Genomic DNA, 115,343 nt, shown 5'->3' on the forward strand with positions numbered 1-115,343 from the left:
GGCCCGGTTGGCCGCTGCGATCGGGTCGTTCGAACAGGTTTTGATTACCGCCGCGGTACTCGAGGATGTTCCGCCCGCCCTCGTTGCGCACACTATTCACATTCATGCCGGAGCGGTCATCGATGGCTGAAGAAAATGTTCCACGTGAAACAACTGAGACCGTCGATTCGGTGGAATCGGGTACCAGTGAAGCAGCGCAGGTCTATCTGCGCTTCAAGAGTGTTTTCGGTGATCCCAACGCCAGACGCTCACGCGGCCGTAAGCGAATTGCGCCGGTAGTCGGCTCGAGTGTTCCCTTCGGGATCGGCCGCGACCCGCGAGGTCTGGGTGACACGATCAATTCGTTGACCATGCAGTTGGGCTGGAATTCACCGCTGGCCCAGTCCGAACTTCTGGCGTCCTGGACCGAGCTGGCCGGTGAAGAAACCGCCAACCATTCGACCCCGGCCGGTATCGATGACGGTGTGCTCACGGTGCACTGTGAATCCACGGCCTGGGCCACCCAATTGCGCCTGATGCGCAATGTGATCATGGAGCACATTGCGCATCGATACCCAGACGCGGGCATTCAATCAATTCGTTTCCAAGGGCCCAACGCTCCGTCCTGGAAAAAGGGTCCCAGATCAATTCCAGGGCGTGGTCCGCGCGATACCTACGGGTAACCCAACAATTAAGGTCACCCCCTTGAACAAAACGCGTCAAACGGCGATTATGGCCGGTTCGTCTCCCCCCGTTTGGTAGACTGAATGGTCGCCCGTGCGATGGTCAGGAGCCTAATTTCAGATGACAGTTGAACCGACGCCCGAACGCACGTCCCCAGATATATCCCCAGCCGTGGCGGAACGGGAGCCGGAGCACGAATACGGTGCCGATGATATCCAGGTGCTCGAAGGCCTGGAAGCCGTTCGCAAGCGACCCGGAATGTACATCGGATCCACCGGACCGCGCGGACTGCACCACCTGGTCTATGAGATCGTCGACAACTCCGTCGATGAGGCTCTCGCCGGACACTGCGACACCATTGACATTCGCATTCTCGCCGACGGCGCGATCCGCGTCGAAGACAACGGCCGTGGAATTCCGGTCGATATTCACAAGGCAGAGGGTCGGTCGACCGTTGAGGTCGTGCTGACCGTGCTGCACGCCGGCGGCAAGTTCGGTGGAGGCGGCTACTCCGTCTCCGGTGGCCTGCACGGCGTCGGAAGCTCCGTCGTCAACGCCCTGTCGAGCCGCCTCGAAGTCGAGGTTCGTCGCCAGGGGTTTATCTGGCGCCAGAGTTTCGCCAACGGTGTTCCGAATGCTCCCCTCGAGCAGGGCGAGGCCAACGACGAAACCGGCACGACCATCACCTTCTGGCCGAGTGCGGAAACCTTCGAGACGATCGAGTTCGACTATGAAACCCTGCGCGCACGGTTTCAGCAGATGGGCTTTCTCAATAAGGGACTGCGCCTCACCCTCACTGACGAGCGTGAAGCCCACCGCACCGACGACGGCAAAGTCGTCAGCAACACCTTCAAATATGACCAGGGTCTCGTCGACTACGTCGAGTACTTGAACCGTGCCAAGAAGGCCGACCTGGTCAACGACGAGATCATCTCGTTCGAGTGGGAAGATCACGAGCGCAAGATGGCCCTCGAAGTGGCCATGCAGTGGACCACGGCGTACACCGAGAGTGTGCATACCTACGCGAACACCATCAACACCCACGAGGGTGGCACGCACGAAGAGGGGTTCCGCGCCGCGCTGACCACGCTCGTGAACAAGTACGCCCGGGAGAAAGGCATCCTGAAAGAGAAGGATGACAACCTCACCGGCGATGACGTGCGTGAGGGACTGACCGCGGTCGTATCGATCAAGCTCGCCGAACCGCAGTTCGAGGGCCAGACCAAGACCAAACTCGGCAACACCGAGGCGAAGTCGTTCGTGCAGAAGGTCGCCAACGACCAGCTCACCGACTGGTTCAACCGCAACCCGAACCCGGCACGCGAGATCATCCGCAAATCCCTGCAGGCCTCGAACGCCCGCATGGCAGCCCGCAAGGCCCGTGAAACCGCGCGCCGCAAGGGACTGCTCGAGGGTGGCGGTATGCCGGGCAAGCTCAAGGACTGCCAGAGCAAAGACCCATCGATTTCTGAGATTTTCATTGTGGAGGGCGACTCGGCTGGCGGTTCAGCCGTGCAGGGCCGTAACCCAGAAACGCAGGCGATTCTGCCGCTGCGCGGCAAGATCCTCAACGTGGAGAAGGCCCGACTCGACCGTGCCCTCGGCAACAACGAGGTGCAGGCCATGATCACCGCGTTCGGCGCTGGCATCGGTGAAGAGTTCAACCCAGACAAGGTTCGTTACCACAAGATTGTTTTGATGGCCGACGCCGACGTCGATGGGCAGCACATCACCACCCTGCTGCTGACCCTGCTGTTCCGCTACATGCGCCCGTTGATCGATCTCGGCTACGTGTACCTGGCCCAGCCGCCGCTGTACCGGCTCAAGTGGAGCAACTCGCCGCACCAGTACGTGTACTCCGACGTCGAGCGCGACGCACTCCTCGCCGACGGTGCCGCGGCCGGCAAGCGCATCCCGAAGGACAACGGAATCCAGCGGTACAAGGGCCTCGGCGAGATGGACTACAAGGAGCTGTGGGAAACCACCATGGCCCCCGAATCCCGTACCCTGCTGCAGGTCACCCTGGACGACGCGGCATCCGCCGACGAAATCTTCTCCACCCTGATGGGTGAAGACGTCGAATCACGACGCAACTTCATCCAGAAAAACGCGAAGGACGTGCGTTTCCTTGACATCTGACGACACCACGGGCCAGCCCGACGCCGAAGAGACGGCGGCAACCGCGGCCGCTAAGGCCGCCCACCTCGTGCAGCACGGCAAGATCGACCAGGTCGACCTGCAGCTGGAAATGCAGCGCTCCTACCTCGACTACGCGATGAGCGTCATCGTCGGGCGCGCACTTCCCGACGTGCGTGACGGCATGAAGCCGGTTCACCGCCGTGTGATCTACGCCATGTTCGACGGCGGCTACCGGCCCGACAAGGCGTTCTCCAAGTGCGCCCGCGTCGTCGGCGACGTGATGGGCCAGTTCCACCCGCACGGTGACTCTTCCATTTATGACGCCCTGGTGCGCCTCGTTCAGCCGTGGAGCCTGCGGTATCCGCTCGCCCTGGGCCAGGGAAACTTTGGTTCCCCCGGCAACGATGGTGCCGCTGCCCCGCGATACACCGAAACGAAGATGGCCCCGCTCGCCCTCGAGATGGTGCGCGACATCGACGAAGACACCGTCGATTTTCAAGACAACTACGACGGCCGCACGCTCGAGCCGACCGTGTTGCCGGCCCGTTTTCCGAACCTGCTGGTCAACGGTTCGGTGGGTATCGCCGTCGGTATGGCCACCAACATTCCCCCGCACAACCTGCGCGAGGTTGCTGCTGGTGCCCAGTGGTACCTCGACAACCCCGACGCCGGCCGCGAAGAACTGCTCGAAGCGCTAATTGCGCGCATCAAGGGCCCCGACTTTCCCACCGGCGCGCAGATCCTCGGCGTCAAGGGAATTCAGGATGCCTACCGCACCGGTCGCGGCTCGATCACGATGCGGGCCGTGGTGAGCATCGAAGAGATTCAGGGGCGCACCTGCCTGGTGATCACCGAGCTGCCCTACCAGGTGAACCCGGACAACCTGGCGATCAAGATCGCCGACCTGGTCAAGGACGCCAAGATCACCGGCATCGCGGACATTCGCGATGAGACTAGTGGTCGCACCGGCCAGCGCCTCGTGATCGTGCTCAAGCGCGATGCCGTTGCCAAGGTAGTTCTGAACAACCTGTACAAGCACACCCAGCTGCAGGAGAACTTCGGCGCCAACATGCTCGCCATCGTCGACGGCGTGCCGCGCACCCTCTCCCTCGATGGCTTCATCTCGGCCTGGGTTGCGCACCAGATCGAGGTCATCGTTCGGCGCACCCAGTTCCGCCTGAATAAGGCGGAAGCGGATGCCCACATCCTGCGCGGCTACCTCAAGGCGCTGGACGCACTCGACGAGGTGATCGCGCTTATCCGTCGGTCCAACACTGTCGACGACGCCCGCGAAGGCCTGATGGCCCTGCTCGACGTGGACAAGCTGCAGGCCGACGCGATTCTCACCATGCAGCTGCGCCGTCTCGCCGCTCTGGAACGTCAGAAGATCATCGACCAGGCCGCCGAACTCGAACTGCAGATCGCTGAGTTCAAGTCGATCCTGGCCAGCCCCGAGCGCCAGCGCACGATCATCAGCGAAGAACTCGCCGAGATCACCGCCAAGTTCGGCGACGACCGCCGCACCGAGATCATGTTCGGTTTCGACGGCGACATGTCGATCGAAGACCTCATTCCCGAAGAGGAGATGGTGGTCACCGTCACCCGCGGCGGCTACATCAAGCGCACCCGCAGCGACAACTACCGCAACCAGCACCGTGGTGGCAAGGGTGTCAAGGGTGCCCAGCTGCGCGCCGACGACGTGGTCGAACACTTCTTCGTCACCACGACGCATCACTGGCTGCTGTTCTTCACCAACACCGGCCGGGTCTATCGGGCCAAGGCCTATGAGGCGCAGGAATCGGGACGGGACGCCAAGGGCCAGCACGTCGCCAACCTGCTCGCCCTGCAGCCGGGTGAAGAAATCGCGCAGATCCTCGACATTCGCGACTACGAGGTGGCCCAGTATCTGACCCTCGCCACCCGCGACGGCCTGATCAAAAAGACCGCGCTCAGTGAGTACGACACCAACCGCACCGGCGGCATTATTGCGATCAAGCTACGTGAGGGCGACGAGCTCGTCTCCGCGCTGCTGGTCGAAGATGATTCCGACCTGCTGCTGGTCTCTCGCAAGGGCATGTCGATTCGCTTCACCGCCACCGATGAGGCGCTGCGCCCGATGGGCCGCAGCACGTCGGGCGTGATCGGAATGCACTTTCGCGGCGAGGACACCCTGCTGGACGCATCCGTTATCAATGACGACGGCTACGTCTTCGTGGTGACCGAGGGCGGTTACGCCAAGCGCACCGCCGCTGACCAGTACCGCCTGCAGAATCGTGGGGGCCTCGGCATCAAGGTGGCCAAGCTCAACGACGACCGCGGTGATCTGGTTGGCTCGTTGATTGTGAACCCCGAGGACGAGGTCCTTGTGGTTCTTGCCAGCGGCAAGGTGGTACGCTCGTTCGTCGCCGAGGTTCCAGCCAAGGGCCGGGACACGATGGGCGTTGTGTTCGCGAAATTCGCGGATGAAGATCGAATCATTTCCATCGCGAAAAACATCGAACGTAATCTGGTCGCCACGGACGAAGAGGGCGCAGCGGATGCCGATGCCACGGCTGGTACCGTCGACACCAGTGCTGCAGAGGGCACTGCTCCGAACGCGGATTCAGGGAAAGTAGAGACACCGAATGAGTAGCGTCGCCGAAAAGCTCGCCAAGAAATCCACTCGCAAGACCGCGAGCAAGCAGGTTCGCCTCAAACTGGTCTACGTCGACTTCTGGTCGAGCGTGAAGCTGTCATTCCTGGTGGCGGTCTGCCTGGCTATCGTCACGATCGTGGCCACCTTCTTCACCTACACCGTGCTGGTGCAGACCGAGGTGCTGACCAAGGTGGACGAGCTGTACGCGACCGTCGCGGGAGAATCGGCCGACCTGGCCGCCATCCTTTCCATCGGCAACGTCATGGGCTTCGCGGTCGTCGTGGCGGTTCTGAACATGGTTGTGATCACCGCCCTCGGTGCCATCTACGCGGTGCTCTACAACCTGAGCGTTAAAATAACCGGCGGCTTGCTCGTCGGCTTCACGAATAACTAGTTTTTCCGCACGATCGAGGGCTGTTTCTCCCCAAAAAAAGCCCTCGCAGCCCGATTTGGGTAATTCTTCCGCCTGGAAGGGTGGCTCGATTTCAGGTTCCGGCCAGATTCCGGTAGTCTCTAATCTGCCCAAGAGGGGGATATAGCTCAGTTGGTTAGAGCGCTTCACTGATAATGAAGAGGTCCCAGGTTCAAATCCCGGTATCCCCACGCAGCACCAGATTCACCACTTCTCACCCGCTTCTGCTGGCTTATCCATCCGTGCCGGTCGGGTAATTGGGGCCATAGCTCAATTGGTAGAGCGCCTGCTTTGCAAGCAGGAGGTCCGGGGTTCGATTCCCCGTGGCTCCACACGCAGGTGAAGGGCCCGTCTTCGGACGGGCCCTTCTTTTTTGCCCGAGCGTGATGTCTTAGCTCGCGAATCTGTTGCCTGCGTGATCGGCCGGCGCCGGGCATCCGCTGGGATGTCGTGTGTACGGCTCCCAGCAGGGCCGTGTCGGCCGCAGCCGCCCTTAACGCGGCCGGGCCCGCATCCGGTGGATGCGGGCCCTGCACGAGCGGACGAGCGTCTGCTCTAGTCTTCCTGCCTAGCGGCTGGTTCAACCTCGTCGTCGGCGACCCAGAGCTCGTCGTCGGCACGGAAGGTCTGCCAGACGGCGTAGGCGACGCCTACGGCGGCGACCACGGCCAGGCCGAGGGCGAAGTAGGTTCCGGCTCCGGGGCCCTTGGGTTCGACCACAACCGGCTTCTGCAGGCGGAGGCGACCTAATGCAGCGCGCACTCGGGCGTCGCGGGCGACGTCACCGACGGACATGACCGTGCCGATGGCGGTACCGATTCCGGGGAGAACGTCGTTGACGACGCGCCGGCGCACGCCGTCGGCGGCTTCCTGGGTGGCGTTCACGCTCGGGCGAACGTAGTGGTCATAGCTCTCGCGTACGCGCGGAGCTACTTCTTCGCGAGCAAGAATACCGGCCTGGTGACCGGCCTGACGAGCGAGAACGTTTGCTCGCTCCAGTACTTCTTGCTGGTGGCTCCATAGTTCGTCTGCGCTTTTGCGCAGCCGAGTGAGTTCCTTGCGGCGCTTGCGTGACAGGCTCATCTGGACCCTCCATCGATGTCGTGTGGCGAATGTGTATCTATCTTGCCACTGAGTGCCCATCTTGCCACTCAATCGCGGAGTTGCCAGCGAATGCACTGGGAGCGCACGGCGGCAATCAGATTCGGTCGAGGTAGCTGTGCAAGAATCGGGGTATGTCTAAGCACACTGCTGTCGCCACCCTGAACACCACCCTCGGACCGATCAAGGTCAACCTCTTCGGCAATCACGCGCCGAAGACGGTCAAGAACTTCGTCGGCCTCGCGACCGGCGAACTCGAGTGGAAGCACCCCGCCACCGGCGTCGCCTCCACCACGCCGCTCTACGACGGCACGATCTTTCACCGCATCATCAAAGACTTCATGATTCAGGCCGGCGACCCGCTCGGCCAGGGCACCGGTGGCCCCGGCTACCAGTTCGATGACGAAATCAGCCCCGACCTCGACTTCACCCAGCCGTACGTGCTCGCCATGGCCAACGCGGGAATCCAGGGCGGCCACGGCACGAACGGGTCACAGTTCTTCATCACCGTCGTTCCGACCACCTGGCTGCAGGGCAAGCACACCATCTTTGGTGCCGTTGAAGACGAAGACAGCCGCGCGATCGTCGCCAAGCTTGCCACGGTCGCTACCGACGGTCGGGACCGGCCCCTCGAAGACGTCAAGATTCTGACCGTCTCCGTCGAGAACGTCTAACCAGTACCTCTGCACAGAAAATGAGTGATCTGCCGGCCTCGGCGGCGAATTTTTGTTACCGCCATCCGGGGCGGCAGAGCTTCATTCTGTGCCAGCGTTGCGGCCGCACCATCTGCGCCGAATGCCAAACCCAGGCCGCTGTCGGGGTCATCTGCCCCGAGTGCATGAAGGAACAGCGCAAGAACGCACCCCGCACCAAACCGGCGGTGCTCACCCGACTGACCGCCGGGAAGCCTGCCGTGACGTATTCCATAATTGGAATAACGCTCGTCGTGTACCTTCTGCAGTTCGTTTTCGGCAATCAGATCACCAACCTGCTGATCTACGCAGGCTTCTTCTCCCAGCCCGGCAGTTTTGAACCCTGGCGCATGCTCACCACCGCCCTCGCACACGGCTCTATCTTCCACGTGCTGCTGAATATGTACACGCTGTGGATCTTCGGGCAGCTCCTGGAACCTCTGCTCGGCCGGGGCCGCTACTTGGCGCTGTATCTGCTGAGTGCGCTGGCCGGTTCACTCGGGGTGCTGTTTTTGGCGGATCCCTTCACTCCCGTGGTGGGGGCATCCGGTGCGATCTTCGGCCTGATGGGCGCGTTCCTGGTGATTCAACGCCGACTCGGCGGCAATGCCACCCAGTTGCTCGTGCTGGTCGGTATCAACCTCGTGATCGGGTTCATTCCAGGCCTGAATATTGCCTGGCAGGCGCACGTCGGCGGAATCATCGGCGGTGCGGTGCTCGGCCTCATCTTCGTGCAGACCCGGCGCATCCGTCAGAAGCCCCTGCAGGTGGGGCTGATCGGCGCGTTCGCCGCCCTGTTGGTGCTGCTGAGCTTCGCGCGCTTCTTCGTGAGTTAACCGACCGAGCGCTGCGCGAGGGCGAGTTATCCACAGGTCTATCCACATGGGGATAATTACACCCGTGTCATTACCCTTGTTATTACGCCGTGGTGACGCAGCGGTAACGGATCAACGTTCATTGGCCGAACAGTTGGTGCAGGGTCGCCGGACTAACGCCAGCGCGTGGTCATCAGGAAGCCGATGAAGGCGATCCCGAAGCCGACCAGAATGTTCATGGCGCCAAGCCCCGCAATGGGAAGCTGGCTGCCGCTGACGTAGAACACGATGATCCAGGCCAGGCCGAGGAGCATGAAACCGAACATGACCGGCTTGAACCAGACGGCATTGGGCGCGTCCTCGTTCGAGCGGGCAACGTCGGTGCGGGCGGGCCGGGTGCGGGGATTCTTACGTGCCATTCTGCGATCCTAGCGTCTTCGCCTGTTTGAGTGGATTTGACGCGAGGTCTGGTACACGTTCAGGTCGGTAGACTCGCAGTATGTGTCCCCAGGCCGACGATCCCACCGAGATCGTCACCAAGCGCCCGCGCCGGGCGAAGTCAGGCAAAATTAGCGTGCTCGGCTTGCTCGGCGAACTGCTCATCACTGCGGGCGCACTCGTGTTGCTGTTTTTGGGCTGGCAGCTTTGGTGGAATGACATGATCATGGCCAACTCGCAGTCCGATGCTGCCAGTCAGATCAGCCAGGACTGGATCCAACAGGACACGTCGACGCCCGAACCGGTGCCAACGACTGACCCGGCAGAACCGAGTGCAGAACCTGCACCGGTTGACTACGGAGCACCAATGGTGGCTACCGCTCCGGCCAATGCCCAGGCATTCGCCGTGTTGTATGTGCCACGGTTCGGCGCTGACTATCACCGCACCATTGCTGAGGGCACTGGCCACGACGTTCTAAACAGCAACCGCCTGGGAATCGGGCACTACGACGGCACTCAGATGCCCGGTGGGGTGGGTAATTTCGCCATCGCCGCCCACCGCAGCGCCTTCGGCGGCGGCATGCATTTGATCAACGAACTTCAGCTCGGTGACGCCATCTATGTGCAGACCGCCGACGGCTATTACACCTACCGGTATCGCGATACCGAGTACGTGGCGCCCTCTCAGGTGCAGGTGCTGGCATCCGTTCCGAATAATCCCGACGCCACTGCTGTCGACCGGATCATCACCCTGACCAGCTGTAATCCGTTGTATTCCACCGCGGAACGCATCATCGCCTACGGCGTGTTCGAGTCGTGGCAGCCGATTTCGGCCGGCGCACCGGCCGAACTCGCACCGATCATCGCAGCCCAGGGCTAGGAGGCTCCCATCTACGCAGCACTGTGGCGCATTCTTCCCGGGCCAATCTGGGTGCGCATCATTTTGGTTCTGATCCTGTTACTGGCGGTACTCGCCGTGCTGGCCACCTGGGTGTATCCCTGGATCGACGGCATTCTCAACAACCAGGAAGCGACGGTGGGCGGCCCATGACCCGTATTCTCGTGATCGACAACTACGACAGCTTTGTGTACACCCTCAATGGGTACCTCATGGAGCTCGGCGCTGAGACCGATGTCGTGCGCAACGACTCTTTTGACAAAGCGGATGCCGCCTCCCGCATTTCCGACTACGACGGCGTTCTGATCTCACCTGGTCCGGGCAAGCCGTCAGATGCTGGTGTGTCCATTGCCGTGGTCGAGGCGGCACTCGAGGCCGAACTTCCGCTTTTTGGCGTGTGCCTCGGGCACCAGGCCATCGCTGAGGCCTTCGGAGCTACGGTGACCAACGCTGAAGAGCTCATGCACGGCAAGACGTCGCTCATCACGCACGACGGCAGCGACTTCTATGAGGGTGTGCCCCAGCCGTTCACGGCCACCCGGTACCACTCGCTCGCCGTCGTCGCGTCGACCGTTCCGAGCGACCTCGTGGTGACGTCACGCACGCAGGGCGGCGTCATCATGGGGCTACGCCACGCATCCGCTCCCATTCTCGGTGTGCAATTTCACCCGGAATCGGTGCTGACCGAGGGCGGATACCGCATGCTCGGCAACTGGCTGGCCCTGACCGGCCTCGCGGGCGCCCAGGAGACCGCAAAGTCCCTGCATCCCCTGCTGCGCCTCACCTGACGTCTCCTTCTGCACGGGGCCCAGGCCCCGTCCAGCAGGAGCGGGAGGGGGCTAGGAGCCGGAGCAATAGGTGAGCGTGATGTCCGAGCGCTGGGGGACATCGCCCGGCGCCAGGGACTGCGCCTTGATCGGGGAACCGGACTCTTGGGCGCAGGTGGGATCGGGCTTGGAGACGGGCGCGAGGCCATTGCTGCTGACCAGATCGATCGCGGCGACGAGTGACTGACCGGTGAGATCCGTCAACGTGACCAGTCCGCTCGACACGATGTAGTTGATCGTGTCCCCGGCGAATTGCGCGGATGCCGCTGCCGGGTCGGTGCGCAGGACGACGTCGGTGGCCACGGTCGGCGAGTTCTCAGCGGTGACCGACCCGGAGACGAAACCGAGCGCTTCGATCGCGGCCTGGGCATCCGTTATCGTCTGGTTGGTGACATCGGGGACGACGACGGGCACCGGACCGGTCGAAACGAAGACCTTGATCACGTCGGACGGGTTGACGATGGTGCCGGCTGGCGGGTCTGTGCGAATGACCTGATCGGCGGGTACCGTGGTGCTCGACTCTTCGGCACGGGTGGCCGCGAGATCCAGGTCGAGGAGGGTGTTCTGGGCATCATCGTAGGTCTCGCCGGTGAGCGAGGGCACCTCGCGTGAGCTGTCGGGCAGTTCCACCGAGGGTTGCAGATTCGCCACCCAGATCATGACAGCCACGACAATAACGACGACGCAGACGATTCCGGCCCAGACCCAGATCACGGGAGGGCGACGCTGCGTGCGCACCATGGTCTGGTCTTCGGAGAGCTGTTTGAGGGCCAGGGCCGAGCCGGTGATGGCGGTGGGTGCTGCGCCGAACAGTCCGGCGCCGACCTCTTCGCCGGCATGATGGATGGGGATCTGGCCGGACCCGGCGGTCTCGACATCGTTGCGGAACTCGACGGCGCTCTGGTAGCGAGCAAAACGGTCCTTGGCCAGGGCGTGCAGCACGACCGAATCGAGGGCCGGAGACACGCGGGGGTTGATCGCGGACGGCTTGACCGGCGTCTCACTGACGTGCTGGTAGGCGACGGCCACGGGCGTATCACCGCGGAACGGCGGGCGGCCGGTGAGCATTTCGAACAGCACCACACCGGTCGAGTACAGGTCGGTGCGTGCATCGACGGACTCGCCCTTGGCCTGCTCGGGGGAGAAATAGGCGGCGGTTCCGAGGATCGCGGTGGTTTGGGCCACGGTCGTGGCGGAGTCGGAGATAGCTCGGGCGATACCGAAGTCCATCACCTTCACCTGGCCGGACTTGGTGATCATGATGTTGCCCGGCTTGATGTCGCGGTGTACGACTCCAGCCCGGTGTGAGTACTCTAGGGCGGTCAGTACCCCGTCGATGATGCGCACGGCCTCGATGGAATCGATCGGACCTTCCCCAATGATGTCCTTGAGCAGCCGACCGTCGACGTGTTCCATGACGATGAACGGAATCTGCGAGTCGTGGCCGGACTCATCGGTGACGGTCTCTTCGCCGGCGTCGAACACGCGCACGATCGTCGGGTGAGCCATGCGGGCTGCGGCCTGGGCCTCCTGACGGAAGCGGGTGCGAAAGGCCGGGTCAGCCGCAAGGGTCGACTTCAGCAGCTTGATCGCCACCGTGCGGCCGAGCCGGGAATCGGTGCCGATGTGCACGTCGGACATACCGCCACGGCCGAGCAGGGCGCCGACGCGATAGCGACCCGCGATCAAACGACCAGAGTCAGGCACTACAGCACTCCCCACAATCAGACACTGTATTCGGGACGGACACAGTGAGCGCTACTTTACCGCACGGCATGAGGGAGTTACTCCGTGACAGCTGGGTCGCCCGTGACTTTCACATCGACCGTGGGCGAGAACTCGGAGCTGACCTGACCACAGAAGTAGCGGAACTTGACCTTGAAATTCTCGGTTCCAGCGGTGATGGTGCCCGTCGTCGTTTCCGCGTTGGTCGGGTTCGCCGACGTGATGACGGCGGCACCGCCCTCGGTGGCGATTTCGTAACCGGCCAGGGTCTGGCCGGCCGGGCAGGTCTGCGCGTTCCAGCTGACCGTGACCGTACCGGCGGGGGCCGCAGGCGAGGGCGTCGCCGTCGGGGCCGACGTCGGCGTGCTCGGCGTTGCCACCGGGCCATAAACGGTGAGGACCACGGTGGTGCCAGCCGGAACCGGACCGGTGGGGTTCACCCGGTAGACCCTGTCGACGTTGTCACTGGTCTCGGCGGCATTGCCCGTGGCGATGTCAGCCACGAAGCCCATGTCGACGAGCAAAGCTGCGGCTTCGGCGCTTGGCTTGCCGACGAAGTCGTCGGGATTGACCGAGGTGTTGGTGGGGGTCGGAGTGGGTGTCGGGCTCGGAGTCGGTGTGGGAGACGGCTTGGGCGTGGTCGAGGGTGTCGCCGACGTCGCTGCCGGCACCGGCGTCTCGTTGTTCTGGGTGAACAGCGCGATGAGCGTGCCGGTGAGCACGATTACGAGCAGGGCGACGAGGGCGATGAGTGGCCAGGTCCACTTGCTGCGTTTCTTCTTCTCCGCTTCGGCGGCTGCTGCAGCGGATGCCCGGGTGATGGGGGAACCAGTGGCCGGAAGGATGGTCGTGGCTTGGTCGTTTCCGGCGCCGGGCATGAGCATGGTGGCGCTGGTGGCACTGAGCCCGCCCAGAACGGATGGCACGGCCACGGCAGCCGCGGCCACGTCACCACGACGCAGAGCGGATGCAGCGCGCGCCAGGTGGGCAGCCGACGCCGGCCGGTCGGCCGGGTTCTTGGCCAGGCAGGCGAACACCAGGTTGCGCACCGGCTCGGAGACGGTCACCGGGAGGTCAGGAGCGATCTCATTGATCTGTGCCATGGCGATGGCGACCTGCGACTCGCCCGTGAAAGGACGTCGGCCGGCGAGGGACTCGTACGCGACGATGCCGATGGAGTAGATGTCGGTGGTCGGTGACGCCGGGTGTCCGCTGGCCTGCTCGGGTGAGAGGTACTGCACGGTGCCCATGACCTGGCCGGTCGCGGTGAGCGGAACCTGGTCGGCGATGCGGGCGATACCGAAGTCGGTGATCTTGACCCGGCCCTCCGGCGTGATCAGCAGGTTACCGGGCTTGATGTCGCGGTGTACGAGACCGGCGGCGTGGGCAGCGTGCAGCGCGGCCGAAGTCTGCGCGACGATGTCGAGCACCTTGTCGGTCGGCAGCACGTGCTCGCGCTCGAGGATGGTGGACAGGGCTTCGCCGGGCACGAGTTCCATGACCAGGAAAGCACTGCCGTCTTCTTCGCCGTAGTCGAAGACATTCGCGATGCCTTCGTGGTTGACGAGAGCGGCGTGGCGGGCTTCGGCGCGGAAGCGCTCGAGAAAGCCCGGGTCGCCGAGGTACTCGTCCTTCAAAATCTTGATGGCGACGCTGCGTCCGATGACGAGGTCGGTGGACTTCCACACCTCGCCCATGCCGCCAATCGCAATGCGCGATTGCAGCTCGTATCGTCCCCCGAAGGTGAGGCCTGCTGTGGGTCTCATTTGTTAAGCACCGCCTCTAGTACTTTCTGTGCGACAGGTGCGGCAAGTTTGTTGCCGAACCCGGTTTGTCCTTCTCCCCCGCCGTTCTCGACGAGAACGGTGATGGCATACTGCGGGTCGTTCGCCGGTGCGAAACCGGTGAACCACAACGTGAATGGATCGGTTGATCCGTTCTGAGCCGTGCCTGTTTTTCCCGCCACGTCGACCCCGTCTATTCTTGCATTGCTTGCAGCGCCATCCTGAACGCCGTTGATCATCATCGCGGTGATCGTCGCGGCAGTTTCTTCGCTCATCACCCGTCCGAGTTCGACCGGTTTGAAGGTTTCGATGGCGCTGAGGTTGGGCGCGAGAATTTCCTGCACCAGGTTAGGGGCCATTACGACGCCGCCGTTGGCGATGGCGCCGCTGACCATGGCCATCTGCAGCGGCGTTACCTGCACGTCGAACTGGCCGAACGCCGACTGCGCGGTCTGCGGATCGTCGAGCCCACGCGGATACACGCTCCCGGCGACGTTCATGGGAATGCTGTAGCTGCTGTTGAAGCCGAATTTCTCGGCTGTCTCACGAATAGCGGTGTCACCGAGTTCGACGCCGAGTTCGGCGAACGGAATATTGCAGGACAACCGGAGCGCTGTGGCCAGGGTGACCGTGTCACCCGCGCCGCAGGTGCCCCCGCTGGAGTTTTCGATCTTGCTCGTGGTGCCGGGCGCCGTGTAGACGGCCACGTTGGGAAAGGTGCTTTCCGGGGTGTAGTCGCCCGATTCCAGGGCCGCTGTGGTGACGACGAGCTTGAACACCGACCCGGGAGGGTTGAGCGAATTGATCGCCCGGTCGATCAGTGGGTCGCTCGGATCGGCCAGCAACGCTTCGTAGCTGGCCGTGACCTCGGCATTGTTGTGCACGGTGAGCAGGTTCGGGTTGAAACTCGGCTTGGACACCATGGCCAGGATACGGCCGGTGGCCGGCTCGGTGACGACGACCGATCCGGTGTAATCGCCGAGGGCATCCCAGGCGGCCTGCTGGGCTATCGGATCGATCGTGACCTCGACGGCTGCGCCCTTCGGGTCCTGGCCGGTGACCAGGGCGCTGATCTTGTCAAAGAACTGCGAGTTGGAGGTCCCGGTGAGTTCGGCGTTGAGGGCGAACTCGAGGCCGGTCGGTTCGCCGTTGATCGGGATATACCCGGTGATCGGTGCGTACAGCTCTGGATTGGTATAGGTGCGCAAGAATTTGTAGTCGTCGTCGGCCGGCATCGACTGCGCGATCGGTTCCCCGGCGACGAGGATGGCGCCGCGCTCAACCTGGTAGCTGTCGTAGAGCGTGCGGGTATTGCGCGGGTCGGCCGACAGATTGTCGGCCTGGAAGGCCTGCACGACCGAGGTCGAGCTGAGCAGGGCGACGAACATCAGCATCACGACGATGCTGACGCGCTTGAGTTCGCGGTTCACTTAGACCACCAGCCTGGGTTGGTTGCGCACGGTGTCGGAGAGCCGCAGCAGCAGGGCCGCGATGATCCAGTTGGCCACGAGCGATGAGCCGCCGGCGGCCAGGAACGGCGTGGTCAGACCGGTCAGCGGAATGACCCGGGTGACACCGCCGATGACGATGAAGCACTGCAGTGCAACGACAAAGGCGAGGCCGACAGCGAGGAGCTTGCCGAAGTCATCCTGTCCGGCGAAGCCGATGCGGAAGCCCCGAGCCACGAACAGTAGGTAGAGGGCGAGGATGCCGAACAGCCCGGCGAGCCCGAGTTCCTCGCCGAGGCTCGCGATGATGTAGTCACTCTGCGGTACCGGAGTGATTTCCGGGCGGCCCTGGCCCCAGCCGGTGCCGAGCAGCCCACCCTTGGCGAGGCCGAACAGGCCCTGCACCAGCTGAAAGCTGCCCCCCTTCGCCTCGTAGACGTCTGGATTCAGAGCATCCAGCCAGTTGGTGAACCGGCCGTTGACGTAGTCCAGGGTCTGGCTGGCCAGTAGCGCGCCGCCGAGAAAGAGACCCATGCCCAGGATGACCCAGCTCAGTCGACCGGTGGCGAGGTAGAGCATGACCAGGAACAGGCCGAAGTAGAGCAGGGCGGTGCCGAGGTCGCGCTGAAAGATGATGACTGACATCGACAGGGCCCAGACGATGAGAATCGGTCCGAGGTCGCGAAAGCGGGGAAACCGGGCGCCGAGAAACTTTTTGCCGACCATGGAGAGACTGTCTCGGTTGCGCACGAGATAGCCGGCGAAGAACACGGCGAGGGCGATCTTGGCGATCTCACCGGGCTGGAAGGTGCCGAAATTGCCGAAGCTGATCCACACCCTGGCGCCGCTGATCTCCTTGCCGAGGCCCGGAACGAGCGGAAGAAAGAGCAGGAGCACACCGACGAGACCGGCAATGTAGGTGTACCGAAACAGCACACGGTGGTTGCGGATGACCAGCAGCACGACGATGGCACTGAAAATAGCCAGGGCACTCCAGACCGTCTGGCGCACGGCCGCGCTCTCCCAACCGCCCTGTTTGTCGGCGATATCGATGCGGTAGATCATGGCGATACCGATGCCATTGAGCACCGTGGCGATCGGCAGGATGAACGGGTCGGCATCGCGGGCGACAAAGCGCAGCACGATGTGCAGGGTGATCACCAGGGCCGACAGGCCGGCGCCGAGCAGCACGAGGGTCGGGTCCAGCTCGCCGAGGGCACCGAGTTGTACGAGCACGACCGCGCTGGCGTTGATGAAGCACGCGATCAGCAGCAGGAACAGTTCGAGGTTGCGCAGTTTCTGCGGGAGGCGCAGGCGACGCACCGGCTCGGTTGCCGTCGGACGCGCCGTTTGAGCGGATGCCTTACTCAACGATGGCCCCCTTCAGTCGCTCGATGATGGCCAGGGCGTCGTCCAGTGAACCGGCATTGATGGTCTGCTCCACCTGCTGGCGGTCATAGACGCGCAGGTCGGACAGGCTCAGCTCGGTGTCTTCGTAGACGCTGGACAGTTTGATCGGACCAATGTCCTGCTGCACGCCCTGATAGATGGCGACGTTCGAACCGTCGACGCCCACGTAGTAGCGGGTCTGGGTCCACTGGTAGCCGATGATCGTGGTCGTGACGATGCTGAGCACCAGCAGAATGACACCGACCAGCCAGGTGACCTTGCGGCGGCGCGCGCGGCGGGCATCCTCTTCGATCAGTTCGGACAGGTAATCCTGCGAATCGGGCTCGAAGTGGGTTTCCCGCACCGGGTGCAGGCGCAGGGCCGGGATGCGCAGGGCACGGTTGCGGCCCGGTTCCTCACCGAAGGCGAGCGGATTCGCGGCGGAACCGACGATGACCGGGCTGTCTGTGCGCGCGGAGCCGTCGCCCGCGCCGATGTCGACGATGACCACGGTGACGTTGTCGGGGGCGCCGCCGTCGAGGCTCTCCTTGACCAGCAGGTCGGCGACATCCTGCGCGCTGGCACCGCTCGCCAGAGCGGAGGCTATGGCGGTGTGCGAGACGACGCCGGTGAGGCCGTCGGAGCAAAGCAGCCAGCGGTCGCCGTCGATCGTGGCCAGAATCGAAGTGTCGATTTCGGGACTCGCCTCGACATCGCCGAGTACGCGCATGAGCACAGAGCGGCGCGGATGCACCATGGCCTCGGCCTCGGTGATGCGCCCGCTGTCAACGAGGCGCTGCACGAAGGTGTGGTCGATGGTGATCTGGGAGAGTTCACGCTCGCGCAGCAGGTAGATGCGCGAGTCGCCGATGTGGGCGATTGCCACCTCGTTCTCGAGCACCACGATGGCACTGACCGTCGTGCCCATGCCGGTGAGTTCGGCGTGTTCGAAGACCGTCTCGGCCAGCTGGGCGTTGGCACCGATCAGGGCGGCCTGCAGAGCGAATTCGGCGTCCTGCGCGCTCGCATAGTGCTTGTCGGCCTCGATGATGCGTTTGGTGGCGATCGACGACGCGACGTCGCCGCCGGCGTGGCCACCCATGCCGTCGGCGACCACAAACAGGCTGCGACCGGCGTACCCGGAGTCCTGGTTGTTGGAGCGAATCTTGCCGACGTGAGACGCGGCTGCGCTATGACTGACCGTCGCCATGACCTACCGCCGAAGCTCGAAGCTGGTGGCGCCGATCTTCACGGTGGCGTTCAGGGGAATTTTGGTCGGCACGGTGACGCGGGAGCCGGCCAGGAAGGTGCCGTTAGTGGAATCCAGGTCTTGCAGCATCCACTCGTCGTTCCAGAGCATGAGACGCGCGTGGTGCGTGGAGGTGTAATCGTCGCGGATGACCAGGCTGGAGTCGCTCGAACGACCGATGGTGATGGTTTCGGCGCCGAGCGGAAACTCCGTGCCGGCCTTCGGGCCGCTCGTGATGACCAGGCGGGTGGTGTTCTGGGCAGTCGCCCTTCCCCCGTCTGCCCCTGAATTCCCGCCCGCAGGGCTGGCGCGCGCGACCGGCGGCGTGAAGGCGTCAGCGGCAGCGGGGGCAGCGACGGGGCCGGGGACGGCGGCGGGAACAGCGGATGCCGGGAATGCGGCGGCGGGGGCGGCGGCATCCGTTTTCATCTTGCGCACGCGCTGGCCGAACAGGTCACTGCGCAGGGCGTAGACGATGCCGAAGATGAACATCCAAAGCAAGAGCAGAAAGCCGATGCGCAGCACCAGCAGGGTCAGTTCGCTGACGTTCATGTGTTCGGCCCCCAGAATCCGCCCATATCGTGGCGTTCGGTGGGCGGGTCGGCCGGCGGCGCGGCGCGCGGGTACTCGCGGGAGTCTGGTGAGGCCTGGGCGAGCACGCGGAACACGATGCGGGTGCGACCGATGGTGACGACCGAGTCGGGCTCGAGGATGGCCTGGCTGACCGGGGCGCCATTGAGCTGGGAGCCGTTGGTGGAGCCGAGGTCACGCACCTGGGCGCGCGAGCCGTCCCAGAGGATTTCGACGTGGCGACGCGAGGTGCCGGTGTCGTCGACGGTGATGTCGGCGTCGGAGCCACGGCCGATCACGGTGCGGGCCTTGACCAGGGGGTGCCGGGTGCCGTTGATGTCGAGCACCGGGCTCCAGGCGACGTTGCTCTTGACCGAGCTGGAGTCGATCTGCACCATGCCCTCGCTGAGGCTGCGGTCGTCTTGCAGGGTGATATCGATGCCGCCGGTGAACTGGTAGCGCTGCTCGGTGCCGTGCTTTTGCATGAGGGCGGTGAGCTCGTCAATGAGGGTGACGCCGAGCGCGCTCATGCGGGTGTAGTCGGCGTGGGACATGCGCACGGTAAAGCGATTGGGCGCGAGGATGCGATCCCGCGCGACGACAGCGGCCTTGGTGTCGAGCTCACGACGCAGCGCGGAGGTTATTTCCACCGGCTGCAAGCCCGATCGAAAGGTCTTGGCGAACGCTCCGTTGACGGCGCGCTCCAAGCCTTTTTCAAAGTTATCCAGTATGCCCACAGGTCTCCCGATCCGGTCCGTTTGGCTATGAGCATGTTACTTGTCTCGGGCGACAACCCACCTTCAGGGCGCAAACGGCACGAACAGCCATACTACCCGCGGAGGGTCCCGGACCGAATTCGGGGCCCATTATGGGCATTCCGTGGGTATTTTTCGATAGGTGGCGGGGAGCGGATGCTGCGCGGCCGTTTCTGGCGGTGGCATCCGTTCTCTCCGAGGCTGGCCGAGGCGGGCATCCGTTGTGCCCGCGCCCGATAGGCGGGCTCTCCTGATGGTCGCGCCCGATACCGGTGGGCGCTGCAGTAATTACCGGCGCGGCTACCAATTTCGGGCGCAGTCATGGCTGCGGGGGCCGAGATTGGGCCGATTCAGCCCCCGGACCCGCGCGGCGCGCCGTCGAATGGCGCTGACCCCCCTCGCAGTGTTAGCATTCCTAAGTTCGCGCGAGTGGCGGAATTGGCAGACGCGCTGGCTTCAGGTGCCAGTGTTCGAAAGGACGTAGGGGTTCAAGTCCCCTCTCGCGCACTCTGGGTGTTTCAGGAAATTGAAGTCTCGTTTTCGTGAAATCCAAGCGAACAGGTCGGTTGAGTAGAAATACTCGGCCGGCCTTCGGTTTTTAACGGTGTTGGCGGGGCTGACCGGGCCGGTTGAGGTGGCGTTGACCTCTTAAATAGGAAAAGGCCTGCGGGTGGGCAGGCTGAAGCTTTCGGTGCGCGGGTCGGTGGTGCTGGAGTGGGTGGCGGCCGTTGTTACTGCGGTGGTGCCAGGGCCGGTAGGGCGCTGTGGGCGCTCAGTGGTGTTCCGGTGGCTTCTTTGCGGCGTCGTTCGCGGGAAAGTTTCTCGCCGAGGTCGAGTTCGGCGGCCTTCACGAAGAAGTCGTAGGTTTTGCGGAGGTTCGCTGAGACGGCGGCGAGGGTGGCGGCGAGGTAGTTGAAGGCGAAGCCGCGGCCGGAGCGTTTGCTGACGTTGGCGAGGTCTTCGAAGTTCTTGCCCTTGAGCGATTTGTAGGCGGACTCGACGAGGCTGCGCATACCGAAGTGCTCGCGGTGTTCCCGTGATTTGTAAGCGAACTTCTGCAGGTGCTTCACCGCGAGCCGGGGGTCCTGGTTTCGTTCGGACGGTGCTCCGGCGTCGAGGGGGATGGTGACACTCACGGGTGTTGAGGGCTTGGCCACTCGTTTGCCACTGACACGGTCAATAGCCATATAGCTGCCGGGCGTGGGGTAGAGAAAACGCTGAAATCCGTCCTTGTCGGGACGGCCCTTGGGCTTCATCCGATAGGCGTTGCGGTTCTCGAGGTAGGTCTTGAAGGTCTTCTTGTCGATGAGGCGCCGGGGCTTTTTCGGGTTGGTGGGGTTGGGCTCACGGGTGTTGTAGTTTTTGGTGGCGTCGATGAGGTTTTGGGGCATCCAGGTGACGTACCAGTTGCCGTCGACGAGGATGAGGTCACCCCATTGGTTTTGCAGCCCGAGATCAGTCTTCTTATAGTCGATGACGAGCTCGCAGCCGCGAAGCCTCAACGGAATTTGAAAGTTGCGGGCCTTTCCCCGTTGTAGGCACGGTCGACGATGACTAGGCCGCTGGTGAAGCCGAGGCGTTGGTGGGAGTCGACGAGCTTTGCGCCGTGCCCGATGATTTCTCCCGGCCGGTGAAAACCGACGGCGGTGATGAGTGAGGGGAACAGCATGTTCTGGCCGGGCTTGTCCCAGACCATGACGCTGATTTCGAGTTCGTAGCCGGCCTTATCGGTTTTGGCACCCAGGCCGCCGTGGCTGCCTTCGCGCCGGTAGCGTCCGGAGTGGGAGTCGGCATTGCCGCGCCGCAGAGTCGGGTCGGTTGGGTTGGGTCGACCGGTTCCCGGAATCAGAGTCGCATCGGCGGCGATGTTGCCGGTGTATTTGGCCCAGATGTCTGCGGGCAGCATGCGCACGCTGGTGTGAAGGAGTTGTTCGCAGAGCCAGTCCAGGCGCTCAAGATTGCGTGCAGACTTTCGTGTGGCCTTCGGCGTTGCTTGCTTCGTGAGCAATTTCGCATAGGCCTTCGGCTTCAACCGCTTATTGCGGGGACCGGGGTAGGGGTCGATGAGAGCCATCATACGATTCGCTGAGCGCCACAGACGTTGGTACCAGTCATCGTGTTCGCCGGCGTGGTTTTGTATTCCGAGCAGGGCAAATTCTTCGTCGTGGAAGTGCACGTCGAGGGTTTCCGCGATGCGGTGATAGTTGATGCCGTACCCCAGTTGCACGTGCAGGAGAAAGAGCACGAGTACAGCGCGAAAAGGGATGGTTGGTTTGACGCCGGCGTTTGATTTCAAGCGCGCGTATCGCCACTCGATAAGTTTGGTCACGACGCCGGAGTTGTCGACGATGCGGATGGCGTTGTTGAGGTAGGCGCGTGAGACGGGGCCGCGGGCGCGTTCGCGCTTGTAGTCCAGTCGGGTCATGCCGAACGTGGACTGCATCCGTTCCTCCAGAAGCGCGGCATCCGAGGTTGACGCGCTCACTGTATAACCGTCCCGCGCAGCTGTGCGCGATAGGAGGCAACATCGAGTGCTTGGACATACTCCAGGTAGCGTGGCAGGTTTTCAAACTTCTCCACACCGAGAGCGCGAGTGAGCTCCTTGATGCGGGTGCCAGCCTGAAGGTGGGTAACAATCCAGGTCGCGCGCAGCCGGTCACTGCGGGGGCGGAATTTGTCACTGGTCTCATTCGCCTTGACAAATTCCGCATCGTGGACACTGTGTCTCACAGCATCGGAGACACTTGCGGCGGTGATACTGGCTCGCTGCCTTGTGCCTGACTGACAATGCCTATAAGCTCCAAAAGTCGGGGGGACAGCTTAGATCACATATAGACCGAGGTCGCAACGCAGCACCCTCGGACCAAATTATATTCTTTAAATAGCTGGTGGATAGCTGTTTTTGTGCAAAAATATCGCGCAGACGTGCATGATTGTGCCGAATCTTTCCGGAGGAATACCTTCGTTCTGATCGCTCTCGACCCAACTGTGGGTAGCCGATTGCTACGGCTTGAGAGGGGGATTGCAGCCCACAACGTACCGAACCAGGTACCCTTGTCAGCTCGAAGCCACGCCAAAAGTCTTTGATGACCTCGCCGGCCGAACCGAGCACGCGGCAGGGCAGCCCTGCTAAATCCCGCCCGAGCAAATGAATGCTTAGACGGCCAACCCGCCAGGAGAACTGTTGTTAAACCTGCCCATTTTTACTTCATCAGTGTTGATCGGAGTTCCCGTGTTCTGGATTCTCTATACCGTCGGGTTTATGTGGGTGTCCCGGCATTGGGCGCGCGAAGACGAAGGGGGTCCGGAATGACTACCGAGATCAACTTCCTACTTTTCTACTTTTTGATTCTCATTGGCATTGGCATCTGGGCCATGCGCCGGGGCGCGGGTAAGGGCCTGGATAACTACCTGCTCGGGGGTCGAAGCATGGGGCCCGCTGTCACTGCCTTGACCTTGCAAAGCACATCCATGAGCGGGTATATGTTTCTTGGCGCTGGCTCGCTGGCCTACACCCAGGGTTATTGGAGCCTCTGGTACGCGCTCGGCGACCTCGGCGGCGGCGTGCTCAACATGTCCGTGCTGGGGCGGCGCATGCGCAAGCTGTCCCAAATCCTCGGGGCCGTCACCTCAATCGAATACCTGGAACGTCGCTATCCGTCGGCGCTCACTCGCATAATCGCCGCTCCGCTCGCACTGATATGCCTGTTCTTCTATGTTCTGGCGCAGTTCATTGCTGGCGGAAAGGGCTTGGCGCTGGTTACCGGCTTCTCCTATCCGCTCGCCCTCGGCGTTGCCATCGGTGTCATCGTTCTATACACGTTCCTGGGCGGCTATCTCGCTGTGGCATACACGGATTTCTTTCAGGCGATCATCATGTTGATCGGGGTTCTGTGGGTTCTCTTCGCAGCGCTGGCCACCCTCGGCGGCCTTGGTGCTGCCAATGCGCGAATCGGTGAGATCGATTCCTCTCTGCTGACGATGTGGGGAAAAGACCTCGCAAATTACGGCCAGTGGGGGCTGATTATCGGGGCGCTGTTGGTGTTCTCGATCGGCTACCTGGGCTGGCCGCACGTGGTGACCCGGCACATGGCCATGAAGCGCCCGAGTGTCGCGCGCAAAGCCGGCGGTTACTCAATGCTCTTCAATATTCTTTTCGTTCCGGCCCCGTACCTCGTCGGCATCGTTGCTCTCCTGATCGTTCCGATCGGCACGGACCCGGAGATGGCCATCTTCGCCACCGCTCAGTTGTTGCTTCCCCCCGCCGTGGTAGGCATCGTCATGGCCGGCATTATGGCTGCCATCATGTCCACGGCGGATTCGATCCTGCTGCAAGCCGGTACCATTGCGAGTCGGGACATCTACCATCGCTTCATCAATAAGAAGATGAACGAGAAGAACATGGTGTGGGTTTCCCGCGGTAGGGTGCTCGCCCTGGCCATCGTCGGATTCTTCATCGCCGTTTTTCAGCCTCCAGCGGTCTTCGCTCTCGTAATCTTCGCGACGACGATTCTGGGCAGCGCCTTTGTGCCTTGTTACGTGGCTGCCGTGTGGTGGAAGAAGGCGAACACCGTTGGGGCGATCTCCTCGATGATCGTGGGAACCGCCGTCCCAGTGGTCTGGGAGATCTTCAGCCTGGTTTCGCGCACGGGATTGGATTCGATGCTCGTAGGCATCGTCAGCTCCGTCACGGCGATGATTGTAGGCAGCCTGCTGACGCAGACGAGCTGCCCCGTCCCGGCACACATTCAGGCGGCCCTCGGCGAAACGGAGCGTCTCGGCCCGATCCCAGCCCAACTACTTAAGGGCCAAGATGTGATCATGGCGACGGAAGCGTCGGTCCGTTGAGCGCCGCGATACCGGTCGTCGGGCCACAACCAGCTCCGCCCACCACTGCCGACCAGCCGGCCCGTCGTATTCCCGCCGGTATCAGTCGCAATCGGGCTATCCGGCTCGTGCTGAACCGCGCTCCCGATCTCGTCTGCACGAACGCCCGCTTAGTGCACCATCCCTATGCCGGCTATGTCTACGCCGTTCAACAGCGAGCTTTCGGCCGAAGCATCTACGGAGTCGCCCATATCTTGGTCGACCGGTGCAGCGGCGGCACGAGCACGAGCGATCCTTGGCCCGATCCGGTTCTGATTGAACCGTGCGAAACACTGGATGCTGCTCCCGCAACGATCAGTAAAGAACACGCCGAGAACGATGCCCGGCAATGCGCGGTACGCACCGCTCTGCACCGACGTCGCGCCGTGATCCCGATCGAGGTCACAAGCGTCAGCAGAGACCCGTTGTTGTATAAGCCGAATTGGCTACTCGACTTGCAATTGCCCGCGGATGGCGGCACAGTGAAAGTCTTGGTCGACGCCTTGACCGGCGCCTATCATCTGGTGCCCGGTGGAGTCGTTCAGATCGAACCAACCGCCGCCGGGTAAGGACTAATTGCGCCTGTTCTCGATTACTTGGCTTCGCAGAATCCATCGGTAAGAAACGGCACCACGTTAGAGGATCGTCCCCATCAACTCCGCCATGTATATCCGAAGGCCCCAACTGTCGGCTCTGGCTGCTTGACTATCACCATGAACGCCCCCTTACTTTATCCTGCCGGATACAACGCCGATTTCCTTGAAATTCCTCTGCCGCTCCCCGTCCCTCCTGCGGGCACCCTGATTCGTGAACTGCTTTACACACATTTCACCGTGCTCCTCGACCCCGCGCGGCGCCTCGCGATCGCGATCGGCGTCAACATCGACGGGGATCAGCTCATTACTGTTGACCGGGGCGACGACTGGCACCTCGACTCGCGTGTCCCGGTCTACGAACAGGCCGGGGAGGGCGTCTACGCCAGAAACGATCTCGACCGCGGACACCTCGTCCGGCGACAGGACCCGGTCTGGGGCGACACAACGACAGCCAGGCGTGCGAATTACGATACCTTCGCCTACACCAACGCCGCCCCGCAAGCCGGAGCCTTTAACCAATCGAAAGAACTCCGGCTTGGCCTCGAGGACCACGTCCTCACCTACGCACGCACAAACAGTAATCGCATCAGCGTCTTCACCGCCCCCGTGCTCTCAACCCAGGACCCGATATACCGCGGCGTGAAGATTCCACAAGCGTTCTGGAAGATCGCGGCATGGACCACGACCACAAGAGACTCCACCGCTCTTCACGCTGCCGGATTCGTCCTCGACCAAAGTCCACAGTTAGAAGACATCGACCTCGACACGGACCGCGCTCCAGCCCTCATGTACGGTAATCCCCCGCCGCTGGGACCGTACCGCACCTACCAAGTACCCATCGTGGACATCACCGACATCACCGACCTCACCGGCCTCAACCTGGCCGCCCTATCTGACGCAGACGTCTACGCCCCGGCCCCAGCTATCCGAGAAGACATCGACCGTCGAACGCGCTGGGTCGAACTGGTCGACACCGCAGGAATCCACCTCTAACCACACCGAATCGTCTATAGCCAGCTCAGTCCCCGGCGCCGAGGTAGACATAGACGGTTTCGCGGCTGATCCCAAACTGTCGAGCAAGAACAGATTTCGGCACGCCAGCGGCAGCCTTCTCGCGCAGCTCGGCCGCACGGGCCGTGTCCAGTGACGGGGTGCGACCGCGGTATAGGCCACGCGTCTTAGCCAAAGCAATACCCTCGCGCTGACGCTCACGAATCAGCGACCGCTCGAACTCAGCGAAAGCTCCCATGACGTTCACAAGGGTGCTTCGGCGCGGTCGGAACGGGTGCGCTGCTCGCGTTCACTTGTGCGTGACTGGTCCAGGTCGGCCCGCAGCGGGGTGAGTATGTCGTCGCGGTATTCGTGTATCGCGTGTGCTGCCCCGTCGAAGCACGCATGCGAGTCGTTTCTGTTTGGTTGGACGGCGTGACCCACGCCACGAGCCTGTTCGTCGTATCATCATCGCTGTCGGCCTACTTACCACCGTGTCGGGTCGGCACTCCGGGGCGTCGAAGCTGGCCGTACTGGGCTCGATGAGGAGCTGTTCGAGCACCTGCACGCCTGGCCTGCCTCTGCGATGCTGGCCCGGACGATCGTGCTGTTCGCGGCATCCGTCGCCCGTGTCTGGTTAGCTGGCTGGGTCGGTGATGAAACCCTCCTCGATCATCCACTCATAGGCCACATCGGCGGGTTCGGCACCGTCGACGTCAACTTGACGGTTCATGCCGCGCAGGACCTCGTCGGTGAGTTTCGGTGATATCTTGGCGAAGACCTTTTCCAGGCCGGGGTGGGCCTTGATTGTGTCGGTGAAGAAGATCGGTGCCACGTTGTATGCCGGGAAAAATGCGAGGTCATCGGTCAGGACTGTGAGGTCGAGCGCGTCGAGGCGACCGTCAGTTGTGAAGACTTCGCCGAAGTTGCAGGCGCCGTTGTCGGTTGCGCTGTAGATGGCACCGGTGTCGTAGATGCCGATGTTGCTGTCGGGCACGCCGTTGGCGGTGCCACGTTCCAGTCCGTAATGGGCGAGCATGGGGTTCAGGCCGTCTGGCCGGGAGTTGAATTCGGACTCGACGCAGAAGGTGCGATCCTCGACCGGCAACGCGGCAAGTTCGGACATGGCCGTGATGCCGCCGAGGTCGGCGACTGCCTCACTGCGCACAGCGAGGGCGTAGGTGTTGTTCATCGGTGCCGGCGCGCCCCAGGTGACACCGTTGGTGAGGTCGAGGTCGTACACGGCCTGCCACATTTCGTTCTGGTCAGTGATCGCCTCGGCCTGACCGAGGTAGGTCAACCATGCGGTTCCGGTGTAATCCCAGAGCACGTCGGCCTGGCCAGAGAGAAGCAGCTCGCGGGCCGGCTGGCTGCCGGGCACGTTACTGAGGTCAGTGACGTCGAATCCAGCGGCGGTCCCGGCGAGCACCGCGATCTTGCCGAGCAGTAGCTGCTCAGTGAAGTTCTTGGACGTGACGGTGAGGTCGACACCGTCGGCACCGTCGAGCGGGGTGATCGACCCGGGTCCAACCGCGGGAACGTATGAGGTCGCCGGTTGCAGTCCGCAGCCGGTCAGGGCGACGGCGGACAGGGCGAGGACGCTCGTTGCTTGAGCCCAGTGGCCGACGTGTCCGCGGCGGGTGTGAAAAGAGGGGCGGTGCATCTAGAGTCCCTTCGGGCGGGCGACGTGTTCTGCTACGCGGCCGATCCAGTCGATGAGGAGGGCGAGCAGAGCCACCAATAGGGCTCCGGTGACGAGCACGGGGGTGAGGCTGAGATTGACGCCGGTGGTGATGAGGATGCCGAGTCCGCCGCCGTTGACGAACGTGGCCAGGGCGGCGGTGCCGACCAGCAGAACGAGGGCGGTACGCACGCCTGACAGCATGACCGGCACGGCAAGAGGGAGTTCCACGCGAAAGAGCACGGCTGTGGAGCTCATGCCCATGCCACGTCCGGCTTCGATGAGGCGGGCGTCGACCTGCTGCAGGCCGACCATGGTGTTGCGCAGCACCGGGAGCACCGCGTAGAGCACGAGGCTCAGCGTCGCTGCCCAGAAGCCGAAACCAACCCAGAATGCGAGGAGGACGACGACGCCGATCGCAGGGGCGGCTTGACCAACATTGGCGATCGCGAGCACCGGAGCGGTCAGAAACCGCAGGGATCGTCGGGTCAGGGCGATTCCCAAGGGAATCGCGATGACCAACACGATCACCGCGGCGAGGAGGGTGAGCTGGATATGCTGCACGGTGTAAACCCAGAGCGCGTCCGGGGCGAGTGTGGTCAGTTCGATCGGCGACAGGTTGGCCGTCAGTAGCCAGATGACGAGCGCGAGGAATGCGAGCAGAATACCGGCCAGCTGGTAGACCAGTCCCCGCCAGGATTGCCATACCGCGCTGGCACGACTGACCGGTACTGCCGGCGCGGCCGGGTCGCCGGGTGTTTCGACGGCGGAGTCGCCGCCGGAAATGCCGGCTTCTGTAGTTCGGCGGCGGGTGCTCATTGACCGGCCCGCGCGTCGGCGCCGTTGCTCTCGGTCTCGTTCAGGTCGGCGTCGGTGGCAGGCGCCTGCGCTTGGAACACGCCGGTGTTTAGTCCGACGGGCGCTTGGTCCGACTCGAGCACGGCAGCGGTCTGTGAACGGGTAATGGCGTCCATGACGGTCTGCACGTCGATGACGCCCTTGAACATGTCGCGGCGGCCGGTGACGAGCGCGGCTCCGGCGCTGGAGACGAGCATTGTGTCGAGTGCGTCATTGAGCGTGGCACGGTAGCCGACGACCGGAAGTTTCGGATCGGGAACGTTGCTAATGAGCTCGAGGCGGCCGAGCTTGCGGCGGGAGAGCCACTGGATGGGACGGTGACGCTCATCGACGATGACCGCGTGGCCGTGGCCGGCGTCGATGAGGCGGGCTAGGACATCCGCTGCCCGTTCGCCGGGGCTTCCCACGACGGCGTCGCCGAACCCGACCTCTGCCACCCGGGTGAGGGTGAGCTGTTTGAGGCCGGCGCCTGACCCGATAAAGTTTTCGACGAATTCGTTGGCCGGGTCGCCGAGGATGCGTTCCGGGGTGTCGTACTGTTCGAGCTGGGCGCCCTCGTTGAAGATGGCGATCCAGTCGCCGAGCTTGACGGCTTCGTCGAAGTCGTGGGTGACGCAGACGATGGTCTTCTGCAGTTCTTCTTGGATGTTGAGTAGTTCGTCTTGCAGGCGTAGGCGGGTGATCGGGTCGACGGCGCCGAAGGGCTCGTCCATGAGTAGCACGGGTGGGTCGGCCGCGAGGGCGCGCGCCACGCCGACGCGTTGCTGCTGGCCGCCAGAGAGTTCCTTGGGGTACCGGTTTCGGTAGAGCACCGGGTCGAGGGAGACGAGCTCGAGGAGTTCGTCGACCCGCGCCGCGATACGGGCCTTGTCCCAGCCGAGCATTTTCGGAACGAGGCCGATGTTGGTGGCCACCGTCATATGGGGAAAGAGCCCCCCGGCCTGAATGACATAGCCGATGCCTCGGCGCAGGGTATCGCCGTTCATGTTGGTGACGTCGTCACCGTCGACGACGATGCGGCCCTCGGTCGGTTCGATGAGTCGGTTGATCATTTTCAGGGTGGTGGTCTTGCCGCAGCCCGAGGGGCCGACGAGCATGACGATCTTGCCGGCCGGGATCTCCATGGTCAGACCGTCGACCGCGGGGCGCGCCTGGCCGGGGAAACGCTTAGTGACGTGGTCCAGCAGGATGTTCGCACCGGTGATGCCTGTCGGGGAATCTTCGGTGCTGGTGGATTCTGCGCTGTTGGATGCAATGAGTTCAGACACGGATACCTCGGGGTGTGGTCAGGCGGCCGAGGCCGACGAGAAGGAGGTTAAGAATAAGGGCGAGCACGACAACGCCGATGACGCCCGTCATCACCGACTCGAGGGAGTTGGCGCCGCCGAGGCGGGACAGGCCGGAGAAGATGAATCCGCCCAGGCCTGGGCCGAGGGAATATGCGGCGATCGCGGCGATTCCCATGACCATTTGAGCGGATACCCGAATGCCTGTGAGGATGATTGGCCACGCCATGGGCAGTTCTACCTGCAGGAGCGTGCGGAACCGGCTCATGCCAATGCCGCGGGCGGATTCCACGATCGACGGTGCGATACCCGATAGGCCCACGACCGCGTTGCGCAGAATGGGGAGGGTAGCGAAGAACGCTACGACGATGACGGCAGGAACGACGCCGAAGCCGAGTGGCGCGATGAGCAGCCCGATGAGCGCGAACGATGGGATGGTCAGGCCTATGGCAGACACGGAGTTGGCGATCCCGGTGAGCGCGGAACTGCGGTAGACGACGGCGGCCAGCACGACGGCGATGACAGTCGCCAGGATCAGGCATTGCACGACGAGGCTAAAGTGCTGCCAACTGCTGAACAGGATCTGCTCATACTGATTCCTTACAAAATCCCACACATCAAAACCCCTTCGCTTCGATCACACATGGATTCACCGCCACCGGCACGGGGGCAACTGGAGGCGCCGATGCGGAGCTGGATGGGGACGCAGGCTGAGAGCCGTAGGCAGAGATGATTCTCCAGTCTTGCACGGCTACTGCCTTGTGGACGCAGCGAGACGCTACGGTCTAATCACGTGCGCCTGCGCCCCCGCGAATGAGGACGAGGACACTTGCATGACGCTGATCAGCACCGGGCTGCGCGTCTCCGAAGCCACGGCCTTGACCTGAGCCGACCTGCAGCTGTCCCGGCCAGCCCGCGCGGTCTGCCACGGAAAAGGACACGCAGACTCTATCACCCCGCTAATCCCGGTACCTGCTCGGACAGGCTGGCCTGGCAGAAAGAAAACCGCACTCCTGAACTCCCGCAGCACCGCGATTCATCTGTGCGACAACGCGCGGTTCGGGCCGGCGGACGGTCCGGGCGCCGTCATCAACCAATACGGGCACGTGCACGGTATCGAAGGGTTGCGCGTCCCCGACACCTCGAACTGCCAACCACGCTCGTGCGCGGGCCTGCCGGTTCAGGCTGTCGTACTCGGTCAGAATGTCGCGTTTGTACTTGGCGGTATAGGTTCGCCTCCGAGCACGCTCGGGAACCTGGGGATCGGGAACATCTTCCATCCCTACAGCCTGCCCGGTCGAGCTACGTTCTGTCATTACTGCGTTCGTCAAGGGGAACTCCTTCCCCGCCCTCTACGACACTATTCGGGACGATCCCGGTGCCTTATCTAAGGTTGACAGAGAGGGCAGCAGCTCTGCTCTGCGAGCGAGTTATTCAAGCAGCAGTGCGAGGCGGTCGGTATAGGCAGGATCGGGGTCGAAAAGGACCACGGCGTTCGTCGACGAGTTCCGGCGCTCCGGCATGATCGAATAACTAGCGACGTCCGCGGATGTCGGGGCGGAGCGCCGCCGTTGAGTGCCCGCGGAGCGCTCCGAGCCAGAGACCTGCCCCGTAGGCGAGGTCGTCGGCTCGGCGTGCGATCCCGAAGCGCACGATGTCGAGTTGCGGTCTGGTTCGTCGGTAGTCGAGGACGACGTCGAGTATGGCTGCGGCGATCGTTGCCCGGCGTACCCGTCGGGAGATGATGCTGCCGAGCACCGCGATCGGCCACCAGTGCCGCGTGAGCAGGGCCATCGTCTGCGAAACCGATGCGGCGACGCCGGTGGCCGTCAGCTTGATACCGATACGCAGCGGATGCTCGTGGCGGGATAGCTTGCGCGAGATGCGCACTGCGGCAACGGCCGAAATTCCGAGGGCGAGAGGAACCGACCAGGCCCGCTGGGCGAGCAACGCCACGATGACGCCGACGCTCCAGGGCGCGAGGATCGCCGGGGCGATGTTGCCTGGATGTCGGAGTGCCAGTGCGTGGCCGCCCGTGCCATAGAACGCTTTGCGCTTGGCCCAGTCGGGAAACGTGACTCGGTGTTCATGGGCGCTCGTCGCGGCCGGTTCGTAGCGCACCCTCCAGCCCTGTTCGACGAGTGTCCAAACGAGGTCGACGTCTTCGCCGACTCGCATACCGTCGCTGAACCCGGCGCCGAGGGCTTCGACACGGGCTACGACGAAAGCCGTTGACACCCACGACACCCGCGCGCGAGGCCGCACCGTGGCGGGAGTCGGTCCGAGGTCGAGCGATGACCGGGCATCTTCGTAACGAGAGATCCAGTTGACTCGGGTCGACAGCTGGAGTCCGATCACTCGCGGGGCGACGAGGGCAACCCTTGGATCAACGAAGTGTCGGAGCAATATTGCTACAGCACCGTCGGTGACGACCATGTCGTTGTCGACGAACACTACATAGGTCGTGTGCACCAATCGCAGCCCCGCATTGCGGGCGCCGGCCGGACCCAGATTCTCGGGCAGAGCGATGAAACGGGCTCCCGCTGCGGCGGCGATTCGTTTCGCATCGCTGGGGTCGGGCGAAGCATCATCGACCACGATGACCGATTTGCGTGGTCCAATACTCGTTAGGAGGCGGTCGAGCGATTCCGGCCGACCGTACGTTGGAATCACGTAGGTGACGTCGCTCTCATCCGCTGCCGGGAGCGTGTCGAGTACCGGATCGGCCATGCCAATTTCGAGCAGCTTGTCAACGAGGGCGCCCGAGCCGGCACGGTCGACGGCCAGGAGGCGCCCGGCGAACATTCTGACGGCGGCCCGGGAGAGATAGATTGCGCGGGTCGGGGAGCCTCCGACCAAGGATCGGCCTTGGTCACGGACCGTGACCGTGCGGTTGAGTTCGACCGTGAAACCGGGTGGGAGCAGAGCAGCGGGCGGCTTCATGCTCGATCTTCCGTGGCGACGGGTGCCGGGACTGTGCACCGGGCGGGGTCGCGGAGGCAACCGCGGGGGTCGATGGACTCGCCGAGGATCCGGCGCTGCACACCGTCGCACATCTCAGCCATGAGGGCAGCGCCAGTCGTGGCGGTGGCTCCGGTCGGGTCGCCCAAAATCCCGGTCGGCGACACCGCTCGCACGCCCTCCGACGCGAGCCGGCTAAAAAGGGCAGACATCGGCGTCATCGCGCCAGGCACAACCGATGCCAGGTCGACCAACTTGGCGTCGAGATGCAGCAGAATCGATGTCTCGGTGATTCCGGCGTGGGCATCTCCCCGGGCAACCGTGCAGGGAGCCCAGGCGACAGTGTGACCTTCGCCCCGGAGCAGAGAAACGGATGTGGTGAGCGCAGCAAGGTTTCCGCCATGGCCGTTGACGAGCACAATGCGGCCTGCCCAGGTCGACAGCGAGCGCACCAGCTCGATCACGACTATCGTGAGCGCTTCGGTGCCGATCGACACGGTTCCCGGAAAATTCTGATGCTCACCACTCGCCCCGTACTGCAGGGCGGGGGCGACGACGACCGAATGCCCCATGATGGTCAGATCCGTGGCGACTCGCTCTGCCACCGCCGAGGCGATTATGGTGTCGGTGGAGAACGGCAGGTGTGGTCCATGCTGCTCCGTCGAGCCAAGGGGTACGAGCACGACTGGGGCCGGCGGCAGCGATGGCCAGGTGCTATACGCCAATTCACCATCCACTTGTGCCCCCTCGTTCGACTTCAAGTCTGGCCCCAAAAAGTACCGTGCGCCGCCGCCATGGCGGTGACGTGGTTGATAGTGACGTGATTATTGCCGGGTCGTAGCGTCGACGTTGCTCAGTGTCGCTCCAAGGGTGCGCGAGAACGTTGGCGGGATGTAAAAGTCTGCGGGTGAGAGCTCGTGGATTGAATCATGGCCAAGGCCGAGAACGGCCGAGTCGAGTCCGCCACGCAGAATGTCGAGTACGTTTTCGACTCCGGCCTGGCCGTTTGCGGCGAGGCCCCACAGGTAGGCGCGGCCGATCATGACCGCGCGTGCGCCGAGCGCGAGGGCCTTGGCGACGTCGCTGCCTCGACGGATTCCGCCGTCCAGCACAATTTCCACGTCGCCGCCAACGGCTTCGACGACCGACGCGAGCATACGAATTGTCGCCGGTGTTCCGTCGAGGTTGTTGCCGCCGTGGTTGGACACGGAGATGGCGGTTACACCCGTGTCGACGGCTCGGTGGGCGTCGTCGATGCGGGTGACGCCCTTGAGCATGAAGGGTCCTCCCCAGGTTTCGCGCATCCAGGCGACGTCTTCCCAGGAGGGTGGCGGCGTCTGCATCCACTCGTAATAGGCGCCGAAGAATGTCGGTGCAGTGCCGCCCGGCGGAGTGAGATTGGGAGCGGTGAGGTCGGGGATACGGCCGGACTTCGCGAAGCGCAGGAGCCATTGTGGGTGGGGGAGCACGTTGGGCGCGAAGTTGATCATTGTCTTCAGGCTCATCTTTTCCGGAATCTGCGGGCTGCCCCAGTCGCGACCGTTGGAGAAGGACCAATCAAGGGTGGCGATGAGTCCCTTGGCGCCGGCGGTCCGGGCCCGGTCCATTCGCTGCACCATCGATTCCCGCGATCCCGACCAGTACATTTGGAAGAACGTGTTTGGGTTGGCAGCAATTACGTCTTCAACGGGTTTGCTGGCGAACGAACTCAGGCCCATGATGGTGCCGCGGTTAGCGGATGCCCGGGCAACGGCCACTTCACCGTCGGGGTGCACGGCCTGCACACCTGTGGGGGAAATGATGACTGGCAAAGAAATGGGGATGCCCATCACGGTTGTCGTTAGGTCGCGCACCGCATGGTGCCCGGCGACATGCGGTGAGAAGCCGAGCTCGCCAAACGCTGCCATGTTGTCGTCGATGGTCAGCCCGCGCTCAGACCCCGCAACGAGGGCACCGTAGACGGAGGAGGGAAGTGCACTCTTGGCTCGTCGCTGTGCCTCGGCAACGGTTTCGAACCATGCGTTTTTTGCCATGGGAGTTCCTGCTTTCTAGTTGTCGTTTTAGGTTCTAAAGAGTCGACTGATAGCCGGAGCGACATCGCGGTGGGTGCGCACGAGATGGGCGGTTCCATGCCCGGCAGTCGCGAGCTGCCGGCCGAGTTCGATGTCTTTCTCACCGCTCACGTCGATGAGCACGTCGAGTCGCCCCAGCCAGGCCGCGCTTTCCCGTGGATCCGGACCCGCATTATGCACACAGTCCGACAATAGGATCACGCGCGCCTCCCGTGTTGGTACCTGCGCCAGCTGACGCGCCGCGAGTTCGAGTGGGAAGGCGATGTTCGTGAGTCCGCGGGCGGGCATCTGCAAGATGGAATCGAGCAGATCCATCGGCTTCACCTCCCGGCCGAGACCGAGCAGGATGGCTGCGTCCGACCAGAACGCGATGACGGCCAGGGAGTCGTGCTGGAGTTCACCCGCGAGGGCACCGACCGTCGCGGCGGCGGTCTGCACTCGCTCGCCTTTCATTGATCCGGACACATCAACGAGCAGCACCACCGACCGGCGGGTGCGAATGCGCTCCCGCACGATGATGTCTTCGTCTTCCGGAATTGGGTGTTCGGCGAGCATCTCGATTGTGCGATCGAGATCGATTTCGTCCGACCCGGCCCGATAGGGCAAACTCGTGAGCTTGCCCGACCCGCGGTGCGCCAGCGAGTCTGTTCTTGGTTGGGGGATAGCCAGCCTCGCAGCTATCTGCCGGGCTCGGGCGCGCACGCTGGGATCGATGTCGACCACATCGGTGCCACCGAGCACTATTTCACCTATTTCGTCGGTGTTTCCCGCTTCAGTGGTGCCCGGAGACGATTTGGGCGCGGGACCGCGCCCAATTGTCTGCGCGCGCAACACCACGCCTGCGCTCCCCGCGCCGCCGGGCTCAAAGACCACCGGATCCTCCGTGAGCTGTTTCGGCTTGCGACCCAACGCGGTTCTGGCCCGTTTCTGGCGGTCCGGCCTCGAAAGGGGTGTATCCGCTTCGATCTCCCTTCAACCCGGCTCGGCAATGGCCGGTTCCAGAATGAAATGGTCTTCCCAGATCTGTCGCAACACGCGCTCGGGCGTGCTTTCCGCGGCCTCGTCGAGGTGGATGCGGCCGGACAGGGAGACGGTCATGGCATCGTAGACGAGTTCTTTGTAGCCGTCGTCGTGCGGTGACCTGAGGTGTCGAAGCAGTGCGAGTTGCAGCGCGACGAGGACGCAGTCAATTGCGCCGCGCACGCTGCTTCCCTGGCGTACATCCGGGTGACGCCTCGTTGCCCGGGTGACGGATACCGCGTCGATAACGAGGCGATTGGCGAGATCACCGTCGGCCTGGGTGCGAAGCGTGACGATTCCGCGTTCGGCTGGCTCGTCCTGATAGCCGATCGCGAGTCGGTTCAACCGGTCGTGCACGCTCGTCGACAACCGCGTCGTGCCGACGTTGTCATAGGGGTTCATCGACGCAACTACTCGGAAGGTCGGCGCCGCGATGATGGTGCCGACCCGGGGCACCGCGATGGCGCGATCGGCCATTGCGGTGAGCAGTGTGTTGAGGGTGTCTTCCGGTGCCCGGTTGAACTCCTCTATATAGAGGAACCCGCCGCGTTGCATCGCTTCGATGAGGGGCCCAGCCACGAAGTTGTCGGCGCTGTAGTCCTCCCGCAGCACCCGCGCGGGATTGTGGTGGCCAACGAGTTTGGCTGGGGTGAGGTCGGCATTGCCCTCGACGAAGTGCAAGGGGATACCCCATTCTTCGGTGATGGCTTTCAGTATGGTGGTTTTGCTAGTCCCCGGTGGCCCCTCAAGCAGGATGTCGCGGCTAGCTGCGATGGCCGCGAGCGTCAGTTCGAGCTCACGCTCCCGGCCGACAAGGTGCGCGGCTACCCGTTTCTGGGTGTCGACGATGGTACTGGTGGGTGCCACGTGTTCTCCTTCATCTGGAACAGGGCTGGTTTACTTGATGGATGCTCCACCGTCGACCGGGATCTGGCCTCCGCTGACGTAGTATGACTGGTCGGAGGCGAGCCAGGCGACCGCGTTCGATACGTGGATTGGCTCGATCCAAGCCTTGCCCATGGGGTTCAGCCCGGCGAAGGCGGGTTCGGCATCCTCGGCCTGAGGATCGTCAAGGTCTGGGCGGAACAGCTTGTAGGTGTTGCTGTTCTTCACCATCTTCGTGTCGATCGAGTTCGGGTGGATCGTGTTAACCCGAATTCCGTGAGGACCGAGTTCATTGGCGAGTACCTTCATCAGGCCGACGATGCCGTGCTTGGTAGTCGTATAGGCGGCGACGTTGGCGAGTCCCTTGAATCCCGCCAGTGAGGAGATAATAATGACCGATCCACCGGCACCGGATGCGATCAGATGGTCGGCAGCGGCTTTGTAGGTGTGCCATACCCCGGTCAGGTTAATGTCCATGAGGTCTTTCCAGGACTGCTCTTCGATCTTCTGGGTGTCCGATCCGAAGGTGAAGATTCCGGCGTTGGCGACGATGATGTCGAGCCGTCCCAGTTCTGCGACGCCCTCATCCACGGCCTTGGTCAGCGCGTCGATATCGCGCACATCCGCCTGTTTCGCCACGATACGCCGGTCGAGAGCTTCGACCTGCCGTACGGTCTCCGCCAGGTCCTCGGCGGTTGCTGGCTCATAGAATGTGGTGACGCTGTCGACGCCCTCGCAGAGGTCGATCGCGATGATGTCGGCGCCCTCCTGCGCCAGACGAATGGCGTGGCTTCTGCCCTGCCCTCTCGCTGCGCCGGTGATGAAGGCGACTTTGCCGTCGAGGTTTCCCATGTCTGTCTCTTTTCTTCCATATGTGGCGGTGCGCTTCGCGTCGCCCCGCGTCAATTGGTTACTTGACGAGGTTGCCCGCGTCCACGGGGAGGGTAACGCCGGTGATGAATCTCGCCTCGTCGGAGGCCAGGAACAATACCGCGTTGCTGATATCGACCGGCTCCACCCAAGGCACTGGCAGGGCGTTGATACTCTTGAAAGCCTCGACTGCCGAATCCTGAGTGGGGTTCGCATTGGCCGGATCGAACAACCCCCAAACGTCTTCGTTCTGGATCATGATTGTGTTGACCGTTGTTGGATGCACCGAGTTCACTCGAATTGAGTATTGGGCGAACTCGTTGGCAAGCGTCCGCATGATGCCGACGACCCCGTGCTTGGCTGCTGTGTAGTGGACGGTGTTAGCGAGTCCTTTGAGCCCCGCAGTCGAACTGGTAAGAATGATCGACCCGCCTCGTCCGCCTTTGATGAGGTGCGGTAGGGCCGCCTTGCAGGTGTTCCAGACGCCGGTCAGATTAATGTCGATGGTTTCCTGCCATGCGGCATCGTCAAGCTCGAGCGCCGGGGACATCTGAAAGATTCCCGCGTTGGCCGACACGATATCGAGCCGTCCGAGCTGAGCGACTCCATCGTCCATCACCGCTTTTAGCGCTGCTGAGTCACGTACATCGGCCTGTGTAGCGATGATGCGGCGATCCAATGCTTCCACCTGACGCACGGTCTCGGCCAGATCCTCTGCGGTGGCCATTGGGTATGCATGCACCGACTCAACAGGACCGACGATGTCGACCGCAATGATGTCCGCGCCCTCCTGGGCCAGTCGCAGCGCATGACTGCGCCCCTGACTTCTAGCGGCACCGGTGATGAACGCTACCTTGCCTTCTACTCTTCCCATGATCTTCTTCTCCTCGTCGAGTTGTGAAACGAATATTCTTACTTGATGCTGCCGCCCGCGTCGACAGGCAGGGTAACGCCGGTGATGTATCTAGCCTCGTCGGAGGCCAGGAACAGTAACGCATTGGAAATATCAATTGCTTCCAGCCACGGAATCGGCAGCGCCTGCATAGCAACCGATGCAGTCTTGAAGTCTTCGCGGGTGGGGTTCTTCAGGTCAGGGCGGAATAGCTTGTAGATTGCCTCGTTCTGGATCATGTCGGTGTTAACCTGCGTCGGGTGGATACTGTTCACACGGATCATGTGTGGTGCCAGTTCAAGGGCCAGCGTTCGCATGAGTCCCACGACACCGTGCTTAGCTGCGGTGTAGTGGGCGAGGTTCTGGTAGACCATCAGAGCGGCGTTGGAACTGGTCAGGATGATGGATCCACCGCGCCCGCCGGCCTTGATGTGCGGGATTGCTGCTTTTGTGGTGCGCCAGACACCGGACAGGTTCACGTTGATCATGTCTGTCCAGATCTCCTCCGATAGCTCCTCGGTGGGTGCCATGTCGGTTACGATGCCGGCGTTGGCCGACACGATGTCGAGGCGTCCGAGCTGCGCTACACCCTCATCCACTGCGGATTTCAGGGCGTCAAAATCGCGCACATCCGCCTTAGTAGCGATGATGCGACGATCGAGTGCCTCGACCTGACGAACGGTCTCGGCCAGATCTTCTTCCGTGGCCCCGGCGTACGGCGCTCCGGGAATGTCCTCACAGACATCGATCGCGATGATATCTGCGCCTTCTTGTGCCAGTCGGATAGCGTGACTACGCCCCTGGCCTCTGGCTGCACCCGTGATGAATGCGACTTTGCCTTCTACTCTTCCCATGGTTTCCTCCTCATTTTTGATGTTCAGGTTCTATACAGTCGACTGAGACCGGCGCGGTAGTTGCGGCGGCGCGGCATCCGATCGGAAGGCGTACTCCGCGACTGCGTCGTGCTGCACCTCACGGCTCAGAGTCCCCGTTCGCCGAAGCAGTCGCGCGTTCCGATCCTTGATAACGCATTTTTTGGCTGAAGACCACCGACTCTCTGTCGCAAGCGCAACGGGCGCTTGTCACGTCTCTCTGGGTTGCGAACTCTAACTACAGCCGCACGTTCCTTCTCCGCAGCTCTCCCCGGCGCAGCTGGATTGCGAAGTTGCGAGCAGGTTCATCCCGGCCAGTGGGCTCTCGTCACAAGCTCCTGCCGGTGGTTGTTCGGGCGTGAACCCGACGAGAGGACTGACTTCGCAGTCGCTGGCGTTCACTGGAACCATCCCGGCGCGACGGCTCAGTGTGAGCTGTACCGAGCCCATTCCTTCGCGTCCGGCTCGGGTAGTGCGGTGGGAGTGGTCGACGATTGACGATTTTGGAAGCTCTACCGCTTTGCCCTTGCGGTTCTTTAGCAACTCTTCGCCGTAGCCCTGGACGCATTCCGGGTCGGGACCATCCAGCGGTAATCCAGTGAAGAATTTGGCGGCCATGCAGCCGCCCTTGCAAGTGTCGAAAAACGCGCATGAGGTGCACGCTCCACCCGACTGCGGTTCGCGCAGTTTGAGAAAGAGTTCCGAGTGCTGCCAGACCTCCTGGAAGCCGCCCTCTGAGCGCACATTGCCGGCGAGGAACTCTTCGTGAATGGCGAAGGGGCACGCGTAGACGTCCCCGACGGGGTCTATGAGGCAGACAACACGACCTGCGCCGCACAGGTTAAGGCCGGGCAGTGCGTCTCCAAAAGCAGAGAGATGGAAGAACGAGTCTCCGGTGAGCACACCATCTCCGTGTGTGACGAGCCAGTCGTAGAGTTCGCGCTGCTGCGTTTGGGTCGGGTGCAGTTCGTCCCAGACGTCCGCTCCGCGACCGGAGGGGCGCAGGCGGGTGAGCCGCAATTGGGCGTCAAACTTGTCGGCGATGGCCTTGAAGTCGTCGAGCTGGCTGATGTTCTGGCTCGTACAGACGACCGAGATCTTGAATCCCTTGAAGCCGGCTTCATACATGTTCTGCATGGCGCTCATAGCCGTGGCGTAGGAGCCGGGGCCGCGCACATGATCGTTGACTTCCGCTGTTGCGCCGTCGAGCGAGATCTGCACGTCGACGTAGTCGCTTCTGACGAGACGCTGGGCAATCTCCGGGGAGATTTTCACGCCGTTGGTGGAGAATTTGACTCCGACGTGGTGCTCTGATGCGTAGTCGACGAGTTCCCAGAAATCGGGACGCACGGTCGGCTCGCCGCCGCCGATGTTGACGTAGAAGACCTGCATCCGCTCGAACTCGTCAATGACGGCCTTCGCCTCTGCCGTCGTCAGCTCGCGAGGATCGCGGCGCCCGGAACTCGAGAGGCAGTGAACACAGGACAGGTTGCAGGCGTAGGTCAGTTCCCAGGTGAGACAGATGGGGGCGTCAAGGCCGTATTCGAAGAGATCGACGAGACGCTCGGTCTTTCGGGGAATATCTTTCGGGGCGAGAACGAACGGGGACGTTCGGGGTGCATCGAGGAGCGTCATGAGGTCCTTTCAACGACCATGGAGGATTTCGCGAGGGTGCCGAGAGCACGCTGATAGCGGGGCAGATCACTCTCAGCGATGCCCGCGGCCGTGCACGCTGCGCGGGCAGAAGGTACGTCGGCGAGAGTCCTCACGACGGCGAGAAGCGTCGTATCTTTTAGGAATGAGAGCTGGCGGGTACCGAAATGGTAGAGCAGCGCACCGAACGGCTCCGGGCGAACAGATACCTGGGGATGGAGATCCCATCCCCGGTCAAGATCCAGGCCGGCCATGTCAGCGATTTAGTAGACGCCGCACATGCCGTCGATCGAGATCTCCTCGACCAGGGTATCGGATTCGAGATCCAACGCCGCAGAATGTTCAGCGCCGGCGGTTGCGGATTCGGTGGGGCTGGTCTTTTTTGCGGAAACCATGCGGTTCTCCTTGCGATAGAAATCGACATCAGTGGCGAAAATCTCGTGCATGCACCAGACTAGTGGCACTCAGTGCCGAAAGTACAGGGATGAAAACAAATGAATGAATGCTCTGTGGCACCGCGGATGGGCCGACAGCCGCTGACGACCCGCGCCGCCCTGAGCCACGTAGCACTTCGGCTTTTTCTCGAGCACGGTTTCGACCAGACGACCGTCGACGACATTGCCACCGCCGCCGGAATTGGGCGTCGAACCCTGTTTCGCTACTTTCCCTCCAAGAACGATCTGCCCTGGGGTGACTTTGACGCTGAACTCGCGCGTATGCGCGCGTTCCTCGCTGCTACGGACACGACCGTGTCTCTCGTCGATGCGCTCGCCCGGGCGGTCGTCGAATTCAATCGATTTCCGTCAGAAGAGGTCCCCTTTCATCGCGAGCGGATGAACCTGCTGCTGAACGTTCCTGCGCTCGTGGCGCACTCCACGCTGCGATATGCCGAGTGGCGCCTGGTGGTGTCGGATTTCGCGGCTGGCCGCTTGGGAGTCGCCGTCGACGCGATCGAACCGACAGTGATCGGCTGGGTATTCCTCGGTGCATCGCTCGCCGCGTACGAGCAGTGGCTCAGAACTGACGGCTCCAACCTCATTGAGCTGCTCGAGTCGGCCTTGCTCCTGCTTAAGGAGGGTTTCACGTCGGGTGAATTACCAACAGTTGGACCCGGAGGACAGGCATGAACCCACGGGTACCGGTGTCGAACTTGACGGACGTGAACTATGACGTGATCGTGGTCGGTGCCGGCGCAGCCGGAGCCCCACTCGTAGCCCGACTGAGTGAAGATCCCGAGAGACGGGTGCTGCTCCTTGAGGCAGGACCGGTGCCGCGGTCCGCCGCCGAATTCCCGCCCGAGTTACTCGATGCTGGAACCGTGCAGGGAGCGACGCCGGGACATCCGCAGAATTGGTCGTTCACAGGTAATCTCACACCGAAACTGCCCTACTCAATCGCGCGCGGCCGGATCCTCGGTGGATCATCGACGATCAACGGCTCGTACTTCATTCGTGCAAGAAAAGCCGACTTCGATTCCTGGTCTATCGGGTCACCCGAATGGGCCTGGGAAAAGGTATTGCCGTTCTATCGCCGGATCGAAACCGACCTGCAGTATGGCGAGTCCGCCGTTCACGGTGGTGCGGGGCCGATGGTCGTCGGTCGGCCTCCGCAGGACCATCCAGTGACCGTCGCTTTTCGCGCGGCGGCCGTGGAGCTGGGTTTCGCCGACGAACCTGACAAGAACGATCAGGGTATTCCGGGACACGGACCGCTCCCGATGAACACGCTCGACGGCGTGCGTCAGAACACCGGGATCGCCTACCTGAATCCGGTGCGGCACCGCAGAAACCTCACGGTGTCGGGTGACAGCTACGTGCGCCGTGTACTGTTCGAGGGAACAAGAGCCATCGGTGTCGAGGTCACGCGGGGCGGCGGGATGGTTCAGCTGCGAGGCCGAGAGATTGTGCTCTCGGCAGGCGCGATCAAATCACCTCACCTGCTGCTGGTCTCAGGGGTGGGCCCCCGGGAGCAACTGGAACAATTCAACATTCCAGTCGTGCGCGACTTGCCCGGGGTCGGGGCGAATTTCAGTGATCACCCGGATATCGCCGTGCTGTGGCAGCCGCGCCGACAGATCGTTGACTACCGCACGTCGCAGTCGATGGCGGCGTGCCTGAACTTCACGGCGACCGGTTCTACTGCGCCCGGGGATCTGGAGATTCTCCCGATGCTTAAACCGATGGGGTATCTGTTGACCGGCAGCGCGCGCGGCATCATGGTCGGGGTACGCGCCGCAGCGAGGCGTCCGCTTCGATCACTTCGGGCGATGCGCGGGGTGTCGATGCGGCGCTTCGCGAACCAGATCGCCTATCGGGGGGACCTCGCGCTGCTCGTCGCCGTGCAGTCAGAGACTTCGCGCGGACGTATCAGCCTCGAGTCGGGCGATCCAGACGTGCAACCGCGCATCGACTACAACTACCTCTCGACCGAACACGACCTCAAACGCATGCGCGAAGTTGTGCGGGTGGCGGTACATTTGCTGCGAACAGATGCCTACAGGCACCTGTTTAAGCGATTGACCGAACTGACCGACACCGTGCTCGAGAGCGATGAACTGCTCGATGATTGGCTGCGCTCCCACTTGGGCACCGCCATTCACCTCTGCGGCAGTGCACGGTTTGGGCCAGCAGATGATCCAGGGGCCGTCGTCGATCAATACGGGCGCGTGCACGGTGTCGAGGGGTTGCGCGTCGCCGACACCTCGATCCTGCCGACCACGCCCGTGCGCGGACCGGCCGCGACCGCCGTTCTCGTCGGGGAGCGCGTGGCCGACTTTATTCGCCGCGGAATGTAGGGCGTACTTCTTACGGCCTGTACCCCGATGATTATCGCCCGGAGGACGATTCCAACGCCGATGAAAGGGAAGATCGTTCACAAGCCCTGCACAGGATCTAGCGCCCACAATCAACGCCCCTGGGCGTTCTTCACAGTCCGGCCGTGACGCCAACGCATCCCCGTACGCCGGTTGATCTTCAACATTCGGCACGCCTAGGCGTTACTGATTCCTTGCCTCATTAGCCGAGCATATTCAACGCGCGTCTCGGCCATCGGCAGCGCCGGTCACCTTCTTGCGGCTTCGGGAACCGTCTGTCATCGCTACTCCTAAAACTCAGGTGTTGCGACGTTGGCTGGAAAACGCCCAGCCTGTCATGGCCGCCGACACACCGTCTGCGTGAAGTCGGTTCGGACTTTGCGCAGCGCTGTCCCCGATGACGGCGATTGGTTGGCGCTGCATGTGCTGGCAACGGCATGCCGCCATAGGAGGGGGCTATGTTGGGTGGGAGATGCAAGCGGCATCGGAGTTGGTTGAGGTACCGCCGGTCCGGGCCGCTCATCACGAAGGAGATTCAATGTCGAATCAGGATCATGAACCGTGCGCAACGGGAGATCTCGAGGTCCGCAGTCTGTCCGATCATGAATGGCGTGTCGGCGACCGCCGCTGCCACGAAAGGTCACCCAAGAAGGTGCTCGGTTACATCGAAAAACGTGGTTCTGCTTTTGAAGTCATGAATATAGAGGCGCCGCGACGGCACGTCATGTTTGATCATTTCGAGTCGGCGGTCGCCTCGTTTGCGTCAGTTTCCCCGACTTAGATTTTGTTTACGGCGTTGACGTCAACTTGCCGATTCACTCAGCTCCGGGTCCGAAACCCTGACGTGTTTACGCTGCGAGGTCCAGATGCAGCAGTAGCGGCTCGGTCCAAGCTGTCCCTGGCGTCAAGCAGCATAGATGTCAAAAATGAGACTGACTTGACTTAGATGAGACAGGACATGACGGGAACTCCATGACCAGCGTCGTGATCACCGTTCCGCGCGGGAGCTGGTGGATCTGGGGGTGTTGAGCCCGGAGAATCGCTGGCAGTACCTCGGGGACGCCGCCTAACTATCGGGTGCAGCTTGGGGTCAGGTCATGAAGTGGTTGACAGTCGGGCTATTGCTTCGTTGCGCATGTCGATTTTGCGTATCTTGCCGGATACTGTGAGGGGAAAATTGTCTCGAACGTCGGTGTACCGGGGGATTTTGAAGTGGGCTAGGCGTCCGTGGCAGAAGGCGGCGAGGTCTTGGGCGGTTATCGGGTCGACGCCCGGTTTGAGGATGATGCAGGCCATGAGTTCTTCTCCGTATTTTTCGTCGGGTACTCCGATGACTTGCACGTCGTGAATTGATGGATGGTGCAGGAGGAATTCTTCGATTTCGCGTGGGTAGATGTTTTCGCCTCCGCGGATAACCATGTCCTTGATGCGTCCTTCTACGGTGATGTAGCCGTGCGTGTCCATGCTGGCGAGGTCACCGGTGTGTATCCAATCCTCCTGGTCGATTGCATCTCGAGTTTTGTCTGGTTCGTTCCAGTAGCCGGAGATGACGCTGTAGCCGCGTGTGCATAATTCGCCGATCTTGCCGCGCTCTACCGTTTCGCCGGTGGTGATGTTGATGATCTTGTTTTCCAGGTGTGGCATCGTACGACCGACAGTTGAGGTGCGTTGGGTGATGGTGTCTTCGCTTCTGGTCATTGTCGACACGGGTGCGGTTTCGGTCATGCCGTAGCAAATAGCCACGTCGATCATGTTCATTTCGTCGATCACTCGGTTCATCACTGCTTCCGGACAGGTTGACCCAGCCATCACTCCGGTGCGCAGTGTGGAGAGGTTGAAGGTGGTGAATTCTGGGAGGGCTAGTTCGGCCATAAACATCGTGGGTACTCCGTAGAGTGAGGTGCCGCCGTGATCGTGCACGGCTTGTAAGGCAGCTGTTGCGGTGAAGCTGCGCCCGGGAAGAATAGCGGCGGCACCGTGTGAGTAGATGTTGAGGTTGCCGATGACCATGCCAAAGCAATGGTAGAAGGGCACGGGGAGGACGACCCGGTCGTGTTCGGTGTAGTTGAGGAGTTCGCCGATGAAGAAGCCGTTGTTGAGAATGTTGCGGTGGGTGAGGGTGGCACCCTTAGGAAATCCGGTCGTACCCGAGGTGTACTGCAGGTTTATCGGGTCGTTCGCTGTCAGTTCGTTCATACGGTGGCGCAGGTCCAGGAGTGACACGGTATGGCCGGCTGTGATGAGGGCGGTATAGTCGAATTCGCCCGATCGGGTCGGGTCGGTATCGGTGCCGATAAAGACGAGTTCGTGCAGATCTGAACAGCTGATGAAAGCGTCTCGAGCCATGGCTGTATAGTCACTGTTTTTGTCGGATGGGGCGGAGATGAGCATCCGCATTCCGCACTGCCTGATAACGTATTCCAACTCAGCGATGCGAAACGCGGGATTCACGTTCACTAAAATCGCACCGATCTTGGCCGTGGCGTATTGAACGATCGTCCATTCGGCGCAGTTGGGCGACCAGATACCGACTCGGTCTCCGCGTTCGACGCCCAACCCCATAAGGCCGAGCGCAAAGTCGTCGATTGCTGAATTGAGTTCGGAATAGGACCAGTGTCGTCCGGTTGCTACCTCGATCAGGGCGTCACGGTGGGCGAATCGTTCAACGATGCCCTCAAAATGATCACCGATGGTGCATTCCAGCAGGGGCAGGTCTGAGGTCACTTGTGTGTACGACGACATGGCTGATCTCCTTTGATCGCTACTCGTGCACGGTATCACCCACAGTGCTCGACGAGCCAATTTTCACCAGTCGACCGTCCGTCCGCCCGACTCTCCATGTCACTTATGCGGCGTCATCATCGCCAATTCCCCGCCTGGCCAGGGCTCCGCGTTTACTGAACGTGACTTGATTCGCGAACGCATCCTCGTCGGCTTCACTACCGCCCGAGGCGTGGGCGAGTGTCGGTGGCCATGACAAGCTGGGTGTTTTCTAGCCAACGTCGCAACACTCGATCAAATGTGGGCTGTTTCCTTGTCGAGCGTTGATCTTGGCCGCGACTTCAGCCAGTCGTTCGGGGCTATGGAGATTCAGGTTTGTGCCCTTGGGGAAGTACTGGCGAATGAGCCCGTTTGTGTTCTCGTTCGAGCCTCGTTGCCACGGCGAATGTGGATCGCAGAAGTAGACCGAGATCGTCGTTTCCTCCTTGAACTGAAGGTACTCGACCTTCTCCGATCCTTGATCCCACGTCAGCGATTTCCGGAGGTGCGCCGGCAGGGCGCTGTGGGCGCTCAGCGGTGTTCCGGTGGCTTCTTTGCGACGCCGTTCGACACTGGCTGGCCTCAGTCAGCGCTGCCGGCCCCGACTCTGCGGAGCTCTAGCCAGAGATTCGCCGACACGTCAGGGTCGTCGAGATCGGCGTCCAGTAGTTTCGCTGCAATGCCGATTCGGTGCCGCAGGGAATTGCGATGGAGCTTCAACTCCCGGGCAGCGACCTCCCACTGGCCCTGATTCCGAATGTAACTTTTCACGGTTGCCACGAGATCGGCCCGGGAGTATGCCGTGAGCCGGGCCACCCACTCGACGGCACGAGGATCACGTAGGCCCGGGCCCGTGGAGATCTGTCCCACCCTTGCGAGCAGGCAAGACCGACGCAGGTCGTCGGCGCTGCCCGGTAACTGGCTGAGCGGCATGGGCCGGCTGAGCGCCGCCGCGAACGGAACAGGTTGGGCGCGTCGGCGCGACACTGCTGCCTCAACCGGGTTCCCGGATTCTTCGGCAGGGTCAGGGTCTGTCCGGGTCTCCAGAATGAGGTAACAGACGCCGTCTTCCATTGAGCGAAGGCGGCATCGGCGGATGCTGTCGCCTAATCGCATCGCCGGCTCACCAGACAGCATGGCTGAGACCTGATCGGCGAGTTCTGAGGTGGTGAGCGCCTCAAGGTTGTCTCCCCGGATGGCCAGGAGCCGGACCCGTTCAGCCAGCGGGGAACCGATCAGATCTCCAGCTACAAGACGCGCAGCATCGACGAAACCGTTCAACGCCAGCGTCGTTGCCGTGGTGCCGAGAACCGAGTTCGCCCGAGTGAGCTGCCACTCTCGCTGGGCAGCCACGGCGAGGAGCATGCATCCCGTGAGCATCAACTGCCGATCCGCCTTTCGCAGGGGCCGACCCGCACAGACAGCCAGGAAACCCGCCGTGCGCCGGTCAGCAATAATGGAGTACTCAACGACGTCCATCCCGTCCAGCGGGAAGGTGGCCGCCGAGTGCGTTCCGGCGAGGCCGAGGCGGGCCGTTTCTTCCCGGAGCTGAGGCAGGACGCGGTTCTCCTCCGGTGGCCAGTACGTTTCCGCTGAACCATCGGCGGGAAGATACACGGCCCAGCCGCCCAGGGCATTGCTCAGAACCTTCACCACCGCGGCGACGGCCTCGGGCCGTGTCGCAGCCTGCGTCAGTGAAGTCTGAAGAGTGAGGCTGGCCGCGAGGTCGGCCTGTTCTGTTTTGCCCACCAGGTCCCAGTAGGTGCGGGAAATGTGCATAAACGGGATGCTCGCAGGCACGATGAGGAGTGTTACTCCGGCTCCCGCACACGCACTTTCAAGTTGGGCGGGCACATCGTCAGTACCAGCACCGAGGCCTAGCCCCAGGGCAAGTACGCCGCGAGACGCGAGCCGAGTCACGTAGTCGCGAAGGCTGTCGGGCTCACCGGCCAGAGGAATGCCTGTGGTCAGCAGGAGTTCCCCGCCTTCCAAATACGGTGTCGGGTCTGTGAGCTCGGAGATATGCACGCCGGTGAGGTTGATCCTGGCGACCGGATCTCCGTCGACCGTGCGGAGGGCATTGCCCAACTTCTCACAGAGCTGAGTCAGGCTGATCACGAGGCAAGATCCGTTCTTACGGAGTAGGCGACAATTGTTGGTTATTCTAACCAAGAAATGACAATAATTGGGCAATCCATCTGATGTTTCAGAGTCTGCGCGTTGCTAATTTGAGCCCATGACACCAGTATCCGTTCCCCAGTCCCGTCTTCTCGCCACGGCAATTCCTGGCCCGCGCTCTGTTGAATTGCATGCCGAGCGGCTGAAGCACGTCACGAGCGGATTCGGTATTACCCTGCCGGTATTCATCGACCGCGCTGACGGTGCAATCCTCCAGGACGTGGACGGCAACCGCATCATCGACTTCGCCTCGGGGATCGCGGTGACGAGCGTGGGCGCCAGCAACCCGAACGTGCAGGCGCATGTCGGGGATCAGCTGGCCAGATTCACCCACACCTGCTTCATGGTGACCGAATACGACTCGTTCACCGCTGTCTGCCGGTGGTTGAACGAGCACACTCCCGGTGAGTTCGAGAAGCGCACGGCGCTGTTCTCCACGGGAGCGGAGGCCATTGAGAATGCCATCAAAATTGCCCGGTCGGCCACCGGTCGACAGAAGGTTCTCGTTTTCGACGACGCCTATCACGGTCGGTCGCTGCTGACGATGGCGATGACAGCCAAGGAGAATCCCTACAAGCTCAACTTCGGGCCATTCCCGACCGAGGTGATTCGAGCCCCGTTCGCAGCGCCGCTGCGCTGGCCGACCGGGGCAGAGAACGCCACTGCGGAAGCGCTCGCCGCTGTGGAGCGCATTCTGGACGCCGAAGGGCCGGAGACGTTTGCCGCCATGGTGATCGAGCCGATCCAAGGTGAGGGTGGCTTCATCGTTCCGTCGCCTGGCTTCCTTCCCGGGCTACGCGAAATTGCGACCCGGCACGGCATCGTGTTCGTGCTCGATGAAATTCAGGCTGGCATGGGACGCACGGGCCTGCTCTTCGCGAGCAACCATGAACAGGTCGTGGGAGACCTCACCGTGACCGCTAAGGCCCTAGCTGGCGGCCTGCCGTTGAGCGCGGTCACCGGCCGTGTCGAACTAATGAACGCGGTGCACGCCGGCGGTCTCGGCGGCACCTACGCGGGAAACCCGCTCGCCTGCGCGGCGGCGCTTGGGGTCTTCGAGGCGTTTGAAGACGGTGCACTCGTTGCCAATGCCTGCTGGATCGAGGCCGTCGCCCGCGAAATGCTGGACCCGCTGCTCTCCGCTGCGGGCATTGTTGTTGATGTTCGCGGCCGGGGAGCGATGCTGGCCGTGGAATTCGCCGACCGGGACACCTTGGCGCCCCGTGCCGAGCTTGCCAAAGAGATCGCTGCCCGGTGTCACGCGCAAGGGCTGCTGGTGCTGGTCTGCGGAACCTATTCGAACGTGATTCGCCTGCTGCCCCCGCTCGTGATTGAGGAAGCGTTGCTACGTGACGGCCTCACGGTTCTTCGGGACGTTGTCGTACAGGTGGATGCCGCCGCGCGCGAGACCGCAACCCGGGAAGATGTCGCCGCGTGAGCACGACTGCGCCGCATGCTGTTGCCGGCGTTGACGCCAGCTTCGACCCGCACACCGGACTGCAGCGCGGGAGCGTTAAACACACGTCGCCGAGCATGGTCGACCGCGTGCTGCTGCGCGCCGTGAATGCGGCCCCCTTGCTCGCAGCGACCGCCCCGGCAGTCCGTGCCCGCTGGCTGGCTGCCGTGGCCGATGCACTGAGTGTGCACCAGGAAGAACTCGCCGTTCTCGGTGACGAGGAGACCGGGCTCGGTCTGCCGCGCCTTCGGGGCGAGATCGCGGGAGCGGGGCAGAGCTTGCTCTTCTATGCCAGTGTCGCGGTCGAGGGTAGCTACCTCGCCGCGAGTATGGACGTGGTTAGCGACACGGTCACCCTGGCGCGCTGGAATGTTCCGGTCGGACCGGTCGCCGTGTTCGGTGCGAGCAACTTTCCCTTTGGTTTCGGGGTGTTCGGTCACGACGTTGCATCCGCGCTCGCGGCTGGCTGTCCCGTCATTGTGAAGGCCCATCCCGCGCACCCACGCTTGAGTGTCAAGGTTGCCTCGATTGCCCGGGACGCACTCCGCGCAGCGGGCGCCCCTGAAGGAACGTATGACTGCGTTACTGGCTTCAACGCTGGACTGCAACTCGTCGATTCCCTCGCTGTGAAGACAATTTCGTTCACCGGAAGCCAGCGCGGCGGGATGGCCCTGCGGGACCGTGCGGCGGCGCGGGGGGTGCCTGTGTTTGCCGAGATGGGCACCATAAACCCTGCGTTCGTTACGTCCGCGGCCGCCGAGTCACCGGCCGCGGCCGAAAACATCGCTGCTGGGTTCGTTGCCTCATTCACGCTTGGGGCAGGCCAGTTCTGCACGAAACCAGGCCTTATTTTCGTCCCGGCCGGCTCCGGCATGTTCGACGCCGTAGCCCGCCTGGTGGGGGAGGTTGCGCCCGCGCCGCTGCTGACGGCGGGCATCGAAGCCGGATTCACAAGCGGGATTGCTGAGCTTTCGGCTGTCGCCGGGGTGATGGTCGCGGCCCCGTCGGACGACGGCGACGGTTATGCCGCTGCTGCACACGTCTTCCGCGTGGCTCTGGCCGATCTCATGCCAGGGTCGCGGCTGCTCGAGGAATGCTTCGGCCCTGTAGCTCTTGTTTGTGAATACGACTATGCCGGCGAGGTAATGGATGTTCTGGCCGGTCTGCAGGGCTCCCTTGCGGCATCCGTCTTCACTGGCGGCCCCGATGACTCGGAAACAGCCACTGTGGTAGCACGAATGCTCCCGAACGTCGGACGGGTCACGCTCAACGCCTGGCCCACCGGGGTGGCCAACACGTGGTCCCAGCAACACGGCGGCCCCTGGCCTGCCACGAGCCGGCCCGAGGCCACCAGCGTGGGCGGGGGAGCCCTAGCCCGGTTCGTGCGCCCCGTCGCGCTGCAAAACCCGGACCTGCAAACCCTCCCAGTGTTCCTTGCCACAGAAAACCCGTGGAAGATTCCCTGCCGCATTGATGGTGTTCTTCTCCTTCCGGTTCCTTCCTCCTTCGCCCCCAAGGACCGCTCATGACCGACAAATCCGACCTCATCGACTTCGACTACCTGCTCACCGCTGATGAGATCGTGAAGAAGCGCTTGGCATCGCATTCGCTTAATGCGATGCAACCCCGCCCCGAGCCGAGGGAGGCCACAGATGCTAGACCGTGCCCTCCCAGGCGGCCGGCGCCAGGATCCACAGGAGCTCGGTCTCGACCTCGAGGTCGGCCTGCCAATTATGGGGCTCGCGGCCGTCGAAAGTGAGCGAATCACCCGCAGCGAGGGTCAACGTGCGGTCGCTGAATTGCACCGTTATGGAACCGGCCAACACGTGCACGACGTCGACGGGCGAGTTGATCGTGTAGAGCTTTCCCCCACCGGACCCCCCGGGGCTCACGGTGGAACGAACGACCTGCAGACGACTCTCGCGCCGGGGGGTGAGCAGCCTCTCGTTGGCACCCTCACCTCCGAGGTTGATGCGCGGCGCGCCCTCGGCGGTCACAAGTTCAACATCAGACGATGCGAACAGGTCGCCGATATTGACATGGAGCACCTCACAGAGGGCAACCAGCGTCGAGACGCTCGGCGAGGTCATGTCGCGTTCGATGCGACTGATGAAGCCTTTGGTGAGGTCGGTGACCATGGCCAACTGATCAATGGTGAGCTGCTGAGAACGCCGAGCGGCGCGCAATCTGCTGCCGATCGCCGCCCGCTGGTTCGTGGGATCGACAGGCATCGGGCGCATGATCACTCCAGTGGGACGTGGGCGGAACAGGTCACCATTCTGTCAGGGTTGGCAACACCGTCTTGTGTGCAGCAGCGAGACATGCCCGCCGGGCAGCCATTCGCCAGCGCGTCAGCGAGGCGATGGGCGGGGCTCAGCTATCGGTGACCCGGGTGTAGAGCGACGGGCGCCGATCGGCATGCACGTCGTTGCGCGCGCTGATGCCCTTGGCGCGGGCTTTGGCGAGGTTGATATCTGCCAGCAGCATCGTTTCCTCGCCGAGTGTGATGCGCGTGAGGGGAAACCCATCGGCGTCGACGATGACGCTGCCACCGAGCCAGTGCTGCCCGCGTTCTAGCCCGGTGCGGTCGGCGACGGCGATGAACATGCGGTTGACTGCAGCATTGGCCTGCACCTTGACGATTTCGCTCGGACGCTCACCAGCCGGTCGCGGATACAGCGGCCAGTTGACGGGGCAGCAGAGCAGCTCGGCACCATCGAGGGCTGCTGAGCGCACCCACTCCGGAAATTCGAGGTCGTAGCAGATGGCCACACCGATGCGACCCCACGCGGTATCAACGACCGGCGGTGCGGCAGATCCGGCGGTGAACAGGTTGCCTTTTTCATGGTCCCACAGGTGAACCTTGCGGTAAACGGCACGAAGCCCGGTCTTGTCGACCAGCACCGCGGAGTTGTAGATCAGACCGTCGTCGCCGGCCTCGGCGAAACCGGCCACGATCACCAGATCGTGCTCCTGGGCCAGCAGCTCCCATTCCCGAACGGATGGCCCGGTCGCGGATTCCGCCACGGTTCGCAGTTCCGCCAGATCGGCGAACATGTAGCCCGAGTTCGCCAGCTCCGGCAGCACGATGACGCGCGCTCCAGCATTCACCGCCGCCTCGATGGCAGCCCGCACCCTGGCGCGGTTGCCGAGAGTCTCGCCCACGGTCATGGAGATTTGGCAGCAGCCCACGCGCACCGGGGAACCAGCCACTGTGGTGTCGCTAATCGGCGGCTCCTTCCAGCTCGAGTTCGCTGCGGACGCGAGCTTCGGCCTCGGCCGCGTGGTCGAGGTTTCGTGAGAATAACAGATAGAGCCCGCCGGAGACGATCAGGCCAACGACGAAGGAGATGTCAGCCCCGCCCAGCGCCGCTGAGACCGGTCCGACGTAGAACGACGTGTAGAAGAACGGGATCATGGCAACGAAACCGATGAGGTAGGCGACCATTCCCCGCCAGGCCCAGCGACCGTAGATGCCCCGCGGGTTGAAGATCTCGGCGATTGCGTACTTGCCGTGTCGCACGAGGTAGAAGTCGACCAGGTTGACGGCGGTCCACGGCACGAGGAAGTACAGCATGAGAAGCACGAAGTTGTTGAAGCTGCTCAGGTAGTCGTCGGGGATGAGCAGGGCGATCGCGAGGGTGACCAGACCGACAACGGTGAGCCCGATCACGCGCAGGCGCACGGTCGCGGAGACTTTGCGAAACCCGTCGACGGCGGTTGTTCCAGTGAGCATGGCCCCATAGGCATTGACACCCATGATCGAAATCAAGGCCACCGTTGAGACCAGCACGGCAAAGGTGCCGAACCCGGGGAAGAGCATGTCACCGACGGTCTTGATGGCGCCGATCGCGTCGGCGTCGGGAATATGGCTGCCGAGGAGGGCACCGAGCGACATGAGCCAGGATGCCGACAGCGCCGCGCCGAGGTAGGTCCAACCGATGAGTTTGGGGGCCGAAGCGTTCTGCGGGAGGTAGCGGCTGTAGTCGGAGACATAAATCGCGTAGCTGATGTTGTAACCGGCGGCCAGCGAGAACATCACCAGAAAGGACGCTCCATCCCAGCCCGCGGTGCTCGCGGTTTCGGTGACCGTCGTGGAGTCGAAGTGAACGATGGCTAGCACCGTGATGATGACGAAGACGACGACGAGAAGGCCGGTGAGCCAGCGCTGGATGAAGTGGAGCAGATCGTGGCCCACGACGGCGATCAGGATCGAGAGCGCAATCAGGAACGGATACCAGAACAGCTTGTCGCCCGGAAAGGCCAGCAGGAGGCCCTGGGTGGCCAGGATCGTGTCGAAAACCATGAAGCCGATGTAGACGAAGACGCTCGCCGCGAACGGCACGATGGCACCGCGGCTGCCGAACTGGGCGCGGGACTGGATCATCTGCGGAAGGCCGGTGCGTGGCCCCTGATTAGCATGAAAGGCCATGAAGAAGGTTCCGAAGCAGGCGCCGGTGATGACCGCAAGAACGGTCCACCAGACGCTGAGCCCGATGACCGGTCCGATGAAGCCGATCACCATGGTCGGCAGCACGAAGTTGCCGGTGAACCAGAACGGCCCCTGATGCCATACTTTTCCGTGCCGCTCGGACCTCGGCACGTAGTCGATCGAGCGCTGCTCGATGACAGTACCCCGCCGCTCGGAGTCAGTGCTGGGAGGCGAAGCGGGGTTCGTCATGTTTGTCGACATCATTGTCCTTTTTGGTGTGCGGAGGCTGCGGGAGGCAGGGCGAGTGCTACGCGGAAGGAGTCATGGCTGAGATGATCTCGTAGGCCACGTGCGAGGCAGCCACGGCCGTGATCTGCGCGTGGTCGTAGGCCGGGGCAACTTCAACCACATCGGCCCCGACCAGGTTCACGGCTCGCAGGGCACGAATCATGGCCAGCAGTTCCCGGCTGGTCATTCCGCCGGCTTCGGGGGTGCCCGTGCCGGGAGCGTGGGCGGGATCGAGCACGTCGATGTCGACGGAGAGATACACGGGGCGGTCACCGAGCCTGGCGAGCATCCGTTCGATTGCGCGGGCCAGTCCCTCGGTTTCGAACTCATGACTGGCGATGATCGCGAAGCCGAGACGTTCATCGTCGCGGAGATCGTCGCGGGAATAGAGCGGGCCGCGGATGCCCACGTGCATGCTGGCCTGCATATCGATCAGGCCTTCCTCCGAGGCACGCCGAAACGGCGTACCGTGCGTGACCGGCGCCCCGAAATATGTGTCCCAGGTGTCGAGATGGGCATCGAAGTGCAGCACGGCGACGGGGCCGTGGCGCTCGGCAACAACCCGAAGCAGGGGAAGCGCGATGGTGTGGTCACCGCCGATGACGACCAGACGTTTGCCGTCGGCCGACAGCTCGGAGGCTGCCTGCTGAATTTGGGCCACAGCCTCGGTCAGGTTGAACGGGTTCGCGGCGATGTCTCCGGCGTCAACAACCTGCTGAGTGGAGAACGGTTCCACGTCCTGCACGGGGTTGTACGGACGGAGCAGTCGGGAGGCCTCGCGCACGTGAGCCGGGCCGAAGCGGGCGCCGGGGCGGTAGCTCACCCCGCTGTCGAAGGGCACGCCCACAACGGCGATATCGGCCCGACGAACATCCTCGAGCCGCGGCAGGCGGGCGAAGGTGGCGATTCCGGCGTAGCGCGGAGTCAGGCTGGCGTCCAGGGGGCCGATTGGCTGCTCATCGTTGGACATCAGCATCCTGCTTTCGTGTGAATCGGTATTTAGTTTTACTAATATGCAACAAAACTTGCCTTTTGTCCAACTATGGGGCGAGTGGTGGCCCACTCGGCCTGCACCGCAATTCGGGCGTGCAGCGCATCGAACTCGCGCATATTTCGTCACAAATGCGTAACGACTTGCCAATTTGAGTGTTGTACACCGGGAACCATTCAAATATTCGCAAATAAATTGCTCAATTATGGAGAATTAGTCGCGCTTGCGGATTTGAATTGCTACGTTGGGGGCTATCGATTCCAGGAGCGTGCGGTGCAGCCAGTGGCTGTGTTGGTCTCTGGGGGTTCACAACGGAGTGAAGAAAGAAGGATGACCATGCGAAATCCGAAATTTAAGCGCCAGCTGGGCGCTCTCGCGTTGGGTGGAGTAGTGACTCTGCTCATCGCCGGCTGCGCGGGGGGCGGTGCGGCTGCACCAGTGGTCGAGCGAGACCTCGGCACGCCAGTGGCGGGCGTTGTTCCCGAAGGAGTCTTTGACGGTGTGACGTTGACCTATGCGGCTTCCGGTGGAATTTTTCAGGATGGTCAACGAGACGCTGCGTGGGATCCGTTTGCGAAGATCTCGGGCGCGACTTTCCTGCAGGACGCATTCGACGCCGGCAAGCTCAAGGCAATGGTCGACAGCGGCAACGTGACCTGGGATGTCACCAACGCGACGCAGTTCGACACGGCTCGCGGCTGCGGAACGCTGTACGAGGAGTACGACTACTCGCAGGTGGATATTTCCAAGGTTCCCGAGGGAACGATCACGGACAAGTGCATGGTGCCCAATATTCTCTACGGTCTCGTTGTGGCGTACAACACTGATGCGTTCGGTGACAATCCACCAACGAGCGCCGCTGACTTCTTCGACACCGAGAAGTTTCCGGGCAAGCGCACGGTCAGCCAGTCTCCATACGTCGATCCTCAGACGGTGGAGTTCGCCCTGGCCGCCGACGGAAAAGACATCAATGATGTGAAAGTTTCCGACATCGAGACCGCCTTCGACAAGTACCGTGCCTTGGGCGACGACGTGATCGGCTGGACCTCCGGTGCTCAAGCACAGCAGCAGCTCGAATCCGGCGAAGCCGTCATGGGGCTGGTTTGGTCAGGTCGCGGATACGGTGCGGCTGCGGCTGGTGCCCCGATCGCACCCATGTGGGACGAGTGGATGATCATGGTCGATTCGACTGCGATTCCCAAGGGCGTGAAGGACCCGCAGGCGGCGTTCGCCGCGGTCAATTTCTACCTCGGCGCAGACCAGCAGTCACGCATGACGGAGCTGACCTCGTACGGGCCGGTCAACGTCGACGCGACGCCCAAGGTTGACGCGTTGTTGAACACGTGGCTCACCACGGAACACCTCAAGTCCGGTCACGCTCCGAACATCGATTTCTGGGTGGAGAACTACGATGCTCTGTCGGCGGCATGGGCCGGCTGGGTCACCGGTAGCTAACCCGCATGGTTCATGCAACGTCCACTCACAATCGGGGCAAGCGCTCTGGTGATGGCGGTGACCCGGCGAGACTGGCTCGAGAGCCAAAGAACTGGCGCCCGTTTCTCCTTCTGATCCCCGCCTTCGTGATCGTCTCGTTCTTCTTTCTCGCGCCGCTCGTTGATGTCTTCATCCGAAGCATCAGCGATCCGGTGTTGGGAATCCAGAACTACGTCTGGCTGTTCACCACGCCCACCAACATGGTGGTTGCCCTGCGTACATTCGGAACATCCTTCCTCGTGACGATCGTCTGCTTGCTTATCGCGTACCCGTACGCATATTTGATGACGATCGTGAGTGATCGCACTCGCAACATGTTGCAGTTGTTCATCATGCTGCCGCTATGGACGAGTATTCTGGTGCGCACCCTCGCCTGGTTGGTGCTGCTGCAGGACACCGGCCCGATCAACGGTCTTCTCCAGTCGTTGTTCGGCATCGGCCCGCTGCCCTTGATCCGCAGCACCTTTGGCGTGGCGCTCGGGATGTCCCAGGTGCTGCTCCCGTTCATGGTCTTGCCGATCTACTCGGCGCTGGCCAAGATTGACAAGCGGTTACTGCCCGCTGCGGCCAATCTAGGGGCGCGACCGGTGACGGCATTCTTCACGGTTTATCTGCCGCTGTCTCGACCAGGGATATTTGCAGGTTCCGTGACGGTCTTCATCCTGGGACTCGGCTTCTACATCATTCCCGCGCTGCTGGGCTCGTCAAAGGAAATCATGATGTCTGCCCTGATGTACCAGCAGATCAGCGGGTTCCTCATGTGGGGCCAGGGCACGGCGCTCGGGATCTTCATGCTGACCGCGACAATCGTGGTGCTTGTACTCGTCGGCCGTTTGGCCAAGGGTACGAGCCTGTTTGCGGGGAGGGTGAAATGACGCTGAAACGTGCACTGGGCGCACTGGCCGCTCTCATCATTCTGTGGTTGCTGCTGCCAACTCTGGTCATTATTCCCATGTCGTTCAACTCCGCGGCGTCGTTCAACTTTCCGCCGCAGGGATTTTCCCTGCAGTGGTACGAGAACTTCTTCACCGACCCGGCCTGGTTGCGCGCCTTGGGCTCATCGCTGCAGGTGGCGCTGGTCACGATGGTGGTCGCGACCTCAGTGGGGATCATGGCGGCGATCGGACTGTCCAAAGTCAGATTCCGCGGAAAGGCCCTGCTGGAGAGCTACTTCCTGACACCCTTGATCGTCCCGGGCATTGTTATCGCTATCGGGCTCTACTCGCTCTTCCTGCGATTCAATCTGCTCGGTACATTGCCCGGATTCGTGCTGGCGCACACGGTCGTGGCACTGCCGCTCGTGATCATTAACGTGACCGCCTCGTTGCAAGGCGTGGACCCGCGATTGGAGCAGGCCTCGGCGACTCTGGGCGCCGGACGGCTGCGCACCTTCTTCAGCATCACGCTCCCGCTGATAATGCCCGGAGTGACCGCGGGAGCACTGTTCGCTTTCGTCACGTCCTTTGACGAAATCATTCTGTCGCTCTTTATTCAGAGTCCGCAGTTGCAGACGCTGCCGGTGAAGATCTACAACAGCGTCACACAGGCGAGTGATCCCACGGTCGCAGCTGTCGCCGTGATAGCGATGTTCACATCTGTGCTGGTCATGCTCACCGCACAATTTGCTACCCGCAAGAGAAAGCGAGTTTCGGCATGAAACCGGAAACAACTACGTCCACACTGGATCACAACGAACGAGAACTCCGGCAATTGCACCTCAACACCGAAGTCATCAGTGTGATCAACGATGCGGGGATCAGCCTGCGCGATGTAACGAAGCGCTATGGCAAGAAGGCCGTCGTCGATGCGATCAATCTCGTGATCGAACCGGGCGAATTCATGACCTTTCTGGGCCCGTCCGGATCGGGCAAGACGACGACACTCAACATGATCGCCGGGTTTGTTACCGCCACGGAGGGGCTGCTCCATATCTATGGCAAACCCGTCGCCAAGCTGCCGGCACATAAACGAGACATCGGAATGGTGTTTCAAAACTACGCATTGTTTCCGCACAAGACCGTTGCCGAGAACATTGCCTATCCGTTGGAGCGACGCAAGATCGGAAAGGCCGAACAAAAAACGATGATCGCGGGCGCGCTCGATATGGTGCGCATGGGAGAGTTCGGTGATCGTTACCCCGCCGACCTGTCGGGCGGTCAGCAGCAGCGCGTGGCGCTCGCTCGCGCGCTCGTCTACAAGCCCCGTGTTTTGCTCATGGACGAGCCGCTCGGCGCACTCGATAAGAAATTGCGCGAATGGCTTCAGAAGGAGATAAAACGAATCCACCGAGAAGTTGGATCAACCTTCGTGTATGTGACACACGACCAGGAGGAGGCGTTGTCGCTTTCTGACCGGATCGCGGTGTTCAACAACGGTCGGATCGAGCAGGTCGGCAGTCCGGCCGAACTCTACCAAAAACCGGAAACACTGTTTGTGGGCCGGTTTCTCGGTGAATCCACGGTGTTGTCCGGCTCGATGGTCGGCACGGTCGATGGAATATCGACACTGGATATTTCCGGACATGCAATCCGCGTTCCCGGCCAGAAGAAGTCGAGTTCTCTGGCAATTCTCATTCGCCCGGAGAACATCACCCTGTACGAAGAGGGCACCGAGCCGGGGTCGTCAGACATGAATACGCTGCCGGTCACCGTTCTGGACGCCAATTATCTCGGTTCGGCCTGGCGCTGTGAGGTGGAATTGCCCGACGGCAGCGTCGGAACCGTTCGCGAAGCACACTCCGCCGCGGTGCGTGAGCCGGGCACTCGTGCCCTGATGCGGTGGAATATCGATGCGGGTGTGCTCCTCGAGGACACCGGCGACGAGGGAGTGTCGCTCACCTAGCCCTTCACCGAGCGCGCGACGCGCGGGTGAACGAGGTGGAAGCGGCCGGGCCCCGATTGGGCGTCCGGCCGCTTCAGCCTGCCAGAGCGGCCGATACCAGTCGGGCCTCGCGCAAGCCGCTCTCGATGGCGCCGTCGATGAACCCGCCCCAGAGATCGGCAGTGTCGCAACCCGCGAAGTGGAGCACACCATCCGCCAGCTGCAATTGCGGGAGGTCGCGAGTGAGCTGTCCCGGGCGGTGGGTCATCCACGTATTCTGCGACAGGGGATCCTTCATCCAATCATGGGCAGCAACACCGAGTACTTCAAGGTCGTCGCGCCACACGCTCAGGGCGGCCTGAACCTGTTCGATACTGGTCACATCGATAGCCGCGTGATCCGGGCCGAAGCCGACCAGAATCGAATGATCCTCCTCGATGAATTCGCTCTTGAGGACCGAGATCGGGTGATGCTGAGACGCGTAGGCGAAAAACCGCGGCAAGCGACCACGCACCTTGATCCAGACCTTGATTCCCTGCGAGGCCACCCGCTCACGGTTGGCTTGCCGCCAAACACCGGGGAGTGCCGGTGTCACCGCAATGGTGTCGACTGCGTTGACGGGCAGGGTCATGACCACGCGCCGTGCCCGAATTTCACCGCCATCGGAAAGAGTGACGGTGGCACCATTCTTATGGTGGTCGATGGCGGTGACCGTCGAATTCAGGCGGATGTCGCCGCTCACGTCGGCCGCAATGGCCGCGCTGAACGCGGACATGCCTCCCGCCACGCGATAGGTCGCCGAGGCTTCGTGCATCAGCGGCCAGTGGCCGCCGGTCGCACTCGCCCAGCGCAGGGCACTGGAGAGCCCAACCGACTTCAGCGGTGCGTTCACGTGCCCGACCCACACGGATTCGTTTGCCGAGCGGGCCTCATCGTCTAGGTTCAAGTCGTCTATTCGCTGCTGCAGTGACTGGCCGTCGAGCTCAGTGATCGAGCCGACCGTTGGATCGATCGCGCGCGGAATCGCGGTGAGGGCATCCTCAACTATTCGTCGTTGACCGTCGTCGATGAGTGACAGAAAATCGTCGAGCGTGCCCTTTCTGGGCGCGTCCCCGGCACCGAGCCAGTACGCTTCCTCAGCGACCGGGCTGCGAACGATGCGCCGGCCGTATCGGGCTATTTCTGCCCACACGTGGGGTTGTATCCAGTGCACCCACGTTCCACCGAGTTCGAGGTCGTGTCCGAGGACATGGTCGGTCCAGGTGCGACCCCCCACCCGGTCTCGCGCTTCGAGCACGATCACTGCGTGACCCGAGCGGCCAAGCTCTCGAGCGGCCACCAGCCCGGCGAATCCGGCGCCGATGACGATAACGTCTGTTGTTTCCACGCTGCCGCCCCTCACAGGTCCCGTTGTCGGGCCAGGTCCACGATGGCGTGGGCTGCCCGGTAGCCCGACACGACAGCACCGTTCAGGGACTGCTGGAGCCCGGTATGCTCACCGGCAATTGCGACCAACCCCGCAGCGGAGTCGAAGGCAGACGCGTCCTCCGGCCTCCAATCGAGGGCCGGTGCGGAGTAGGACCCCCTGGCCCACTCGTCGTTGGTCCAGTCAGTGAGCATGACGTCTCCGTCGATGACCAGTTCCGGACGCATCCTCTTGAGCTCGGTAATCCAACGTTCGGGCCCGTTTGCCGTATCGAGTGCAGCCAGGGCGGCGGATCCTCCCGCGAAGCAGGAGAGCGCCGGAACGCGATTCTCCCCGTCGACCGACATTGAACGCCACGACCACCAGGTCTGGTCAGCATTCTGAAGTGCCACGTCGCCATCGACAGCCGACAGGGGGACGCCCAGCTTCGCCGCCGTGCCCATCGAACGATGGTCAAGAGCAGATTGCTGTGCAACAGGAAGTGTGAACCCGAGAGTGATCTCGCGCAGAATCGGGAGCGGTACGGCGAGTACAGCCGCGCGGGCATCGACCGTGGTGCCATCGCGAAGGGTCGCCTGCACGCCGGAGGCAGACTGATCGATGGCGGCGATCGGGGACTCCAGCCTGATGGCCGCGCCCAGTAATCGGGCCACTTCAACGGCGAGTGACTGGTTGCCCCTCAGGAATCGTCCCCCGTCCTCGACGTAGCCTCCGGAGGCGGAAGACTCGTGCATCAGCGCAGCTTCTGCGCTGATGCACTGAGGGTCTCCGGCCAGCGACGTTGCAATTCGCCGATATGCCGGGTGGCGCTGAAAATCCACTCCCAAGGTCGCCTGGAACACGGTGTCGACTGAGATTCGGTCCATACCGGATGCGAGCATCGCCGTGAGCGTGGCGTTCAGCCGTTCCCCCACGGCATTGAGCTCAGCGACGGTCAAGTGTGCGCCGTCGACCGTTCGTCGGGCGTAGCGCACGTTGTGCGTGAGGATGGGCACCTCGACCTCCGCCGCTAGACGTCGAATGGCGAACTCAGTCGGAAAGACGTACTCGCCGCCGCGCTCGGTGAGCTGACCGTTGCTGAGCGTCTGGGACCACGTGCGCCCACCGACCCTATTGCGGGCCTCAAGAACCACTGGATCATGACCTTGCTGGCGCAGTTTCCATGCGGCGGTGAGGCCCGCGAGCCCAGCGCCAATTACTATAACCTTCACGATTCCCCATCAGTTTGTGGCACGAGGCCCAGCTCCTGCGCTGAGTGACGTTCAACTTCATCGTTGATACTGTTTGCACCTTTACGGCGTCAATAATGAAAAAGAGTATCTGAAACCGGTTGAAGTGTGTGCATATTCCCAAGAATCCCCGATCTGATCGCGAAATTGTGCGTCGGTGTGGCAGTATTCGAGAGACCCGACAGGGAGATGAGGTGACAGTGTCGAACAGTGACGGACCTTCCGTTGAAGAGGATCGTGTCGTCGACTGCCTACGACGAGACGGTCGTGCATCGTACTCATCCATTGCGGAAGAACTCGGTCTCACCAGAAATCGTGTTTCTGAAATCGCGAAATCGGTGGTTGATCGCGGTCAACTGCGATTCACAGCGAGCGCCAATCCACGCATGTTCGGTTTTCGGCTCGAGGGTCATCTGCACGTTGCACTCCGCGGAGACGCGTCATCGCTCTATGAAGAGATGATCGCCTCATCCTTGACAACGTACGTCTCCACGACGACCGGAGACGCCGGGCTGTGCATTCAGGTGCGCTGTCGCGTCGACACGGAACTCGTCGAGCTGCTGGCCGGAATCCGCGAACACCCGGAGGTGCTGTCCATCCAGGTGCACCATTATCAAGCCATCACCCACAACGTTTATGCGCCCACCCTGCAGACGGAAGACGAATACGCTCTTGATGAGACGGACATTCAGTTGGTCGAGACGCTTGAACGCGACGGCCGCGCTCCGGTGAGGGTGCTCGCTGAGGCCCTCGGTCTTCCCGAAAGCTCCGTGCGCCACCGGATGACACGGCTCATCGAGGGGGAGATCATCCGTGTCGTCGCTGTTCCGCGGCGCGAGTTCGGGCGCGCGCACACGCTGGCTCTCGGACTGGGAATCCGGCACTCCGGCGGTTCCCGCACGGGTCTGGACGCCCTGCGCCGACTCGGCGTGGAGTTCATGGCCTCAACGACCGGCGATTTCGGCATCATCGCCACGGCGGTGTTCAGCACGGTGCGAGAGGCGAACGATTTCGTGGAGGTGCTTCGTCGTGAGCCCTGGGTTACTTCCCTCTCAACATGGCTCCATCTGCAGATTCTTAAAGAGGACTACAGCGTGGCTGCCTACCGCCACGCTCGACAACGTATCGACACTCTCGAGCGCAGTTCCGACGACGCTGTCACGGGCACGGCCTAGGGGGCTGGCAGCAAAGGGGTCTCGGACGTCACTCCGGCATGAGGTCACGATGGGGGCGGGGAGCTAGTCGAGGTTGGATGTGTCCAGCGGCGTCGAGTCGAGCCGTGGGGTCAAAGATCCTGTCCTCATGCGAGCCTTCGTCGATGCGGTTCGAGCCGCTTGATCGCCTACCGAGACAGATAAAGACAGAGTGAATGCGCAAAGCATCCTGACCCGCGATAAGACAGGGCCGGCTATGTGACCTGCCGCGTCAGCTGCCGCCACCCGGGTCGGGGCCGGGCCAGTATTCTTACGAAGACGCTGCGGCACTGTGCCATCGCGGGAACGGATAACGATGACGACGGGTGGCTCCCGGCCGGGAGAAACTCGGCCGAAACGGCGGCTCCGACTGGCCTGGATCGTTCCCGCCGGTCTCATCGTCGTGGCCCTGATCGTGCTGGCGGCGAACGGGGTGCGCGCCCTGCCGGCGGTCGAGTCCTTCCTGCGCAACTACCCCGGCGTCTCCACCCACGCGGCAGCCACGCCGGTAGGAGTTCCGGCCTGGCTGGCCTGGCAACACGGGCTCAACGCCTTCTTCATTTTGTTCGTCATTCGCACCGGATGGCAGGTGCGCACGACCAAACGCCCGTCCATCTTCTGGACGCGCACGAACACCGGGCTGCTCCGCACCAGAAATCCGCCGATTCGGATCACCCTCGACCTCTGGCAGCACATCGTCTTCGACACCCTGTGGGTGATCAACGGCATCCTCTTCTACGTTTTGTTGTTCGTGACCGGTCAATGGCTGCGCGTCGTGCCCACGAACTGGGACATTTTCCCCAACGCGATCTCGGCCGGGCTGCAGTATGCCTCGCTCGACTGGCCGACCGACTCCGGCTGGGTGCACTACAACGCCCTGCAACTGCTCAGCTACTTCGTCGTGGTCTTCATCGCGGCACCGATCGCACTGGTGACCGGCCTGCGCATGTCACCGGGCCTGTCTGCGCGGTTTCGCAGGCTCGACCACGTCTTTCCCCTGCCCGTGGCTCGCAAGCTGCACTTCGCGGTGTTGATCTTCTTCGTGGCATTCATCGTCGTGCACGTGACCCTCGTGCTCAGCACCGGCGCTCGCGCCAACCTCAACCACATGTATGCGGCGCGCAACGACACGGGCTGGCTCGGCGTCTGGATCTTCGTCAGCGCACTGCTGGTCACGGCCGCAATCTGGGTCGGCGCGCGTCCCGCCGTCGTGCGTGCGATCGCGGCGCGAAGCGGCCGCATCATTCACCGCAAGCGCTAAACCGGTTCCACTCTCGACGCGAGTACGTCTCGGCTGAGCATGGCTGCGCCAGCCACAGCCGCCGGCATGACGATGACGGCCGCGCCCGGAATCAGGAACAACAGGTAGGTGAGCACGCCGAAACCTAGGCTGCGCGGGCGGCGCGCGCGCAGCATCCGCTTGCGTTGGGTGAGCGTGAAGCCGCGGGCGTCGAAAGCGAAGCCGGTGAGTTCGAGAGTGAGAATCCAGCCGCCGAACAGCGCGCCGAGGACGAGGGCGAGCAGCTGGCCGAGGCCGGGTATCAGGCCGCAGACCAGAAGCAGCAGAGCGACCCCGACGGCCAGGCCAACCAGGCGCAGGGCGTCGGCCACCGCGCGCAGAATGCTGCGCAGCAGGCCGCGTGCGGGTTCGACGGGCGCGTCGCCGAGGCTGGTCTCGACCTCGCGCCAGATTCGCGCATAGAAGGGGTCGCCGACAGTGAGCGTTACCGCCACGAAGGTATATGCCAAGAGGAGAATACCGGCAGCCGCGACGGTCGCACCGGCCACGACCCGCATGCCGGTGCGCCAGGGCTCCCCCCAGCCGCTCGCGAACGGACTGATCGCCACGGCGATGGCCTGGAGATTGACGAGGAGCAGCACGATGCCGGCGAGGTAGACGATGCCGACGATAAAGGCCGGCAGGGCGCCGAGCAGCATGAGGCGCGGTGAGGTTCCCCACATTCTGAGGCCGCGGCCGAGAAAACCGGCCCCGACGAAGAACTCGCGGGTGGCGGTGGGACGGGTTGAAGGCGGCACCCCCACACCCTAACCCGCCGGTGTCGGGTCCCCGCGAGACCGGGGACCCGCCTCACTCAGGCCATCTGCGGAAAACCGAGGTCGATCTCCGAGGTAGCCGGGTCGGGCCAGCGGGTCGTGACGACCTTGCCGCGAGTATAGAAACGGATGCTCTCCGGTCCATACATATGCGCGTCACCGAACAGCGAGTTCTTCCAGCCGCCGAACGAGAACGATCCGACCGGTACCGGAATGGGCACGTTGATGCCGACCATGCCGGCTTCGATCTCGAACTCGAACTGCCGAGCAGCCCCGCCGTCCCGCGTGAACAGGGCCACACCGTTGCCGAACTCGTGCTCGTTGACGAGTTTCACGGCCTCGTCGAAGGTGTCAACGCGCACGATCGACAGCACCGGGCCGAAGATCTCATCGTCGTAGACCTTCATCCCGGGCGTGACGTGGTCGATCAGGCTGACACCGAGAAAGAACCCGTCACTGTCGAACTTCTGTGCCCGACCGTCGACGACCATGGTGGCGCCGGCCGCCTCGGCGCCGGCCAGGTAGGACGCGACCCGATCGCGGTGTTCTCCGGTGATCAGCGGGCCCATCTGCGAGGTCGGATCGGTTCCCGGGCCGACCCGGAGTGTCGTCATGCGCGACTTGATCGCGGCGACGAGGTCGTCGGCGATGCCGCCGACGACCACGAGCACGCTCACGGCCATGCAACGCTCCCCGGCGGATCCGTACGCGGCGTTGATTGCGGCATCCGCTGCCATCTCCAGGTCGGCGTCCGGCAGCACGACCATGTGGTTCTTGGCGCCGCCGAGTGCCTGTACCCGCTTGCCGTTGCCGGCAGCCCGGTTGTAGATGGACTTGGCGATCGGGGTGGAGCCGACGAAGCTGATGGCCTTGACCGCCGGGTTGTCGAGCAGTTCGTCGACGGCCTCCTTGTCGCCCTGCACGACGTTGAGCACGCCGGCCGGCAAGCCGGCCTCCGTGAAGATCTCGGCGATGAAAATAGCGGATGAGGGGTCTTTTTCACTGGGCTTGAGGAGCACCGTGTTGCCGCAGGCGAGGGCGCTGCCGATCATCCACAGCGGCACCATGGCCGGAAAGTTGAACGGGGTGACGCAGGCGACGACGCCGACGGCCTGGCGCACCGAGTGCACGTCGATTCCGTGGGAGACCTGCTGGGAGAAGTCGCCCTTGAGCATGTGCGCGAGGCCGGTGGCGAATTCGATGTTCTCGAGCCCGCGGGTGATCTCGCCGGCCGCGTCGGAGAGTACCTTGCCGTGCTCACTCGTCAGAATTGCGGCGAGCTCGCTCGTGCGCTCGGCGAGCAGCTCGCGCACCTTGAAGAAGATGGCCGTGCGCTTGGCTAGCGTGCTGGTGCGCCACTCGGGCAGGGCCGCCTGGGCCGATTCGATGGCGTCGATCACGACCGCGCGGGAAGCCAGCACGACCTGTTTCTCCTGCACGCCGGTGGCCGGATTGAATACGGGGCCAAATCGTTCGGACGACTCGACGCGCTGCCCGTTGATGTAGTGGGGAATTGTTTGCATGGAAGAGCTCTCTCTGGTGGATGACATGGTTCAGGCGTGCAGGGAGCCGTCGACGAGTTTGACGATCATGGAGCAGTCCTTGCCGCCCTCGCCCTCATCGATCAGGCGCTGAAAGAGTTCGGCGACGTGTTCGCCGATCTCGAGCGGCGTGTCGGTGGCGCGGGCGGCGACGATCGCCAGCCCGATGTCCTTGCTCGCGAGCGTTGCGGTGAAGGTCGGGGCGAAATCCCGGTTGGACGCGGCCGTCGCGACGACATCCTTGATCGGATACCAGGTGCGCAGCGCCCAGCTGTCACCCGACGAAACGGATGCGATATCCCAGAACACCTGCTTGTCCAGTCCCAGCCGCTCGGCCAGAACAGCGCCCTCCGCCGTTGCGGCGAGGTTGATGAACAGCATGAGATTGTTGCAGATTTTCGCGGCCTGGCCGGTCGTGGCGCCACCAGTCGGAATGATGTTCGCCGCCATCGGCTCGATGAACGTGCTGGCGTCAGCGACGGCATCCGCAACGCCTCCGATCATGAAGGTGAGGGTTCCGGCGGTGGCGCCGCTCATGCCGCCGGAAACCGGGGCGTCGACGAAGCGAAAGCCGGCCGCCGCTGCGGCATCGTGCAGGGCCTGGGCGGTCTCGATGTCGATCGTCGACGAGTCCACCAGCAGGGTGGCCGGATCGGCCGTGGCCAGCACGCCGTCGTCGCCGAAGTACACAGCACGGGCGTGTTCACCCTTGGGCAGCATGGTGAAGACGACGTCGGCGCCCGCGACGGCTTCGCTGATGCTCGCGACGGCGGTGACGCCCGCTGTGACGGCCGTGGCGACGGCATCCGGATTCAAATCGAACCCGCGCACCTCATGGCCGGCGGCCACCATATTGGCGGACATGGGCCCGCCCATGTTGCCCAACCCGATCCATGCGACTACTGACATTCGAAGCTCCTTTGCTTTGTGTCCCTCCACCCTCGCAGCCGGATAGAGTGCAATCAAGGCAATATTTCACAGGGGGTATGTGCGCAGATGCACACGCTCGAAAGGATGCGATCCGTGAGTTCACACCAGCTTCCGAGCCCGAACGATCTGCTCGTGCTGCTCACCGTGGCCAGGCTGGGGCGCTTCAACGCGGTCGCCGAGGCGCTCGGCACCACCCACACGACCATCTCGCGGCGCATCCTCGCACTCGATGCGGAGCTGGGCGGCCGCACGCTCGAGCGCAGCCCGCATGGTTGGGAGCTCACCGAGCTGGGCCGGCACGCGGTCAGTGCTGCCGAGGCGATCGAAGACCGGCTGGGCGCGCTCGCCACGGCTATCAGCCAGACCGACCCGCTCTCCGGGCTGCTGCGCATCAGCACCATCGACGGATTCGGGGCGGAGATCGTCACGCCAGCCCTCGTGAAACTGCAGCAGAGCCACCCGCGAATCAATATCGAGATGTTCAGCGCCACCCGCAAGGTGAGCCAGAACCGGTCGGGCGTCGACCTGGAGATCGTGGCCGGCCGCAACGATGTCAACAACGCACAGGCGATGTTTCTGACCAACTATTTTCTGCGGTTGTACGCCAGCCGCGAGTATCTGCTTGGCCGCGGCGCGCCCCGCACGCTCGACGACGTTGCGTTGCACAGTTTCGTGTCGTACGTCGAGAGTGCCCTGCTCGTGACCGACCTGGGCTATCGCTCCTCCGAGCTGCCGGAACCGGCCACGACCTTTCAGGCCACCAGCCTGTTCGCCCAGTTGGAGGCGGTGCAGGCCGGCGCCGGAATCGGACTCCTGCCGAACTTTCTCGTGCACGACCGGCCGGAATTCGTGCCTGTGTTGCGCGCAGACTTTCAGCGTCAACTGCCCATCTGGGCCGTCGTGCGGGCCGAATCGCTGCGCTCGCCCGTGGTGCGCGCCGCCATCGAGGCAATCACGCTGGAGATCGCGAATCGACCGGCCGCCTTCAGCGAGTGACTTACAAGCGGATGCCCCGCCGGAGCGAAAAAGGGCGGCCCGATCCGTGGGATCGGACCACCCGCGACGCGCTACCGGCGACCGACCCCGGCGAGGTCGGCCTGGGCGGCGCGATCGGCCGATTCGGCGGCATCCGCTGCGTCAATGTCGTGCAGGGAGAGCCCGCGCGTTTCCTTGAGGGTGAGCACCACGAGGGCCGTGATCAGGCACGCGGCTGCGAGGTAGATGGCTACCGGCACCGAGGACTCGAAGGTGGAGAGCAGGCTCACGGCGATGATCGGGGCGATCGAGCCCGCGATGACCGAGGTGACCTGGTAGCCGAGGGAGACGCCGGAGTAGCGCATCCGGGTGGGGAACATTTCGGCCATGATGGCGGGCTGGCCGGCGTACATGAGGGCGTGGAAGAGCAGGCCCACCATGATCGCGACAATGATGATGAAGTCGTTCGCGGTGTCCATCATGGGAAAGGCGAAGAATCCCCAGGTACCGGCGAGCAGGGCGCCCACGAAGTACACCGGGCGCCGGCCGACCCGGTCGGAGAGGTGTCCGACCAGCGGAATGACGACGAAGTGAATCGCGTGGGCGATGAGCAGAAGGAGCAGAACTCGAGAGGTGTCCATCTGCACGATGATCTTCAGATAGGTGATCGAGAAGACCACGACGAGGTAATAGAGAATGTTCTCGGCGAAGCGCAGGCCCATCGCGGTGAACACCCCGCGGGGATAGCGGCGGAAGACCTCGACAATGCCGTAACCTTTGTCGCCGGCGACGACCTCTTTCTGCGCCTTGAGAAAGATGGGGGCATCGCTGACCTTGGTACGAATGTAGTAGCCGACCAGCACGATGACGGCGGAGAGCCAGAACGCGACGCGCCAGCCCCAGCTCAGGAAGGCCTCATCGGACAGGGTGGAGGCGAGCACGAACAGTACGGCGGTGGCCAGCAGGTTTCCCATCGGCACCGCGGACTGCGGCCAGCTGGCCCAGAATCCGCGCGACTTCGGCGGGCTGTGCTCGGCGACGAGCAGCACCGCACCGCCCCATTCGCCGCCGACAGCGAAGCCCTGGATGAAACGCAGGAGAACGAGCAACACCGGTGCGAGGTAGCCGATCTGCTGGAACGTCGGCAAGCAGCCCATCAGGAAGGTGGCGACGCCGACGAGTACGAGGCTGAACTGGAGCAGGCGTTTGCGGCCGAACTTGTCGCCAAAGTGTCCGAAGACGATGCCGCCGATGGGGCGGGCCAGGAAGCCGACGGCGTAGGTGGCGAAGGCCGCGATGATGCCCTCGAGTTCGGTGCCGGCGTTCGGAAAGAACAGGGTGCCGAAGACCAGGGTGGCGGCGGAGGCGTAGAGAAAGAATTCGTACCATTCAACGACCGTGCCGGCCATGGAGGCCGCGACGACCTTTTTCAGTCCGGACGTCTGCACGTCGTTTCGGGTATCGGATCTGGTCGTGCTCATAGGATTTCCCCTGGTGTCGTCATTGACACAACGTGCGTGCACGTCGTCTGGCTGGTCTTAGCTTGCGCTTCGCGTTGGTGGCTGTCAAAGACGATTCGCACAGGGGCGACGTGCAGAAATGCACACGGTGGCGCGGCGAACGAACGCGGCACGGTTATTCTCGAAGGAACAACAGTGAGGTGGGGCAACAGTGACGCACGCGCATCCGCTGCACGTCGACGTTGAAGTAGCGTGCCTGTGCTGCCTCGCGCCGCAGCCGTTTCACTTCACGTCGCTGAGCGACCAGGTGGTCTGCTCGCTCTGCGTGCACCACATCGGGGCCGAGAAATCCGAGCGCCGGGACCTTGAGCATGTGCGATTGTGGGCCGCGCGCTGGGCATCCTCCGAGACCGCCCACGCCGACTACATCGCCGAAACGGATGCCTTACTCGTCGGCCGGGACAAGGACCTGACCGCCCTTCGCGACCAGGTCGCCGAGCTCAGCGCCATCGTTGCCGGCCAGTTCACGGCCGGGATCGAGGGGGTGCGGAGCCTGTTGCAGAATGACCTGGTCAAGCGTGCTGAACGCAACACCGAACTGGCCCGGCGGCAGATCGACTGGGCCATGGCCGGCATCTGGCGCATCGAAGCGCTGCACCACGACGCGGCGGCGCAGAAGTGTTCCTGCGGCCGCACGGCGGGCAGCTGCGACGAGAGCGCCGCGATCGACCCGCTCCGGCAGACGCTGCTCGACTGGGAGAAGAAGAACGTGGCGCTGCTGCAGGGCGGCCGGCGGCACGGACTGCCGGCGGATCATCCCGCGGTGCTGGCCCAGCGCATCCGCTGAATCAGTGAGCGCTGACCGGAGCGCTTTCGACCGCGTCGCCGAGCGGCGGGCGCCGCACGAGGAATGCAGCTGGAATGGCGAACAGCGAGATGATCGCGCCGCACAGGAAAGCACCGCGAATTCCGGAGGCCGTCGCCGAGATCTCGGAGACGCCCTGAGCCATGAGGGCGGCCGACTGCGCGGTCATCACGGCGATGAACAGTGCCGTTCCGACGGCGCCGGCGAGTTGCTGGATGGTACCGACGACCGCGCTGCCGTACGAGTACAGGCTCGGCTTGAGAGAGCCGAGGCCCGACGTGAACAGCGGCGTGAAGAGCAGCGAGAGGCCGGCGCTCATGCCGACGTGGGCGATTAGGAGCATCCACGGCGGGGTGGTCTGCCCCATCATGGTCATCGCCCAGAACGCGGCGCTGACGATGATCGATCCGGGAACCAGCAGGATGGTCGGGCCGCGACGGTCGTAGATGCGGCCGACGAACGGCGCAAGCAGCCCCATGGTCAGGCCACCGGGCAACAGAAACAGGCCGGTTTCGAGGGCCGTCAGGCCGAGCACGTTCTGCATGTACAGCGGCAGCAGAATGATGGTGCCGAACAGGGCGAGCATGCTGATGCTGAGCATGGAGATCGAGAGGGTGAAGGTACGCGAGCTGAACACGCGCAGGTCGAGCAGGGCCCGATCGGTGCGCTGCAGCTGAAGCTGGCGCAGCACGAACAGGGCCAGGGCGACCAGGCCGATGCCGAGCGGAATCCAGCCGGCAGCGGATGCCCCACCTAGGTTGCTGAGGCCGTAGACGAACCCGCCGAAGCCGAAGGCCGAGAGGATGACGGAGAGCACGTCGAGCGGCAGCTTGCGCGGCGTCGTCACGTTCTGGATGCGCGAGGCACCGAGGATGAGGGCGCCGATGGCGATCGGCAGTACGAGAATGAACATCCAGCGCCAGTCGAGCACGCTGAGAATGACGCCGGAGATGGTCGGGCCGATGGCCGGGGCGACCGAGATGACGATGGAGATGTTACCCATGGTTTTGCCGCGGGAGGCCGGTGCGACGAGGGTCATTACGGTGGTCATGAGCAGCGGCATCATGATGGCCGTTCCGCTGGCCTGCACGATGCGGCCGACCAGCAGCACCTCGAATCCGGGCGCGAGCGCGGCGATCAGGGTGCCGGTGCTGAACAGTGTCATCGCGGCGATGAAGACCGGCCGGGTGTGGAAGCGCTGGATGAGAAAACCGGTGATCGGAATGACCACGGCCATGGTGAGCATGAACGCCGTCGTCAGCCACTGGGCGGCGGTGGCCGTGATACTGAGGTCCTTCATGAGGTGCGGCAGCGCCACGCCCATGATGGTCTCGTTCAAAATGACGACGAATGCCGAGACCAACAGCAGCCGAATCACGAGCTGGTTGCGCCTGGCGTCGGGGTGTTGTGCGGCCTCGGTGATCGTGTCGGTGGCGGCTGGTGCGGTCATTACTGGTCCTGACGGTCGTGCGAAAAGGGGATGTGCCACAAACGTCACGCGAAAATGAGCGGCCGCCCGCCCCGTAGGTCCCCCGGGCCAGCTCGCTGTGTGCGCCTCTAGGTGCAGCGTTTTGCAGGGTGTGAATTATTCCTGAGTCCCAGAATTAGTGGGGATGCCGCGCATCGCGACGCGACCCGCACTGGTCGCAAACAGGTCACGCAGTCGACCGATGCCCGGATCCGCGTTCAGGGACTGCCGCACGACGACGAAGTCGAGTCGGTAGACGGGATTCTCGAGCGGATGAAGCGTGACCGAGTCGGGCAGCTGCCCGACGGTGAGTTCCGGCACGAGGGCGACGCCAACCCCAGCGCCGACGAGAGCGAGGATCACGGAGAAATCGGTGGCCTCGGCGACAGACCTGGGCGCGAAGCCGGCCACTCCGCAGGCGCGCTGCACCATCTCGTGGCAGGACCACGCCGCGTGCGGCACGACCCAGTCGTGGCCGCTGAAGTCGGCCAGCCCGGTGCGGGCGATCGACGGGAAAGCGGCGACCCGATAGGTACCCGCCGAACCGCCCCTCGACGCGATCATCTCCAGTTCGGCGATCGACAGCAGATCGACGATGTCGTTGCCGGCCGGGGTGAGGGTGAGGGTTCGACCGTGTCGTTCGGTGAGGGTGAGCCCCCACCTCGCGTTCGAGCGCGGCGAGTTGCATCGAGGCCCCGGGGCCGTGAGGTGTGCAGTTCGCGAGCAACGGCGGCGATGGTGCCGAGTCGGTGAAGCTGGGCGAGCATCCGCAATTTTCTGACGTCTAACACCCATGTCATTTTTACGTAACGCGGCAGTAAAAGTAAATACATATTCGCACTGGAGCGGGCCGTGCTCGAGGACTGGGTTCTCCTCGAGTGTTTCTGGCCGGCCTCGGCGTTGTCGTGCTGTGGGCGAGCGCGTTTCCGGCCATTCGGGTGGCCGCGCCCGAGCTTGGGGTGGCCGGACCGTCCCTGGCCCGCCTCGTCGTCGCGGCCGTCGCCCTCGCACTGCTCGAACCCGTGCTCAGGGTGTGATTGCCAGCCCGGCGCGACCTGCCGGTCCGGTACCGTGAAGCAACAAATATCCCGCTCTCGCGTTATGGGAGGCGGAGCCTCAGATAGGGGGCGGTGCGGCTCGTGGGGTGGGCGGCCACTGTCGCCGGGGTGCCAGCGGCGATGATCTGGCCGCCCTGGTCGCCACCGGAAGGGCCGAGGTCGATCACCCAGTCGGCGGCGGCGACCACGTCCATCTCGTGTTCGACCACAACGACCGTGTTTCCGGCATCGACGAGGCGCCCGAGCTGCTGCATGAGCAGCTCGACGTCGGCCGGGTGCAGCCCGGTCGTCGGCTCATCGAGCAGGTAGAGGGTGTGGCCGCGGCGCGCCCGTTGCAGCTCCGTGGCGAGCTTGATGCGCTGCGCCTCCCCGCCGGAGAGCTCGGTGGCCGGCTGCCCGAGGCGCAGATAGCCAAGGCCCACCTCACGCAGGGTGTCGAGGCTGCGTGCGGCGACGGTGACGTCTTCGAGAAAGAGGAGTGCGGCATCCACTGTGAGGCCGAGAACTTCGGCCACGTTCTTGCCGCGGTAGCTGACCTCGAGGGTTTCGGGGTTATAGCGCGACCCGCCGCAGTCGGGGCAAGGCGCGTAACTGCCCGGCAGAAAGAGCAATCCGACCGCCACGAAACCCTCGCCGAGGCAGGTTTCACAGCGGCCGCCAGCCACGTTAAACGAGAACCGGGAGGTGGTGAAGCCGCGAGAACGGGCCTCGTCGGTGGCGGCGAAGGTAGCCCGCACGGCGTCGAACAGGCCGGTGTAGGTGGCGAGGTTGGAGCGCGGCGTGCGCCCGATCGGCTTCTGGTCCACCTGCACCAGCCGGTCCACGGCGTCGAGCCCGGTGACCATGGGCAGGTCGGAGCGCTCGGCCAGCTCGATCTCAGCGTCGGGGTCGCCGAGGTCCAGCACCGGCACATCGTCGGGGTCTGGGTGCAGGTGACGACCGACGGCTTCGGCGAGCACCTGGCTGACCAGGGTCGACTTGCCAGACCCGCTGACGCCGGTGACCGCCGTCAACACCCCGAGCGGAATCTGCGCGTCGATACCCTTGAGGTTGTGCCGGGTTACGTCGGTCAGTCCCAACCAGCCAAGCGGATGCCGCAGCTCGCCGCGCGCCACCGGCTCGCGTTCCGCAGCAAACAGGTATTCGCGGGTGACTGACATCTCGACTTCGGCCAGTCCGCCTGTCGGCCCGCTGTAGAGCACCTCACCACCGCCCTCGCCGGCTCGGGGGCCGACGTCGACGACCCAGTCGGCGCTCCGTACGACATCCATATTGTGTTCGACCACGAAGACCGAGTTGCCCGAGAGTTTGAGCTGCTCGAGCACGAGCAACAGCGGCTCGGCATCTGCCGGGTGCAGGCCGGCCGAGGGCTCGTCCAGCACGTAGATGACCCCGAACAAGCCAGAGCGCAGCTGGGTGGCGATGCGCAGCCGCTGCATTTCGCCCGGAGACAGTGTCGGGGTGGAGCGGCCGAGGGCCAGATAGCCGAGGCCGAGTTCAAGCAGCACGTCGATGCGGCGCAGCAGGTCGCCGGCCAGGGTGACGGCTACCTCCGTCGACGCGGCGTCAGCAACGATCGGCCGCAGCACCTCGGCGAGAGCCGTCATCGGCAGCGCGTTGAGCGCGGCAATCGACTGCCCGGCCACGGTCACGGCGAGGGCTTCGGGCTTGAGGCCGCTGCCGGCGCAGTCCGGGCAGGGGCCGGTATCGACATACCGCAGCACCCGCTGCCTTACATTCGCGCTTTTGCTGTCGGCCAGGGTGTGCAGCACGAAACTCTTCGCGCTCCAGAATCGGCCCTGATACGGCTTGGCGATGCGGTCACGCTGCGGCACAACCTCGACCACCGGTTGTTCTTCGGTGAACAGAATCCAGTCGCGGTCGGCGCGGGACAGTTCCTGCCAGGGACGGTCAATGTCGTAGCCGAGCACGGCGACGATGTCGCGCAGGTTCTTGCCCTGCCAAGCGCCGGGCCAGGCGGCGATAGCGCCGTCCCGAATGCTGAGGGTGGCGTCCTGCACCATCGACGCCTCGCTCACGGTGTGCGCCATGCCGAGGCCGTGGCAGCGCGGGCAGGCGCCCATCGCGGTGTTCGGGCTGAAGGAGTCCGATTCGAGGCGACCGGCGGCATCCGCTGGGTATATGCCGGCACGGGAATACATCATGCGCAGCGAGTTCGAGAGGGTGGTGACCGTACCCACACTCGAGCGGGAACTCGGTGTTCCGCGTCGCTGCTGCAGGGCAACGGCCGGCGGCAGCCCGGTGATCTCGTCGACGTGCGGGGTGTGTCCCTGCTGAATGAGGCGGCGGGCGTAGGGCGCGACCGATTCGAAGAATCGTCGTTGGGCCTCAGCGAAGATGGTGCCGAAAGCCAGCGAGGACTTGCCGGAACCAGACACCCCGGTGAAGGCGACGATGGCGTCCCGGGGCACGTCGACGTCGACATTGCGCAGGTTGTTTTCGCGGGCACCGCGCACCCGCACGAACCCATCACCGAGTGCGGCGGGGTTGTCTGGCTGGTCTGAGGTCATCTGATTGGAATCGTCGCTAAGCACCCAAACAACAGTACGTTGCTTGCGTGTGCGGTGCCCGGTTTCCGGCGGGTCAGATCGAGGTGGCGTCCTCGACCTGACCGACGAGCTCCTCGATGATGTCCTCGAGAAAGAGCACTCCGGTCACGGTGCCGTTCGCATCGAACGCGGTAGCGACGTGGGCGCCCAGGCGGCGCATCGAGGCGAGTGCGTCCTCGAGTTCGCTGTCACACGAAACGGATGCGAGGCGGCGCAGCCGTTTTCCCGGCACCGGCTCGGTGAAGCTGTCGCCGCCGGTGAGGTCCAGGACGTCTTTCAGGTGCAGGTAACCGCTTGGCTGCCCGTCGTCGTCGGTCAGAATGTAGCGGGAGAAGCCGTGGCGGCCGACCGCCTGCTGGATGTCGGCCGGGGAGGCGGTCGATGGCAGGCAGACCATGGATTCGATGGTCACCTGCACGTCGGTCACCTTCTTCGACGTGAACTCAAACGCTGCACTGAGTGTGCCCGAGGCATCCTGCAGCATGCCCTCGCGGGTGGACTGCTCCACGATGCTCGCGACCTCGTCGAGGGTGAACGCGCTTGTCGCCTCGTTCTTGGGCTCGACCTTGCACAGGCGCAACACCCCGTTGGCCAGCCAGTTGAGGCTGAAGATGATTGGGTTGAAGACGCGGGCGACGAACACGAGCGGCGGCGCCAAAATCAGGGCGGCCCTTTCGGGAACGGAGAACGAGATATTCTTCGGAATCATTTCGCCGAAGACCACGTGCAAAAAGGTCACCAGGACGAGCGCGAAGGTGAACGCGATCGTGCTGATCATGCCTTCAGAGAGGCCGGTACCCGCGAGCGGGAATTCGAGCAGTCCGTGGATGGCTGGCTCGGAGACGTTCAAGATAAGCAGCGAACACACCGTGATGCCGAGCTGGCTGGTGGCGAGCATCAGGGTCGCGTGTTCCATCGCCCACAGGGTGGTCTTGGCCGCTTTGCTGCCCCGTTCGGCCAGCGGCTCTATCTGGGAGCGCCGAGCCGAGATCACAGCGAACTCGGCACCGACGAAGAACGCGTTCACGACCAGCAGCACGACGAGCCAGGCCAGGCCGGGGAGGTACGCGGTTAAATCGGCGCTACTCATGGATCAGGTCTTTCTTGATTTCAATCACGATTCGGTCGTGTGTGGTGGTCAGGCTGGGATCGGTCTCGGGATTAGCGGGCGTATAGCGGATGCGGTGCACGCGCACGCCGTCGACGCGGTCGATGCGCAGCACGCCGCCGTCGATGGCGACCTCGTCGCCGAGTTCGGGAATGCGGTCGAGCTGGTCGGCGAGGAATCCGCCGACCGTGTCATAGCCCCCGTCATCGGGGATGGTGACGCCGGCGCGGTCGAACAGTTCGTCGGGGCGCAAGGCGGCGTCGAAGACGACCGAGCGGCCGGAGCGGACGACGCCGGCCTTGGCCCGGTCGTGTTCGTCTTCGAGTTCACCGACTAGTTCTTCGACCAGGTCCTCGAGGGTGACGATGCCGGCGGTTCCGCCGTACTCGTCGGCGACGACGGCGATCTGGAATCCCTGCTGGCGCAGAGCGGCAAGCAGGGAGTCGACGCCCATGGTCTCGGGAACGCGCAGGGCGTCCACCTTCAGGTCGGAGGCGGTGACTGTGGCACGCTCACTCAACGCGACAGCGAAGGCCTGTTTCACGTGCAACACCCCGACGATGTCGTCGGAGTTCTTGTCGATCACCGGAAACCTCGAGTAGCCGCTGGTCGTCGCGAGGCGCACAATGCTCTCGGCGGAGTCGGTGACGCGGACGGAAGCCATGCGCACCCGCGGGGTCATGACATCGGCGGCGGAGTGCTCGGAGAAGCGCAGGGTACGGTGCAGCATAGCGGCGTGGTCGTCGTCCAGCACGCCTTCGAGGGCGGAGCGGCGCACCAGAAAGCTCAGCTCTTCGGCGCTGCGGGCACCGGAGAGTTCTTCTTTTGGCTCAATGCCGAACCGACGAATGATCGCGTTGGCCGTGTTGTTGAAGAGCAGAATGAAGGGTTTGAACACCGCTGTGAATGCGGCCTGGGCCGGCACCACGATCTTTGCCGTAGCGAGCGGTACGGCGAGGGCGAAGTTCTTGGGAACGAGTTCGCCGATCACCATGGAGAACAGCGTCGCGAGCGAGATCGCCACGATGGTTCCCACCAGCGGCACGATGCCGGTAGGCACACCGACGCTCGTCAGCGGCCCGCTGAGCAGTGAGCGGATGGCCGGCTCGAAGGTGAACCCGGTCAGTAGCGTGGTGAGGGTGATGCCCAGCTGGGCGCTCGATAGGTGCGTCGAGGTGATCTTGAGCGCTTTGATGGTCGGACCGAGGCGTTTCTCGCCACGATCACGCCGAGCTTCGAGCTCATTGCGGTCGAGCGTGACGAGGGCAAACTCGGAGGCTACGAAAATTCCCGTTCCGACGGTGAGGAGGAGTCCTGCGCCCACCATGATCCACTCATACATGTTGAGGTCCTCTAAGTGAAAGAGGCATGTCGGTGGTGGTGGGCGAGGGTTTATGCGAGGGAGGGTCTTCCATTGTGCTTATAAGGCTATAGACGGATGCTGGCAAACTGCCTGCCCGCCGCGTTTCGGTCGCGCACGGGCACCGCGTCCGGGCTGCGGGCCTTGGCTGTCCGGGTGTGCGTGCGTAAACGCGGAGAAATTCGAGTTAGCGGCGCATTCCGACTGGGGTGGCCTGTATCGGGGCGAATCTCCGCAGTTGTGCACACTCGCCCTATGACACGACGGGTTCGACGACCTCTTCTGGCAGTTCGCGCAGCACGACCTTCATGATCTTGCCGGTGGCCGTGCGCGGCAGGGCGTCAACGAAGGTGACGTAGTCGGGCACCTTGAATGCCGCGATCAGGTAGCGAGTATGCGTGAGCAGGTCGACCTCGGTCACGAGGGCGTCCGGGCGGAGCACGACGTAGGCCTTGGGCCGCTCGCCCCACTTCGGATGCGGCATGCCGACCACGGCGACGTCGAGCACAGTCGGATGGGTGAGCATGGCGTTTTCGACCTCGATCGTCGAGATGTTCTCGCCGCCGGAGATGATGATGTCCTTGGCGCGGTCCTTGATCTCGATGTAGCCGTCCGGGTGCATGACGCCGAGGTCGCCGGTGTGGAACCAGCCACCGCGAAAGGCATCCGCTGTGGCCTGCGGGTCTTTGAAGTAGCCGAGCATGATGTTGTTGCCGCGCAGCACGACTTCGCCGATGGTCGCGGCGTCGGCCGGAACGTCGGTCATGGCCGAGTCGACGATGCGAGCCGATTCGGCCTGCACCATGCCCACTCCCTGGCGGGAGATCTTGCGGGCACGTTCGTCGGCGGGCAGGTCATCCCACTCGCGCTGGTATTCGCAGATCGTGTACGGACCGTAGACCTCGGTGAGGCCGTAGACGTGCACGACCGTGATGCCGAGGGCGTCGAGCTGTTCGATCACGCTCGGCGACGGCGGGGCACCAGCTGTGGTGATCGAGAGCGGCGTCTCGAGCACGTGCTTCATGGGAGCGTTGGCGATCACGCCGCACACCGTGGGGGCGCCACACAGGTTGGTCACGCCGAGGGTGTCGATGGCCGACCAGACCGATTCGGCCCGCACCGTGCGCAGGCAGACGTGGGTGGCACCGGCCGCGGTGACCGCCCAGGGTGTGCACCAGCCGTTGCAGTGGAACATGGGCAGCGTCCACAGGTAGACGGAGTCGCTCGTAAACTTGTTGTGGAACACCTCGCCGAAGGAGTTGAGGTATGCACCGCGGTGCGAGTACATGACGCCCTTCGGCTTGCCCGTCGTGCCCGAGGTGTAGTTGATCGAGATCACCGATCGCTCGTCGGAAACCTCCCAGGCCAGCGGCTCGGCGGAGTCGTTGTCGGCATCGGCCAGAAAGGACTCCAGCGTCTGCTGGCCCACATCGAGTCCGCTCTCGGTGATGCCGAACTCGCCGTCGGCGATTTCGATCACGCCCTTCAGGGCAGCGGATGCCGCGAAAGCGTCACCGACACCGGCGACCAGTTCGGCGTCAATGAACAGCAGGGTGGCCTCTGAATGCTCGAGGACGTAGTGCACCTCCGGCCCGGCCAGCCGTGAGTTCAGCGCGACGAGCACGCCGCCGGCCAAGGGCACGGCGTAGTGCGCGATGAGCATCTCGGGTATATTCGGCGCGAGGAATATGACCCGGTCGCCAGGCGTGATGCGCGAGCGGATGGCGTGGGCCAGCTCCTCCGCAGCCTGCGAAAATTCCTGGTAACTGTAGCGACGAGATCCGTAGATGATCGCATCCTTGTTTGGGAATACTTCAGCGCTGCGCTGCAGGAACCGCATGGGTGTGAGCGGTGAGTCGTTGGGTGAGTTTGTGGTTCTCAGGGTCAGGTCGATCATGCGGGACTCCTTTGTCCGAAAAGATGATGCAAGCGAAAGCTCGTGCAGGTCGAACCTAGTGGAAGGCGCTGACCCCGGTCAGGTCGCGACCGATGAGCAACGACTGGATGCTCTCGGTGCCCTCGTAGGTGTGGATGGACTCGATGTCGGCAAGGTGCCGAATGACGTGGTTCTCCAGCAGGATGCCGTTGCCGCCGAGCATGTCGCGGGCGAGGGAGGCGAGCGAACGCGCAGCGCGGGTGTTGTGGAACTTGGCGAGGCTGGCCTGGATGGGCCGCAGGGTGCCGGCGGCGTCCAGTTCGGCCAGCCGAATACAGTGCAGCTGCATCGAGGTGAGCTCGGAGAGCATGAGGGTGAGCCGCTCCTGAACGATCTGAAAACCGGCAATCGGCTTGCCGAACTGCACGCGCTGCTGCGCATAGTTGAGGGCAGCCTCAAACACGGCTGTGGCGTGACCGAGCGCCGACCAGGCGACCCCGAGCCGGGTCGCGAACAGAACGACTGCCGTGTCTTTGAAGGTGTGGGTGCCGGGCAGAACAGCGTCGAGGGGAATCCGCACATCGGTCAGGGTGATGCGCGCCTGGTGTACCGCGCGCAGCGAACCTTTGCCGAGCATCGTCTCGCCGCGGTAGCCGGGCAGGGCCTGGTCGACCAGGAAGCCGCGTACATTGCCGTCGTCTTCGCGGGCCCAGACCACGGTGACGTCGCCGACCGAGCCGTTGCCGATCCACTTCTTCTCGCCGTTGATAACCCATTCGTCGCCGTCGCGGTGTGCGGTGGTCTCGAGGCCCACCGAGTCCGAGCCGTGGTCGGGTTCGGTCAGGGCAAAGGCACCCAGCTTCTCGGCGCGGGCCAGCGGCACCAGCCAGGTGGCCTTTTGCTCGTCGCTGCCGAACATGGCGATACTGCGCAGGGCGAGCCCGCCCTGCACGGCCACGACGGTGCCCATCGAGCCGTCGCCGCGGGAGATCTCCATGTTCACCAGGCCGGCCGCGAGCGGGGACATGGGGGTGAGGCCCGGCCCCTCGACTCCGTCGGTGAGCAGATTGAGTTCGCCCAGGCGGCGAGCCAGGTGCAACGGGTACTCCGCCTTGTCCCAGGCCTCGCTCAGCTCGTCGAGGGTCTCCACCGCGAAGGTGCGAGCCCGGCTCCAGAACGCTCGATCAGCTTCGGGCACATCGGCGAAAACACCGTAGTAGTCGGTGTCGAGCGGGGCGGAGACATCGTAATCGGGCATCATTGCCTTTCGCAGTAGCAGGTGTGACTTCAGTTCTATCTGACACTGAGTCTCACGTCAAGTGACACTTGGTGTCAAATTGCTGTGGATCGAAGTCGGTTCTCGATCACGCGGGCGACGTCTGCCGGCAGGGCAGAGGCGGAAAAGACCGCGACGAGCAGCTCGCTCGCGCCCCTGGCCGATTCGCCGACGGGTGCAAAGCGATTGCGCACGGCGTGCAGCTGCGCCGCCAGACCGGCCGAATCGAGCACCGCGCTGGCGTCGATGGCGCGAATCATGCGCCGCAACTCGAAGTTGTGCGTGGCCGTGACGGCCGCCGCAAATTGAATCGCCACCACCGGGTCGACACCCGGCAGACAGCGGCGCAGATAGGCCGAGAACGTTTTCTCGTAGCGGGACACCATCACCGTTTCGCGGTCGCGCAGAACGGATGTCTGGCGCACGACCAGGTCGCGCACCCGCACGATCTCGAGGCGCTCCCGAAACCGCTCGAATACGAGCGCGGCCGCATCGCAGACGGCCAGCCAGGGGTCGGGGTGCTCTGTGGCGAAAAACTCGTCGATCTGCTCGAGCAACTCGTCGTGGTCGGCGAAGATCACATCGTCTTTCGAGCGGAACTGACGAAAGAAGGTGCTGCGGGAGACGCCAGCGGCTGCGGCGATCTGCGCGGTACTGGTGGCTTCGTAGCCCTGGGCCTGAAACAGGCTGACAGCGATGTCGGCGACGGCCACGCGGCCGCGGGCATCCGTTTGGTGGGGGGCCGAATCGCGCGCGCGATCTGTGGACGCGGTGGGTGCAGACGGATCAGACATGGTCTGGCGAAAGTAGCACGGAATGAGGTGGGCGGACGCCGGGGAGTGCCGGCCCAAAGTGGACGGGGCCCAGGCCCCGTCCGTGGGCCCAGTTTATAGCCTGGGCCCCGGGACCGGGCCTGGGCCCCGTCCCAGTGGAAGGCGGGCGGGGGGACGGGCGAATGCACAAGGTTTCCATAAGGCCTACATCGCACTCTTACAGCATTCGCTCACCCTGAAGAGATAGGTGCGTCATGAGCAGGTTCGAAGGTCAAGGAATCGTTCGCAGCACGAGAAATACAACCGGAATGCGAGGTAGCCCACCGCCCAACGGCGTTGGAAGACCGAAGAGCGCCTTCCGCAGGACCACTCGCATGGTCGCGGCCGGTATGGCCGTCGTGCTCTATGCTGTGCTCGGACTGTCCACCGCGATCACCGCCACGGCGGCCGTTGCGCCGGTCGGCCAAGGGTTCACGGTCACCACGTCTGACCTCGCCTACATTCTCAAGCAGATCAAGATTGCCGAGGCTCACGCCGCAACGGCAACGCCGGCGAACCCCTGCGGAACCCTGGTCGGCAGCGGCCCCAACCAGATTCCCGACCGGTTGTCGTCCTACGGACTGCGCACCGTCGACGGATCGTGCAACAACCTGATCGCCGGCCGCGAGACCTATGGCGCAGCGGATCAGTTGTTTCCGCGCCTCACGACACCGATCTTCAACGACGCTGACCCGATCACATCGAGCTTCCCCGTCGGTGCCCCTGGTCCGACTAGCTACAAGCAGAAGTCGGGCTCTGTCGTTGACTCCCAGCCCCGCGAGATCAGCAACCTGATCGTGGATCAGACCGCCACCAATCCCGCAGCGGTCGCTGCCGCCGGGTTCCCGGTGCGTACCCAGAACGCGGTCGGCAAGTTCCCGTGCACGACCGACCCTGACCTGACCGTTGATCCGCCGGTCGTGGGCGTTCCTGCAGGTTGTGTGCCCAAGTACGAGACCCTGTTCATTCCGAACGTGACAACCGATGTTGGCCTGTCGCCGCCGTACAACTCGCTGTTCACGCTGTTCGGTCAGTTCTTCGACCACGGCGTCGACCAGACAGTCAAGGGCGGCGGTACGGTGTTCGTGCCGCTGCAGGCGGATGACCCGCTCATTGCCGGACCCGACCATAATTTCGCCACCACGGCCGACAACCTCGACCCGAACCTGCGCTTCATGGTGCTGACCCGGGCGCAGAACCAGCCCGGCGTTGACGGCGTGCTCGGAACCGCCGATGACGTGCAGGACGCGGCCAACACCGACTCGCCCTATGTCGACCAGTCGCAGACCTACACCTCGCACCCGTCACACCAGCTGTTCCTGCGCGAGTACACCAACAACGCTGCAGGCAAGCCGGTCAACACCGGTCGGCTGCTCGGTGGCCTGGCCGGTCCCACGGCCGGTGGCATGGCGACTTGGGCAACGGTCAAGACGCAGGCCAAGGACCTGCTCGGACTGCTGCTTCAGGACAAAGACGTGCTGAACATCCCGCAGATGGCGGTTGACCCCTACGGCAACTTCATTCCCGGCCCGGCCCGTGGCCTGCCCATGTACGTCACACCGACCGGTATGGTCGAGGGCGACATCGCAAATGCTGTCGCGGTGCCAGCCAACGCCATCTATTTCCACACCCCGTTCCTGACCGATATCGCGCATAACGCCGACCCGAGCCCGCAGGATACGGACCACAACCCGGCCACACCGCCGGTTGCCCCGACGCCCGACGTGAACACGACGGCCACCGCCGATTTCGCCAGCCAGCCGGCCGGAACCTACGATGACGAGATGCTCGACCTGCACTTTTGTGCCGGAGACGGTCGCGTCAACGAGAACATCGGTCTGACCAGCATTCACCAGGTCTTCCACTCCGAACACGACCGCCTGGTCGAGGAATTCAAGACCACCCTCACCAACGACGGCACCGTTAAGGGCGTTGCCGCCCTGGCCGAGTGGAAGCTGGCTGCGGGAGCGGGTGCTGGTGTGGGTAGCTGGAACGGCTCGCGCCTGTTCCAGGCCGCCCGGTTCGTCACCGAGATGGAATACCAGCACCTCGTCTTTGAGGAGTTCGGTCGCAAGGTGCAGCCGCTCATTCAGCCGTTCCACGTCTACCACACCGATTTGGACCCGGCCATCAAGGCGGAGTTCGCCCACGCGGTGTACCGCTTCGGCCACTCCATGCTGACCGAGACGATCGCGCGCACCAACGAGAACGGCTCCGGCAACGACATCTCGCTGCTCAAGGGCTTCCTGAACCCGATCGCCTATACCGACGGTGGCCCTGCTGGGCCGCTGACCTCTGAACAGGCAGCCGGAAGTGTGATCATGGGCATGAGTGACCAGGTGGGCAACGAACTCGACGAGTTCGTCACCGACACCCTGCGCAACAACCTGCTCGGTCTGCCGCTCGACCTGGCGACGATAAACATGACGCGTGCCCGCTCAGAGGGTGTGCCAGCGTTGAACGAGGTGCGGCGCCAGATTCACAACGCAACCGGTGACGGTCAGCTGGCTCCCTACACGAGCTGGGCTGATTTCGGTCAGCACCTCAAGCACCCGGAGTCGCTCATCAACTTCGTGGCTGCCTACGGCACCTACCCGACCATCACCGCCGAAACCACGATGGCTGGAAAGCGTGCCGCGGCCAAGGCAGTCGTCGACCCGGGCGTCGGGATATCCCCGAGCGCCGAAGCCATCGACTTCATGAACAGCACCGGTGCCTACGCAACCGCGGAGTCCGGTCTGAACATGGTCGACCTGTGGGTCGGTGGTCTCGCGGAAAACACCAACCTGTTCGGTGGTCTGCTGGGAAGCACGTTCAACTACGTGTTCGAGAACCAGATGACCGACCTGCAGAACGGTGACCGGTTCTATTACCTGAACCGCACCCCCGGAATGAACCTGCGATCGCAGCTCGAGGGCAACTCCTTCGCTGAGATGATGATGCGCAACACGGATGCTTCCAGCCTGAAGGCCGACTCGTTCGCCACCGCAGACTGCAAGTTCCAGCTCGCCAACCTGGCCGGCACGCCTGCCGGTTATGCGGCGACGGGTGCGAGCGTGACGGATGACCCCGCCACGACGGACTGCAACGAGAACCTATTGCTGTTGCGCAAGCCGGACGGGACCATCCAGTACAAGGCGGTCAACTCGGTCGACCCGGTCGGCATCAACGGCCAGTCGGTCTACAACGGCACCGCGGGCGTCGACCGGGTCGCCGGCGGCAACGACAACGACACCTTCCTTGGCAACGAGGGCGATGACGTGATCGAAGGCAGTGGCGGCGACGATATCGCCCTGGGCGGCATCGGCAACGACCGCTTGACGGACTCTGCCGGAGCCGACGTTTCCAAGGGTGGTCCGGGTAACGACTACATCAACACCGGTATCGGCAACGACATCATGATGGGCGGTGACGGTCAGGACTTCACCAACGGCGGAGCCAACGACAACGAGACCTTCGCCGGACCCGGCAATGACTTCGTGAGAAGTGGTGATGGTGCAGACGCGACCTTCGGTGACGGTGGCGATGACTGGATCCAGGGTGGTTCAGGCCAGGACCTGCTGATCGGTGATCACAGTGCGCCCTTCTTCAACGACCCCGCTCAAACCGCTCCCGGCAACGACATCTTTGTCGGCCAGGTCGGCGAGAACGACTACGACGCCGAGGGTGGCGACGACATCATGACCAGCAACGCAGCCATCGATCGGTTCGCTGGTTCAGCCGGGTTCGACTGGGCTAACCACCAATACGACACGGTGGCGGCCGACGATGACATGAACATCAACAACAACCTCATCGGAGTTCCGCTGCCCGCCGTGGTCAACCGTGACCGCTGGCAGGAAGTGGAGGCCAACTCGGGTTCCGCGTTCAACGACGTGATCCGTGGTGACAACGCAGTGCCCAGCACCGTAGGTGGTGCCGGCTTCAGTGGCTGCGACGTGCTCGACCAAACCGGCATTGACCGGATCAGCGGCCTGAGCGACCTTGTCTCGTCGTCGATGTTGACCGTCCCGCTCGCGGGAGTGGAAGCGTTGTCCCCGATGGGTGTCTGCCCGCTCGTTGGCAACGTCTGGGGCGATGGCAACATCCTCCTCGGCGGCCTCGGCAGTGACTCGCTCGAGGGGCGCGGCGCCAACGACGTGATCGATGGCGACCGGTACCTGCAGATTCGCATCAGCGTGCGTGATGACGCCGGTGTCGAAATCGGCAGCACCGACCTGATGGAGCGCCCGTACCTGGCTGGCAGCACCCACACCCTGGAACAGGATGTCGCTGCCGGAGTGGTGAACCCGGGCAACCTGGTCGCGGTTCGGGAAATTATCACTCCCACCGCTGCTCAGTCGGCTGGCAACATCGACTCCGCAGTGTTCTCGGGCCTGACCAGTAACTACGAGGTGACCACCCTGAATGCCGACGGCACTCCAGGCATCTTTGGAGCCGCCGGAACGGTTACCACGGTGCTTGACAACCGCGGCACCGATGGTACCGATACCCTGCGCAACATCGAACGCCTGCAGTTCAGCGACACCGTAGCTCCGGGAGCCCCCACGGCCGTCAACGCAGTTGCCGGTGATGCAACGGCCACCGTGGACTGGGTCGCATCGCTCGTCGGCATCCCCACCGGCTTCTCGGTGAAGGTGCTTGACGCGGCGGGAACCCAGGTCGGTGCGCTGCGCACCGCGGTCGGAACCGCATTCAACCTGGTTGTCACCGGGCTGACCAACGGCTCCACTTACACCTTCCAGGTGTCGGCGAGCAACGCGGAAGGAACGAGCGCATTCTCGGCTTCGTCCAATGCGGTGACACCGTCGGCACCTGTGGTCGCGGGCGCTCCGACGATCGGGACTTCGGTCGCCGGTAACGCGCAGGTGACGGTGAACTGGGCCGCCCCGGCGCCGGTGACCAATGCGGCACCGATCACGGGCTATGTGGTTCGCACCTTCATCGGTGCGGGCACCACGCCCACGGGCACCACGACGGTGGCTAATGTCACCACCGCGGTCATCGGGTCGCTGACCAATGGCACCGGATACACCTTCGATGTCGCCGCGATCAACGCGGCCGGCACCGGAGCAGCATCCGCTCGTTCGGTCGCGGTCACGCCGCGCACGGAGTTCGTGCTGCCGACAGTTACGGCGCGCACGCCGGCATCGGGCGCTCGTTCGGTCAGCCAGACCGGCAACCTGACGGCAACGTTCAGTGAACCGGTCACGGGAGTCAGCAGCACGACGTTCGTGCTGCGGCTCGGTACTACGGTGATCCCCGCCGTCGTGTCGTACAACGCCACGACTCGTGTCGCGACGCTGAACCCGACCGCGACACTGCTCGCCGACCGCAGCTACACGGCTACCCTCTCGGGTATCCAAGATGTGGCGGGCAACACGATGGTGGCCAGTTCCTGGACCTTCATCACCGGCCCGGCACCGACGATCCTCACGAGGACCCCCGCACCGGGAGCCATCGCGGTACGCCGGAACGCCAACGTGACCGTGCTGCTCAGTGAAGACATCACCGGAGTCAGCGCGACCACGGTTCGAATCACTCGGGTCTCCAACGGAGCGCTCATCACCTCGGTTGCGGCGTTCAACGCCACGACCAACGTGCTGACCATCAACCCCTCCGTGACCCTTGCCTCGAACGTTCAGTACCGGGTGGCCATCATCGGTGGCAACACGAGCGTTCGAGACCTGGCGGGCAACCCGCTGGTGACGGCTACGTGGACCTTCACGACCGGCACTGTGCTCTAACCGAACACCAGCAACACGAAGTCGGCCGGCGATTGGATCTCAGTCGCCGGCCGGCTGTCCCCACATTTTGCCGTACAACGCATATCAGTAGAAAGCCTTGAGGAGAGGTCATGACATCACGCAGGGAAGTTTTGCAATTGGGCGCATTCGGGGCGCTCGGTCTGGTCGGAATGGAGGGAAATGACAACGTAGTTCCGACCGTCCCCCTGATCACCCAGAGCCAGCTCGCCCCGCAGAACATGCCGGTGCCCTACGCTGGTGTCTTTCGCCGGCCCCCTGTGCTGGCACCGTATAAAACCGGTTTTGACAACGGTGATCCTTCGCGTCCCTTCGCCTACTACTCGCTCACCGAGAAGCTCGGCCAGGCCCAGTTCGTACCGGGCCTGTCCACCACCGTGGCCGGGTACAACGGCATGTTTCCCGGCCCCACCATTCGGGCCGCACAGGGCACTCGCTGCGAGGTACGCATCCGCAATGCCCTCCCGGCTCAGGGTCTGCTGCACGCCAACGCCTTCCGCACGGTCACGCATCTGCACGGCTCGGCCTCGCTGCCGCAGTACGACGGCTATGCCAACGACTACACGTCTCCCGGTTATGTGAAGAACTACCATTATCCGAACTGGCAGACCGCGCGCACCCTGTGGTACCACGACCACAATCACCACCTCACCGCACAGAACGTGTATTCCGGCCTGGCCGGGTTTTACCCACTGTCGGACGCTCACGAGCGGGCCCAGCTGCCGCAGGGTGAATTCGATGTGCCGCTCATGATCTCGGACGTCATGTTCAACGCCGACGGGTCGCTCGGCTACAACGACAATTCCCACAATGGTCTGTGGGGCGACATCGTGATGGTCAACGGGGTTCCGTGGCCGACCATGAAAGTCAAGCCACGTATTTACCGTTTTCGGGTGCTGGTCGCGTCGATCTCCCGCTCCTTTCGGCCCACACTGTCGACTGGCGACCCGATGTACGTGGTCGGCACCGACGCTGGCATGGTACCCCGCGTGCAGGCGGTCGCCTCGTGGCGGCAGGGCACGGCCGAGCGATACGAGATTCTGATCGATTTCAGAAAGTACCGGGTCGGGCAGACCATCGACCTGAAGAACCTGAGCAATAAGAACAATGTCAATTTCGTGAACACGGACAAGATCATGCGGTTCGAGGTCGTGGCCGATTCCGGTTCGAGTGCGGGCAGTATTTCGGCGATCCCGGCCACCCTGGACGACGGAGGCGCGCTTAATCTGAGCCGCGGCGGCATCGCGACCATGGACCTGACCCCCGCCATGGCCAAGGCCAAGCGTGAACTGAGGGTGGAGAAGGCCAACGGCGTCTGGAAGATCAACGGCGTCACCTGGGACGACGTCGCGGCCTCACGGTTCACCAAGTTGTTCGCCAATCCGCAGCCCTACGATGTGGAACAGTGGACCATTATTAATGCCTCCGGCGGCTGGTTCCACCCGTTGCACGTCCACCTGGTCGACGCCAAGATCATCGCGCGCAACACCAACGGCGGCAAACCGTTCTCCTGGGAAAATGGCCCGAAAGACGTCTTCTACGCCGGCGAAAACGAATCGATCACCGCGCTCATGCAGTTCGACACCGGAGCGGATGCCGGTGGCCGCTACATGATCCACTGCCACAACCTCGTGCACGAGGACCACGACATGATGGTGCAGTTCGCGGTCGGCGACTACCGGGTGAACGACCCGATCAACTCCGATCCTTCCTACCCGGACACCATGCCGCCAGACTTCTACACCCCGGCGTACCTGCCGGGGACGCCAGCCGGCACCTGATGCTGCACGCGCCTCGTCGGAGCCCAGCGGTGCTGCTTGCTCTGCTCAGTGCTGGACTACTGGGTGTATTTCTGAGCGGCTGCACCGCCGGGGCTTCCGTCCCGCCGTTCGGTGTCACGCCGACGGTCAGCGTCACCAATGCTGAAAACGGGTCCGAGATCGGCAACGGTCGCCCGACCGTGTCCTTTGACGGCCCCCTGGTGCAGCGCCGCGTGGTGCTCGCCGTTGAAGCGGATGCTGACCTGCCCGCGTTGCGCGCGCGGCTGGAGCAACGGGCATCCGCTTCGCATCTCGCGCTGACCGACATCTCGCCCGACGTATTGCCGGCCGGGGTGCTCGAACAGGGCGTGCCCCAGCTGACCGTACTGCTGTCGGCAGGCGCCACCAGGGATGAGGCGCGAGCGTTGCTCGCGAGCGATGGACCGGAGTCGATCGATTCGTACTTCGTGCTCAGTGTGCTCGTGCACGACCTGCGTTTCGTCGTGGACTCGGCCGACCCGACCGCCCTGGCCGATGCAGTCGCACGGGAAGGCATCCTCTCGGATGATCTCGGCAACTATGGCAGTGCGATCGGTGCCAACACACTGGAGGTCAGCTACCTTGGAGCGCTGCTCGGCGATGACGTGGTGGCCGACGTACGCGGCGGCATGGCCCGCAGTGCCGGAATCACCGCCGATCAGGTGCGCGTTGCGGCCGGAACGCCGGGTGGAGCCGGCGTGGATATGGCCGCCGAGCCCGAGCCGGCCGCGGTTGTCATTGCCGACAGCGATGCGAGCCACGGGCACGATGGCAGCGTGTCCGCGACAGCCGCGACCTCGCCGGGCCCGGCCGTGAACGCCTGGAGCGTCTACGGCATCGGTCTCACCGTGCTGCTGATCGGGTCCGTCGGCATCATGATCTGGACGGGTCGGCGCCGGTCGGCGGCTAGCGAGATCGAACCGGAGCCACGCGATCGAGAGTAGCCATGACGGAGGTGCCACCGCCCATCCATGAGCGTACCTCAAGGGAGCCCCCGGCAACGTGAATGGTGTCGCGCATGATGCGCAGGCCCAGATGGTTGTCGGGGGCACCCCCGTTCAAATCGAACCCGCAGCCGTTGTCGTGAATGAGCAAAATGGTGCGGTCGTCGTCTTGCATGAGGGTGAGCTCGAGAACACCGGCCTTGGCGTGCTTCACCGTGTTGGCGAGCACCTCGCGGGCGACCCGGTAGAACATGGCGGCACGGTCGCGATCGAGGTCGCAGTTGGCCGGTACGTGAAGTTTGACCTCGATCCCCTGCTCGAGCAGCGGAGCGGTGAGGCGTGTGAGGGCGGCCGGCAGCCCGAGCTCTTCGAGGTCGGGTGGGTACAGCTCGGTGGTCATCGCCCGTAGCGTGCGCACGTTCTTCTGCAGGATGGCTTTGGCCTGGCCGAACAGTGCCCGGTTCTCCGGTGCGGAGTGCCGTTCCTCGGCTTCGAGGGCATAGGACAGCCCGGCAAGGTCTTGAATGACTTCGTCGTGCAGGTCGCGCGCAATGCGCTGGCGCTCCAGGTCGGAGGCATCGATAGCGTGTTGCAGCAGCTTGCGCTTGATGGACTGGTGATTTTGGATGCGCCGGGCCAGCTGCACGGCCGGTATGAGTTGCGCCAGCTGCAGAGCTCCGAGCGACAGCAGGAAGGCCGGGATAAGGCCGAGAAGTACGGTGTCTTGCTCATGGCGCAGGGCATCGTCGTTGAAGTAGGCCTCGAGGATGAACGCGTTGCCGTTGCTCGCGATGGAGCGCACGTAGACTTCGACAAGTTCACCCGAATCGGTTTCATACAGGTCGTCGGGGGCTGTTTGCGTCTCGAGGGTGGCGCGGCCCTGGCCGCCGGCCAGTAGCTCCGGTGCCCAATTGGGGAGGGCAAAATTTTGGCCGACGAGCAGGGGCAGATCGGAGTAGACGATTTTTCCGTTGGCGTCCCAGACCTTGATGCGCACGAGCGACCCATCGGCGAGGCGGGGGGCCAACCGCTCGTCGAGGCGCCGAGTGGATCCCGGATCGCCGGCCACGACGCCGTCAGTGATCAGCGGACCGAGCGAGTAGTCAGCCAGCCGCTGGGTGTGCAACACCGCGTTGGCCATGGCGTTGGCCTCGGACTGCGCGCGCACCCAGAGGGCGACCGGCACGGCGACCAGCACCAGGGCAACGAGTCCCATGAGCAGAAAACGCTGCACCGCAGCGCGCACCTCGGAGCGTTCGGCGGCCTGATGCTCGTCGTGCCGGTTTTGGAACGACGAGCCCGGCCGCCTTCTAGACATGCTGCGCCGGCACCAGACCGAGTCGGGTGGCAATCACGACGGCCTCGAGCTGCGAGTGCGCGCCGAGCTTGCCGAGGATGGCTTTGACGTAGCCGCGGCAGGTGTTCTCGGAAATTCCGAGAACCCTCGCGTTGGCCCGCACGTCGGAGCCCTCGCCCATCAGTCGAAGCACGGCGAGCTCACGCTTGGTCAGCTCGGGAAAGGGGACCTCTTCGCTGCGCTGCCGCCGCCGGGCACTCAATAGGCTAACGAGGGACGGATGCACGAGGAAACCGCCGATGCGCGCGTGCCGCAGGGTGTCGAGCACCGTCGCGAGGGAGCCGTCTTTGGGTAGGAACGCGCAGACCCCGATCGCGGCGGCCTGCTCGAGAGCCTCGAGGGCCGGGTCGCCGGTGAGGATGACAATTCGGGTATGAGGAGCGCGGGCGAGGATGGCTGTGGCCGCGACGAGACCGCTGCCGTCGGGTAGGTGGTAGTCCATGACCACGACGTCGGGGACCAATTCCTGGCAGGCGGCGATGCCGGTGGCCACGCTGTTAGCCCAGCCGACGCTGCACAAATCGGGTTCGCGGTTCAGGGAACCGGTGAGCAGTTCAGCGAAGGTGGTGTGGTCGTCGACGATGAGAATACGAATTTGCCCCATCGGGGTTGTGTCGACCGTGACGGAGCCGGGTAGTGACGCGGTCGCGCTGGTCCCCTGCACGCTGGGTTCGATCGGGTACATCTGCGCGCTCATCTGCGGGGACCTCTCTGCCCGATACTAAGCCTCGATGCTGCCGGAGCACACTGTGCTGTTCCGGTTGGCGAGACCATTATCAGGACAACCCGAGTTTTTGTCGAGTCCTGTCTCTTTGGCCCCCCATGTGGTACGAGGCCGACGGGGCCGGCTCAGGCACGAGTGACGGCGCGTCGCAGAAATGACGTGACAACATCAGTAGCCTCCCGGAGGGAATCCGCGACCGGCTCTGGTCGCGAAGAAGAAGTGGTGGCAGGGCGCCCAGGCTCGCTCGTCGGCGGCGGGCGAAGCTGGTCGTGCAGCATGAGCAGCGCGGACAGCACGTCGGCCAGGTCGCCGTCGCCGTCAGCCGTAGCGTGCAGCAGGCGAAGCTGGGCAGCGTGCAGAATCGGGCCGGGAGCGCAGCCCAACTCGTTCTGCATCGAGCGGCGACACCGGTCGTAGGCTTGCAGGCCCTCGGCGTGGCGCCCGCTGGTCTCCAATCCGAGAATGAGGGCCGTCCAGGCTCGTTCGTTCAACGGCTCGTCGGCCAGTGCGAGGTTCGCGAAATCGAGGGCGTCATCGATGCGGTGCAGGGCTGCAGCTGTTTCCGAAGCGAGAATGCGGGCGCTGGTGAGGCGGGCGGCGTGCAGATCGCGGGCTTCCATTGCCCAGGCCGGCAGAAGTTCGTCGCCGAGCAGCGGTGCGGCGGCGAGGTCCAGAGCGCGCAGCAACAGGGGATACGCGAGGCCGGGAATGGTCTTCTGCGCTCGCTTCAGCAGCACGTCGAACTGGTCAAGGTCGACGTCGACGAGTTCACGGTCCAACACGTAGCCGCCGGTCGTGGTCTGCAGCGGGCCAAATTTTCCCGCGCCGGGCTGCAGATGGCGACGGAGAACGCTGACGTAACTTTCCAGGGTGGGCAGGGCCTCGACCGGAGCGCTCGCGCCCCAGAGCAGTTCAATGAGGCGGTCTTTGGAGACCGGCAGCCCCAGGTGCACGAGCAGAATTTCGAGGATCTGGCGAGGCTTGGGCCCGCCCAGCTGATGGGCGTGCAGCACGGTCGATCCCCGTCGAACGCTGAGGTTTCCAAGTACGTGCACGCTCAAGTGGGCCATGGGTGTCGCGGTGGGCTGTTCTCGGGTGACGAATCCAGTTGTCATGCTGACCTCCACTGTTGGAATGCAACCATGCTGCCCGCTTGCCGATAGGCGGGGGTAGCCGCGTGTGGAGTAGACATTTACCCCCAATTTCGGGGGATATTCTCAGGGTGCGGTGTGGTGCCCCGTTCCGAGCGATAACCGCGCGCCCTGCGGGCCGTCCAGAACCAGGGCGATGGCCTGATTCGGGATCTCAAAGACCAGGGTTGCCAGAACGGATGTCCCGGCCGCCGCCTCCCGCTGGCTCAGGTCGACCCAGAGCGCGGTGGCATGGGATCCGACACCGGACAGGGAGTAGTCGGCGGCGTCGAAAGACAGACCGGCGGCATCCGCTGCGGTCAGTTCGAGCAGGATGCGCACGCGGTGAGCGCCGGGCTGCACAGCGCTGTCGAGCCGGTCGGCTGAGCCAGGCGGTACCCAGCCGTCGGATTCGAGCGGGATGACCGCGCTGATGCGGGCGAGCCCGCCGGGGACGGCGGTCGTGTCGCCAAACGCGGTGCTCGGCTTCGTGCCGGTGAGAAGCAGAGCACAGGCCAGCGCTGCCATCACGAGCCAGACGACGGCCAGCGGGATCAGAATCTTCCGGCGGCGCGGGGACAGGGCGCGGCGGGGCTGCGTCTGCCGAGTGGTTTCGGGATGCTTCGCGCCGTCGTCGAGGCGAACCAGACGCAGCGTCGCGTTTGTGGGAGTCATGGCGGAATCTTGGTGCCGGCACCATGGGAAAACCCTGCTGGGGTGATTGGGTCACCGCTTAGCTACTGATGGTTTCCGGGCCGGGAACGGGTTGGACGTTGCAGTGGGGGTTAGTGGTGCGGCGGCGGGGCGGAGGCGAGAATGGCGAGAACCATGAGACGGAGTGTACCCAGGTGCGCGCCAGACCTGACCGGGCCCGGTCCCGGAAACTGGGCCCATATTCTAGGCCGGGCCCGGGACTCACGGATTGGTGTCCATCGTCAAACTGTGCGTGCCGGCCGATCGCGCTGGCCCGCACGCACAATTCGGCCAGCGCGCCGGCGCGTGCCGCTGGCCGCGCCATCAGCTTCCGCGATCAGTGCTCGTCGGCTCCGAGTACGCGCAACGGCAGGTAGACCGAGCTACCCATCCTGGTGAACTCAGCCGATTTCTCCGCCATCCCGGCCTCGATCGCCTCGAGGCTGGTGAGGCCGTTCTCTGCGGCATACACCCGAACATCTGCTGAAATGCGCATGGAACAGAACTTGGGACCGCACATGCTGCAGAAATGGGCGGCTTTGGCCGGGCCGGCGGGCAGCGTCTCGTCGTGAAAGCTTTGCGCGGTGTCGGGGTCGAGCGAGAGCGCGAACTGGTCGGTCCAACGAAACTCGAAGCGGGCCCGGCTGAGGGCGTCGTCGCGTTCCTGCGCGCGCGGATGCTGCTTGGCCAGGTCGGCGGAGTGTGCGGCGATCTTGTAGGTGATCACTCCGGTCTTCACGTCGTCGCGGTTGGGCAGGCCGAGGTGTTCCTTGGGGGTGACGTAACAGAGCATGGCGGTGCCGGCCTGGGCGATGATGGCCGCGCCGATCGCGCTCGTGATGTGGTCGTAGGCCGGGGCGATGTCGGTGGCGAGCGGGCCGAGCGTGTAGAAGGGGGCCTCCTCACAGAGTTCCTCTTCGAGGCGCACATTTTCGACGATCTTGTGCATCGGAACGTGGCCCGGACCCTCGATCATCACCTGCACGCCATAAGATTTCGCGACCTTGGTGAGTTCGCCCAGGGTGCGAAGCTCGGCGAACTGGGCCTCGTCGTTGGCGTCGGCGATTGATCCGGGGCGCAGGCCATCGCCGAGCGAGAAGGTCACGTCGTAGCGGCGCAGAATCTCGCACAGCTCCACGAAGTGGGTGTAGAGAAAGCTCTCCTGATGGTGGGCGAGGCACCAGGCGGCCATGATCGAGCCGCCGCGGGAGACGATTCCGGTCACCCGGTTGGCGGTGAGCGGCACGTAGCGCAGCAGCACTCCGGCGTGCACGGTCATATAGTCCACGCCCTGCTCGCACTGCTCGATAATGGTGTCGCGGTAGATCTCCCAGGTGAGCAGGGCCGGGTCGCCGTTGACCTTTTCGACGGCCTGGTAGAGCGGAACGGTGCCTACCGGAATGGGCGAGTTGCGCATGATCCACTCGCGGGTGAGGTGGATGTCCTTGCCGGTGGAGAGGTCCATCAGGGTGTCGGCGCCCCAGCGGGCGGCCCAGACCATTTTTTCGACCTCTTCGGCGATCGACGAGGTCACGGCGGAGTTGCCGATGTTCGCGTTGATCTTCACGGTGAAGGCCTTGCCGATGATCATCGGCTCGCTCTCGGGGTGCATGCGGTTGGCCGGAATGACCGCGCGGCCGCGGGCTACCTCGTCGCGCACGAGCTCGACAGAGACGCCCTCGCGGGCGGCGATGTAGGCCATCTCCGGGGTGACGATGCCGGCCCGGGCCCAGACCAGCTGGGTCGCAGCGCCGTCGATGGGCAGCGGATGTTCCCACCCGGCCCGGGTCTTCGGCAGCCCCTTCTCGAGGTCGATCGTGGCCGTGTCATCGGTGTATAGGCCGGACGTGTCGTACAGGTCGAAGTGTTCGCCGTTGCTGAGGTTCACCCGGCGAACCGGAATTTCGAGCCCTGGCCAGGCCGGCACCGGTTCGTAGCGTTTGCTGCTGCCCTGGATCGGGCCGGTGGTGACGGTTTCAGACATGGAGATTTCGTCAATTGTGCGCATGTTCTCGAACTTCCTACGCCGGCATTACCCGGACAGGTTCAACGGTCGACGGCCCTGGCCGTCCTCTCAGCTCGCTGGTGCGCGCTCCCGTGGGTTGTGTGTCTTCTGACTCCTTCACCCTAGCGTGAGTCCTGTCCATGCTCGCGGCGGCCGGCGTGCTGGCGGCGCGCCGGGCATCCGTTCAGCGGGCGAGGGAGGCGAGTTCGGCGCGGGTCGAGGCGCCGACCTTGCGCAGCAGGTTGGCCACGTGGAACTTCACGGTGTTCTCGCTGATGGTCAGCGCCTCGGCAATCGCCTTGTTGCGCGCGCCCGACGCCACAAGCTCGAGCACGCCGCGCTCGCGCGGGCTGAGGCCCCAGGCTGCCGCCGCCGAAACGGATGCCGTGGGCGCGTCGAGCGGCAGCGACACCGCCATCTCCGACCCCCAGCCGGCGGTCGCCTCGACACCCAGCGTTCCGCTGAGCGCCACGACGCGGGCGGCCAGCTGGCGAACGCTCGGAACCTCGGCGTCGAGGTCGCCCGGCCCGTCGTCGCGAATGCGAATCAGCAGGTTGCTGCCGTCGCAGTCCCACTGAACGCGCACCCGCGCGACCCCGGTCTGCTCGACCAGGGCGAGCACGGCGCCGCGCACGATGGCCCTGGCCTCGTGGGCGACTTCGCCGGGCAGTGCGCGGCCGTTGACCGGCGGCTCGATGAACTGCACGTCGAGGTCGCCGAAGCGCACCAGCGGGCGCAGGTCATTTTTGAGACGTTCGAAGGCGCGGGCAACAGGTTCTTCGGTGAGGCTCCGGTCGAGGTCGCTCACCGCGCGCAGGGCGACCATCGCCGCGGCGGCGAGTTCGGTGGCCTTCTGGCGGGCAGCGGTGTCACTCGTGCTGCTCGAGCGCAGCACGGCGAGCAGGGATTCCAGCGTGGTCGCGTGCGTGTCGGTGAGGTCGGCGATGAGCTTGGAGCGTTCGGCGGCCATGCTGCGCGCGGTCTGCACGGGTGAATCGGCGAGGAAGGTCATGCGAATAGCCTATCCGAACCGTCCGTGGAGCCTGCCCGGAGCAATTCGTTTGGGTAGTAAAACCATTCGTTTGGCGGGCCGCACGCCCGCTCGAAGGAGTGGAGTATTGACCTATGACCGAAACGACAACCACCCCCACCACAGCGGATGCCCTCGGTCTCATTTTCGCCGAGAATGGCCGCGTCGTGGACGCGCTGCGGGCGGCATCCGCTTCTGTGGTGCTGGATGACGCGGCGAGCCTGCTCGCTGTGGCACCGCGGGTGTTCGTGCTGGGAGCCGGCCGTTCCGGGCTGGCGTTGAAGATGACCGCGATGCGGCTCATGCACCTGGGCCTTGACGTGCACGTGGTCGGCGAGGTAACCAGCCCGGCGATTGCGCAGGGCGACCTGCTGCTGGTGGCGAGTGGATCCGGAACGACGGGCGCCATCGTGCGCGCCGCCGAGACGGCTCACGGTGTGGGTGCGAACATTCTCGCGCTGACGACGGCGCCGGAGTCGCCGCTCGGGCACCTCGCCGCGGTGACCGTGGTCATCCCCGCGGCCGCCAAGCAGGACCACGCCGGGCAGGTGTCGGCGCAGTACTCGGGCGGGCTGTTCGAACAGTCCGTGCTGCTGGTGGGCGACGCCCTATTCCACACGCTCTGGCAGCGAAGCGGTGCGACGGCCGCCGAGCTCTGGCCGCGTCACGCCAACCTCGAGTAACAAACCGGATAGGGCCCAGGCCCCGTCCCGAAAACCACAGACCGCTTACCCCAATAGAAAGTAGAACCCCATGAAGCTTCAGGTAGCAATGGACGTACTGACCACCGACGCCGCGCTCGCGCTCGCCGCGCAGGTCGCCCCGCACGTCGACATCATCGAGCTCGGCACCCCGCTGATCAAGGCTGAGGGCCTGCGCGCCGTCACCGCGATCAAGGCCGCGCACCCCGACAAGATCGTCTTCGCCGACCTCAAGACGATGGATGCCGGCGAGCTCGAAGCCGACATCGCCTTCGCCGCCGGCGCTGACCTCGTGACGGTGCTCGGCACGGCCGGAGACAGCACCATCATCGGAGCCGTCGCCGCCGCGACCAAGCACGGTAAGGGCATCGTCGTCGACCTGATCGGCGTTGCCGACAAGGTCACCCGCGCCCGCGAGGTCACCGCGCTCGGTGCCCAGTTCGTCGAAATGCACGCCGGACTCGACGAGCAGGCCGAGCCCGGATTCTCGCTCGCGAAGCTGCTCAACCAGGGCGAAACCGCCAAGGTTCCGTTCTCGCTGGCCGGTGGCGTGAGCCTGGCGACCATCGCCTCGGTGCAGCGCGCCGGGGCATCCGTTGCCGTCGCAGGCGGCGCCATCTACGGCGCCGATGACCCGGCCGCCGCCGCTGCCGCCCTGCGCGCCGCGATCATCTAGAGTCGCGTCTTCTCGGTGCCGTCCCGCTTCGCGCGGGGCGGCACTTTCGCGTTAACGTCCCGGTCGCATCAAGCGGATGCACGCGCCACGCGCCGCCGTGCGGTGGGCGCCGCTAGGCTGGTGGCGCCCAGACCAGGTGGCGGCACCGTCGCCGCGAGAGGACGCGCATCCCGCATGACCAGCACAATTTTCGACCGAGCCCGGCCCGCGGCATCCGTTGTCGCAGCCTCACTCGTCGGCACCCGGCAGGGCTCCTTCTGGCTCGACGACCTCGCGCCGCGTGCGAACTACCCTCGGCTCTCCGGCAACCTCAACTGCGACCTGGCGATCGTCGGCGGCGGCTACCTCGGCTTGTGGAGCGCGGTGCTGGCCAAGCAACAGAATCCGGCGGCGCGCGTGGTGCTGCTGGAGGCGCGCACGGTCGGCTGGGCGGCATCCGGTCGCAACGGCGGTTTCTGCGAGGCGAGCCTCACCCACGGCGAAGAGAACGGGCGCACGCGCTGGCCGCAGGAGATCGACCGGCTGACCGAGCTCGGCAATGAGAACCTCGACGAAATCGAGCGAGCCGTGGCCGCACTCGGCCTGGACTGCGATTTCGAGCGCACCGGCGCCATCGACCTCGCCATCGAGGACCACCAGATCGAGTGGCTGCGTGAGGAGACGACCGACGAGAACACCGTGTTTCTCGACCAGGCGGCCGTGCAGGCCGAGGTCGCGTCTCCGACCTTCCTGGCCGGGGTCTGGCACAAGCGCAGCAATGCCCTCGTGCATCCGGGCAAGCTCGCCGCCGAGCTGGCTCGCGTGGCCACCTCCAGCGGGGTCGAAATCTTCGAGAACTCGCTCGTGCAGAACCTCGACACGACCGGACTGACCGCGGCGCAGGGCACCCGGGTTGTGACGGCGGGCGGCTCCGTGACTGCCCAGAAGACGGCTCTGGCCACAAACGTCTTTCCGTCGCTACTCAAGCGCAACAAACTCGCAACCGTGCCGGTCTACGACTACGTGCTCATGACCGAACCACTGAATGCCGACCAACTCGCCGCGATCGGCTGGCAGCACCGGCAGGGGCTCAGCGACCTGGCTAACCAGTTTCACTACTACCGGCTGAGCGCCGACAACCGCATTCTGTTCGGGGGCTACGACGCCGTCTATCACTACGGGCGTAAGGTGCGCAGCGGGTATGAGAACCGCCCCGAGACCTTCGCCAAGCTCGCGAGCCACTTCTTCACGACGTTTCCGCAGCTGGCCGGGGTGCGTTTCAGCCATAAGTGGGCCGGCGCCATCGACACCTCCACGCAGTTCTGCGCGTTCTTCGGCCAGGCGCGCGGCGGGCGCATCAGCTACGCGGCTGGATTCACCGGCCTCGGGGTCGGCGCCACGCACTTCGCCGCTCAGGTCATGCTCGACCAGCTGGCTGGCCGCGCCACCGAGCGCACTGAACTGGCCATGGTGCGCGGTCGTCCGCTGCCGTTTCCGCCGGAGCCGATCGCATCCGTTGGGATTCAGGCCACGCGCTGGGCGCTCAACCGGGCCGACCACAACCGCGGCAAGCGCAATGCCTTGCTGAAAACCCTCGACGCGCTGGGCCTCGGCTTCGACTCCTAGCCGCTAGTGCGTCAGCCGAGCAGCAACCGGCCGAGCTGGTCGGTCGAGTGCACGACCGCCGTAGCAGCCTCGGCCTCAGCCGGAGAGCCGTAGCCCCATTCCACCAGAATGGCCGGAATGCCGTTGGCCTGGGCGCCGATGGCGTCGTAGCTGCGGTCGCCGACCATGACGGCGCCGCTGGTGTCGACGCCGGTCGCGGCCAGCTGGGCGAGAGCCTCGGCGACGATGTCGGCTTTCTTGCTGCGGGTATCATCGGCGGAGGCACCGACCGTGGCCGTGAAATACTTCGCCAGGTCGAAGTGCGTGAGAATGGCGATGGCACTCAGCTCGGGCTTGCTGGTGGCGAGGGCGAGCGGGATACCCGTCGCGTGAATGCGCTCGAGTAGACCGGCGATGCCGGGAAAGACAGCCGTGTCGAGGGCAGCAGCGCCGTGATACTCAGCCCGATAGACCGCGATGGCCTCCACGGCTTCGTCTGCGGTCATTCCCGCATATTCCTGGAAGGCGTCGAACATGGGCGGTCCGACGTAGGCGAGCAGTTCGGCAGCGGACGGAACCGGACGCCCGAGCAGCGTGAAAGTGCGAGCCAGCGAGCTGGTGATCGCCGGGGCGGAATCGGTGATGGTTCCGTCGAGGTCGAAGAGAATGGCGCTCCAGGTGCGCGTCAATGTTGCGTTCATTCGGCATAGCCTAGGTGTTCTGGAGGCAATGTACCCCATTTGCCCATTCTGCTCAGCCTTTCCACGGTTAAACGCGGTCGAGGCTGCGCTGTCGATCGGCGTGACCGTGTTCGACCACGCCGACATCTACCGCCATGGCAAAGCTGAGACGGCGTTCGGCGAGGTACTGAAACGCTCGCCGGGACTGCGCGAGCGGATAGCGATCCAGACGAAGTGCGGCACCCGGCGCACATCGACCCGGTGCTCGGATCGAGCGACCCGGCGCGCATTCGCGCCTGCGGTGATGCCGCCGCGCAGGCTGCGGCGATGACCCGCGACGAATGGTTCGCGCTGTATATCGCGGCGCGCGGGCGGCCGCTGCCCTAGAAGAGCTTCGAGGCCGTGTCGTCGAGGCCGCGCATGGCGTCGTAATCCAGCAGAAGGCAGCGGATGCCGCGATCCTCGGCCAGCTTGCGGGCCTGCGGCTTGATTGTTTGCGCGGCGAACACCCCGGTCACAGGCGCCAGGTGCGGGTCGCGGTTCATCAGCTCGAGGTAACGGGTAAGCTGCTCGACCCCGTCGATATCGCCGTTGCGCTTCAGTTCTACCGCGACGGAACTTCCGGCGGCGTCTTGCGCGAGGATATCGACCGGCCCGATCGCCGTCATGTACTCGCGGCGCACGAAGGTGAAACCCGCGCCGAGCAGATGGATGTGCTCGGCCAGCAGCTTCTGCAGGTGCGACTCGGCGCCGTCCTTGATCAGGCCGGGGTCGATGCCGAGGTCGTGGGCGCTGTCATGCTGCACCTCGTAGACGCTGACGATGAGCTGGTCGGCGGTTTTGGCGTGGGTGACCGTCCAGAGGGCGGTGATTCCGGCATCCGCTTGGTCGTCGTCGGGCTCGGAAATGGTGACCGAGCAAGGCGGGCTCATCCAGTTGAGCGGCTTGTAGGAGCCGCCGTCGGAGTGCACGAGCACACTGCCGTCCGACTTGATCATGAGCAGGCGGGTGGCCAGCGGTAGGTGGGCGCTGAGACGCCCGGCATAGTCAACGGAGCATTTCGCAATTACAAGGCGCACCGGTCGAGTTTACGGGTTCTTGTCGTTGGTCGGCGTCAGGATCTCGCCGACGTAGATGACGGAGTTGCAGCTAAATCCGCCACTGGTGAGGTTCGATTCCAGCTGCCAGTAAGCCCGGCCGAAGCGCTCGCAGACCAGACCACCCACATCGCCCTCGACCGCGGTGTAGCGCAGCACGCCATCGGCATCCGTTTCGACCGTGCCCATGGCACCCTCCATCGCCCCGATGTCGACGATGGGATCCGGCGTGGGGGCGGGCGAGTGGGTCGGGGCGATTTCGGTCGGAGCGAGTTCGGGGGTGGCCTCCGCCGCGCACGCCGTCAGGAGCATCGTTGCCGCAAGGGCGCTGATCAGAATCAGGGTTCGACTGTGAGGGTTTCGGGCCATCGGTCCAGCTTGGCAACGCGCACGCGCCGCTGCCAGTCGGCTTCTTGGGGGACGAGCGGTCAATCTCGGGCGGATGCCTTCGGCCGGGCGGCCGGGGCCGCCAGCCCCGCCAGCACCATCAGCACCAAGATCAGGTAGAGGGCATTGAGGATGCCCCAGGACTCGCCGAGCAGGCCGAGCACGGGAGGCCCGACCAGGAACGCGAAGTAGCCGATGATGGCCACCGCGCTCACCCGAGCCGCGGCGTTTTTGGTGTCGTCTGCGGCCGCGGACATGCCCACCGGAAACCCGAGCGAGGCGCCGAGGCCCCAGAGCACGGTGCCGACGAACACGAGCGGGGTGTTCGGCGCGAGGATGAACAGCACGAGCCCCGTAATGCCGATTCCCGCGCAGGCGCGCAGCACGACAACACGGCCGAACCGGTCGAGCACGGGCCCGCCGATGACGCGACCCACGGTCATCGCGGCCACGAATACGCCGAAGACAATCGCCCCGTCGGTGTTGCTGAAGCCGTGTCCATCGACCGAGGCGAGGGCGAGCCAGTCGTTCGCCGAGCCCTCGGCGAAGGTCATGCCGAGCACGATAACCCCGATCAGCAGCAGTTTGCGGTCGCGCCAGACGGCGAGGCTGTCCCGTAGGCGCTCGCGCCAGGCGCGTGGCGGGGCATCCGCTTTATCGGTGCTTTCGACGCTCACTGGAAGAAACCGCACGGCCACGACGATCGTGCCGAGAACCAGCACAGCCATGACCAGCAGGTGCCAGAACACCGATACCTGCCAAGCGGATGCGGCGGCGCCGCCCAGCGCGCCCGTCACCGTGCCAAGGCTGAAGCAGGCGTGCATGAGCGGCATGAGCGTGCGGCCGATGGCGCGCTCGGCCGCTGCGCCCTCGACGTTCATCATGACGTCGAGGGATCCCATGCCGATGCCGAACACGGCGAGGGCCGCAAACACGAATGGGGCGGAGGGTACGAGGCTGACGCCGACGCCCATGAGAACGAGACCGGTGGCCGACAGGGAGACGCTGACCAGCATGGCCCGGCGGGCGCCGAAGCGAGCGAGCATCCCGGCAGCGATGAGTAGCCCGATGACTGAGCCCGCCGAGAGCCCGAAAATGAGGATGCCGACCTGAATGGTGTCGAGCCCGAGGCCGTCGCGCACGGCGGGAACCCGCGACATCCAGCTGGCCAGGCCGAGCCCGGCCACGAAGAACGCGGCAAAGACGGCGTTGCGCCAGCCGATCAGAGCGGGGCGCGTGGTGGTCACGGGAAATTCAGAGGAGGTCATCGGGCACACGGGTTCTCAAGCGGCGGGCGGACGCCTCGACAGCGGGTGGGTGGAAGTCTTAACGCTACAACGAATAGCGCGCGCAGAACGAGAAATGGCACTCGGCGCGCGAGAGCCCGGCTGGTGCCCCCTGGCGCGGGGGCTGGGCTCGTGGGTGAGGTGCCAGAGCTTGCCCCATCAGGCTCGCGTGAGACGGCATATCGAGTGCACTCCTGGCGGTTCTCGCCCAGGACCTGGCTAACGCTTCTGTCTCAGGACATCCCTGACCGCTCCGCCTCGAGACCTCCCCGCACCCGACCGCATGACGCCGGAAGACCCCGCCGATTCGCTCCCCACAGCGACTTAGCGTAGCCTTACCTTAGTCGTTCAAAAACCCCGTCCTTGGAGTCCTATGCGCATCCCCCTCTCTGTCGCCGCGCTCGTTGCCGGCGCCACCGTTCTTGCCCTCGCCGGGTGCACGCAGGCCGCCGAGTCGACGGCAAGCACCGCAGACGGCGCCTTCACCCTGTACTCGGGTCGGGACGAAGCGCTCATCCAGCCGCTCATCGACCAGTTCGAGGAGCAGAGCGGCATCAGCGTCGAGGTGCGTTACGGCAACACCGCCGAGCTCGGCGCACTCCTGCTCGAAGAGGGCGACGCCACCCCCGCCCAGGTCTTTCTCGCCCAGGACGCCGGAGCGCTCGGCGCCCTCGCCAATGCCGGCCTCTTCGCGACGCTGCCCGCAACAACGACCGATGCCGTTCCGGCCGGCTTCACCTCGACCGACGACACCTGGGTCGGCGTCACCGGCCGTGCCCGCGTGATCACCTACGACAGTGAAGCGCTCGCCGCAACCGACGTGCCAACATCCGTTGACGCGTTCACCGACCCGGCCTGGTCCGGAAAGTTCGGTATCGCGCCGACCAACGCGAGCTTCCAGGCCTTCGTCACCGCCTACCGGGTGCTGAACGGTGAAGAGGCCGCCGACGAGTGGGTCAAGGCCGTTGCCGCCAACAACCCGGTCATCTTCGACAACAACCGCGCTATCCTTGCCGCCGTCAACGACGGGGTCATCGAGGCCGGACTCATTAACCACTACTACTGGTTCGCCCAGGCCGCCGAAACCGGCGAGGCCAACATGCGCGCCCAGCTGTCGTACCCCGAAGCCGGCGACGCCGGATCCATCGTCAACGTCACCGGCGCCGGCCTGCTTGCCGGCGCAGCAGACGATGCCGACGCCCTTGAGTTCATCGACTACCTCGTGGGCGCCAAAGCGCAGCAGTACTTCGTCGACGAGACCTACGAGTACCCCCTGATCACCGGCATCGACGCCCCGGCCGGACTGCCGGCGCTCGACTCGCTGGTCAACCCCGACCTCGATCTGGCCGACCTCGACACCCTCGAAGACACCCAGGCCCTGCTCGGCAAGCACGGCCTGATCTAGCATTGAAGTAGTGAAGGCGCGGGTGCGGGCTCAGGTCGGCAGCCGCGCCCTACCCTCCAGCGCCTTCTCTCAACTGCTCATCACAGCGGATGCCCCCACCCCGCTCAGCGCGCGTCCCGCAGGGCCGCTCACATGACCGAGCTGCTCATTCCACCGCCCGAAACCGCCGTGCCGCGCCCGCCCGCCCGGTACCACTTCGGCGCGCCGCCCTGGCTGCTGGCGCTCGCCGCACTGTGCGCCGCGACTGCTGCCATCCCGCTGGTCTACCTGGTCGTGCGCACGACTGAGGCGGGGCTCACGGACGTCCTCGACACCCTGGTGCGCCCCAGGGTGCTACAGCTCACGGTCAACACGGTGCTGCTCGCCGCGGCCGTCACCCTGTCGTGCCTCGTGCTCGGCACGATCTGCGCCTGGATTCTCACGCGCATCCGCTTGCCGTTTCAGCGCACGCTGCTGCTGGCCTCGGCGCTGCCGCTCGCGGTGCCGAGTTACCTGGCTGCCTACGGCTGGCTGGTCTGGTTTCCGCACCTCAACGGGTTCTGGGCCAGCTGGTTCGTCATGACCATGGTCTGTACCCCCTACGTGACGCTGCCGGTCGCGGCGGCGCTGCGCGGGGCATCCGCTGATCTGGAATCAGTGGCCCGCACGCTCGGTCGCGGCCCGCTGCGTGCCTTCGCGGCCGCGACCTGGCCGCAGATTCGCCCGGCCGCGATCGCCGGGGCGCTGCTCGTCTGCCTCTACTCGCTGAGCGACTTCGGACTCGTCTCGATGCTGCGGTTTCAGACGCTCACCTGGGGAATCAACGCCGCCTACGGCGCGAGTTTCGACCGCAACCAGGCCGCGCTGCTCGCCCTCGTGCTTGTCGTGCTCGCGCTCGTGGTCGTGGCCGGCGAACGCCGCAGCCGCCGTCAGGTCGGCGGCATTCCCGGGCGCAGCACCATGCCGGCCAGAGCCCCCGGCAAGACGGGCCCGCTCTTCGCCGCGGTGCTGCTCGCCGCACCGATCGCCGGGGTGGTGGTTCCGGTGGTCGGCTTGCTCAGCCGCCTGCTCGAAGCCGAAACCCTGCGCGCCATCGACGTTCCACGACTGGTCGAAGCCATCGGAGCGACCCTGGGGCTCGCCCTCGCCGCCGCCGTGGTGGCCGTGTTCGTCGCGCTGCCGATCGCCGCGCTCGCCGCCCGTTACCAGGGGCGCCTGGTGGCCGTGATCGAGGCCGTCGGCTTTCTCGGCCACGCCCTGCCCGGCATTGTCGTTGGCCTGTCCCTCGTGTTCTTCGCGCTCGCCGCGGTTCCAATGTTCTACCAAACCTCCGTTGTGCTGGTCTTCGCCTACGTCGTTCTGTTCATGCCGCGCGCCATCGGCAGCATGCGCAGTGGGATCGCGGCGGTGCCCGCGAGCCTCGGCGACGTGTCGCGCATGCTCGGCCTCTCGCCCTTTCAGACCTGGTGGCGGGTGACCGCGCGCCTCGCGCTGCCCGGCATCGCGATCGGTGCACTGCTCGTGGCTATCTCGGCCATGAAAGAATTGCCAGCGACGCTGCTGCTGCGGCCGACGGGCGTGTCCACGCTCGCCACCGAGTTGTGGAGTCGCACGGCCCTGTTCGAGTTCGGCGCTGCAGCGCCCTACGCGGCGGCGCTCGTGCTCGTGGCGATGGTGCCCGCGATGCTGCTTTCCGGCATCCGCGGTACGGCAAGGGAGAACTGATGGGCTGGGTTGCGATCGACGGGCTGCGCGTCGCCTACGGTGACACGCGGGTGCTCGACGACGTCAGTTTGCGCATACCGCGCGGCAGTCTCGTCGCCGTTCTCGGCCCGAGCGGATGCGGCAAGACCACCCTCCTGCGCGCGGTCGCCGGTTTGTTGCCGGTCACCGCCGGCACCATCACGGTAGGCGGACGCCTCGTCACCGGCCCCGGCGTGCAGCGCGCGCCGGAGAAACGCGGAATGGGTTGGGTTCCGCAGGACGCCTCGCTGTTTCCGCACCTCACGGTGGGCGAGAACATCGGCTTCGGACTGCCCCGCACCAAGCAGAGCGACGACCTGTATTGCGAACCCGGCGAGGCTCCCGGGGGAGTCGCCGGGCTGTTCGCCGGTTTCACCCGGCGCGGGCGTGCGAACCGGGCAAGGCCGGCGTCGTCGCCCGTCCGCCCGCTCATCGGCGGGCCGGGTTCCGTCCCTGCTGCGCCGGGGCGCGGCCCCGCCTCCGGTACACCGGGGCACACCCACCTCGCGCCGGCGCCGATCACTCCCGACCGCAGCCGCCAATACAGCCGCGCCGCTCGCATCGTTGAGCTCGCCAGCCTGGTCGGCCTGTCCGACCTGGTAGACCGTGCCCCCTCGCAGCTCTCCGGCGGTCAGGCCCAACGCGTGTCGCTGGCCCGAGCGCTGGCCCCCCGCCCCGACCTCATGCTGCTCGACGAACCGTTTGCGGCCCTCGACCCGCTGTTGCGTTCGGCCCTGCGCACCGAGGTCGCGGCCCTGCTGCATGCCCAGCACAACACGAGCCTGCTCGTGACCCACGACCAGGAAGAGGCGCTCTCGCTCGCCGACTTCGTGGCCGTCATGCGCGGCGGCGAGATTTTGCAGTTCGGCACCCCAGCGGATGTCTACGAACGCCCGGTCGACCCCTGGGTCGCCGGGTTCGTCGGCGACACCGTCGAGCTCGACGGCATCTGGCGGGGTGGCCGCGTCGACTGCGCGCTCGGCTCGCTCCCGGCGGACTGGATGGGCGCACCGAGCGACGTGGGCGCAGCATCCGCTCCCGCCGACGGACCGAGCGTACGCGTGCTGCTTCGCCCCGAATGGTTGACCCTCGCCGAGCCCGCAGCCGACTCGAAAACGGATGCCGTCACCACAGCCATCGCGTACGCCGGCCACGACGCCCTGGTGAGTTTCACCCTCCCGGGCGGCCTCGTCGTGCGCGCCCGCGTCGCTGCCCCCGACCTGCCGCGCGTCGGCGACCGGGTCACCCTGGGCGTGCGCCAGAACGCCCTCGCCTACCCGCTCGCGTAGCTCACTGTGCAAAGAACCGGCCTGCGGAGGCGGCTGGTAGACCCAGGGTCAGGCGGCCGGGAAATAAAGGGTCGACACGATTGAATCAAATCGGAGCGCCGATATGGCGACCTGACGTACCTGGGTCGCAGTATTTCCGGCGCAAGACACCGTCATGTCTCCGCCCCCACTCGGCATCGTCAGCAGTGCGGTCGAGGAAAAGGAGGTCATGGGTCCGGTAGTAGAGAACGGTGCGATGAATTGACCGCGCCAAGTAGAACCACCGTCAATCTGGCAGACTCCCGCCGCACCGGCTTCGCCGACCAGCTCGCTGGCAGCGGTTTGGTCCACGGCTCCTGTGGGCGTGCAACCTAGCAATGACCGTGCAAGGAATGCAACGGCACCCGTACCGAGAAACTTCGTCTTTTGACTCAGACTCCTTAAACTACAGACGAGGCAAATGGGTATCGACACATTAGGCGTGGTCGATGCATTTCGACCCTCCCGCCGCCCTGCCTCCGCTCACTAGAGTGAGCTTGCTCGCACCCGAAGCGGCGCGAAAAAACTCGAAACGAGGCTCCATGGCCGGCGGGCTGGATGCGCACGCCAAATTTGAACGACGTGGGCGTAGCATCCGTTCCCGCCGACGGAACCCCGGTGTGCGCCAGAGCGCCCTCGCCTATCCGCTGGCGTAACCCGAGCACGTATCGCGCCGTCGTTTGCTGATCTCGCGCTTTTAGGACTGGAAATCGATCATTTCTTCGAAATTACGTAAGGGCGTCACGAGGCTACGAGGCTACGAGACTACGAGACTACGAGGATTCGTGACGAGTAGTCAGCGGCGCACTCACTAGCTACTGCGCCGCTGCAAGGGACGACGGGGATGTTTTCGTGAAGTGTGTCCGCGATGCGCTTCTGAGTTTTACTCGTTTTTGTGTTCGATTTGCGGTAGAATTGCCGTGAAGGAGGCACTGGCGCCCATGTTCATGGAGAACCCGAGTGAGACCCGTTCGAACCCCGTTATCGAGGCGGTCGAACAGGCACGGGGCATTCTTCTGGACGCGTTGGACGGGGTGTCGTTCGGGCTGCTCGGCGATGAAGAGTCGTTGAGCATGCTGCTCGCACTGGAGAGCGTGGGCCGGGTCGTCGACGGTGCCCGAGTGCTCTCCACAACCGACGTACTGCGCCGCTCCGAGTACTTTGACGCTGCGGCCGCACAGGCTGCCGCACAGGCTGCCGCCCAGGCTGCGGTTGCCCAGGCTGGGGTTGATCGGAGCGCCGCCACCCAGAATGCCAGCGCGCGGAATGCCGGTGCCGAGACTGCTGGTGCGGGGAATGCTGGCGGGGAGAATTCTGGCGCGGAGAATTCTGGCGCGGATTCCGTGACGCCGGACAGTGCTGCGCCAGCTTCGGCAGTGGTTTCGAGCGTGGCCGGCGGTGCGGCAGCGCTGGCGGCGCCGACACTGGCGCGGCGGCTGGGCTGTCGCAGCGGGGCCGAGCTGGTCTGCACCCTCGCCCGCATCTCCCGCAGTGAAGTACGGCAGCGGGCCACGCTCGGTGAGAAAGCCGGCCAGCGGATGCTCCTCGGCCGCCCCCTCACCGCCACCTATCCTGTTCTCGGTGACGCACTGCAGGGCGGGGCGCTCGGGGTGGAGCAGGCGCGGGTGATCGTTCAGGTGCTCGACGGGCTCCGCTCCGAGGTGCTGGCCCCAGACCTCGACCGGGTCGAACGCTCCCTCGTCGCGAGTGGGTCCGGTGCGATCACCCCGGAGACTGAGGGGCTGCCGGGGGCGGGGATCGCGTTCTCGCCGGAGTTGTTGCGGCAGCAGGGCATCCATTGGAAAGCACGCCTCGCCCCCGACGGTTCGGCGCCCGGCGAGACCCCGACCGAGCGGCGCAGCTGGCTCACCTTCGGCACCCTGGCCAACGGCGGCTACAGCCTCAACGGCTGGTTCACCACCCTGGACCGGGCCATCATCGGCAACGTCTTCGACACGTATCTCTCCGCCGCAGCGGCGAACCCGGTCCCCGGTGCCACCGACACTCCCTCCCCCGACACCGCCCGAGTCGTCGACGCCACCCTGGCGCCCGATGTGACACCGTGTGCCCGGGTCGAGTTCCGTGAAACCGAGCACGATGGGCACGACAACTGCGGCACACCACCGAAGGGAACCAGCACCGCGGTGAACACGTCGGGCCGAGCAGGGGAAGCCTGCGTGCCGGGCAAGGCAGGAGTCGAACGGGGCTCCGACCCGCCCGACCCGCTCAGTCCCGCTGCGCTTAGTCCGTGTCCGCAGCAGCCCGACGACATCCGCTCCCGTAGTGAGAAGCAGGCCGGCATCCTCCGCGCCGTATTCGAAGCCGCCGCCCGACACCCGGGCACCCCGACGATGGGCGGAGCCGCCCCGACCGTGCTCGTACACATCAACATCACCGACCTCCTCGACGGCCGCGGCGCCGGCTGGATTGACGGCATCGACGGCGCGCTCAGCCCCGGCCAGGTCGATGAGTTGATCTGCGCCGGCGGCTACCAGCCCGTGCTGTTCGGCCACACCGGCACCATCCTGCACCTCGGCCGCAGCAATCGATTCTTCACCGCTACACAACGCCGAGCCCTGGCGGCTCGGGACGGTGGTTGTGTCATCCCTGGCTGCACCGTGCCGCCCCACTTCACCCAAGCCCACCACGTCACACCGTGGAGCCAGGGCGGCCTCACCGATATCGATAACGCCGTGCTGCTCTGCAACGCCGCCCACAGCAGTATCGAAACATCCGGCTGGGACATTCAGATGCGCGGCGGCCGCCCGTGGATCCGCGGACCCCTCGCCTTCGACCCCACCCAAATCTGGCGCCCCGCCGGCCAGAATCGCGCCGCCACCCCCGCGGAGAAACCCACCTGGGAAAAGTAGCGCCCGTCGCACGGGCAGCGCACCCGACGCAGCGCTGGCAGGGCACGGGCACGGGCGCGCGTGCCGCAATCCGCCACAGTGACCCAGCAGCCTAGCCGAAGCCCCGAACGGGGGACCTTCGACCCTCGCGCCCACACAGCGCCGCTGACTAGAGTGAGCCTGCCAGCGCGATGAAAGCGCGCAAAAAACTTGAAACGAGGCACCATGGCCGGCCACACGAACGCCCCCGGGCAGTCGGTGACCAGCCGGGTGCTGAGCATTCTGGCGGCGTTCGAACACAGCGCATCCGCTCGGTCGTTATCGGAGATCAGCCGCGAGAGCGGGCTGCCGCAGAGCACCGCACACCGCCTGCTCGGCGAGCTCGAGACCTGGGGCGCCGTGCAGCGGGATGCCCAGGGCCGCTACCAAATCGGCCTGCGCCTCTGGGAACTCGGCCAGCACGCCGGCCGCAAACTGCGGGATGTGGCCCGGCCCTACCTGCAGGACCTGTTCGGCTTGACCCAGGAGACCGTACACCTCGCCATTCGCGACGGCGCCGAGGTGCTCTACATCGACCGGGTCTATGGCAGCCGGCGCGTGCCGCAGGCCAGCCGGGTCGGCGGTCGTCTGCCGCTGCACGCCACCGCGGTGGGCCGGGCCATTCTGGCCTTCGAAGAGGAATGGGTGCAGAACGCCGTGCTCGACGGCGAACTCGTGCGCCGCACGCCGCTGACCAAGACCGATCCGGCCGAGCTGCGCCGGGAGCTCGGCAAGATTAGCGAAATCGGTTTCGCCCTCGCCTCCGAAGAAGTACGACAGGGCTCGTGCTCGCTCGCGGTGCCGGTGTTTCAGGCGCCGGGCAAGATTTTCGGGGCGCTCGGCATTGTGCTGCCCACCTCGCGGGCGCACCAGCTGGAGCGCTACCTGCCGGTTCTGCAGGGCACGGCGCAGCGCATCCAAGCCGGAATCGCGCACCTGCCACCGGCCACCCTGCGCCTGCCGGCCAGCGTGGCGAAACCCACTCAGCCGTGAAGCCACTTCCATCCAGTGGGACACTCCGGTGATCGAAGCTACCGCCGCGTCTTAGATAGATCTCGTCGACCTCAAAGTTGAGAAAAGCAAACCAAGGAGCCATCGTGACCGCGCAATTCGCCCTCGCCCATCCGGCCGCCGCGACCGGCCAATGCCCGGTCGCGCACGGTGCCTCAGAACACGGTGTCCCAACGAAGAACCACGGCTATGCCCCCTTCGCGATGACTGACCCGTTCCCCTCCTACGCCGCCCTGCGCGAGAACGAACCGGTCATGTTCGATGAGGAGCTCGGCTACTTCATCGTGTCCCGCTACGACGACGTCAAGGCCACCTTCGACAACTGGCAGGTCTTCAGCAGCGAGAATGCCCAGGCCCCGGTGCGGCCCCGCGGCGCAGCGGCCACCACGATCATGAACGATGGCGGCTTCACCGCCTACTCCGGCCTGAGTGCCCGCATCCCCCCGGAGCACACCCGCTTGCGCGCCATCGTGCAGAAGGAATTCACGCCGCGCCGCTACAAGAAGCTCGAACCCACCATTCGCGAGAACACGGCACGCCTGCTCACGCAAATGCTGTCTCACCCGGATGCCCGCGGCGACTTCCTCAAAGACGTCGCGGTGGACATCCCCACCATCACCATCCTCGGACTGCTCGGCGTCGGCCCCGAGATGGTCGCGACCTACAAGAAGTGGTCCGACTCCCGCGCCGCCATGACCTGGGGCGACCTGACGGACGACGAGCAAATTCCGCACGCGCACAACCTCGTGGACTACTGGACCGAGTGCCTGCGCCTCGTGAAGAACGCCCACGACCAACTCGAGAACAACGAAAACGGCGACAACCTCGTCTTCGACCTCGTGCAGGCGCAGTCCACCGGCTCCGAGATCTCCGACCACGAGATCGCCTCGGTCTGTTACAGCCTGCTCTTTGCCGGCCACGAGACCACGACAACACTGATCTCGAATACCATCCGCGAACTGCTCGCCCACCCCGCCGAGTGGCAGAAGCTGATCGACGACCCGAGCCGCATCCCGACCGCGATCGACGAGACGCTGCGCTTCTCCCCGAGCATCGTCGGCTGGCGGCGCAAGGCACTCGAAGACACCGAGATCGGCGGCGTAAAGATTCCGGCCGGGTCGAACATCCTCTTGCTGATGGGCTCGGCCAACCGCGACCCCGGCACCTTCGAGCAGCCAGAAACCTTCGACATCAACCGGGTCAATGCCCGCAACCACCTGTCGTTCGGCTTTGGCATCCACTACTGCCTCGGCAACATGCTCGCCAAGATGCAAGACAAAATCGTCGTCGAAGAGACCCTCAAAGCGGCACCGGGGCTGCGCCTGATCGACGCCGAAAAGATCGAGTTCGGAGACAACCTGTCGTTCAGGGCGCCCACCTCGGTGCCCGTCACCTGGGGAGAAAATAAATGACCACCACACCGTACATTCAGTTTTTCGACGGCACGGATGCTCCCCGCCACGACCTGCTCGGCGGCAAGTGCGCCTCGCTGGTCGCCCTCACCCAGGCCGGCATGCCGGTGCCGCCCGGCTTCGCCATCACCACCGCCTCCTACGACGCGTTCATCGCCGCCGCCGGGATCGAACAGGACATCCACTCGATGCTGGCCAGCCTCGACGCCGACGACGTGGCCGAGGTCGATCGGGTCTCGGCCCAGCTGCGCTACGAGATCGAGAG

The 115,343-nt window shown here is 64.1% G+C and carries 99 protein-coding genes, 3 tRNA genes and 4 pseudogenes (2 of these 106 cut by a window edge); 47 read left to right on the forward strand and 59 right to left on the reverse strand.

Features of this window, described 5'->3' with window-relative positions; translation table 11 throughout:
- The 7 genes from recF to BLS91_RS01110 form a co-directional block, all read left to right on the forward strand.
- Window positions 1-130: the end of a DNA replication/repair protein RecF gene (recF, locus tag BLS91_RS01080; RefSeq protein ID WP_092338372.1), read on the forward strand. 1,037 nt of this gene lie to the left of the window's left edge; only the last 130 of its 1,167 coding nucleotides appear in the window; the start codon falls outside the window, past its left edge; its stop codon occupies window positions 128-130.
- Window positions 123-662, forward strand: a complete 540-nt coding sequence (locus BLS91_RS01085) for a DciA family protein (RefSeq protein WP_092338374.1) — start codon at window positions 123-125, stop codon at window positions 660-662. The genes recF and BLS91_RS01085 overlap by 8 nt, the downstream gene beginning before the upstream one ends.
- Window positions 663-783: 121 nt before the next feature.
- Window positions 784-2,802, forward strand: a complete 2,019-nt coding sequence (gyrB, locus tag BLS91_RS01090) for a DNA topoisomerase (ATP-hydrolyzing) subunit B (protein ID WP_092338376.1) — start codon at window positions 784-786, stop codon at window positions 2,800-2,802.
- A 67-nt stretch (window positions 2,803-2,869) separates the two neighbouring features.
- Window positions 2,870-5,434 carry a DNA gyrase subunit A gene (gene gyrA / locus BLS91_RS01095; RefSeq protein ID WP_233197288.1) on the forward strand — a complete coding sequence of 855 codons (2,565 nt, stop codon included), beginning with the start codon at window positions 2,870-2,872 and terminating at the stop codon, window positions 5,432-5,434.
- Entirely contained in the window at window positions 5,427-5,831 is a 405-nt protein-coding gene (locus BLS91_RS01100; RefSeq protein WP_092338380.1) for a DUF3566 domain-containing protein, read from the forward strand. The genes gyrA and BLS91_RS01100 overlap by 8 nt, the downstream gene beginning before the upstream one ends.
- Window positions 5,832-5,966: 135 nt before the next feature.
- Window positions 5,967-6,040, forward strand: a tRNA-Ile gene (locus BLS91_RS01105).
- A gap of 68 nt (window positions 6,041-6,108) precedes the next feature.
- Window positions 6,109-6,181: transfer RNA gene (locus tag BLS91_RS01110), tRNA-Ala, on the forward strand.
- A gap of 223 nt (window positions 6,182-6,404) precedes the next feature.
- On the opposite strand, the gene BLS91_RS01115 is transcribed toward BLS91_RS01110, so the two are convergent.
- Window positions 6,405-6,932, reverse strand: coding sequence for a hypothetical protein (locus tag BLS91_RS01115; protein ID WP_092338382.1), 528 nt, complete (start codon window positions 6,930-6,932; stop codon window positions 6,405-6,407).
- A 152-nt stretch (window positions 6,933-7,084) separates the two neighbouring features.
- On the opposite strand from BLS91_RS01115, the gene BLS91_RS01120 reads away from it, so the two are divergent.
- Window positions 7,085-7,624, forward strand: coding sequence for a peptidylprolyl isomerase (locus BLS91_RS01120; RefSeq protein WP_092338384.1), 540 nt, complete (start codon window positions 7,085-7,087; stop codon window positions 7,622-7,624).
- A 20-nt stretch (window positions 7,625-7,644) separates the two neighbouring features.
- Window positions 7,645-8,478, forward strand: a complete 834-nt coding sequence (locus BLS91_RS01125) for a rhomboid family intramembrane serine protease (RefSeq protein WP_092338386.1) — start codon at window positions 7,645-7,647, stop codon at window positions 8,476-8,478.
- A gap of 152 nt (window positions 8,479-8,630) precedes the next feature.
- On the opposite strand, the gene BLS91_RS01130 is transcribed toward BLS91_RS01125, so the two are convergent.
- Window positions 8,631-8,876 carry a cell division protein CrgA gene (locus BLS91_RS01130; RefSeq protein WP_092338388.1) on the reverse strand — a complete coding sequence of 82 codons (246 nt, stop codon included), beginning with the start codon at window positions 8,874-8,876 and terminating at the stop codon, window positions 8,631-8,633.
- A gap of 80 nt (window positions 8,877-8,956) precedes the next feature.
- On the opposite strand from BLS91_RS01130, the gene BLS91_RS01135 reads away from it, so the two are divergent.
- Entirely contained in the window at window positions 8,957-9,775 is an 819-nt protein-coding gene (locus tag BLS91_RS01135) for a class E sortase (RefSeq protein WP_241983066.1), read from the forward strand.
- 167 nt (window positions 9,776-9,942) lie between these two features.
- Window positions 9,943-10,581 (forward strand): anthranilate synthase component II, encoded by a 639-nt coding sequence (locus tag BLS91_RS01140; protein WP_092338390.1) that lies wholly within the window; start codon window positions 9,943-9,945, stop codon window positions 10,579-10,581.
- 51 nt (window positions 10,582-10,632) lie between these two features.
- Here BLS91_RS01140 and pknB read toward each other — a convergent pair whose 3' ends face one another.
- From pknB to BLS91_RS01175, 7 genes are all read right to left on the reverse strand, one after another.
- Window positions 10,633-12,327, reverse strand: a complete 1,695-nt coding sequence (gene pknB / locus BLS91_RS01145; protein ID WP_092338392.1) for a Stk1 family PASTA domain-containing Ser/Thr kinase — start codon at window positions 12,325-12,327, stop codon at window positions 10,633-10,635.
- A gap of 77 nt (window positions 12,328-12,404) precedes the next feature.
- A complete protein-coding gene (locus tag BLS91_RS01150) occupies window positions 12,405-14,111 on the reverse strand; it encodes a protein kinase domain-containing protein (RefSeq protein ID WP_092338394.1) in 1,707 nt (568 codons plus the stop codon).
- Window positions 14,108-15,559: a peptidoglycan D,D-transpeptidase FtsI family protein gene (locus BLS91_RS01155; RefSeq protein WP_092338396.1), complete on the reverse strand. Its 1,452-nt coding sequence runs from the start codon at window positions 15,557-15,559 to the stop codon at window positions 14,108-14,110. The genes BLS91_RS01150 and BLS91_RS01155 overlap by 4 nt, the downstream gene beginning before the upstream one ends.
- Window positions 15,560-16,948: an FtsW/RodA/SpoVE family cell cycle protein gene (locus BLS91_RS01160; RefSeq protein ID WP_092338398.1), complete on the reverse strand. Its 1,389-nt coding sequence runs from the start codon at window positions 16,946-16,948 to the stop codon at window positions 15,560-15,562.
- Entirely contained in the window at window positions 16,941-18,176 is a 1,236-nt protein-coding gene (locus BLS91_RS01165) for a PP2C family protein-serine/threonine phosphatase (protein ID WP_092338400.1), read from the reverse strand. Before BLS91_RS01165 ends, BLS91_RS01160 begins: the two co-directional genes overlap by 8 nt.
- Window positions 18,177-18,179: 3 nt before the next feature.
- Complete coding sequence (locus BLS91_RS01170) at window positions 18,180-18,767, reverse strand: FHA domain-containing protein FhaB/FipA (protein WP_092338402.1); 588 nt, start codon at window positions 18,765-18,767, stop codon at window positions 18,180-18,182.
- Window positions 18,764-19,522: an FhaA domain-containing protein gene (locus tag BLS91_RS01175; RefSeq protein WP_092338403.1), complete on the reverse strand. Its 759-nt coding sequence runs from the start codon at window positions 19,520-19,522 to the stop codon at window positions 18,764-18,766. Before BLS91_RS01175 ends, BLS91_RS01170 begins: the two co-directional genes overlap by 4 nt.
- Before the next feature lie 441 nt (window positions 19,523-19,963).
- Between BLS91_RS01175 and BLS91_RS01180 the strand changes: the two genes are divergently transcribed.
- Window positions 19,964-20,047: transfer RNA gene (locus BLS91_RS01180), tRNA-Leu, on the forward strand.
- Between the two features lie 224 nt (window positions 20,048-20,271).
- Here BLS91_RS01180 and BLS91_RS01185 read toward each other — a convergent pair.
- From BLS91_RS01185 to BLS91_RS01195, 3 genes are read right to left on the reverse strand one after another with little or no spacing between them, the layout of a single operon-like run.
- A complete protein-coding gene (locus tag BLS91_RS01185) occupies window positions 20,272-21,042 on the reverse strand; it encodes a hypothetical protein (RefSeq protein WP_092338405.1) in 771 nt (256 codons plus the stop codon).
- Window positions 21,039-22,025: a hypothetical protein gene (locus BLS91_RS01190; RefSeq protein WP_134505224.1), complete on the reverse strand. Its 987-nt coding sequence runs from the start codon at window positions 22,023-22,025 to the stop codon at window positions 21,039-21,041. Before BLS91_RS01190 ends, BLS91_RS01185 begins: the two co-directional genes overlap by 4 nt.
- Window positions 22,022-22,270, reverse strand: coding sequence for a hypothetical protein (locus BLS91_RS01195; RefSeq protein WP_092338409.1), 249 nt, complete (start codon window positions 22,268-22,270; stop codon window positions 22,022-22,024). Before BLS91_RS01195 ends, BLS91_RS01190 begins: the two co-directional genes overlap by 4 nt.
- Window positions 22,271-22,849: 579 nt before the next feature.
- On the opposite strand from BLS91_RS01195, the gene BLS91_RS01200 reads away from it, so the two are divergent.
- The 3 genes from BLS91_RS01200 (at window position 22,850) to BLS91_RS01210 (ending at window position 25,995) form a co-directional block, all read left to right on the forward strand.
- On the forward strand, window positions 22,850-24,388 hold the full coding sequence (locus BLS91_RS01200; RefSeq protein ID WP_092338411.1) for a sodium/proline symporter: 1,539 nt from the start codon (window positions 22,850-22,852) through the stop codon (window positions 24,386-24,388).
- Entirely contained in the window at window positions 24,385-24,975 is a 591-nt protein-coding gene (locus tag BLS91_RS01205; protein ID WP_104129815.1) for a hypothetical protein, read from the forward strand. Before BLS91_RS01200 ends, BLS91_RS01205 begins: the two co-directional genes overlap by 4 nt.
- Before the next feature lie 144 nt (window positions 24,976-25,119).
- Window positions 25,120-25,995, forward strand: a complete 876-nt coding sequence (locus tag BLS91_RS01210) for a DNA/RNA non-specific endonuclease (RefSeq protein ID WP_092338415.1) — start codon at window positions 25,120-25,122, stop codon at window positions 25,993-25,995.
- Window positions 25,996-26,020: 25 nt separating this feature from the next.
- Here BLS91_RS01210 and BLS91_RS01215 read toward each other — a convergent pair.
- From BLS91_RS01215 to BLS91_RS01235, 5 genes and pseudogenes are all read right to left on the reverse strand, one after another.
- Window positions 26,021-26,266 (reverse strand): annotated as a pseudogene (locus BLS91_RS01215) (helix-turn-helix domain-containing protein); the annotation flags it as partial.
- A 363-nt stretch (window positions 26,267-26,629) separates the two neighbouring features.
- Entirely contained in the window at window positions 26,630-27,655 is a 1,026-nt protein-coding gene (locus BLS91_RS01220; protein WP_092338417.1) for a glycine betaine ABC transporter substrate-binding protein, read from the reverse strand.
- Window positions 27,656-28,492, reverse strand: coding sequence for an ABC transporter permease (locus BLS91_RS01225; protein ID WP_092338419.1), 837 nt, complete (start codon window positions 28,490-28,492; stop codon window positions 27,656-27,658).
- On the reverse strand, window positions 28,489-29,736 hold the full coding sequence (locus tag BLS91_RS01230; RefSeq protein WP_167552408.1) for an ATP-binding cassette domain-containing protein: 1,248 nt from the start codon (window positions 29,734-29,736) through the stop codon (window positions 28,489-28,491). The genes BLS91_RS01225 and BLS91_RS01230 overlap by 4 nt, the downstream gene beginning before the upstream one ends.
- 55 nt (window positions 29,737-29,791) lie before the next feature.
- Window positions 29,792-30,433 (reverse strand): ABC transporter permease, encoded by a 642-nt coding sequence (locus BLS91_RS01235; RefSeq protein WP_092338423.1) that lies wholly within the window; start codon window positions 30,431-30,433, stop codon window positions 29,792-29,794.
- 346 nt (window positions 30,434-30,779) lie between these two features.
- On the opposite strand from BLS91_RS01235, the gene BLS91_RS21090 reads away from it, so the two are divergent.
- On the forward strand, window positions 30,780-31,208 hold the full coding sequence (locus BLS91_RS21090) for a GMC oxidoreductase (protein WP_420838486.1): 429 nt from the start codon (window positions 30,780-30,782) through the stop codon (window positions 31,206-31,208).
- Between the two features lie 142 nt (window positions 31,209-31,350).
- On the opposite strand, the gene mftF is transcribed toward BLS91_RS21090, so the two are convergent.
- From mftF to mftA, 11 genes are all read right to left on the reverse strand, one after another.
- The gene (gene mftF, locus BLS91_RS01245) at window positions 31,351-32,760 is read right to left on the reverse strand and encodes a mycofactocin biosynthesis glycosyltransferase MftF (protein WP_092338427.1); all 1,410 of its coding nucleotides are present in this window, start codon (window positions 32,758-32,760) and stop codon (window positions 31,351-31,353) included.
- Window positions 32,757-33,503 (reverse strand): mycofactocin biosynthesis peptidyl-dipeptidase MftE, encoded by a 747-nt coding sequence (gene mftE / locus BLS91_RS01250; protein WP_241983067.1) that lies wholly within the window; start codon window positions 33,501-33,503, stop codon window positions 32,757-32,759. Before mftE ends, mftF begins: the two co-directional genes overlap by 4 nt.
- 99 nt (window positions 33,504-33,602) lie before the next feature.
- A complete protein-coding gene (mftD, locus tag BLS91_RS01255; RefSeq protein WP_092338431.1) occupies window positions 33,603-34,811 on the reverse strand; it encodes a pre-mycofactocin synthase MftD in 1,209 nt (402 codons plus the stop codon).
- Window positions 34,812-34,838: 27 nt separating this feature from the next.
- Entirely contained in the window at window positions 34,839-35,723 is an 885-nt protein-coding gene (locus BLS91_RS01260) for a vWA domain-containing protein (RefSeq protein ID WP_208859931.1), read from the reverse strand.
- A gap of 99 nt (window positions 35,724-35,822) precedes the next feature.
- Window positions 35,823-36,737 carry an AAA family ATPase gene (locus BLS91_RS01265; RefSeq protein ID WP_092338435.1) on the reverse strand — a complete coding sequence of 305 codons (915 nt, stop codon included), beginning with the start codon at window positions 36,735-36,737 and terminating at the stop codon, window positions 35,823-35,825.
- 30 nt (window positions 36,738-36,767) lie between these two features.
- On the reverse strand, window positions 36,768-37,607 hold the full coding sequence (locus tag BLS91_RS01270) for a mycofactocin-coupled SDR family oxidoreductase (protein ID WP_092338437.1): 840 nt from the start codon (window positions 37,605-37,607) through the stop codon (window positions 36,768-36,770).
- Between the two features lie 58 nt (window positions 37,608-37,665).
- Window positions 37,666-38,499: a mycofactocin-coupled SDR family oxidoreductase gene (locus BLS91_RS01275; RefSeq protein ID WP_140424909.1), complete on the reverse strand. Its 834-nt coding sequence runs from the start codon at window positions 38,497-38,499 to the stop codon at window positions 37,666-37,668.
- A gap of 38 nt (window positions 38,500-38,537) precedes the next feature.
- Window positions 38,538-39,371, reverse strand: coding sequence for a mycofactocin-coupled SDR family oxidoreductase (locus BLS91_RS01280; protein WP_092338442.1), 834 nt, complete (start codon window positions 39,369-39,371; stop codon window positions 38,538-38,540).
- A gap of 252 nt (window positions 39,372-39,623) precedes the next feature.
- Entirely contained in the window at window positions 39,624-41,024 is a 1,401-nt protein-coding gene (gene mftC, locus BLS91_RS01285; RefSeq protein WP_092338444.1) for a mycofactocin radical SAM maturase, read from the reverse strand.
- Window positions 41,021-41,296 (reverse strand): mycofactocin biosynthesis chaperone MftB, encoded by a 276-nt coding sequence (gene mftB / locus BLS91_RS21025; RefSeq protein ID WP_092338446.1) that lies wholly within the window; start codon window positions 41,294-41,296, stop codon window positions 41,021-41,023. The genes mftC and mftB overlap by 4 nt, the downstream gene beginning before the upstream one ends.
- A 9-nt stretch (window positions 41,297-41,305) precedes the next feature.
- On the reverse strand, window positions 41,306-41,437 hold the full coding sequence (gene mftA / locus BLS91_RS01295; protein ID WP_105035679.1) for a mycofactocin precursor MftA: 132 nt from the start codon (window positions 41,435-41,437) through the stop codon (window positions 41,306-41,308).
- A 99-nt stretch (window positions 41,438-41,536) separates the two neighbouring features.
- Between mftA and mftR the strand changes: the two genes are divergently transcribed.
- From mftR to BLS91_RS19450, 3 genes are all read left to right on the forward strand, one after another.
- On the forward strand, window positions 41,537-42,169 hold the full coding sequence (mftR, locus tag BLS91_RS01300; protein ID WP_092338450.1) for a mycofactocin system transcriptional regulator: 633 nt from the start codon (window positions 41,537-41,539) through the stop codon (window positions 42,167-42,169).
- Window positions 42,166-43,836, forward strand: a complete 1,671-nt coding sequence (gene mftG, locus BLS91_RS01305; RefSeq protein ID WP_092338452.1) for a mycofactocin dehydrogenase MftG — start codon at window positions 42,166-42,168, stop codon at window positions 43,834-43,836. The genes mftR and mftG overlap by 4 nt, the downstream gene beginning before the upstream one ends.
- Before the next feature lie 556 nt (window positions 43,837-44,392).
- Complete coding sequence (locus tag BLS91_RS19450) at window positions 44,393-44,635, forward strand: hypothetical protein (protein WP_134344817.1); 243 nt, start codon at window positions 44,393-44,395, stop codon at window positions 44,633-44,635.
- A 314-nt stretch (window positions 44,636-44,949) separates the two neighbouring features.
- Here BLS91_RS19450 and BLS91_RS01310 read toward each other — a convergent pair whose 3' ends face one another.
- From BLS91_RS01310 to BLS91_RS01315, 3 genes and pseudogenes are all read right to left on the reverse strand, one after another.
- Complete coding sequence (locus tag BLS91_RS01310) at window positions 44,950-46,596, reverse strand: AMP-binding protein (RefSeq protein ID WP_092338454.1); 1,647 nt, start codon at window positions 46,594-46,596, stop codon at window positions 44,950-44,952.
- 250 nt (window positions 46,597-46,846) lie between these two features.
- Window positions 46,847-47,134 (reverse strand): annotated as a pseudogene (locus tag BLS91_RS19455) (IS30 family transposase); the annotation flags it as partial.
- A gap of 62 nt (window positions 47,135-47,196) precedes the next feature.
- Complete coding sequence (locus tag BLS91_RS01315; RefSeq protein ID WP_159433810.1) at window positions 47,197-48,732, reverse strand: PucR family transcriptional regulator ligand-binding domain-containing protein; 1,536 nt, start codon at window positions 48,730-48,732, stop codon at window positions 47,197-47,199.
- Window positions 48,733-48,850: 118 nt separating this feature from the next.
- On the opposite strand from BLS91_RS01315, the gene BLS91_RS01320 reads away from it, so the two are divergent.
- Together BLS91_RS01320 and BLS91_RS01325 are read left to right on the forward strand one after the other, a co-directional pair.
- Window positions 48,851-50,230, forward strand: coding sequence for an aminotransferase class III-fold pyridoxal phosphate-dependent enzyme (locus BLS91_RS01320; protein ID WP_092338458.1), 1,380 nt, complete (start codon window positions 48,851-48,853; stop codon window positions 50,228-50,230).
- Entirely contained in the window at window positions 50,227-51,777 is a 1,551-nt protein-coding gene (locus tag BLS91_RS01325) for an aldehyde dehydrogenase family protein (RefSeq protein WP_092338460.1), read from the forward strand. The genes BLS91_RS01320 and BLS91_RS01325 overlap by 4 nt, the downstream gene beginning before the upstream one ends.
- 126 nt (window positions 51,778-51,903) lie before the next feature.
- On the opposite strand, the gene BLS91_RS01330 is transcribed toward BLS91_RS01325, so the two are convergent.
- From BLS91_RS01330 to speB, 4 genes are all read right to left on the reverse strand, one after another.
- The gene (locus tag BLS91_RS01330; protein ID WP_092338779.1) at window positions 51,904-52,488 is read right to left on the reverse strand and encodes a helix-turn-helix domain-containing protein; all 585 of its coding nucleotides are present in this window, start codon (window positions 52,486-52,488) and stop codon (window positions 51,904-51,906) included.
- Between the two features lie 133 nt (window positions 52,489-52,621).
- Window positions 52,622-53,461 (reverse strand): nitrilase-related carbon-nitrogen hydrolase, encoded by an 840-nt coding sequence (locus BLS91_RS01335; RefSeq protein WP_198412764.1) that lies wholly within the window; start codon window positions 53,459-53,461, stop codon window positions 52,622-52,624.
- Window positions 53,462-53,471: 10 nt separating this feature from the next.
- Window positions 53,472-54,929, reverse strand: coding sequence for a purine-cytosine permease family protein (locus tag BLS91_RS01340; protein WP_198412765.1), 1,458 nt, complete (start codon window positions 54,927-54,929; stop codon window positions 53,472-53,474).
- Between the two features lie 58 nt (window positions 54,930-54,987).
- Complete coding sequence (speB, locus tag BLS91_RS01345) at window positions 54,988-55,938, reverse strand: agmatinase (protein WP_092338783.1); 951 nt, start codon at window positions 55,936-55,938, stop codon at window positions 54,988-54,990.
- Between the two features lie 357 nt (window positions 55,939-56,295).
- Here speB and BLS91_RS01350 point away from each other — a divergent pair, with 357 nt between their 5' ends.
- The 4 genes from BLS91_RS01350 (at window position 56,296) to BLS91_RS01365 (ending at window position 60,294) form a co-directional block, all read left to right on the forward strand.
- The gene (locus BLS91_RS01350) at window positions 56,296-57,414 is read left to right on the forward strand and encodes an extracellular solute-binding protein (protein WP_092338785.1); all 1,119 of its coding nucleotides are present in this window, start codon (window positions 56,296-56,298) and stop codon (window positions 57,412-57,414) included.
- A gap of 125 nt (window positions 57,415-57,539) precedes the next feature.
- The gene (locus BLS91_RS01355; protein WP_233197209.1) at window positions 57,540-58,328 is read left to right on the forward strand and encodes an ABC transporter permease; all 789 of its coding nucleotides are present in this window, start codon (window positions 57,540-57,542) and stop codon (window positions 58,326-58,328) included.
- The gene (locus tag BLS91_RS01360; RefSeq protein WP_092338466.1) at window positions 58,325-59,110 is read left to right on the forward strand and encodes an ABC transporter permease; all 786 of its coding nucleotides are present in this window, start codon (window positions 58,325-58,327) and stop codon (window positions 59,108-59,110) included. Before BLS91_RS01355 ends, BLS91_RS01360 begins: the two co-directional genes overlap by 4 nt.
- Window positions 59,107-60,294 carry an ABC transporter ATP-binding protein gene (locus BLS91_RS01365; RefSeq protein ID WP_092338468.1) on the forward strand — a complete coding sequence of 396 codons (1,188 nt, stop codon included), beginning with the start codon at window positions 59,107-59,109 and terminating at the stop codon, window positions 60,292-60,294. Before BLS91_RS01360 ends, BLS91_RS01365 begins: the two co-directional genes overlap by 4 nt.
- A gap of 73 nt (window positions 60,295-60,367) precedes the next feature.
- Here BLS91_RS01365 and BLS91_RS01370 read toward each other — a convergent pair whose 3' ends face one another.
- Together BLS91_RS01370 and BLS91_RS01375 are read right to left on the reverse strand one after the other, a co-directional pair.
- Window positions 60,368-61,660 (reverse strand): flavin monoamine oxidase family protein, encoded by a 1,293-nt coding sequence (locus BLS91_RS01370; RefSeq protein WP_092338470.1) that lies wholly within the window; start codon window positions 61,658-61,660, stop codon window positions 60,368-60,370.
- 11 nt (window positions 61,661-61,671) lie between these two features.
- Window positions 61,672-62,910 carry a flavin monoamine oxidase family protein gene (locus BLS91_RS01375; protein ID WP_092338472.1) on the reverse strand — a complete coding sequence of 413 codons (1,239 nt, stop codon included), beginning with the start codon at window positions 62,908-62,910 and terminating at the stop codon, window positions 61,672-61,674.
- Between the two features lie 218 nt (window positions 62,911-63,128).
- Between BLS91_RS01375 and BLS91_RS21095 the strand changes: the two are divergent.
- From BLS91_RS21095 to BLS91_RS01385, 4 genes and pseudogenes are all read left to right on the forward strand, one after another.
- Window positions 63,129-63,269: pseudogene (locus tag BLS91_RS21095) on the forward strand (AsnC family protein); the annotation flags it as partial.
- 45 nt (window positions 63,270-63,314) lie between these two features.
- Complete coding sequence (locus BLS91_RS01380) at window positions 63,315-64,103, forward strand: Lrp/AsnC family transcriptional regulator (RefSeq protein ID WP_092338474.1); 789 nt, start codon at window positions 63,315-63,317, stop codon at window positions 64,101-64,103.
- Window positions 64,104-64,182: 79 nt separating this feature from the next.
- Window positions 64,183-64,266 (forward strand): hypothetical protein, encoded by an 84-nt coding sequence (locus tag BLS91_RS19460; protein WP_233197219.1) that lies wholly within the window; start codon window positions 64,183-64,185, stop codon window positions 64,264-64,266.
- Window positions 64,267-64,437: 171 nt separating this feature from the next.
- Entirely contained in the window at window positions 64,438-65,382 is a 945-nt protein-coding gene (locus BLS91_RS01385) for a cytochrome b/b6 domain-containing protein (protein ID WP_092338476.1), read from the forward strand.
- On the opposite strand, the gene BLS91_RS01390 is transcribed toward BLS91_RS01385, so the two are convergent.
- From BLS91_RS01390 to mmsB, 3 genes are read right to left on the reverse strand one after another with little or no spacing between them, the layout of a single operon-like run.
- On the reverse strand, window positions 65,379-66,158 hold the full coding sequence (locus BLS91_RS01390) for an EI24 domain-containing protein (protein ID WP_092338478.1): 780 nt from the start codon (window positions 66,156-66,158) through the stop codon (window positions 65,379-65,381). The two genes, BLS91_RS01385 and BLS91_RS01390, sit on opposite strands and share 4 nt — an antisense overlap.
- Window positions 66,159-66,214: 56 nt before the next feature.
- Window positions 66,215-67,699 (reverse strand): CoA-acylating methylmalonate-semialdehyde dehydrogenase, encoded by a 1,485-nt coding sequence (locus BLS91_RS01395; RefSeq protein ID WP_092338479.1) that lies wholly within the window; start codon window positions 67,697-67,699, stop codon window positions 66,215-66,217.
- Between the two features lie 30 nt (window positions 67,700-67,729).
- Entirely contained in the window at window positions 67,730-68,626 is an 897-nt protein-coding gene (gene mmsB, locus BLS91_RS01400; RefSeq protein ID WP_092338481.1) for a 3-hydroxyisobutyrate dehydrogenase, read from the reverse strand.
- A gap of 105 nt (window positions 68,627-68,731) precedes the next feature.
- Here mmsB and BLS91_RS01405 point away from each other — a divergent pair, with 105 nt between their 5' ends.
- On the forward strand, window positions 68,732-69,643 hold the full coding sequence (locus BLS91_RS01405) for a LysR family transcriptional regulator (protein WP_092338787.1): 912 nt from the start codon (window positions 68,732-68,734) through the stop codon (window positions 69,641-69,643).
- A gap of 71 nt (window positions 69,644-69,714) precedes the next feature.
- Here BLS91_RS01405 and BLS91_RS01410 read toward each other — a convergent pair whose 3' ends face one another.
- Window positions 69,715-71,103: an MFS transporter gene (locus BLS91_RS01410; protein ID WP_092338482.1), complete on the reverse strand. Its 1,389-nt coding sequence runs from the start codon at window positions 71,101-71,103 to the stop codon at window positions 69,715-69,717.
- A 190-nt stretch (window positions 71,104-71,293) separates the two neighbouring features.
- On the opposite strand from BLS91_RS01410, the gene BLS91_RS01415 reads away from it, so the two are divergent.
- Entirely contained in the window at window positions 71,294-71,929 is a 636-nt protein-coding gene (locus BLS91_RS01415) for a hypothetical protein (RefSeq protein ID WP_092338484.1), read from the forward strand.
- 1 nt (window position 71,930) lies between these two features.
- On the opposite strand, the gene BLS91_RS01420 is transcribed toward BLS91_RS01415, so the two are convergent.
- Together BLS91_RS01420 and BLS91_RS01425 are read right to left on the reverse strand one after the other, a co-directional pair.
- The gene (locus tag BLS91_RS01420) at window positions 71,931-73,397 is read right to left on the reverse strand and encodes an MDR family MFS transporter (protein ID WP_092338486.1); all 1,467 of its coding nucleotides are present in this window, start codon (window positions 73,395-73,397) and stop codon (window positions 71,931-71,933) included.
- Between the two features lie 135 nt (window positions 73,398-73,532).
- Complete coding sequence (locus BLS91_RS01425; RefSeq protein ID WP_092338488.1) at window positions 73,533-74,210, reverse strand: LysR substrate-binding domain-containing protein; 678 nt, start codon at window positions 74,208-74,210, stop codon at window positions 73,533-73,535.
- Between the two features lie 83 nt (window positions 74,211-74,293).
- On the opposite strand from BLS91_RS01425, the gene BLS91_RS19465 reads away from it, so the two are divergent.
- The gene (locus tag BLS91_RS19465; RefSeq protein ID WP_241983069.1) at window positions 74,294-74,452 is read left to right on the forward strand and encodes a hypothetical protein; all 159 of its coding nucleotides are present in this window, start codon (window positions 74,294-74,296) and stop codon (window positions 74,450-74,452) included.
- Window positions 74,453-74,514: 62 nt separating this feature from the next.
- On the opposite strand, the gene BLS91_RS01430 is transcribed toward BLS91_RS19465, so the two are convergent.
- From BLS91_RS01430 to BLS91_RS01455, 6 genes are all read right to left on the reverse strand, one after another.
- Window positions 74,515-77,004, reverse strand: a complete 2,490-nt coding sequence (locus tag BLS91_RS01430; protein ID WP_092338490.1) for an excinuclease ABC subunit UvrA — start codon at window positions 77,002-77,004, stop codon at window positions 74,515-74,517.
- 73 nt (window positions 77,005-77,077) lie between these two features.
- The gene (locus BLS91_RS01435; protein WP_092338492.1) at window positions 77,078-78,133 is read right to left on the reverse strand and encodes a hemolysin family protein; all 1,056 of its coding nucleotides are present in this window, start codon (window positions 78,131-78,133) and stop codon (window positions 77,078-77,080) included.
- The gene (locus tag BLS91_RS01440; RefSeq protein ID WP_092338494.1) at window positions 78,126-79,493 is read right to left on the reverse strand and encodes a hemolysin family protein; all 1,368 of its coding nucleotides are present in this window, start codon (window positions 79,491-79,493) and stop codon (window positions 78,126-78,128) included. Before BLS91_RS01440 ends, BLS91_RS01435 begins: the two co-directional genes overlap by 8 nt.
- A gap of 271 nt (window positions 79,494-79,764) precedes the next feature.
- Entirely contained in the window at window positions 79,765-81,408 is a 1,644-nt protein-coding gene (locus tag BLS91_RS01445) for an AMP-binding protein (protein WP_092338496.1), read from the reverse strand.
- Window positions 81,409-81,463: 55 nt separating this feature from the next.
- Entirely contained in the window at window positions 81,464-82,648 is a 1,185-nt protein-coding gene (locus tag BLS91_RS01450) for an acyl-CoA dehydrogenase family protein (protein ID WP_092338498.1), read from the reverse strand.
- 71 nt (window positions 82,649-82,719) lie between these two features.
- Entirely contained in the window at window positions 82,720-83,457 is a 738-nt protein-coding gene (locus tag BLS91_RS01455) for a TetR/AcrR family transcriptional regulator (protein ID WP_092338500.1), read from the reverse strand.
- A gap of 353 nt (window positions 83,458-83,810) precedes the next feature.
- Between BLS91_RS01455 and BLS91_RS01460 the strand changes: the two genes are divergently transcribed.
- From BLS91_RS01460 to BLS91_RS01470, 3 genes are all read left to right on the forward strand, one after another.
- Entirely contained in the window at window positions 83,811-89,222 is a 5,412-nt protein-coding gene (locus tag BLS91_RS01460) for a peroxidase family protein (protein WP_092338502.1), read from the forward strand.
- A gap of 110 nt (window positions 89,223-89,332) precedes the next feature.
- A complete protein-coding gene (locus tag BLS91_RS01465; protein WP_092338504.1) occupies window positions 89,333-91,021 on the forward strand; it encodes a multicopper oxidase family protein in 1,689 nt (562 codons plus the stop codon).
- A 29-nt stretch (window positions 91,022-91,050) separates the two neighbouring features.
- Complete coding sequence (locus tag BLS91_RS01470) at window positions 91,051-91,983, forward strand: hypothetical protein (RefSeq protein ID WP_092338506.1); 933 nt, start codon at window positions 91,051-91,053, stop codon at window positions 91,981-91,983.
- Here the strand turns inward: BLS91_RS01470 and BLS91_RS01475 are convergent.
- The 6 genes from BLS91_RS01475 to BLS91_RS01500 all read right to left on the reverse strand — a co-directional run bounded on the left by BLS91_RS01475 (window position 91,946) and on the right by BLS91_RS01500 (window position 98,904).
- A complete protein-coding gene (locus tag BLS91_RS01475) occupies window positions 91,946-93,301 on the reverse strand; it encodes a sensor histidine kinase (RefSeq protein ID WP_092338508.1) in 1,356 nt (451 codons plus the stop codon). The genes BLS91_RS01470 and BLS91_RS01475 overlap by 38 nt on opposite strands.
- Window positions 93,294-94,037 carry a response regulator transcription factor gene (locus BLS91_RS01480; protein ID WP_092338510.1) on the reverse strand — a complete coding sequence of 248 codons (744 nt, stop codon included), beginning with the start codon at window positions 94,035-94,037 and terminating at the stop codon, window positions 93,294-93,296. Before BLS91_RS01480 ends, BLS91_RS01475 begins: the two co-directional genes overlap by 8 nt.
- A 152-nt stretch (window positions 94,038-94,189) precedes the next feature.
- Window positions 94,190-95,179, reverse strand: a complete 990-nt coding sequence (locus tag BLS91_RS01485) for an AfsR/SARP family transcriptional regulator (RefSeq protein ID WP_092338512.1) — start codon at window positions 95,177-95,179, stop codon at window positions 94,190-94,192.
- Window positions 95,180-95,281: 102 nt separating this feature from the next.
- Entirely contained in the window at window positions 95,282-95,869 is a 588-nt protein-coding gene (locus tag BLS91_RS01490; RefSeq protein WP_092338515.1) for a hypothetical protein, read from the reverse strand.
- Between the two features lie 355 nt (window positions 95,870-96,224).
- Window positions 96,225-97,895, reverse strand: coding sequence for a phosphomethylpyrimidine synthase ThiC (gene thiC, locus BLS91_RS01495; RefSeq protein ID WP_092338789.1), 1,671 nt, complete (start codon window positions 97,893-97,895; stop codon window positions 96,225-96,227).
- A 181-nt stretch (window positions 97,896-98,076) separates the two neighbouring features.
- A complete protein-coding gene (locus BLS91_RS01500; RefSeq protein WP_092338517.1) occupies window positions 98,077-98,904 on the reverse strand; it encodes a response regulator transcription factor in 828 nt (275 codons plus the stop codon).
- 113 nt (window positions 98,905-99,017) lie between these two features.
- On the opposite strand from BLS91_RS01500, the gene hxlB reads away from it, so the two are divergent.
- The 3 genes from hxlB to BLS91_RS01515 all read left to right on the forward strand — a co-directional run bounded on the left by hxlB (window position 99,018) and on the right by BLS91_RS01515 (window position 101,904).
- The gene (gene hxlB, locus BLS91_RS01505) at window positions 99,018-99,605 is read left to right on the forward strand and encodes a 6-phospho-3-hexuloisomerase (protein ID WP_092338519.1); all 588 of its coding nucleotides are present in this window, start codon (window positions 99,018-99,020) and stop codon (window positions 99,603-99,605) included.
- Window positions 99,606-99,675: 70 nt separating this feature from the next.
- A complete protein-coding gene (gene hxlA / locus BLS91_RS01510) occupies window positions 99,676-100,299 on the forward strand; it encodes a 3-hexulose-6-phosphate synthase (RefSeq protein ID WP_092338521.1) in 624 nt (207 codons plus the stop codon).
- Between the two features lie 174 nt (window positions 100,300-100,473).
- Window positions 100,474-101,904 carry an NAD(P)/FAD-dependent oxidoreductase gene (locus BLS91_RS01515; protein WP_092338523.1) on the forward strand — a complete coding sequence of 477 codons (1,431 nt, stop codon included), beginning with the start codon at window positions 100,474-100,476 and terminating at the stop codon, window positions 101,902-101,904.
- Between the two features lie 11 nt (window positions 101,905-101,915).
- Here the strand turns inward: BLS91_RS01515 and BLS91_RS01520 are convergent, their stop codons facing one another.
- Window positions 101,916-102,584: an HAD hydrolase-like protein gene (locus BLS91_RS01520; RefSeq protein ID WP_092338525.1), complete on the reverse strand. Its 669-nt coding sequence runs from the start codon at window positions 102,582-102,584 to the stop codon at window positions 101,916-101,918.
- Between the two features lie 73 nt (window positions 102,585-102,657).
- Between BLS91_RS01520 and BLS91_RS20440 the strand changes: the two are divergent.
- Window positions 102,658-102,810: pseudogene (locus tag BLS91_RS20440) on the forward strand (aldo/keto reductase); the annotation flags it as partial.
- Window positions 102,798-102,950, forward strand: a complete 153-nt coding sequence (locus BLS91_RS20445; RefSeq protein WP_167552405.1) for a hypothetical protein — start codon at window positions 102,798-102,800, stop codon at window positions 102,948-102,950. The pseudogene BLS91_RS20440 and the gene BLS91_RS20445, both read left to right, overlap by 13 nt.
- On the opposite strand, the gene nucS is transcribed toward BLS91_RS20445, so the two are convergent.
- From nucS to BLS91_RS01540, 3 genes are read right to left on the reverse strand one after another with little or no spacing between them, the layout of a single operon-like run.
- Window positions 102,947-103,642: an endonuclease NucS gene (gene nucS, locus BLS91_RS01530; protein ID WP_092338527.1), complete on the reverse strand. Its 696-nt coding sequence runs from the start codon at window positions 103,640-103,642 to the stop codon at window positions 102,947-102,949. The genes BLS91_RS20445 and nucS overlap by 4 nt on opposite strands.
- A 9-nt stretch (window positions 103,643-103,651) precedes the next feature.
- The gene (locus BLS91_RS01535; RefSeq protein ID WP_092338529.1) at window positions 103,652-104,029 is read right to left on the reverse strand and encodes a hypothetical protein; all 378 of its coding nucleotides are present in this window, start codon (window positions 104,027-104,029) and stop codon (window positions 103,652-103,654) included.
- A gap of 59 nt (window positions 104,030-104,088) precedes the next feature.
- On the reverse strand, window positions 104,089-105,315 hold the full coding sequence (locus BLS91_RS01540; protein ID WP_092338531.1) for an MFS transporter: 1,227 nt from the start codon (window positions 105,313-105,315) through the stop codon (window positions 104,089-104,091).
- Between the two features lie 391 nt (window positions 105,316-105,706).
- On the opposite strand from BLS91_RS01540, the gene BLS91_RS01545 reads away from it, so the two are divergent.
- From BLS91_RS01545 to BLS91_RS01575, 7 genes are all read left to right on the forward strand, one after another.
- The gene (locus BLS91_RS01545; RefSeq protein ID WP_092338533.1) at window positions 105,707-106,738 is read left to right on the forward strand and encodes an extracellular solute-binding protein; all 1,032 of its coding nucleotides are present in this window, start codon (window positions 105,707-105,709) and stop codon (window positions 106,736-106,738) included.
- 132 nt (window positions 106,739-106,870) lie between these two features.
- Window positions 106,871-108,442 carry an ABC transporter permease gene (locus BLS91_RS01550; RefSeq protein WP_092338535.1) on the forward strand — a complete coding sequence of 524 codons (1,572 nt, stop codon included), beginning with the start codon at window positions 106,871-106,873 and terminating at the stop codon, window positions 108,440-108,442.
- The gene (locus BLS91_RS01555) at window positions 108,442-109,749 is read left to right on the forward strand and encodes an ABC transporter ATP-binding protein (RefSeq protein WP_092338537.1); all 1,308 of its coding nucleotides are present in this window, start codon (window positions 108,442-108,444) and stop codon (window positions 109,747-109,749) included. Before BLS91_RS01550 ends, BLS91_RS01555 begins: the two co-directional genes overlap by 1 nt.
- Before the next feature lie 938 nt (window positions 109,750-110,687).
- Entirely contained in the window at window positions 110,688-112,637 is a 1,950-nt protein-coding gene (locus BLS91_RS01560; protein ID WP_092338539.1) for an HNH endonuclease signature motif containing protein, read from the forward strand.
- 204 nt (window positions 112,638-112,841) lie between these two features.
- Window positions 112,842-113,648, forward strand: a complete 807-nt coding sequence (locus BLS91_RS01565) for an IclR family transcriptional regulator (protein ID WP_092338541.1) — start codon at window positions 112,842-112,844, stop codon at window positions 113,646-113,648.
- 104 nt (window positions 113,649-113,752) lie between these two features.
- Complete coding sequence (locus BLS91_RS01570) at window positions 113,753-115,078, forward strand: cytochrome P450 (protein ID WP_241983070.1); 1,326 nt, start codon at window positions 113,753-113,755, stop codon at window positions 115,076-115,078.
- Window positions 115,075-115,343, forward strand: partial view of a PEP/pyruvate-binding domain-containing protein gene (locus BLS91_RS01575; RefSeq protein WP_092338543.1) — the beginning only. 832 nt of this gene lie beyond the right edge of the window; only the first 269 of its 1,101 coding nucleotides appear in the window; the start codon lies at window positions 115,075-115,077; its stop codon lies beyond the right edge, outside the window. The genes BLS91_RS01570 and BLS91_RS01575 overlap by 4 nt, the downstream gene beginning before the upstream one ends.

It is taken from the genome of Cryobacterium flavum, from assembly GCF_900103805.1.
In the GTDB taxonomy this organism is placed as follows: domain Bacteria; phylum Actinomycetota; class Actinomycetes; order Actinomycetales; family Microbacteriaceae; genus Cryobacterium; species Cryobacterium flavum.

Bases quoted from the DNA above. Each gene is read 5' to 3' on its own strand.
- BLS91_RS01085 (WP_092338374.1), top strand. From the start codon at position 123: ATGGCTGAAGAAAATGTTCCACGTGAAACAACTGAGACCGTCGATTCG.
- gyrB (WP_092338376.1), top strand. From the start codon at position 784: ATGACAGTTGAACCGACGCCCGAACGCACGTCCCCAGATATATCCCCA.
- BLS91_RS01100 (WP_092338380.1), top strand. From the start codon at position 5,427: ATGAGTAGCGTCGCCGAAAAGCTCGCCAAGAAATCCACTCGCAAGACC.
- BLS91_RS01115 (WP_092338382.1), bottom strand. From the start codon at position 6,932: ATGAGCCTGTCACGCAAGCGCCGCAAGGAACTCACTCGGCTGCGCAAA.
- BLS91_RS01120 (WP_092338384.1), top strand. From the start codon at position 7,085: ATGTCTAAGCACACTGCTGTCGCCACCCTGAACACCACCCTCGGACCG.
- BLS91_RS01125 (WP_092338386.1), top strand. From the start codon at position 7,645: ATGAGTGATCTGCCGGCCTCGGCGGCGAATTTTTGTTACCGCCATCCG.
- BLS91_RS01130 (WP_092338388.1), bottom strand. From the start codon at position 8,876: ATGGCACGTAAGAATCCCCGCACCCGGCCCGCCCGCACCGACGTTGCC.
- BLS91_RS01135 (WP_241983066.1), top strand. From the start codon at position 8,957: ATGTGTCCCCAGGCCGACGATCCCACCGAGATCGTCACCAAGCGCCCG.
- BLS91_RS01140 (WP_092338390.1), top strand. From the start codon at position 9,943: ATGACCCGTATTCTCGTGATCGACAACTACGACAGCTTTGTGTACACC.
- BLS91_RS01150 (WP_092338394.1), bottom strand. From the start codon at position 14,111: ATGAGACCCACAGCAGGCCTCACCTTCGGGGGACGATACGAGCTGCAA.
- BLS91_RS01165 (WP_092338400.1), bottom strand. From the start codon at position 18,176: ATGGCGACGGTCAGTCATAGCGCAGCCGCGTCTCACGTCGGCAAGATT.
- BLS91_RS01170 (WP_092338402.1), bottom strand. From the start codon at position 18,767: ATGAACGTCAGCGAACTGACCCTGCTGGTGCTGCGCATCGGCTTTCTG.
- BLS91_RS01200 (WP_092338411.1), top strand. From the start codon at position 22,850: ATGACTACCGAGATCAACTTCCTACTTTTCTACTTTTTGATTCTCATT.
- BLS91_RS01210 (WP_092338415.1), top strand. From the start codon at position 25,120: ATGAACGCCCCCTTACTTTATCCTGCCGGATACAACGCCGATTTCCTT.
- BLS91_RS01220 (WP_092338417.1), bottom strand. From the start codon at position 27,655: ATGCACCGCCCCTCTTTTCACACCCGCCGCGGACACGTCGGCCACTGG.
- BLS91_RS01225 (WP_092338419.1), bottom strand. From the start codon at position 28,492: ATGAGCACCCGCCGCCGAACTACAGAAGCCGGCATTTCCGGCGGCGAC.
- mftF (WP_092338427.1), bottom strand. From the start codon at position 32,760: ATGAAGCCGCCCGCTGCTCTGCTCCCACCCGGTTTCACGGTCGAACTC.
- mftD (WP_092338431.1), bottom strand. From the start codon at position 34,811: ATGGCAAAAAACGCATGGTTCGAAACCGTTGCCGAGGCACAGCGACGA.
- BLS91_RS01270 (WP_092338437.1), bottom strand. From the start codon at position 37,607: ATGGGAAACCTCGACGGCAAAGTCGCCTTCATCACCGGCGCAGCGAGA.
- BLS91_RS01275 (WP_140424909.1), bottom strand. From the start codon at position 38,499: ATGGGAAGAGTAGAAGGCAAGGTAGCGTTCATCACCGGTGCCGCTAGA.
- BLS91_RS01280 (WP_092338442.1), bottom strand. From the start codon at position 39,371: ATGGGAAGAGTAGAAGGCAAAGTCGCATTCATCACGGGTGCAGCCAGA.
- mftC (WP_092338444.1), bottom strand. From the start codon at position 41,024: ATGACGCTCCTCGATGCACCCCGAACGTCCCCGTTCGTTCTCGCCCCG.
- mftB (WP_092338446.1), bottom strand. From the start codon at position 41,296: ATGGCCGGCCTGGATCTTGACCGGGGATGGGATCTCCATCCCCAGGTA.
- mftA (WP_105035679.1), bottom strand. From the start codon at position 41,437: ATGGTTTCCGCAAAAAAGACCAGCCCCACCGAATCCGCAACCGCCGGC.
- mftR (WP_092338450.1), top strand. From the start codon at position 41,537: ATGAATGAATGCTCTGTGGCACCGCGGATGGGCCGACAGCCGCTGACG.
- mftG (WP_092338452.1), top strand. From the start codon at position 42,166: ATGAACCCACGGGTACCGGTGTCGAACTTGACGGACGTGAACTATGAC.
- BLS91_RS19450 (WP_134344817.1), top strand. From the start codon at position 44,393: ATGTCGAATCAGGATCATGAACCGTGCGCAACGGGAGATCTCGAGGTC.
- BLS91_RS01310 (WP_092338454.1), bottom strand. From the start codon at position 46,596: ATGTCGTCGTACACACAAGTGACCTCAGACCTGCCCCTGCTGGAATGC.
- BLS91_RS01320 (WP_092338458.1), top strand. From the start codon at position 48,851: ATGACACCAGTATCCGTTCCCCAGTCCCGTCTTCTCGCCACGGCAATT.
- BLS91_RS01330 (WP_092338779.1), bottom strand. From the start codon at position 52,488: ATGCGCCCGATGCCTGTCGATCCCACGAACCAGCGGGCGGCGATCGGC.
- BLS91_RS01340 (WP_198412765.1), bottom strand. From the start codon at position 54,929: ATGACGAACCCCGCTTCGCCTCCCAGCACTGACTCCGAGCGGCGGGGT.
- speB (WP_092338783.1), bottom strand. From the start codon at position 55,938: ATGTCCAACGATGAGCAGCCAATCGGCCCCCTGGACGCCAGCCTGACT.
- BLS91_RS01350 (WP_092338785.1), top strand. From the start codon at position 56,296: ATGCGAAATCCGAAATTTAAGCGCCAGCTGGGCGCTCTCGCGTTGGGT.
- BLS91_RS01360 (WP_092338466.1), top strand. From the start codon at position 58,325: ATGACGCTGAAACGTGCACTGGGCGCACTGGCCGCTCTCATCATTCTG.
- BLS91_RS01365 (WP_092338468.1), top strand. From the start codon at position 59,107: ATGAAACCGGAAACAACTACGTCCACACTGGATCACAACGAACGAGAA.
- BLS91_RS01380 (WP_092338474.1), top strand. From the start codon at position 63,315: ATGTTCGGTTTTCGGCTCGAGGGTCATCTGCACGTTGCACTCCGCGGA.
- BLS91_RS01385 (WP_092338476.1), top strand. From the start codon at position 64,438: ATGACGACGGGTGGCTCCCGGCCGGGAGAAACTCGGCCGAAACGGCGG.
- BLS91_RS01395 (WP_092338479.1), bottom strand. From the start codon at position 67,699: ATGCAAACAATTCCCCACTACATCAACGGGCAGCGCGTCGAGTCGTCC.
- mmsB (WP_092338481.1), bottom strand. From the start codon at position 68,626: ATGTCAGTAGTCGCATGGATCGGGTTGGGCAACATGGGCGGGCCCATG.
- BLS91_RS01405 (WP_092338787.1), top strand. From the start codon at position 68,732: ATGCGATCCGTGAGTTCACACCAGCTTCCGAGCCCGAACGATCTGCTC.
- BLS91_RS01410 (WP_092338482.1), bottom strand. From the start codon at position 71,103: ATGAGCACGACCAGATCCGATACCCGAAACGACGTGCAGACGTCCGGA.
- BLS91_RS01420 (WP_092338486.1), bottom strand. From the start codon at position 73,397: ATGACCGCACCAGCCGCCACCGACACGATCACCGAGGCCGCACAACAC.
- BLS91_RS01425 (WP_092338488.1), bottom strand. From the start codon at position 74,210: ATGGGTGTTAGACGTCAGAAAATTGCGGATGCTCGCCCAGCTTCACCG.
- BLS91_RS01430 (WP_092338490.1), bottom strand. From the start codon at position 77,004: ATGACCTCAGACCAGCCAGACAACCCCGCCGCACTCGGTGATGGGTTC.
- BLS91_RS01435 (WP_092338492.1), bottom strand. From the start codon at position 78,133: ATGAGTAGCGCCGATTTAACCGCGTACCTCCCCGGCCTGGCCTGGCTC.
- BLS91_RS01440 (WP_092338494.1), bottom strand. From the start codon at position 79,493: ATGTATGAGTGGATCATGGTGGGCGCAGGACTCCTCCTCACCGTCGGA.
- BLS91_RS01445 (WP_092338496.1), bottom strand. From the start codon at position 81,408: ATGATCGACCTGACCCTGAGAACCACAAACTCACCCAACGACTCACCG.
- BLS91_RS01450 (WP_092338498.1), bottom strand. From the start codon at position 82,648: ATGATGCCCGATTACGATGTCTCCGCCCCGCTCGACACCGACTACTAC.
- BLS91_RS01455 (WP_092338500.1), bottom strand. From the start codon at position 83,457: ATGTCTGATCCGTCTGCACCCACCGCGTCCACAGATCGCGCGCGCGAT.
- BLS91_RS01460 (WP_092338502.1), top strand. From the start codon at position 83,811: ATGGTCGCGGCCGGTATGGCCGTCGTGCTCTATGCTGTGCTCGGACTG.
- BLS91_RS01465 (WP_092338504.1), top strand. From the start codon at position 89,333: ATGACATCACGCAGGGAAGTTTTGCAATTGGGCGCATTCGGGGCGCTC.
- BLS91_RS01475 (WP_092338508.1), bottom strand. From the start codon at position 93,301: ATGTCTAGAAGGCGGCCGGGCTCGTCGTTCCAAAACCGGCACGACGAG.
- BLS91_RS01480 (WP_092338510.1), bottom strand. From the start codon at position 94,037: ATGAGCGCGCAGATGTACCCGATCGAACCCAGCGTGCAGGGGACCAGC.
- BLS91_RS01485 (WP_092338512.1), bottom strand. From the start codon at position 95,179: ATGACAACTGGATTCGTCACCCGAGAACAGCCCACCGCGACACCCATG.
- BLS91_RS01490 (WP_092338515.1), bottom strand. From the start codon at position 95,869: ATGACTCCCACAAACGCGACGCTGCGTCTGGTTCGCCTCGACGACGGC.
- thiC (WP_092338789.1), bottom strand. From the start codon at position 97,895: ATGCGCACAATTGACGAAATCTCCATGTCTGAAACCGTCACCACCGGC.
- BLS91_RS01500 (WP_092338517.1), bottom strand. From the start codon at position 98,904: ATGACCTTCCTCGCCGATTCACCCGTGCAGACCGCGCGCAGCATGGCC.
- hxlB (WP_092338519.1), top strand. From the start codon at position 99,018: ATGACCGAAACGACAACCACCCCCACCACAGCGGATGCCCTCGGTCTC.
- hxlA (WP_092338521.1), top strand. From the start codon at position 99,676: ATGAAGCTTCAGGTAGCAATGGACGTACTGACCACCGACGCCGCGCTC.
- BLS91_RS01515 (WP_092338523.1), top strand. From the start codon at position 100,474: ATGACCAGCACAATTTTCGACCGAGCCCGGCCCGCGGCATCCGTTGTC.
- BLS91_RS01520 (WP_092338525.1), bottom strand. From the start codon at position 102,584: ATGAACGCAACATTGACGCGCACCTGGAGCGCCATTCTCTTCGACCTC.
- BLS91_RS01535 (WP_092338529.1), bottom strand. From the start codon at position 104,029: ATGGCCCGAAACCCTCACAGTCGAACCCTGATTCTGATCAGCGCCCTT.
- BLS91_RS01540 (WP_092338531.1), bottom strand. From the start codon at position 105,315: ATGACCTCCTCTGAATTTCCCGTGACCACCACGCGCCCCGCTCTGATC.
- BLS91_RS01545 (WP_092338533.1), top strand. From the start codon at position 105,707: ATGCGCATCCCCCTCTCTGTCGCCGCGCTCGTTGCCGGCGCCACCGTT.
- BLS91_RS01550 (WP_092338535.1), top strand. From the start codon at position 106,871: ATGACCGAGCTGCTCATTCCACCGCCCGAAACCGCCGTGCCGCGCCCG.
- BLS91_RS01555 (WP_092338537.1), top strand. From the start codon at position 108,442: ATGGGCTGGGTTGCGATCGACGGGCTGCGCGTCGCCTACGGTGACACG.
- BLS91_RS01565 (WP_092338541.1), top strand. From the start codon at position 112,842: ATGGCCGGCCACACGAACGCCCCCGGGCAGTCGGTGACCAGCCGGGTG.